General features: G+C 70.8%; 97 protein-coding genes, 1 tRNA gene and 1 pseudogene (1 of these 99 cut by a window edge). 40 read left to right on the top strand and 59 right to left on the bottom strand.

The window, feature by feature from the left end:
* On the top strand, positions 1–237 hold the end of the coding sequence (locus EV699_RS06305; protein WP_132540211.1) for a dipeptide ABC transporter ATP-binding protein. The gene continues 741 nt to the left of window position 1, outside the view; the window shows 237 of its 978 coding nt (coding positions 742–978); its start codon lies beyond the left edge, outside the window; it ends in the stop codon at positions 235–237.
* Between the two features lie 64 nt (positions 238–301).
* Here EV699_RS06305 and EV699_RS06300 read toward each other — a convergent pair whose 3' ends face one another.
* The 4 genes from EV699_RS06300 to EV699_RS06285 all read right to left on the bottom strand — a co-directional run bounded on the left by EV699_RS06300 (position 302) and on the right by EV699_RS06285 (position 5,079).
* Positions 302–706 carry a hypothetical protein gene (locus EV699_RS06300; RefSeq protein WP_132540208.1) on the bottom strand — a complete coding sequence of 135 codons (405 nt, stop codon included), beginning with the start codon at positions 704–706 and terminating at the stop codon, positions 302–304.
* Between the two features lie 97 nt (positions 707–803).
* Entirely contained in the window at positions 804–1,586 is a 783-nt protein-coding gene (locus EV699_RS06295; RefSeq protein ID WP_132540205.1) for a hypothetical protein, read from the bottom strand.
* 457 nt (positions 1,587–2,043) lie between these two features.
* Positions 2,044–4,506, bottom strand: coding sequence for a heavy metal translocating P-type ATPase (locus EV699_RS06290; RefSeq protein ID WP_132540202.1), 2,463 nt, complete (start codon positions 4,504–4,506; stop codon positions 2,044–2,046).
* A gap of 84 nt (positions 4,507–4,590) precedes the next feature.
* Entirely contained in the window at positions 4,591–5,079 is a 489-nt protein-coding gene (locus EV699_RS06285; protein WP_132540199.1) for a DUF192 domain-containing protein, read from the bottom strand.
* A gap of 29 nt (positions 5,080–5,108) precedes the next feature.
* Here EV699_RS06285 and EV699_RS06280 point away from each other — a divergent pair, with 29 nt between their 5' ends.
* Both EV699_RS06280 and EV699_RS06275 read left to right on the top strand, forming a co-directional pair.
* Entirely contained in the window at positions 5,109–5,711 is a 603-nt protein-coding gene (locus tag EV699_RS06280) for an NUDIX domain-containing protein (RefSeq protein WP_132540196.1), read from the top strand.
* A gap of 203 nt (positions 5,712–5,914) precedes the next feature.
* Complete coding sequence (locus EV699_RS06275; protein WP_132540193.1) at positions 5,915–6,394, top strand: septal ring lytic transglycosylase RlpA family protein; 480 nt, start codon at positions 5,915–5,917, stop codon at positions 6,392–6,394.
* Between the two features lie 47 nt (positions 6,395–6,441).
* On the opposite strand, the gene EV699_RS06270 is transcribed toward EV699_RS06275, so the two are convergent.
* The 4 genes from EV699_RS06270 to EV699_RS06255 are packed head-to-tail and all read right to left on the bottom strand — an operon-like array spanning position 6,442 to position 10,672.
* Positions 6,442–6,780, bottom strand: a complete 339-nt coding sequence (locus EV699_RS06270; RefSeq protein WP_132540190.1) for a tRNA-binding protein — start codon at positions 6,778–6,780, stop codon at positions 6,442–6,444.
* Positions 6,781–6,798: 18 nt separating this feature from the next.
* Positions 6,799–8,298 carry an L-piperidine-6-carboxylate dehydrogenase gene (gene amaB, locus EV699_RS06265; protein ID WP_132540187.1) on the bottom strand — a complete coding sequence of 500 codons (1,500 nt, stop codon included), beginning with the start codon at positions 8,296–8,298 and terminating at the stop codon, positions 6,799–6,801.
* Between the two features lie 32 nt (positions 8,299–8,330).
* The gene (locus EV699_RS06260; RefSeq protein ID WP_132540184.1) at positions 8,331–10,004 is read right to left on the bottom strand and encodes a thiamine pyrophosphate-binding protein; all 1,674 of its coding nucleotides are present in this window, start codon (positions 10,002–10,004) and stop codon (positions 8,331–8,333) included.
* The gene (locus tag EV699_RS06255) at positions 10,001–10,672 is read right to left on the bottom strand and encodes a helix-turn-helix domain-containing protein (protein WP_132540181.1); all 672 of its coding nucleotides are present in this window, start codon (positions 10,670–10,672) and stop codon (positions 10,001–10,003) included. Before EV699_RS06255 ends, EV699_RS06260 begins: the two co-directional genes overlap by 4 nt.
* A gap of 109 nt (positions 10,673–10,781) precedes the next feature.
* On the opposite strand from EV699_RS06255, the gene EV699_RS06250 reads away from it, so the two are divergent.
* Positions 10,782–11,963 (top strand): NAD(P)/FAD-dependent oxidoreductase, encoded by a 1,182-nt coding sequence (locus tag EV699_RS06250; RefSeq protein ID WP_132540178.1) that lies wholly within the window; start codon positions 10,782–10,784, stop codon positions 11,961–11,963.
* Positions 11,964–12,021: 58 nt separating this feature from the next.
* Entirely contained in the window at positions 12,022–12,639 is a 618-nt protein-coding gene (rnhB, locus tag EV699_RS06245) for a ribonuclease HII (protein ID WP_132540175.1), read from the top strand.
* Here rnhB and EV699_RS06240 read toward each other — a convergent pair.
* From EV699_RS06240 to EV699_RS06225, 4 genes are all read right to left on the bottom strand, one after another.
* The gene (locus tag EV699_RS06240; RefSeq protein ID WP_132540172.1) at positions 12,636–15,989 is read right to left on the bottom strand and encodes an EAL domain-containing protein; all 3,354 of its coding nucleotides are present in this window, start codon (positions 15,987–15,989) and stop codon (positions 12,636–12,638) included. The two genes, rnhB and EV699_RS06240, sit on opposite strands and share 4 nt — an antisense overlap.
* Before the next feature lie 18 nt (positions 15,990–16,007).
* Positions 16,008–16,394, bottom strand: a complete 387-nt coding sequence (locus EV699_RS06235; protein ID WP_132540169.1) for a response regulator — start codon at positions 16,392–16,394, stop codon at positions 16,008–16,010.
* Between the two features lie 3 nt (positions 16,395–16,397).
* Complete coding sequence (locus EV699_RS06230; RefSeq protein WP_132540166.1) at positions 16,398–18,242, bottom strand: PAS domain S-box protein; 1,845 nt, start codon at positions 18,240–18,242, stop codon at positions 16,398–16,400.
* A 67-nt stretch (positions 18,243–18,309) separates the two neighbouring features.
* Positions 18,310–19,107: a tRNA/rRNA methyltransferase gene (locus EV699_RS06225; protein ID WP_207922996.1), complete on the bottom strand. Its 798-nt coding sequence runs from the start codon at positions 19,105–19,107 to the stop codon at positions 18,310–18,312.
* Between the two features lie 163 nt (positions 19,108–19,270).
* Between EV699_RS06225 and dnaE the strand changes: the two genes are divergently transcribed.
* The 5 genes from dnaE (at position 19,271) to EV699_RS19880 (ending at position 26,792) form a co-directional block, all read left to right on the top strand.
* Positions 19,271–22,777 carry a DNA polymerase III subunit alpha gene (gene dnaE, locus EV699_RS06220; protein WP_132540160.1) on the top strand — a complete coding sequence of 1,169 codons (3,507 nt, stop codon included), beginning with the start codon at positions 19,271–19,273 and terminating at the stop codon, positions 22,775–22,777.
* A gap of 43 nt (positions 22,778–22,820) precedes the next feature.
* Positions 22,821–23,915, top strand: a complete 1,095-nt coding sequence (locus EV699_RS06215) for a PilZ domain-containing protein (protein WP_132540157.1) — start codon at positions 22,821–22,823, stop codon at positions 23,913–23,915.
* A gap of 376 nt (positions 23,916–24,291) precedes the next feature.
* Entirely contained in the window at positions 24,292–25,353 is a 1,062-nt protein-coding gene (locus tag EV699_RS06210) for a coiled-coil domain-containing protein (protein WP_132540154.1), read from the top strand.
* A complete protein-coding gene (locus tag EV699_RS06205) occupies positions 25,350–26,525 on the top strand; it encodes a tyrosine-type recombinase/integrase (RefSeq protein ID WP_132540151.1) in 1,176 nt (391 codons plus the stop codon). Before EV699_RS06210 ends, EV699_RS06205 begins: the two co-directional genes overlap by 4 nt.
* 114 nt (positions 26,526–26,639) lie before the next feature.
* The gene (locus tag EV699_RS19880) at positions 26,640–26,792 is read left to right on the top strand and encodes a hypothetical protein (RefSeq protein ID WP_165904053.1); all 153 of its coding nucleotides are present in this window, start codon (positions 26,640–26,642) and stop codon (positions 26,790–26,792) included.
* A gap of 69 nt (positions 26,793–26,861) precedes the next feature.
* On the opposite strand, the gene EV699_RS06200 is transcribed toward EV699_RS19880, so the two are convergent.
* From EV699_RS06200 to ruvB, 21 genes are all read right to left on the bottom strand, one after another.
* A complete protein-coding gene (locus EV699_RS06200; RefSeq protein ID WP_132540148.1) occupies positions 26,862–27,806 on the bottom strand; it encodes a sugar-binding transcriptional regulator in 945 nt (314 codons plus the stop codon).
* A gap of 87 nt (positions 27,807–27,893) precedes the next feature.
* Positions 27,894–29,354 (bottom strand): xylulokinase, encoded by a 1,461-nt coding sequence (gene xylB / locus EV699_RS06195; RefSeq protein ID WP_132540145.1) that lies wholly within the window; start codon positions 29,352–29,354, stop codon positions 27,894–27,896.
* Between the two features lie 74 nt (positions 29,355–29,428).
* Entirely contained in the window at positions 29,429–30,496 is a 1,068-nt protein-coding gene (tal, locus tag EV699_RS06190; protein ID WP_132540142.1) for a transaldolase, read from the bottom strand.
* Between the two features lie 5 nt (positions 30,497–30,501).
* On the bottom strand, positions 30,502–32,505 hold the full coding sequence (gene tkt, locus EV699_RS06185; RefSeq protein ID WP_132540139.1) for a transketolase: 2,004 nt from the start codon (positions 32,503–32,505) through the stop codon (positions 30,502–30,504).
* Positions 32,506–32,536: 31 nt separating this feature from the next.
* A complete protein-coding gene (locus EV699_RS06180; RefSeq protein WP_132540136.1) occupies positions 32,537–34,036 on the bottom strand; it encodes a mannitol dehydrogenase family protein in 1,500 nt (499 codons plus the stop codon).
* Positions 34,037–34,090: 54 nt separating this feature from the next.
* The gene (locus EV699_RS06175; protein ID WP_132540133.1) at positions 34,091–34,759 is read right to left on the bottom strand and encodes an HAD family hydrolase; all 669 of its coding nucleotides are present in this window, start codon (positions 34,757–34,759) and stop codon (positions 34,091–34,093) included.
* 47 nt (positions 34,760–34,806) lie between these two features.
* On the bottom strand, positions 34,807–35,937 hold the full coding sequence (locus EV699_RS06170; protein WP_132540130.1) for an ABC transporter ATP-binding protein: 1,131 nt from the start codon (positions 35,935–35,937) through the stop codon (positions 34,807–34,809).
* A gap of 131 nt (positions 35,938–36,068) precedes the next feature.
* Positions 36,069–36,884, bottom strand: a complete 816-nt coding sequence (locus EV699_RS06165) for a carbohydrate ABC transporter permease (protein ID WP_132540127.1) — start codon at positions 36,882–36,884, stop codon at positions 36,069–36,071.
* 4 nt (positions 36,885–36,888) lie between these two features.
* Complete coding sequence (locus tag EV699_RS06160; protein ID WP_243662578.1) at positions 36,889–37,770, bottom strand: carbohydrate ABC transporter permease; 882 nt, start codon at positions 37,768–37,770, stop codon at positions 36,889–36,891.
* Between the two features lie 123 nt (positions 37,771–37,893).
* On the bottom strand, positions 37,894–39,165 hold the full coding sequence (locus EV699_RS06155) for an ABC transporter substrate-binding protein (RefSeq protein WP_424450025.1): 1,272 nt from the start codon (positions 39,163–39,165) through the stop codon (positions 37,894–37,896).
* Positions 39,166–40,139: 974 nt separating this feature from the next.
* Positions 40,140–40,215: transfer RNA gene (locus EV699_RS06150), tRNA-Lys, on the bottom strand.
* A 69-nt stretch (positions 40,216–40,284) separates the two neighbouring features.
* Positions 40,285–41,043, bottom strand: a complete 759-nt coding sequence (ybgF, locus tag EV699_RS06145) for a tol-pal system protein YbgF (RefSeq protein WP_132540121.1) — start codon at positions 41,041–41,043, stop codon at positions 40,285–40,287.
* Positions 41,044–41,057: 14 nt separating this feature from the next.
* Positions 41,058–41,609, bottom strand: coding sequence for a peptidoglycan-associated lipoprotein Pal (gene pal / locus EV699_RS06140; protein WP_132540118.1), 552 nt, complete (start codon positions 41,607–41,609; stop codon positions 41,058–41,060).
* A 41-nt stretch (positions 41,610–41,650) separates the two neighbouring features.
* Positions 41,651–42,937, bottom strand: a complete 1,287-nt coding sequence (gene tolB / locus EV699_RS06135) for a Tol-Pal system beta propeller repeat protein TolB (protein ID WP_341540216.1) — start codon at positions 42,935–42,937, stop codon at positions 41,651–41,653.
* Between the two features lie 3 nt (positions 42,938–42,940).
* Entirely contained in the window at positions 42,941–44,170 is a 1,230-nt protein-coding gene (tolA, locus tag EV699_RS06130) for a cell envelope integrity protein TolA (protein WP_132540105.1), read from the bottom strand.
* A gap of 7 nt (positions 44,171–44,177) precedes the next feature.
* Positions 44,178–44,615: a protein TolR gene (gene tolR, locus EV699_RS06125; protein WP_132540102.1), complete on the bottom strand. Its 438-nt coding sequence runs from the start codon at positions 44,613–44,615 to the stop codon at positions 44,178–44,180.
* Positions 44,602–45,306 (bottom strand): protein TolQ, encoded by a 705-nt coding sequence (gene tolQ / locus EV699_RS06120; RefSeq protein ID WP_424450022.1) that lies wholly within the window; start codon positions 45,304–45,306, stop codon positions 44,602–44,604. The genes tolR and tolQ overlap by 14 nt, the downstream gene beginning before the upstream one ends.
* A gap of 253 nt (positions 45,307–45,559) precedes the next feature.
* Complete coding sequence (locus EV699_RS06115; protein WP_132540096.1) at positions 45,560–46,921, bottom strand: sigma 54-interacting transcriptional regulator; 1,362 nt, start codon at positions 46,919–46,921, stop codon at positions 45,560–45,562.
* The gene (locus tag EV699_RS06110) at positions 46,918–47,220 is read right to left on the bottom strand and encodes a hypothetical protein (RefSeq protein ID WP_132540093.1); all 303 of its coding nucleotides are present in this window, start codon (positions 47,218–47,220) and stop codon (positions 46,918–46,920) included. The genes EV699_RS06115 and EV699_RS06110 overlap by 4 nt, the downstream gene beginning before the upstream one ends.
* Before the next feature lie 26 nt (positions 47,221–47,246).
* On the bottom strand, positions 47,247–48,665 hold the full coding sequence (locus EV699_RS06105) for a HAMP domain-containing sensor histidine kinase (RefSeq protein WP_132540090.1): 1,419 nt from the start codon (positions 48,663–48,665) through the stop codon (positions 47,247–47,249).
* Positions 48,666–48,670: 5 nt separating this feature from the next.
* Positions 48,671–49,705 (bottom strand): Holliday junction branch migration DNA helicase RuvB, encoded by a 1,035-nt coding sequence (gene ruvB / locus EV699_RS06100; RefSeq protein ID WP_132540087.1) that lies wholly within the window; start codon positions 49,703–49,705, stop codon positions 48,671–48,673.
* A gap of 96 nt (positions 49,706–49,801) precedes the next feature.
* Here ruvB and EV699_RS06095 point away from each other — a divergent pair, with 96 nt between their 5' ends.
* On the top strand, positions 49,802–50,029 hold the full coding sequence (locus EV699_RS06095; protein WP_132540084.1) for a sulfurtransferase TusA family protein: 228 nt from the start codon (positions 49,802–49,804) through the stop codon (positions 50,027–50,029).
* Between the two features lie 10 nt (positions 50,030–50,039).
* Here the strand turns inward: EV699_RS06095 and ruvA are convergent, their stop codons facing one another.
* The 4 genes from ruvA to EV699_RS06075 all read right to left on the bottom strand — a co-directional run bounded on the left by ruvA (position 50,040) and on the right by EV699_RS06075 (position 52,627).
* Positions 50,040–50,648 carry a Holliday junction branch migration protein RuvA gene (gene ruvA, locus EV699_RS06090; protein WP_132540081.1) on the bottom strand — a complete coding sequence of 203 codons (609 nt, stop codon included), beginning with the start codon at positions 50,646–50,648 and terminating at the stop codon, positions 50,040–50,042.
* Positions 50,645–51,148 carry a crossover junction endodeoxyribonuclease RuvC gene (gene ruvC, locus EV699_RS06085; protein ID WP_132540078.1) on the bottom strand — a complete coding sequence of 168 codons (504 nt, stop codon included), beginning with the start codon at positions 51,146–51,148 and terminating at the stop codon, positions 50,645–50,647. Before ruvC ends, ruvA begins: the two co-directional genes overlap by 4 nt.
* 22 nt (positions 51,149–51,170) lie before the next feature.
* Positions 51,171–51,914: a YebC/PmpR family DNA-binding transcriptional regulator gene (locus EV699_RS06080; RefSeq protein WP_132540075.1), complete on the bottom strand. Its 744-nt coding sequence runs from the start codon at positions 51,912–51,914 to the stop codon at positions 51,171–51,173.
* Positions 51,915–52,003: 89 nt separating this feature from the next.
* Entirely contained in the window at positions 52,004–52,627 is a 624-nt protein-coding gene (locus EV699_RS06075) for an esterase/lipase family protein (RefSeq protein WP_132540072.1), read from the bottom strand.
* A 182-nt stretch (positions 52,628–52,809) separates the two neighbouring features.
* Here EV699_RS06075 and nadA point away from each other — a divergent pair, with 182 nt between their 5' ends.
* The 4 genes from nadA (at position 52,810) to EV699_RS06055 (ending at position 56,097) form a co-directional block, all read left to right on the top strand.
* The gene (gene nadA, locus EV699_RS06070; RefSeq protein ID WP_132540069.1) at positions 52,810–53,880 is read left to right on the top strand and encodes a quinolinate synthase NadA; all 1,071 of its coding nucleotides are present in this window, start codon (positions 52,810–52,812) and stop codon (positions 53,878–53,880) included.
* Positions 53,881–53,893: 13 nt separating this feature from the next.
* On the top strand, positions 53,894–54,511 hold the full coding sequence (locus EV699_RS06065) for a DciA family protein (protein WP_165904051.1): 618 nt from the start codon (positions 53,894–53,896) through the stop codon (positions 54,509–54,511).
* Positions 54,512–54,715: 204 nt separating this feature from the next.
* Complete coding sequence (locus tag EV699_RS06060) at positions 54,716–55,069, top strand: glycine zipper domain-containing protein (RefSeq protein WP_132540063.1); 354 nt, start codon at positions 54,716–54,718, stop codon at positions 55,067–55,069.
* 149 nt (positions 55,070–55,218) lie between these two features.
* Positions 55,219–56,097, top strand: a complete 879-nt coding sequence (locus EV699_RS06055; protein WP_132540060.1) for an EamA family transporter — start codon at positions 55,219–55,221, stop codon at positions 56,095–56,097.
* A gap of 19 nt (positions 56,098–56,116) precedes the next feature.
* Here the strand turns inward: EV699_RS06055 and EV699_RS06050 are convergent, their stop codons facing one another.
* The 5 genes from EV699_RS06050 to EV699_RS06030 form a co-directional block, all read right to left on the bottom strand.
* Positions 56,117–57,931 (bottom strand): aminopeptidase P family protein, encoded by a 1,815-nt coding sequence (locus EV699_RS06050; protein ID WP_132540056.1) that lies wholly within the window; start codon positions 57,929–57,931, stop codon positions 56,117–56,119.
* A 10-nt stretch (positions 57,932–57,941) separates the two neighbouring features.
* Positions 57,942–58,643 carry an ABC transporter permease gene (locus tag EV699_RS06045; protein WP_132540053.1) on the bottom strand — a complete coding sequence of 234 codons (702 nt, stop codon included), beginning with the start codon at positions 58,641–58,643 and terminating at the stop codon, positions 57,942–57,944.
* Positions 58,644–58,646: 3 nt separating this feature from the next.
* Entirely contained in the window at positions 58,647–59,342 is a 696-nt protein-coding gene (locus tag EV699_RS06040) for an ABC transporter permease (RefSeq protein WP_132540050.1), read from the bottom strand.
* 77 nt (positions 59,343–59,419) lie between these two features.
* Positions 59,420–60,190: a lysine/arginine/ornithine ABC transporter substrate-binding protein gene (locus EV699_RS06035; protein ID WP_132540047.1), complete on the bottom strand. Its 771-nt coding sequence runs from the start codon at positions 60,188–60,190 to the stop codon at positions 59,420–59,422.
* Positions 60,191–60,252: 62 nt separating this feature from the next.
* Entirely contained in the window at positions 60,253–61,026 is a 774-nt protein-coding gene (locus tag EV699_RS06030) for an ABC transporter ATP-binding protein (RefSeq protein ID WP_132540044.1), read from the bottom strand.
* 187 nt (positions 61,027–61,213) lie between these two features.
* On the opposite strand from EV699_RS06030, the gene EV699_RS06025 reads away from it, so the two are divergent.
* The 6 genes from EV699_RS06025 to astB all read left to right on the top strand — a co-directional run bounded on the left by EV699_RS06025 (position 61,214) and on the right by astB (position 68,360).
* The gene (locus tag EV699_RS06025; RefSeq protein WP_132540041.1) at positions 61,214–61,711 is read left to right on the top strand and encodes an Lrp/AsnC family transcriptional regulator; all 498 of its coding nucleotides are present in this window, start codon (positions 61,214–61,216) and stop codon (positions 61,709–61,711) included.
* Positions 61,712–61,899: 188 nt separating this feature from the next.
* Entirely contained in the window at positions 61,900–63,132 is a 1,233-nt protein-coding gene (locus EV699_RS06020; RefSeq protein WP_207922995.1) for an acetylornithine transaminase, read from the top strand.
* Between the two features lies 1 nt (position 63,133).
* On the top strand, positions 63,134–64,381 hold the full coding sequence (locus EV699_RS06015) for a hydrolase (RefSeq protein WP_243662577.1): 1,248 nt from the start codon (positions 63,134–63,136) through the stop codon (positions 64,379–64,381).
* Positions 64,372–65,391 carry an arginine N-succinyltransferase gene (locus EV699_RS06010; protein WP_132540038.1) on the top strand — a complete coding sequence of 340 codons (1,020 nt, stop codon included), beginning with the start codon at positions 64,372–64,374 and terminating at the stop codon, positions 65,389–65,391. The genes EV699_RS06015 and EV699_RS06010 overlap by 10 nt, the downstream gene beginning before the upstream one ends.
* A gap of 35 nt (positions 65,392–65,426) precedes the next feature.
* Complete coding sequence (gene astD / locus EV699_RS06005) at positions 65,427–66,890, top strand: succinylglutamate-semialdehyde dehydrogenase (RefSeq protein ID WP_132540035.1); 1,464 nt, start codon at positions 65,427–65,429, stop codon at positions 66,888–66,890.
* 138 nt (positions 66,891–67,028) lie between these two features.
* Positions 67,029–68,360, top strand: a complete 1,332-nt coding sequence (astB, locus tag EV699_RS06000) for an N-succinylarginine dihydrolase (RefSeq protein ID WP_132540032.1) — start codon at positions 67,029–67,031, stop codon at positions 68,358–68,360.
* A gap of 6 nt (positions 68,361–68,366) precedes the next feature.
* Here astB and EV699_RS05995 read toward each other — a convergent pair whose 3' ends face one another.
* The 3 genes from EV699_RS05995 to EV699_RS05985 are packed head-to-tail and all read right to left on the bottom strand — an operon-like array spanning position 68,367 to position 70,581.
* The gene (locus EV699_RS05995; RefSeq protein ID WP_132540029.1) at positions 68,367–69,320 is read right to left on the bottom strand and encodes a phosphatidate cytidylyltransferase; all 954 of its coding nucleotides are present in this window, start codon (positions 69,318–69,320) and stop codon (positions 68,367–68,369) included.
* Entirely contained in the window at positions 69,317–69,931 is a 615-nt protein-coding gene (locus tag EV699_RS05990) for a lysophospholipid acyltransferase family protein (protein WP_132540508.1), read from the bottom strand. The genes EV699_RS05995 and EV699_RS05990 overlap by 4 nt, the downstream gene beginning before the upstream one ends.
* Positions 69,932–69,933: 2 nt before the next feature.
* Entirely contained in the window at positions 69,934–70,581 is a 648-nt protein-coding gene (locus EV699_RS05985; RefSeq protein ID WP_132540026.1) for a CDP-alcohol phosphatidyltransferase family protein, read from the bottom strand.
* A 109-nt stretch (positions 70,582–70,690) separates the two neighbouring features.
* Between EV699_RS05985 and EV699_RS05980 the strand changes: the two genes are divergently transcribed.
* Both EV699_RS05980 and EV699_RS05975 read left to right on the top strand, forming a co-directional pair.
* Positions 70,691–71,590 (top strand): hypothetical protein, encoded by a 900-nt coding sequence (locus tag EV699_RS05980; protein ID WP_132540023.1) that lies wholly within the window; start codon positions 70,691–70,693, stop codon positions 71,588–71,590.
* Between the two features lie 28 nt (positions 71,591–71,618).
* Positions 71,619–73,022 carry an MBL fold metallo-hydrolase RNA specificity domain-containing protein gene (locus EV699_RS05975; protein ID WP_132540020.1) on the top strand — a complete coding sequence of 468 codons (1,404 nt, stop codon included), beginning with the start codon at positions 71,619–71,621 and terminating at the stop codon, positions 73,020–73,022.
* Between the two features lie 13 nt (positions 73,023–73,035).
* On the opposite strand, the gene EV699_RS05970 is transcribed toward EV699_RS05975, so the two are convergent.
* Positions 73,036–74,184 carry a GGDEF domain-containing protein gene (locus EV699_RS05970; RefSeq protein WP_165904050.1) on the bottom strand — a complete coding sequence of 383 codons (1,149 nt, stop codon included), beginning with the start codon at positions 74,182–74,184 and terminating at the stop codon, positions 73,036–73,038.
* A 188-nt stretch (positions 74,185–74,372) separates the two neighbouring features.
* A complete protein-coding gene (gene aptA, locus EV699_RS05965; RefSeq protein WP_132540013.1) occupies positions 74,373–75,716 on the bottom strand; it encodes an omega-aminotransferase AptA in 1,344 nt (447 codons plus the stop codon).
* A gap of 265 nt (positions 75,717–75,981) precedes the next feature.
* Between aptA and EV699_RS05960 the strand changes: the two genes are divergently transcribed.
* Positions 75,982–76,581, top strand: coding sequence for a cupin domain-containing protein (locus EV699_RS05960; RefSeq protein ID WP_132540010.1), 600 nt, complete (start codon positions 75,982–75,984; stop codon positions 76,579–76,581).
* A 71-nt stretch (positions 76,582–76,652) separates the two neighbouring features.
* Entirely contained in the window at positions 76,653–77,294 is a 642-nt protein-coding gene (locus EV699_RS05955; protein WP_132540007.1) for a hypothetical protein, read from the top strand.
* Positions 77,295–77,310: 16 nt separating this feature from the next.
* Here the strand turns inward: EV699_RS05955 and EV699_RS05950 are convergent, their stop codons facing one another.
* From EV699_RS05950 to EV699_RS05925, 6 genes are all read right to left on the bottom strand, one after another.
* Positions 77,311–77,724, bottom strand: a complete 414-nt coding sequence (locus EV699_RS05950) for a hypothetical protein (protein ID WP_132540004.1) — start codon at positions 77,722–77,724, stop codon at positions 77,311–77,313.
* Between the two features lie 73 nt (positions 77,725–77,797).
* Positions 77,798–78,490 carry an ABC transporter ATP-binding protein gene (locus EV699_RS05945; RefSeq protein ID WP_132540001.1) on the bottom strand — a complete coding sequence of 231 codons (693 nt, stop codon included), beginning with the start codon at positions 78,488–78,490 and terminating at the stop codon, positions 77,798–77,800.
* Positions 78,483–79,709 carry an ABC transporter permease gene (locus EV699_RS05940; protein ID WP_132539998.1) on the bottom strand — a complete coding sequence of 409 codons (1,227 nt, stop codon included), beginning with the start codon at positions 79,707–79,709 and terminating at the stop codon, positions 78,483–78,485. Before EV699_RS05940 ends, EV699_RS05945 begins: the two co-directional genes overlap by 8 nt.
* Positions 79,687–80,931, bottom strand: coding sequence for an efflux RND transporter periplasmic adaptor subunit (locus EV699_RS05935; protein WP_132539995.1), 1,245 nt, complete (start codon positions 80,929–80,931; stop codon positions 79,687–79,689). The genes EV699_RS05940 and EV699_RS05935 overlap by 23 nt, the downstream gene beginning before the upstream one ends.
* Positions 80,932–80,994: 63 nt before the next feature.
* On the bottom strand, positions 80,995–82,878 hold the full coding sequence (locus EV699_RS05930) for a methyl-accepting chemotaxis protein (protein ID WP_132539992.1): 1,884 nt from the start codon (positions 82,876–82,878) through the stop codon (positions 80,995–80,997).
* A gap of 194 nt (positions 82,879–83,072) precedes the next feature.
* The gene (locus EV699_RS05925) at positions 83,073–84,458 is read right to left on the bottom strand and encodes a glutamine synthetase family protein (protein WP_132539989.1); all 1,386 of its coding nucleotides are present in this window, start codon (positions 84,456–84,458) and stop codon (positions 83,073–83,075) included.
* Between the two features lie 373 nt (positions 84,459–84,831).
* On the opposite strand from EV699_RS05925, the gene EV699_RS05920 reads away from it, so the two are divergent.
* The 6 genes and pseudogenes from EV699_RS05920 to speB all read left to right on the top strand — a co-directional run bounded on the left by EV699_RS05920 (position 84,832) and on the right by speB (position 91,284).
* Complete coding sequence (locus EV699_RS05920; RefSeq protein WP_132539986.1) at positions 84,832–85,923, top strand: polyamine ABC transporter substrate-binding protein; 1,092 nt, start codon at positions 84,832–84,834, stop codon at positions 85,921–85,923.
* A gap of 29 nt (positions 85,924–85,952) precedes the next feature.
* The gene (locus EV699_RS05915) at positions 85,953–87,107 is read left to right on the top strand and encodes an ABC transporter ATP-binding protein (protein ID WP_132539983.1); all 1,155 of its coding nucleotides are present in this window, start codon (positions 85,953–85,955) and stop codon (positions 87,105–87,107) included.
* 11 nt (positions 87,108–87,118) lie between these two features.
* Positions 87,119–88,083, top strand: a pseudogene (locus EV699_RS05910) (ABC transporter permease subunit).
* Between the two features lie 12 nt (positions 88,084–88,095).
* On the top strand, positions 88,096–88,905 hold the full coding sequence (locus tag EV699_RS05905; RefSeq protein WP_132539980.1) for an ABC transporter permease subunit: 810 nt from the start codon (positions 88,096–88,098) through the stop codon (positions 88,903–88,905).
* A 62-nt stretch (positions 88,906–88,967) separates the two neighbouring features.
* Positions 88,968–90,245, top strand: coding sequence for an NAD(P)/FAD-dependent oxidoreductase (locus EV699_RS05900; protein WP_132539977.1), 1,278 nt, complete (start codon positions 88,968–88,970; stop codon positions 90,243–90,245).
* Between the two features lie 79 nt (positions 90,246–90,324).
* Entirely contained in the window at positions 90,325–91,284 is a 960-nt protein-coding gene (speB, locus tag EV699_RS05895; RefSeq protein WP_132539974.1) for an agmatinase, read from the top strand.
* Positions 91,285–91,294: 10 nt separating this feature from the next.
* Here speB and EV699_RS05890 read toward each other — a convergent pair whose 3' ends face one another.
* Positions 91,295–92,512, bottom strand: a complete 1,218-nt coding sequence (locus EV699_RS05890; protein ID WP_243662576.1) for an MFS transporter — start codon at positions 92,510–92,512, stop codon at positions 91,295–91,297.
* A 161-nt stretch (positions 92,513–92,673) separates the two neighbouring features.
* On the opposite strand from EV699_RS05890, the gene cysB reads away from it, so the two are divergent.
* Positions 92,674–93,648: an HTH-type transcriptional regulator CysB gene (cysB, locus tag EV699_RS05885; protein WP_132539968.1), complete on the top strand. Its 975-nt coding sequence runs from the start codon at positions 92,674–92,676 to the stop codon at positions 93,646–93,648.
* Positions 93,649–93,669: 21 nt separating this feature from the next.
* Positions 93,670–94,458 carry a hydroxyacylglutathione hydrolase gene (gene gloB / locus EV699_RS05880; RefSeq protein ID WP_132539965.1) on the top strand — a complete coding sequence of 263 codons (789 nt, stop codon included), beginning with the start codon at positions 93,670–93,672 and terminating at the stop codon, positions 94,456–94,458.
* Between the two features lie 145 nt (positions 94,459–94,603).
* On the opposite strand, the gene EV699_RS05875 is transcribed toward gloB, so the two are convergent.
* The 4 genes from EV699_RS05875 to EV699_RS05860 are packed head-to-tail and all read right to left on the bottom strand — an operon-like array spanning position 94,604 to position 103,593.
* Positions 94,604–97,708 (bottom strand): type III restriction-modification system endonuclease, encoded by a 3,105-nt coding sequence (locus EV699_RS05875; protein ID WP_132539962.1) that lies wholly within the window; start codon positions 97,706–97,708, stop codon positions 94,604–94,606.
* Between the two features lie 10 nt (positions 97,709–97,718).
* Positions 97,719–99,587, bottom strand: coding sequence for a site-specific DNA-methyltransferase (locus EV699_RS05870; RefSeq protein WP_132539959.1), 1,869 nt, complete (start codon positions 99,585–99,587; stop codon positions 97,719–97,721).
* A 38-nt stretch (positions 99,588–99,625) separates the two neighbouring features.
* Complete coding sequence (locus tag EV699_RS05865; RefSeq protein ID WP_132539956.1) at positions 99,626–100,327, bottom strand: DUF4391 domain-containing protein; 702 nt, start codon at positions 100,325–100,327, stop codon at positions 99,626–99,628.
* Complete coding sequence (locus EV699_RS05860) at positions 100,324–103,593, bottom strand: helicase-related protein (protein ID WP_132539953.1); 3,270 nt, start codon at positions 103,591–103,593, stop codon at positions 100,324–100,326. The genes EV699_RS05865 and EV699_RS05860 overlap by 4 nt, the downstream gene beginning before the upstream one ends.
* Positions 103,594–103,945: 352 nt before the next feature.
* On the opposite strand from EV699_RS05860, the gene EV699_RS05855 reads away from it, so the two are divergent.
* The 6 genes from EV699_RS05855 to EV699_RS05830 all read left to right on the top strand — a co-directional run bounded on the left by EV699_RS05855 (position 103,946) and on the right by EV699_RS05830 (position 112,121).
* Positions 103,946–104,506, top strand: a complete 561-nt coding sequence (locus tag EV699_RS05855) for a Pycsar system effector family protein (protein ID WP_132539950.1) — start codon at positions 103,946–103,948, stop codon at positions 104,504–104,506.
* 323 nt (positions 104,507–104,829) lie between these two features.
* A complete protein-coding gene (gene xdhA, locus EV699_RS05850; protein WP_132539947.1) occupies positions 104,830–106,302 on the top strand; it encodes a xanthine dehydrogenase small subunit in 1,473 nt (490 codons plus the stop codon).
* A gap of 8 nt (positions 106,303–106,310) precedes the next feature.
* The gene (xdhB, locus tag EV699_RS05845; RefSeq protein ID WP_132539944.1) at positions 106,311–108,626 is read left to right on the top strand and encodes a xanthine dehydrogenase molybdopterin binding subunit; all 2,316 of its coding nucleotides are present in this window, start codon (positions 106,311–106,313) and stop codon (positions 108,624–108,626) included.
* A gap of 86 nt (positions 108,627–108,712) precedes the next feature.
* A complete protein-coding gene (locus EV699_RS05840; RefSeq protein ID WP_132539941.1) occupies positions 108,713–109,729 on the top strand; it encodes an adenosine deaminase in 1,017 nt (338 codons plus the stop codon).
* The gene (xdhC, locus tag EV699_RS05835) at positions 109,726–110,823 is read left to right on the top strand and encodes a xanthine dehydrogenase accessory protein XdhC (RefSeq protein WP_132539938.1); all 1,098 of its coding nucleotides are present in this window, start codon (positions 109,726–109,728) and stop codon (positions 110,821–110,823) included. The genes EV699_RS05840 and xdhC overlap by 4 nt, the downstream gene beginning before the upstream one ends.
* Positions 110,823–112,121, top strand: a complete 1,299-nt coding sequence (locus EV699_RS05830; RefSeq protein ID WP_132539935.1) for an NCS2 family permease — start codon at positions 110,823–110,825, stop codon at positions 112,119–112,121. Before xdhC ends, EV699_RS05830 begins: the two co-directional genes overlap by 1 nt.
* Here EV699_RS05830 and EV699_RS05825 read toward each other — a convergent pair.
* A complete protein-coding gene (locus tag EV699_RS05825) occupies positions 112,118–112,861 on the bottom strand; it encodes a GntR family transcriptional regulator (protein ID WP_132539932.1) in 744 nt (247 codons plus the stop codon). The genes EV699_RS05830 and EV699_RS05825 overlap by 4 nt on opposite strands.
* Positions 112,862–113,013: 152 nt before the next feature.
* On the opposite strand from EV699_RS05825, the gene guaD reads away from it, so the two are divergent.
* Positions 113,014–114,342, top strand: a complete 1,329-nt coding sequence (guaD, locus tag EV699_RS05820; protein ID WP_132539929.1) for a guanine deaminase — start codon at positions 113,014–113,016, stop codon at positions 114,340–114,342.
* Positions 114,343–114,517: the final 175 nt, after the last annotated feature.

Below are 114,517 nucleotides of genomic sequence, written 5' to 3'. Positions count from 1 at the left end.
CCGCTGCACCCCTACACCCGCGCGCTGCTCGCCGCCGCCCCGAGCCTCGACCCCGACCGCCGCGCCGGGCGCAGCGTGCTGCGCGGCGAACTGCCCTCACCGCTGAACCCGCCGGCGGGCTGCGCCTTCCACACCCGCTGCCCGCACGCCGACGGCGAGTGCGCCGCCCGCCGCCCCGAACCGCGCAGCTACGGCGGGCGCGAGGTCGCCTGCCACCACGTCGAACGCATCGGCTGAGCCGCGCGACCGGCGCCTCTGATGACGCCGGCCCTCGGCCGCCTTTGCGGCGGCGGGGCTCCCGTTACCCCGTATAGGCCTGCTGGAACGCGCTCTTCATGTCAGCCCCGCTGATCCAGTTCTTCGCCTTGAACAGCTTGAGAATGTTATTGGCGTGACCGAACAGGAGCTTGCTGCTCTTGTAATCCCGACTGACCCAATGCTGGTGGAAATTCGTCAGAGTACCGATACTGGTGGTGTTCATCGCCACCTGCATATCCGCGTGCAGTTGATCGTGGAAGCGCGCATCCGATCCTTCATCGTGGTTGTATATTTCATGGCCATCCATGGTTGAAAACATGCCATACACTTCTTCCAGATAGGTCTTGCTCGGACAGTCGATCGTCAGCGCGGTACCGGATTGCCCGTCATGATGGAGAATCAGATGGTTGATCCGATTCGTTGCGACGGGTATCAGGATGAATGCCATTTCAGTCTCCTCGGGCTTGATGAATCAATGCCTGGCAAATAGTCCGCTGTGGAGAAATCAATCGATCAGCGCTGTAACGTCGGAGTTGACCGGCATGTTAGAGCGGACGGCGCTCCGCCTTGTAATCGAACTCTCTCGAAAACAGCTTCGTAAACCGCGTCTTGTGATACGGCCAAGTGCGGTGATCGTCTAACATATGAACAAAAACATCACCCGCTAGGCCGGGGCCGAGCGCGTTGAACAGAAGAACGAGCAGCACATCGTACACGCGTTCAAGTTCACGGACGAAGGACTCCAACTGCTTGGGCGTTTCGAACCCGGGGGAAATACCCTGGGTCAGCAACCGCAAAGACTCCTGTACTTGCTCGGGGGAGCGATGGACGTACCGGCACAGCGACGAATACTGGCTCTTGATTTCGCCCATGAAAGCCTTGTTCTCGGGATCTGAGTAGCTGTAAAGGCGGAAGTCCTCGACAAAGGAGACTGAGGAACTGGGGATGTGGTCAGCGAGGAAGGTGATCTTCTCCGCCAAAGGCTTGCCCATGAGCTTCAGATCCGCATAGACATGCTTTGACACGGACTCGAGCAGGTAGCGCAGTTCGCGCTTAGCCACGGTCAGCTGCCCCTCTCTTGCCAGGGACCACACGGCTACCACGGATTGCAGCGTATCGTCTATGAACCGGAACGACAAGAATTCGTCGTAGGTCGAGGACCGCGTCGACATCATCCACATGGCGTGAATGCCGAAAGTGACGCCCTCCGTCAGTCGCTGAAGCCGCTTTGTTTGGGCTACAAATGGCTCCGACGAACGAAGTGCGGCGTGATTCGCCACAACCTTCTCGTGCGCGGCTCTGATCGATTCGAACGGGTCGTTGTTCATGCGCTCTAATATTAAAAGTGGGCAACGTTCAAACGGCAACGCCGTTTGAACGTCCGCTCTTGATCTGTTGGGTTGGCGATTAGATTTTCAACTGCAAGGGCAAATTTTCTCCAATTTGCTTTCGCTGCTCCATCTCCGTTGTTATACCCCGCAGCCTTCAGTGCATATTCCGTTCTTGAGAAGATATGGAATAGCTTTCCGGCGAGTTGGTCTAGGTGAGGATGATGTGTCATGTGATTACGTCCAACTACAAGTAGGCGGCCGATCGGCCGTCTAAACACGCCAGCAGTCGCGGGATATTCCCCGAAAAGTAGCGATCGATCAGTTGCTTGACAAGGCTGCGCCCGGGAACTTTTCGCGTGTCAGGCGGACGGATCGCCGCAATAAAAAATAGCGCAGCGATCCATCCGCCTGACACCCATTGTGGCGTTTCATAAAACACTTGATGCTCAACATGTTATCGGCTTGCAGGCTTTGTTATGCGGACCGCATACGCCCACGGCCGCCAGCGCCGCAGCAGCAGGGCGTTGGTGACGACGCTGACGCTGCTCGCCGCCATCGCGGCGCCGGCGAACACCGGGTTCAGCGCGCCGAAGGCGGCGAGCGGCAGGCCGACGACGTTGTAGACGAAGGCCCAGAACAGGTTCTGGCGAATCTTGCGGCAGGTGCGCTGCGAGATGTCGATCGCCGCCGGCACCAGCGCGAGTTCGCCGCGCATCAGCGTGATCGCCGCGGTGTGCATGGCGACGTCGGTGCCGCTGGCCATGGCGATGCCGACGTCGGCGGCGGCCAGCGCCGGGGCGTCGTTGATGCCGTCGCCGACCATCGCCACCACGCCGCCGCCGGCCTTGAGGCGGGCGATCGCGGCGGACTTCCCGGCGGGCAGCAGCTCGGCGACGACCTCGCCGAGGCCTAGCTGCGCGGCCATCGCCTGCGCGCTGCCGCGGCCGTCGCCGGTCAGCATCACGCAGCGGATGCCGCGCCGCGCGAGTTCGGCGAGCGCCGCCGCCGCGCCCGGCTTGAGCGTGTCGGCAAAGGCGAGCAGGCCGAGCACGCGCGGCGCCGGGACGGTCTCGGCCAGCCACGACACGGTGTGCCCGCTCGCGGCGAGGCGCACGGCCTCGGCGGCGAGCGCGGCGTCGGGCGCGAGGCCGGCCTCGGCGAGCAGGGCGCCGGTGCCGAGCAGCACCTCGCGCCCGCCGATGCGCCCGCGCACGCCGCGCCCCGGCAGCGCGCGGAAGTCCTCGACCGGCAGCGCCGCGGTGGTGGACGCTGCCGCCTGCACCGCGCGGGCGAGCGGGTGCTCGCTGCCGGCCTGCAGCGCCGCGGCGAGCGCCAGCACCTCGGCGGCGGTCGCCACCGGCAGCACCGCCTGCAGGCGCGGGCGGCCCTCGGTGAGCGTGCCGGTCTTGTCGAAGGCGACGGTGGTGATGCGGTGCGCGGTTTCGAGCGCCTGCGCGTCGCGGATCAGGATGCCGTGGCGCGCCGCCACGCCGGTGCCGACCATCAGCGCCGCCGGCGTGGCGAGCCCGAGCGCGCACGGGCAGGCGATCACCAGCACCGTCACCGCGTGCAGCACCGCGGGCTCCAGGCCGGCGCCGGCGAGCCACCAGCCGGCGACGGTGAGCGCAGCGATCACCAGCACCACCGGCACGAACACCGCGGCGACGCGGTCCACCAGGCGCTGGATCGGCGCCTTGCTCGCCTGCGCGTCCTCGACCAGGCGCACGATCTGCGCGAGCAGGGTCTCGGTGCCGACGGCGGTGACGTCGAAGTCGATCACGCCGTCGCGGTTGATCGCGCCGCCGCTGACGCGGTCGCCCGGGCGCTTGTCGATCGGCAGGCTCTCGCCGGTCAGCAGCGACTCGTCGACGCTGCCGCCGCCGGCGCGCACGCGCCCGTCGACCGCCACGCGCTCGCCCGGGCGCACGCGGACGACATCGCCGACCCGCACCTGCTCGACGGCGAGTTCGATCTCGGCGCCGTCGCGCAGCACGCGCGCGGTCGCCGGGCGCAGGTCCATCAGCGCGCGCAGGGCCGCGCCGGTGCGTCGCTTGGCGCGCGTCTCCAGCCACTTGCCGAGCAGCACGAAGCTCACCACCACGGCGGAGGCCTCGTAATAAAGATGTGCCGGCGCGCCGGCGGGGGCCGCCAGCCACAGCCAGGTGCTGAGCAGCCAGCCGGCGCTGGTGCCGAGCGCGACCAGCAGGTCCATGTTGCCGCTGCCGGCGCGCACCGCCTTCCAGCCGGCGACGTAGAAGCGCGCGCCGAGCCAGAACTGCACCGGGCTCGCGAGCAGCGCCTGCAGCCAGGCCGGCGGCATCGCCGCGTGCCAGCCCGCGAGGCCCGCCACCATGCCGAACACCAGCGGTGCCGACAGCGCGAGCGCGAGCACCAGATGCAGGGTTTCGCGGCGCTCGCGCGCCGCCGCCGCCACGTCCTCGGCCGGCGGCTCGCCGGGGGCGGCCGGCGCGGCCTGCGGCACGCCGTAGCCGGCGCCTTCGACCGCCGCGATCACCGCCGTGCGCAGTTCGGTGGTGTCGGCGACGAGCTGGATCCGCGCGCGGGCGCTCGCCAGGTTGACGCTGGCCGCGAGCACGCCCGGCACGGCGGCGAGCGCCTTCTCCACGCGCGCGACGCACGCCGCGCACGACAGGCCTTCGAGCGGCAGGTCGAAGGTCGCCCGCGCCACCTCGTAGCCGGCACCTTCGACCGCCGCGACCAGCGCCGCAGGGGTCGCCGGCGGCTCGAAGTCGATGCGCGCGCGTTCGGCGGCGAGGTTCACGCGCGCGGAGCGCACGCCGGGCACCGCCCGCAGGGCGGCCTCGACGCGCGCCGAGCACGATGCGCAGCTCATGCCGCGCACCGCGAGGTCGAGGGCGGCGGGCAGGGCAGGGGCGGGGGGAACGGAGGCGTTCATCGGCGAGGGTCCCGGTGAGGGCGGCGGGCAGGCGACTCTAGCGCCCGCCGGCGCCGGCGCGAAAGCACGGTGCCGGTGGCGGGCTCACGGCGTCGGCTCGAACGTGAGCGCACCGAGCTGGAGGCGCGCCCCGGGGCGGATGCCGCGGCGGGCGGCCTCGCCGCCGGCGATTTCGAGCACGTAGCGCACCGCCCCGCGGCTGGGGTAGGTGGGGCATGGTTCCGTGATGCAGGGGGGGGTGTCGCGGTGCAGCTCGACGAGCCGGCCGCGGACGTCGAAATACAGCAGGTCGAGCGGCATGCGCGTGTTCTTCATCCAGAAGTTGACCACCGCCGCGCGCGGCTGCACGAACAGCATGCCGCGGTCGGGCGGCAACTGCGCGCGGTACATCAGGCCGCGCGCGCGCTGTTCGGGCGTCTCGGCGATCTCGACCGTGAAGGCCTGGCCGTCCACGCGGACCCGGGCCTCGCGCGCGCGGCAGCCGACGAGCGCGAGGCCGAGCACGCCCACCGCGAGCGCGTAGAGGAGGCGCCGGGCGGGGCGGGCGGTGGGGGGGAGGGGCACTGCTATCATTTCGCATCCTCAGCCGCGAGCCGAATGCCATGAAGTACGCCTACGAGATCCTCGGGCGCGGGGAAGCCTACCGCGGCTTCTTCACCCTCGCCGAGTACCGGGTGCGCCACGAGCTGTTCGCCGGCGGCAGCAGCGCCGAGCTGCACCGCCTGTGCCTGGAGCGCGGCAACGCCGCCGCCGTGCTGCTGTTCGACCCCGACCTCGATGCCGTCGTGCTCATCGAGCAGTTCCGCATCGGCGCGCTGGCGGCGCCGCGCGGCCCGTGGCTGTACGAGATCGTCGCCGGGATGATCGGCGCCGGCGAGACCGCCGCCGAGGTGGCACGGCGCGAAACCGAGGAGGAGGCGGGCTGCCACGTGCTCGCGCTCGAGCACATCACCGACTACCTGTGCAGCCCGGGCGGCAGTTCGGAAAGCACCTCGCTCTACCTGGCGCGCGTCGATGCCCGCGGTGCCGGCGGCATCCACGGCCTCGCCCACGAGCACGAGGACATCCGCGTGCACGTCGTCCCGCGTGCCGAGGCGCTGGCGATGCTCGCCGACGGCCGCGTCAACTCGGCCGCCGCGATCATCGCCCTGCAGTGGCTGGAACTGAACCGCGAGCGCCTGCTCGCCCGCTGGCACGGGGCGTGAAACGGTGCCTCGCAGGCTACATGTCGGCTACAGCGCGATAGTCACGAACGTTGGGATGAAACCGGGTTTCTTACAGAAGACATACGCATGTGACTGAACGGATTGATTTGTTGCGTATGCACAAATATGTCAACAAAGGTTTTGCAGGGGCCTCTTTATGGGTTAAAAAGTGACCAAGATCACGCTTCATGGTGGAAATCAATATGCACAAGCCACATCGAGCCCGCGCCGCCTGGCGGTGCGCAGCACTGCTGGGCCTGTTGACGATCGCCGCACAGCCGGCCTTCTCCGCCACGGATAGCGCCCGCCATCACCACCAGACGCACAAGCGCAGTCTGGCGAAGGCCGACCGGGATGCCGGCCAGACCAGCCGCGCCGCGAACGGGCAGGTCGGCGTCGCGTCCTACTACAGTTCGCGCTTCGCCGGTCGCCGGACCGCCTCGGGCGAACGCTTCAACCCCGGCGAACTCACCGCCGCGCACAACTCCCTGCCGATCGGTTCGCTCGCGCGCGTCACCAACCTGCGCAACGGCAAGAGCGTGGTCGTGCGCATCAACGACCGCGGCGGCTTCCAGCGTCACGGCCGCCTCGTCGACCTGTCGCCGGCGGCGGCGCGCGAGATCGGGCTGACGCACCAGGGACTGGCCAGGGTCGCCGTCAAGCGCATCGACAGCGACAGCTGATCGTCACCCGTCCGGCCGCCCGGTGAGCGCATCGGGCGGCCGGGCTTTCAGCACAGCCTGGCGCCGTTCGGCACCGGGCGCTCCGGCACGGCGATCACCACGCCGCCGTCGGCATCGACGAAGCCCGTCAGCAGGAATTCGGAGCGGAACGGCCCGATCTGGCGTGGCGGAAAGTTCACCACCCCCACCACCTGGCGCCCGAGCAGATCCTCCCGCGCGTAGTGCCGCGTGATCTGCGCGCTCGACTTCCTGACGCCCAGCTCGGGGCCGAAGTCCACCCACACCTTCCAGGCCGGCTTGCGCGCCTCCGGGAACGGCTGCACGTCGACCACCGTGCCGATGCGCAGTTCCACCCGCTCGAAATCGCTCCAGTCGATGGGGTCCATCGTCGTCGATCACCTCGTTCAGTCGCCGAAACTGATGCCCTGCGCGAGCGGCAGTTCGCGCGAGTAGTTGATGGTGTTGGTGGCGCGGCGCATGTAGGCGCGCCACGCGTCGGAACCCGACTCGCGCCCGCCGCCGGTTTCCTTCTCGCCGCCGAAGGCACCGCCGATCTCGGCGCCGCTGGTGCCGATGTTGACGTTGGCGATGCCGCAGTCCGAGCCGGTCGCCGAGACGAAGCGCTCGGCCTCGCGCAGGTCGGTGGTGAAGAGCGCCGAACTCAGGCCCTGCGGGACGTCGTTCTGCAGTTCGATCGCCGCGTCGAAGTCCCGGTAGCGCAGCACGTAGAGGATCGGCGCGAAGGTCTCGTGGCAGACGCCCGGCGTCTGCGCGGGCATCTCGACCAGCGCCGGCGTGACGTAGTGGGCGTCGGGGAAGCGCTCGTGCAGCACCCGCTCGCCACCGAACACCCGCCCGCCGTCGGCGCGCGCCGACGCCAGCGCGGCCTGCATGGCGTCGAAGGCGGCGGCGTCGATCAGCGGGCCGACCAGCGTGCCGGCTTCGAGCGGATGGCCGATGCGGGCGCTGGCGTAGGCGCGCTGCAGGCGGGCGACGAGTTCATCGGCGACCGCCTCGTGCACGATCAGCCGCCGCGTGGTGGTGCAGCGCTGGCCGGCGGTACCGATCGCCCCGAACAGGATGCCGCGCACGGCGAGGTCGAGGTCGGCCGACGGGGCGACGATGATGGCGTTGTTGCCGCCGAGTTCGAGCAGGCTGCGGCCGAAGCGCGCGGCGACGCGCGGCCCCACCTCGCGGCCCATGCGCGTGCTGCCGGTGGCCGACACCAGCGCGACGCGCGGGTCGTCGACCAGCACCTCGCCGATCGCGCGCGCGCCGATCAGCAGCTCGCTGAGCCCCGCGGGCGCGTCGCCGAAGCGCGCGGCGGCGCGCGCGAACAGCGCCTGGCAGGCCAGCGCGGTCAGCGGGGTCTTCTCCGACGGCTTCCACACCACGGCGTCGCCGCACACCAGCGCGAGCGCGGCGTTCCAGCTCCACACCGCCACCGGGAAGTTGAACGCGCTGATCACGCCGACCACGCCGAGCGGGTGCCAGGTTTCCATCATGCGGTGGCCGGGGCGCTCGCTGGCGATGGTCAGGCCGTAGAGCTGGCGCGACAGGCCGACGGCGAAGTCGCAGATGTCGATCATCTCCTGCACCTCGCCGGCGCCTTCGGCGGCGATCTTGCCCGCCTCGATCGACACCAGGCGCCCGAGCGCGGCCTTGTGCGCGCGCAGTTCCTCGCCGAACAGGCGCACCAGCTCGCCGCGCCGCGGCGCCGGCAGCGTGCGCCAGGTGAGGAAGGCGGCGTGCGCGCGGGCGATTGCGGCCGCGGCCTCGTCCGGGGTGTGCTCGCGGACCCGCGCCAGGGGGGCGCCGTCGATCGGCGAGCGCGCGATGAGCGTGCCGTCGTGCAGCGTGGCGGGAGCGAGGCCGAGGGATTGCAGCAGATCGTCGATGTTCATGATCGGGTCCTGGTGAGGGCCGGGCCGGCGCCTTAGCGCGCCGCGGCGCGCAGCGCGCTCAGCGTGGTGCGGGTGGTGATGAGTTCGGGGTCGACCTTCAGGTGCAGCAGCGCGAGGCGGCCGGCGGCGAGCGCGCGGTCGAGCGCCGGGGCGAAGTCGGCGGTGGTTTCGACGGTTTCGCCGTGGCCGCCGCAGGCGCGCGCGAGCGCGGCGAAGTCGGGGTTGGTGAGCGCGGTGGCGATGCTGCGCTCGGGGTAGTGGCGCTCCTGGTGCATGCGGATGGTGCCGTACATGCCGTTGTCGACCACCACGATCAGCGGGGCCAGGCCGTGCTGCACCGCGGTGGCGAGTTCCTGGCCGTTCATCTGGAAGCAGCCGTCGCCGGCGAAGCCGACCGCGAGGCGCTGCGGGAACACCGCCTGGGCGGCGATCGCCGCCGGCACGCCGTAGCCCATCGCGCCGCTGGTCGGGGCGAGCTGGCTCGGGTAGTGGCGGAAGGCGTGGAAGCGCTGCGGCCAGCCGGTGTAGTTGCCGGCGCCGTTGCAGACGATGGCGTCGGCCGGCAGCCGCGCTTCGAGCTGGCGCATCACCTCGTTCATGTCGAGCGCCCCGGCGGCGGCGCCCGGGCGCAGGTTCGCCGCGCGCTCGGCGCGCGCGGCGGCGCTCCAGTCGGTCCAGGCCGGCAGGGCGGGCGGCGCCAGCGCCGCGAGCGCCTCGGCGACGCGCGCCGGGTGGGTGGCGATCGCCAGCTGCGGCCGGTACACGCGGTTCAGCTCGGCGGCGTCGGGGAGTACGTGCACCAGCGTCTGCGCCGGCGTCGGCGCTGCCACCAGCGTGTAGCCGTTGGTGGTCATCTCGCCGAGGCGCGAGCCGAGCACCAGCAGCAGGTCGGCCTCCTGCACGCGCCGCGCGAGCGCCGGCGCGACCGAGGTGCCGAGTTCGCCGGCGTAGGCCGGGTGCGCGTTGTCGAACACGTCCTGGCGGCGGAAACCGGCGGCGACCGGCAGTTGCCAGGCACTGGCGAAGGCGTGCAGCGCCGCACGCCCGGCGTCCGTCCAGCCGCTGCCGCCGACGATCGCGAGCGGCCGCTCGGCCGCGCGCAGCAGCGCGTCGAGCCGGGCGAGGTCGACCGGGTCTGGGGCGGGGTGCGCCACCGGCGCCGGCGGTGCGTCGGCCACGCTCGCGGTGTCGGTGAGCATGTCCTCGGGCAGGGCGATCACCACCGGGCCGGGGCGGCCGCTGCAGGCGAGGTGCCAGGCGCGGCCGAGCACCTCGGGGATGCGCGCGGCGTCGTCGATCTGCGTCACCCACTTTGCCAGCCCGCCGAACATCTGCCGGTAGTCGACCTCCTGGAAGGCCTCGCGGCCGCTGTCGCCGCGCCCGATCTGGCCGATGAAGAGCAGCATCGGCGTCGAGTCCTGCTGCGCGGTATGCACGCCGATCGCGGCATTGCAGGCGCCGGGGCCGCGGGTGACGAAGCACAGGCCCGGGCGGCCGGTGAGCTTGCCGGCGGCGTCGGCCATGAAGGCCGCGCCGCCCTCGTTGCGGCAGGTGACCAGGCGAAAGCGCGCGCGCGACTCCCACAGCGCATCGAGCACCGCGAGGTAGCTTTCGCCGGGCACGCAGAAGCCGAGATCGGCGCCGAGTGCGAGCAGCTGGTCGACGAGGATGCGCGCACCGGTGCGCGGCGCGGGGGAGGTGGTCATGACGGACGGGCTCCTGCGGTGGGCGGGGTGTCGGCGGCGGCCTCGCCGCCGGGTACGGGCTGGACCGCGGCCCGGGTCTGCGGGTGCGTGCTCACCCAGAGCACCCGCGCGTCCTCGCGGCTGGTGCTGATCACGCGGTGCCCCATGCGGCTGTCGAGGTACAGGCTGTCGCCGGGGCCGAGCGCGACCGGCTGGTAGAACTCGGTGTGCACCTCGATGGTGCCGTCGAGCACGTAGATGAACTCCTCGCCCGCATGCCGGCTCCAGTCCTCGAACTCGGCCACCGCGCGGGCGCGGATGCGGCTCTCGAAGGGCATCATCCGCTTGTGCGCGAGATCGGTGCACAGCAGCGCGTGCTCGTAGTGGGGCGTGCGATGCAGCTGCCCCTCGCCGGCGCGGCAGAGGCTGCGCCGGCCGGCCCCCATCGCCTCCTGCGGGGTCGCGAACAGTTCGGTCACGTCGACGCCGAGCCCGTCGGCGAGCTTGAGCAGGTTGTCGTAGGTCGGCGACATCAGGTCGTTCTCGATCTTCGACAGCGTCGAGCGCGCGAGCCCCGAGGCCGCGGCCAGTTCGGCGAGGGTCCACGCGCGCGCCGCGCGCAGCGCGCGCAGGCGCTTGCCGAGGCTGGTGTCGGGCGGGGGAGGGCTGATCCGGGGCGTGCGGCTCATCGGCCGGGGATTCCTGCGGTCACGGGCGGCTTGCGTTGTGGCAACTTCGTATGCAAAGTAGCACAAAATTTCCGATACGAAACTTTTTTCGCTTTAGAGGAAACCGAGCGTGCACGAACATTACGACGTGGTGATCGCCGGCGGTGCCGTCGTCGGCAGCGCAGCCGCGTACTTCCTGGCCGCGTCGGCGGATTTCGACGGTTCGGTGCTGGTGGTCGAGAAGGACCCGGGCTACCAGCGTGCCGCGACCACGCTGTCGGCCGCCTCGATCCGCCACCAGTTCTCGACGCCCGAGAACATCCGCCTGTCGCAGTTCGGCAGCGCGTTCATCCAGCACCTCGGCGACTACCTGGCGGTGGACGGGGAGGTGCCGGACGTCGGCTTCCACGAGGCCGGCTACCTGTTCCTGGCGAGCCCGGCCGGGCGTGCGGTGCTCGAACACAACCACCGCGTGCAGCGCGAGCTCGGTGCGGCGGTCACGCTGCTCGAGCCGCCGGCGCTCGCCGCCCGCTTCCCCTGGCTCGCGGTCGATGACCTCGCCGCCGGCTCGCTCGGGCTCGCCGGGGAGGGCTGGTTCGACGCCTACAGCCTGCTGCGGGCGCTGCGGCGCAAGGCGCAGGCGCTCGGCGTGCACTACGTGGCGGACGAGGTCGTCGGCCTGCAGCGCGAGGCGCGCGCGATCCGCCGCGTGCGGCTCGCCTCGGGCGCGCAGGTCGGCTGCGGGCGCCTGATCAATGCCGCCGGCGCCAGCGGCAGCACCGCGCTCGCCGCGCTCGCCGGCATCGACCTGCCGGTGCATTCGCGCAAGCGCTGCGTGTTCTACTTCCGCTGCCACGACGGCCTGCCCGGCTGCCCGCTGGTGGTCGACCCGAGCGGCGCGTACTTCCGCCCCGAGGGACCGGGGTTCATCGCCGGCATCGCCCCGCCGGCGGCGGCCGACCCCGACTGCAGCGACTTCGACGTCGATCACGCGCTGTTCGACGAGGTCCTCTGGCCGCTGCTGGCGCGGCGCGTGCCGGCGTTCGAGGCGCTGAAGGTGCACAACGCCTGGGCCGGGCACTACGACGTCAACGTCTTCGACCACAACGTCATCCTCGGCCCCCATCCGGACCTCGACAACCTGCTGTTCGCCAACGGCTTCTCCGGCCACGGCCTGCAGCAGGCACCGGCCGTCGGCCGCGCGCTCGCCGAACTCGTCGCCTACGGCGCCTACCGCAGCCTGGACCTGCGCGCGCTGGGCTGGGAGCGGGTGCTCGCCAACCGCCCGCTGCGCGAACTCAACGTGGTGTGAGCCTTGCGGCGGCGGGCGCGGCCGTCCAAGGTGTACGCCCCGCGCCGGAGCCGAAGCCATGCCACGCAGCCTCGAACCCCTTCCCCCGACCGACCCCTGCGGCCTCGTCGCCGGCGTCGACGAGGCCGGCCGCGGGCCGCTCGCCGGCGCGGTGATCGCCGCGGCGGTGATCCTCGACCCGGCGCGCCCGATCGCCGGCCTCGCCGACTCGAAGACGCTGTCGGCGCGCCGCCGCGAGGTGCTGGCCGCCGCGATCCGCGAGCGCGCGCTGGCCTGGGCGCTCGGTCGCGCCGACGCCGCCGAGATCGACGCGATCAACATCCTCTGGGCCTCGATGCGGGCGATGGAACGCGCGGTGGCGGCGCTCGCGCTGACGCCGGCGCTGGTGCAGGTCGACGGCAACCGCTGCCCGCCGGGCCTCGGCGTCGCCTGCGAGGCCATCGTCAAGGGCGACGCCAAGGTGGCGGCGATCGCGGCGGCGTCGATCCTCGCCAAGGTGGCGCGCGACGCCGAACTGGTCGAGCTCGACCGGCGCTGGCCGGCCTACGGCTTCGCCCGCCACAAGGGCTATCCGACCGCCGAACACCTCGCGGCGCTGGCGCGCCTCGGGCCCTGCCCCGAGCACCGGCGCTCGTTCGCCCCGGTGCGCGACACCGGCGCGGGCAGCGACGGCTAGCGACGCAGGAAGGCGGGGATCTCGCCCGGGGGCAGCGGACGGCTGATCAGGTAGCCCTGCAGCTGGTCGCACTTGAGCAGGCGCAGGAACTTCGCCTGCTCCTCGGTTTCGACGCCCTCGGCGATCACCTCCAGGCCGAGCGAATGCGCGAGCGAGACGATCGTCGACACGATGGTCATGCTCTCCGGGCGCGTGGTCATCGTGTCGATGAACGAGCGGTCGATCTTCAGCGCGTTGACCGGCAGCCGCGCGAGGTAGGCGAGCGAGGAGTAGCCGGTGCCGAAGTCGTCGATCGCCATCTTGAGGTCGCGGCTGCGCAGCAGCGTGAGCTTGGCGATGTTCGCCTCGACGTCGGTCATGATCATGCTCTCGGTGATCTCGAGGTCGAGGCCTGGCCGGTCGCCGTTGCCGGCCGCGAGCGCCTGCAGCACCGTGCCGGCGAAGTCCTCCTGCTGCAGCTGGATCGGCGAGACGTTGACGGCGATGCGCGGCGGCTGGATGCCGGCCGCGCGCCAGCCGCGCGCGTCCTCGATCGCGCGCAGCATCACCCAGGTGCCCACCGGCACCATCAGCCCGGTCTCCTCCAGCAGCGGCACGAAGCGGGCCGGCGACACCAGGCCGTTGTCCGGGTCGTGCCAGCGGATCAGGGCCTCGAGCCCGGTGACGTGGCCGTCGGCGGCATCGACCTTGGGCTGGTAGTGGAGCACGAACTCGTCGCGGTCGAGCGCCTGGCGCAGGCGGTTTTCGAGCAGCAGGGTCTCGACGATGCGCGCGTTCATCTCCGGGCGGTAGAACAGGTAGCGCTCGCCGGCGCCCTTGGCCTTGCGCAGCGCCGCCTCGGCGTTGCCGATCAGGGTGTCGGCGTCGTCGCCGTCCCCGGGGAACACCGCGATGCCCGCCGACAGCGTCGGGCGCAGTTCCTGGTCGCCGAGCACGGTCGGCTGGCCGAGCGCGCCGACGAGGTGCTTCTCCAGCAGGTGCGCGATTTCGGTGGCGTCGCCGATGCCGGTGACGAAACCGCCGAAGCAGTCGGCGACGATGCGCGCGACGTTGGCCGGCTCGGGCCACGCGTGGAGGAAACGCCGCGCGAGCTCGCGCAGCAGCTCGTCGCCGGCCTGGCGGCCGAGGGCGTTGTTGACGTGGCGGAAGCGGTCGACGTCGCCGACCACCACGCCGACCCGCTCGCTGCTCTGGCGGGCGTTCTGCAGCGCCCGCGACAGGCGCTCCAGCAGCAGCTCGCGGTTGGGCAGCCCGGTGAGAGCGTCGTAGTAGGCGAGGTAGCGGAGGCGGTCGCGCTTGCCGATGAATTCGAGGGCGAAGGAGAGGTCGTTCGCCAGCTCGATCAGCAGTTCGAGCCCCTCGCCCTGGAAGAAGTCGGCCTCGCGCGCGTACAGCGCGAGTATCGCCTCGACCCGTCCCTCGACCCGCAGCGGGAAGGCGATCGACGCGCGGTAGCCGCGCCGCTGGGCTTCCGCCACGCGCGTGCCGGCCGGGGCGACGATGGCGCCCAGGTCGTTGATGACGCTCGGCACGCCCTCGCGGATCGCATCGAGGATGCCGCCGGCGATGCGGTCCGCGGGGCCGGCCGACCGCACCGGCCGTGCGCCGAGCGTATCGTCGATGCCGGCCCAGGCGAGCGGCATGACCGACTGCGTCGCCGCATCGACGTCGCCGACCCAGGCGATGCCGAACTGCCCGTGCTCGACGGCGATGCGGCAGGCCTCGGCGAACAGCTCGCGGCGGTCGTGGATGCGCACGATCGCCGAGTTGATGCCGCTCAGCACCGCGTGCACGCGGCTCAGGCGCAGGATGTTCTCGCGCTGCGCCTGGCGCTCGAAGAACTGGCCGATCTGGTCGCCGACGGCGACCAGCGTGTCGATCAGCCCCTGCGCGGCGGGGCGGGGCTCGGTGGCGAAGACGTCGATGACGCCGACGATCTGGTTGCGCAGCGGCAGCGGCAGCGCGGCGGCGGCGCGGAAGCCGGCGGCGGCGGCGGCCGGCTTGCGCGGAAACTCGGTGTCGAGCAGCCCGTCGGCGATCCACACCGGCCTGCCGCTGCTCCACGCATGCCCCGGCAGCCCCTCGCCGGGCGCCATCTGCAGCGTGCGGGTCAGCGCGGCGAATGCCGCGGGCTGCGGCGACGGCGCATGCCAGACGTCGACGACGCTCAGCAGCTTGGCCTTGTGGTCGACCTGCCACAGCGTGCCGACCGTGAAGCCGAGGCCGGTGCAGATCGCCCGCAGCAGGTGCGGGGCCGCTGCCTGCAGGGTTTCGGCCTGGGCGAGCTGGCGTGCGACCACGTACTGCAGCTCGAGCTGCCGTTCGGCTTCCTGGCGTTCCACTATCTCGCGTTCGAGCTGCGCCGCGTGGCGCTGCACCTGCGCGTACAGGGCGCCGTTCTCGTAGATGCGCCCGGCCTGGGCGGCGAGGATGCCGAGCAGTTTCTCGTCGGCCTCGGTGAACGCCGGGCCGTCGGCCGGCCGGCCGAGGCCGAGCCAGCCGTAGACCGCCGTCAGCGATGCCAGCGGCGCCGCCACCAGGGCCCGCACCGGCGGGTAGCCGGCGGGCAGGCCGGCGGTGGCGTTCACGTCGTGCCCGGGCGCCAGCCGCTGCGTGCGGCGCTCGCCGACGACCCGGCCGAGCAGGCCCGCATCCAGCCGGCAGTGCCCGAGCGCGCCCTCGACGTCGGCATCGAGCCCGCTGTGGCTCACGTAGAGCACCGCGTCGCCGTTGGCGCCCCTGACGGCGAGCGAGGCGTAGGTGGCTTCGAGCAGCACGCGGGCGCCCCGGCACACCTGGTCGAGCAGCCGCTGCTTGTCGCGTTCCGAGGCGAGCTGCAGGTTGAGTTCGATCAGTGCGGCGAGCTGCTGGCTCGCGTGCTGCAGCTCGATGGCCTGCGCCGACAGCTTGTCGGTGACCAGCCGCAGGTGGGTGCGGTCGAACGCCTCCGGCTCCGCCAGCGCCGCCGGCGCGGCCGCCGGGGCACGGGCGAGGGCGTCCTCGACCACGCGGATGACCTGCTCGGGCTCGCAGGGCTTGGTGAGGATGTCGACCACGCCGCAGGCGCGGGCCAGCTCCTGCGCCTCGCGCTCGTGGTAGTACGCGGTGTAGAAGACCACCGGGATGTGGGCGAGCGCGGCGTCGGCGCGCAGCTGGCGCACGAATTCGTAGCCGTCCATCGCCGGCATCAGGATGTCGCAGATCACCAGGTCGGGGTGCTCGCGGCGCGTGAGTTCCAGCGCCGCCGCGCCGTCCGCCGCCTCGATCGACTCGTGCCCGAGGAAGCGCAGCACCGCGACCAGCAGCTTGCGGTTGGCGTCGAGGTCGTCGACGACTGCGATCCTGGCCATTCGCGTCCCTCCGGCCGGTCAGCGCGCGGCGCGCGCCGCGGCCGGCAGCCACTGCTCCAGCGCGACGACGAAGCTCTCGGGCTCGATCGGCTTGGAGAAGTAGGCGCGGAAACCGGCGGCGAGCACCTGGGTGCGGTCGCCGACCATCGCCGAGGCCGTCACCGCGATCAGCGGGATGTGGGCGAGCGCGGCGTCGGCGCACACCTGCCGTGCGAACGCGAAGCCGTCGACCACGGGCATGTGGATGTCGCAGAGCACCAGGTCGGGGTGCTCGCGGCGCACCAGCGCCAGCGCCTGCTGGCCGTCGGCGGCGCCGAGGGTGGTGTAGCCGCTCGCCTCGAGCAGGTAGCGCATCAGGTAGAGGCTTTCGCGGTTGTCGTCGACGATCAGGATGCGCGCGGGCATGGCTCAGGGCTCCTCCACGGTCAGCGTGAAGGTGCTGCCGCTGCCGCAGGTGCTGGCCACTGACAGCTCGGCGTGCAGCAGCCCGGCGAGCCGCCGGCTCAGGTGCAGGCCGAGCCCGGCGCCCTCGACGCCGCGCCGCCAGGCGTCCTGCCCGCGCGCGAACGCCTCGAACAGCGTCGCCTGTTCGGCATCGGAGATGCCGGGGCCGGTGTCGGTGACGCTGAAGGTGAGCCCCGCGCGGCCCGCACCGGCGCGGCGCGCCACGTCCAGGCGCACGCTGCCGTGCTCGGTGAATTTGACCGCGTTGCCGACCAGGTTCAGCAGGATCTGCCGCAGCGTCCGCGGGTCGGTGCGCAGGCGCAGGGGGGGTTCCGCCAGCGCGATGGTCAGCGCCAGGCCCTTGGCCTGCGCCTGCGGGCGCAGCGTGATGATGACCTCGTCGGCGAGCGCGGCGCACTCGACCTCCTCGAACTGCATCTCCCGCTGGCCGGCTTCGACCTTGGCGAGGTCGAGCAGGTCGTTGATCAGCGACAGCAGGTGGCGCGCGCTCGAGCACACCGTCTGCAACTGGCGCTCCTGCTCCTCGTTGAGGGGGCCCGGCAGCTTCATCAGCAGCATGCCGGTGAAGCCGATGACGGCGTTCAGCGGCGTGCGCAGCTCGTGGCTCATCGTCGCCAGGAAGCGGTCCTTGGCGCGGTTGGCGTTCTCCAGCTCGGCGTTCTTTTCCTGCAGCGTCTGCTCGAAGCGCTTGCGCTCGGTGATGTCGCGGATCGCGGCCGACACCAGCGTGCCGTCCTCGGTGTCGAGCGGGCTCAGGCTGATCTCGACCGGGAACTCGCTGCCGTCGTGCCGCTGCCCGTAGAGCGCGAGCCCCGCGCCCATCGGGCGCACCCGCGGGTCGGCGAAGAAGGCGTCGCGGTGGCCGGCGTGCGACGCGCGAAAGCGCGGCGGCAGCAGGGTCTCGACCGGCTGCCCGAGCAGCCGGTTGCGCGGATGGCCGAACAGCTTCTCGGTCTGCGAGTTGACCAGCACGATGCGCCCGGCGCCGTCGACGATCACGATCGCGTCGGGGGCCGCTTCGAGCAGGCCGCGGAACTTCTGCTCGGCGCTCCGGCGCTCGCTGATGTCGCGGATGGCGCTGACGACGACCGGGGTCCCGGCGCTGTCGAGCGGGCTCAGGCTGATCTCGACCGGGAATTCGCTGCCGTCCCTGCGCAGCCCGAAGAGCTCGAGCCCGGCCCCCATCGCCCGCGTGCGCGACTGCGCGAAGTACGCCGTGCGGTGGCCGACGTGCGATGCGCGGTAGCGCGGCGGCAGCAGCACTTCGATCGGCAGGCCGTGCAGCTCCCCCGGTCCGTAGCCGAACAGCCGCTCGGCCTGGCTGTTCGCCAGCAGCACGTGGCCGCTCGCGCCGACCATCACCATGCCGTCCGGGGTCGACTCCAGCAGGTCGCGGAAGCGCAGTTCGAGCAGGCGGCTGTCGCGGCGGACCTTCAGCGGCGTGACGTCCTTCTCGGTGAACAGCGCGCAGGGCGTGCCGGCGCGCGGGTCGCGCACGCGCCGCCCGGAGATCTCGACATAGATCAGACCGCCGTCACGATGGCGGCGCGTGGCCTCGAAGGTGGTGGGGCCGCCGGCGCAGGTCGCGGCGAGCATCCGGCCCTGCTCCTGCGCCGCGTCCGCGGGCACGATCAGCCGCTCCAGCGGGGTGTCGAGCGCCTCCGCGGCGCGATAGCCGTAGAGCGCTTCCGCCCCGGCATTCCAGAAGCGGACGCGGCCGTCCTCGCCCAGCGCGATGACGGCATCCGGCGCGGCGCCGAGCCAGTATTGATCGTCGTCGATCGACATTGCAGCCCATCCCTCGATGTCCATGGCCCTCGTTCTTTATAGACCAGACCCTGCACCGATGGCCTGCTCAGGCACCGAAGCGCCGCCACCACTCACCGACGATGATCCCGCTCGCGACCGCGACGTTGAGGCTCTCCACCTGCCCGGTGCCGGGGATGCACACGCGCAGGTCGCCGGCATCGAGCAGGCGCGCGCTCAGGCCGTGGCTCTCCTCGCCGAACAGCAGCACGCAGCGGGGCGGCAGCGCGGCGGTGTACAGCGGGGCGCCGCCGTGGCTCGACGTGGTGACGATGCCGAAGCCGGCCCGGCGGAAGGCCTGGAGGGTGTCCGGCAGGTGATCGCAGAGCAGGGCGTCGACGTACTCGGCGCCGCCCTCGGCGATGCGCGCCGCCGAGCCCGACCCCAGCGCGGCAGCCTCGGTGAGGAGCAGGCCGGCGACGCCGAAGTGCGCCGACACGCGCATGATGGCGCCAAGATTGTGCGGGTTGCCGACGTTTTCGAGCGCGATCACGCAGGCGGCGGCATCCCCGCGGTGCGCCCGCAGCCACGCCTCGGCGGGCTGCGGCGGGCGCCGCTTGACGATCAGGCACACGCCGCCGTGGTGGTCGGACTGGGTGATGCGCGGCAGCTCCGCGTCCGGCACCACGTGGTAGGCGCGCCGTTCGGCGGCGAGGAAGCGCATCACCTCGCCCCACTGCTGCGCGCTGCTTTCGCCGAAGTAGCCACGCACGATCGCCTGCGGGCGCGTCCGCAGCACCGCCGCGCAGGCGTTCACCCCGTACAGCTTGGTTTCGTCGGCGCCGAGCCCGCGCGGTGCGCGCGGCGGGCGGGGCGGCGGGGGAGGTCGGCGGGGCGGGCGGTTCACGGCAGGGGTTCTCGCGGTCACTCGGGAAGGCGCGCATGTTACGGCCGCCCGCCCGTGCGCCGCACGCGGGCGGGCGACGCGGTCGTCAGCCATCGGCGGTGCCGCGGGCCGCCCGCTGGGCTAAGCTGCGCGCGCTCATTCCCCGTCGCCGGAACGCCGCCCCATGTCGCCCACCTTCGTCCACCTGCACCTGCACTCCGAATATTCGCTGGTCGACGGCCTGATCACGCTGAAACCGCTGGTGAAGGCGGTGGCCGCCGCCGGCATGCCGGCGGTCGCGGTCACCGACATGAGCAACCTGTTCGCGCTGATCAAGTTCTACAAGACCGCGCTCGGCGCCGGCATCAAGCCGATCATCGGCGCCGAACTGTGGGTGCGCCGCGGCAGCGACGCACCGACGCGGTTGGTGCTGCTGTGCAAGGACCTCACGGGCTACCGCAACCTCACGGTGCTGATCAGCCGCGCCTACGTCGAGGGGCAGAGCCGCGGCGTGCCGATCGTGCAGTTCGACTGGCTGGGCGCGCTGTCCGCGGGGCTGATCGCGCTGTCCGGCGGGCGCGAGGGCGAGATCGGCCGCCTGCTGACGAACGGCCACCCGGACACGGCGCGGCGCGTGCTCGACGAGTATTGCGCGCTGTTCCCCGACAGCTTCTACCTCGAACTGGTCCGCACCGGGCGCCCCGGCGAGGACGAGCACGTCCGCGCGGCGGTCGAACTCGCGGTCGCCGCCGCGGTGCCGTTGGTCGCGACCAACGACGTGCGCTTCCTCGTCGCCGACGACTTCGAGGCGCACGAGGCGCGCGTGTGCATCCACGACGGGCGCGTGCTCGCCGACCCGCAGCGTCCGCGGCTGTACTCGGCGCAGCAGTACCTGCGCACGCCGGCCGAGATGGCGGTGCTGTTCGCCGACCTGCCCGAGGCGCTGCAGAACACCGTCGAGATCGCCCGGCGCTGCAGCGTGGTGCTCGAGCTCGGCAAGGCCTGCCTGCCGAACTTCCCGGTGCCGGCCGGGATGACGGTCGACGACTACTTCGCCGCGCAGTCGCGCGCCGGCCTCGAAGTGCGCCTGGCGAAGATGTTCGATCCGCAGGCGCCCGATTTCGCCGCGCGCCGCGCGCCCTACGACGCGCGTCTCGAAACCGAGATCGGCGTGATCATCCAGATGGGCTTTCCCGGCTACTTCCTGATCGTCGCCGACTTCATCCAGTGGGCGAAGGCCCACGCGATCCCGGTCGGGCCGGGGCGCGGCTCGGGCGCCGGCTCGCTGGTGGCCTACGCGCTCGCGATCACCGACCTCGATCCGCTGCCCTACGACCTGCTGTTCGAGCGCTTCCTCAACCCCGAGCGCGTGTCGATGCCCGACTTCGACGTCGACTTCTGCATGGAGGGGCGTGACCGCGTCATCGACTACGTGGCGCAGAAGTACGGGCGGCGCAGCGTGAGCCAGATCGCCACGCACGGCACCATGGCGGCGAAGGCGGTGATCCGCGACGTCGGCCGCGTGCTCGGCCACCCCTACGGCTTCGTCGACCGCGTCGCCAAGCTGGTGCCGCTGGAACTCGGCATCACGCTCGCCGACGCGCTGGCCAAGGACGAGGATTTCCGGCGCGCCTACGACGAGGACGAGGAGGTCAAGGCGTTGGTCGACCTCGCGCAGAAGCTCGAAGGCCTCGCGCGCAACGTCGGCAAGCACGCCGGCGGTGTGGTGATCGCGCCGACGGTGCTGACCGACTTCTCGCCGCTGTACTGCGAAGAGGGCGGCGAGCAGCTGGTGACGCAGTTCGACAAGGACGACGTCGAGGCCGCCGGGCTCGTGAAGTTCGACTTCCTCGGCCTGCGCACGCTGACGATCATCGACTGGGCGCTCGCCACCATCAACCGCGGGCGCACGGCGCGCGGCGAGGCGCCGCTCGACATCATGAGCCTGCCGCTCGACGACGTCGCCGCGTTCGAGCTGGTCAAGCGCTGCGAAACCACCGCGGTGTTCCAGCTCGAATCGCGCGGCATGAAGGACCTGATCCGCCGCCTGCAGCCCGACTGCTTCGAGGACGTCATCGCGCTGGTCGCGCTGTTCCGCCCGGGGCCGCTCGAATCGGGCATGGTCGACGACTTCATCAACCGCAAGCACGGCCGTGCCAGGGTCGAGTACCCGTTCCCGGAGCTCGAACCGATCCTCAAGCCCACCTACGGCGTCATCGTCTACCAGGAACAGGTGATGCAGATCCCGCAGGTGCTCGCCGGCTACACGCTCGGCGGCGCCGACCTGCTGCGCCGCGCGATGGGCAAGAAGAAGCCCGAGGAGATGGCCAAGCAGCGCGACATCTTCGTCAGCGGCACGGTCGAGCACGGCCACGATCGCGACCGCGCCGGCGCGCTGTTCGACCTGATGGAGAAGTTCGCCGGCTACGGCTTCAACAAGTCGCACTCGGCCGCCTACGCGCTGGTGAGCTACCAGACCGCCTGGCTCAAGGCGCACCACCCGGCGGCGTTCATGGCGGCGGTGCTGTCGTCCGACATGGACAAGACCGACAAGGTCGTCGTGTTCATCGAGGAATGCCGGCGCATGCGCCTCGCCGTGGTGCCGCCGTCGGTGAACGTGTCGGAGTACAAGTTCACCGTCAGCACCACCGGCGAGGTGGTCTACGGCCTCGGCGCGGTCAAGGGGGTGGGCGAGGGGGCGGTCGAGGCGATCATCGCCGAGCGCAGCGCCGGCGGGCCGTACACCGACCTGGCCGACCTGTGCCGGCGCGTCGACCTGAAGAAGCTCAACCGCCGCGTGCTCGAAAGCCTGATCCGCGCCGGCGCCTTCGACTGCCTGGGCGACACCCGCGCCTCGCTGATGGCGCAGCTGCCCGAGGCGCTGCGCCTCGCCGAACAGCACACGCGCAATGCCGACACCGGGCAGGACGACCTGTTCGGCCTGCTCGCCGCCGGGCCTGCCGTCGCCGCGCCGCTGGAGCGCCCGCGCCTGCCCGAATGGGACGACGAGACCCGCCTCGCCGGCGAGAAGGAGACCCTCGGCCTGTACCTGACCGGGCACCCGGTCGACCGCTTCCTGGCCGAGTTCAAGCAGTTCACCAGTGGCCGCCTCACCGAGGTGGTGGAGGAGGCCGAGGCCGTCTTTGCCGCACCCGGCGCGCGCCGCTACGGCAAGGGCGCCGAGCGCGCGGTGACCATCGCCGGGCTGGTGGTCGACATCCGCATCAAGCAGGGCGCGCGCGGGCGCATGGCCTTCATCACCCTCGACGACCGCGGCGGGCGGCTCGAAGTGCGCGTGTTCAGCGAAACCTACGAAGCGCATCGCCACCTGCTCGCCGTCGACCGCGTGCTGGTGATCGAGGCCGCGCTCGCCTGGGACGAGTTCAGCGAGGGGGTGCGGTGCACGGCCGCGGCCATACTGGATATCGACGCTGCCCGCGAGCGCCTCGCACGGCGCCTGCGCCTGCAGCTCGACGCCCGCCGCGGCGAGGGCGACGTCGCCGCGCGGCTGGCCGAGACGCTCGGCGCCTTCCGCGAAGGGCAGTGCCGCGTGGTCGCCGAGGTGCTGGCAGCGGGAGCCCGCGGCGAGCTGGTGTTCGGTGATGACTGGCGCGTGCGGCCGACCGAGGAGCTGATCCGTCGCCTCAACGCTCTTGCGGGGGAAGGCGCGGTGGCGCTCGAATACCGCTGAACGCCGAGAAGAACAGGACAGCACTGCCAGGAGGTCTTGCGCCATGCACCTGACCGTCGACATGCCGACCGCGCCGGCCGATGCGAGCGGCGATCCCGCCGAGACCCTGCGTGATGCCATCGCCGGCAAGCTCCAGGGCGCCGCCGCCGATACGATCGCCCGTTTCACCGACGAACTGACCGGTCCGCTCGACGAGGATGCCGCCGGTGAGGTGCTGCGCGAGCTGCTCACCGCTGGCGTGTCGGTCGAGCAGGTGACCTCGGCGCTCCTGCTGTGCCAACTGCATGCCGCCGAGCGCCTCGATGTCCGCCTGCGCAGCGGGGTTCGTGAGGGCCCCGGGCCGTTCAGCATCATCGACCTGGTCACCACCTTCGCTCGCGTGCAGACGCTGTGGATGAGCGTCGTGCACGAGCACTACGACACCTTGCTCGGCGAAAGCGAGCAGGCGCTGTCCCGCAGCAACGAGCGGCTGCTGATCGAGACCACCAAGGCGTTGTGGCTCAAGGACGGCGTCGCCGACCTGTTCAACTACTTCTGCGAACTGCCGGTCACCGCCAGCGTGCGCGTGCACGAACTCGACAGCGCCTACCTCACCGTCGAACTCACGGCCGCGCTGCGCCAGGTGCTCGCCGCCAGCGATCACGGCGCCACGGCGCTCGCGCACGCCAGCGACCCGGGCAAGACCGTCCTGCTGCGCCGCCAGGGCTCCGACGAGCGCTGCGTGGTGTTCCGCATCGTCGGCGCATCCGACCACAACGAGGCGCGCCGCCGCCGCGTGCGCATCCGCCCGCCGCGGGCCACGCCGCTGAGCGTGGCGCTGCCGGACCAGACCAGCTTCGACGGGCACGTGGTGGACTTTTCGGTGATCGGCATGGGGGTCGAGCTGCCCGGCGTCGACGCACTGCCGGTCGGCAGCAGGATCGAGTGCTCGGCGCTGTTCGAGGGCCGCGGCCGACCCTATGAGTTCACCTGCACCGGCACGGTGCGCTGGTTCGTGCACCGTGCCGGCAGTTGCCGCGCCGGCATCGAGCTCGTTCCCAGCCAGGTGCAGATGCAGGCGCTGGAGCGCCTGATGCAGGAATTCCAGCGCGACGCCATCGGTCGCCTGGGCCGCAAGATGGGCGCCGACGACGACTAGTCGTCCCAAGCCCGTCGTCGTTCCAGTGCGCCGCGCGGTCTGCAGCGGGCGCCCGTTCCAGGCATAAGCTCAAGCCGATCACAACGTGGCGATCGACAGGCGTCGCTGCGCGTGTCGTGCCGTGCGCGGATGCCCGGGTTGCGCGCAACGGTGTCGCGGATCGCGCCGCGAATACGCATGGCGGACCGGCCGAGGCGTGGGCTGGTGACGATGCGCGGGAGGGTGCACGGCGAGAATCATTCTTGGCCAAGTCTCTCACCGATATCTGCTCATTTATGAGTGATAATTATACTTGCCACTCATTTTTGGTGTGGTTGATAAAAAAATAAATCTGATTAAGGATTATTTTTTAATTTCATCCTGGTCGATCCCGCCCATGAACACCCGCGCCGCACTGCAGGACCTCGTCGACAACGCCATCGTGCAGTTGCTGCTACACGAAGGTCGCAAGCCGACGATCGAATCGGTGCAGGACTGGTTCGAGCGTCACGACTTCGGGCGGCGGAACACCAACGCGGTCGCGGCGCTGGTCAAGGGGTGCTGGGAACGCCTGCCGGCGCGGCTCGCGGCGCACACGCAGACGCTCGAACTCGAACCTGACGTGCTGGAGCTGGTGGCGCAGCTGCGCGGCAAGCTCGCGCTGCAGGCGGCGGCGGTGTTCGATGCCGATCGTGCACGCTTCGCCGCGCAGCTCGACGAAGCCTCGGCGCAGGCCGCCGCCCAGGTGCGCGATGCGCAGCTCGCGGCTGACACCGCCACGCGGCGTGCCGGTGAGCTGACCGAGCGGCTCGCGAAGACCGAGGCCGGGCTCGCCGAGGCCCGCGAAACCGCCGCGCGGCGCGAACGCGAACTCGGCACCGAACGTGCTAGCCTGACGGCGCGGATCGTCGCGCTGCAGGACCTGCTGGCGCAGGAAACCTCGACGTCCGCGCAACTGCGGCTGCAGCTGGAGGCCGAGCGCGTGCGCGCCGGCGAGGAACTCACCGCCTACCGCGATTCGGCGAGCCGGCTCGACGCCGAGCGCCTGCTCGAGATCGACCGCGGGCGCACGGAGCTGCAGGCCGTGCGCAGGACGCTGAAGGCCGAACGCGACACGGCCGAGAAGGCCCGCGAACAGCACCTGGCGCGCCTGGAACAGGCGGCGCAGGCGCAGCGCGCGCTCGGCGACGAACTCGCCGGCCTGCGCGCGCAGCTCACCGACCGCACCGCTCAGTGCCAGGCGGCGACGCTGCGCGCCGAAAGCCTCGAGCAGACGCTCGCCGCCGGCCGCGCGCTGGCCGAGACGCGGGCGCAGCACGCCGCCGAACTCGCGCGCCGTTGCGAGGCGCTCGAATCCGCCCAGCGGGCGCTGCACACCCGGGTGCGCCGGCGCGAGGCGCTCGCCCGCCGCCTGATCCGGCGGCTGCGGGGACTCAGAAACGAAGGAGACCGAACATGAGTGCGCGACGGCGCCCCCCGAACGACGATGCGAACCTGCCGGTCGTGGCCGAGCACGCCGCGGCCACCGCGCTGGTCGCACCCGTCGAAGGCACCCTGCTCCCGCGCCGCGCGCCGGCGCGCGGCTTCAGTTCGGACGATGCCGCGATCCACGGCTATCTGCTCGAATTCGCGGAGCGGCCGAACACGCAGCGCGCCTATGCCCGCGAGGTGCTGCGCTACGCGCGCTGGCTGCGCGAGATCCGCGGCAAGGCACTGGCGGATGCCACCCGCGAGGACGTGGTCGCCTACAAGGGCTTCGCCAAGTCGCCACCGGCGCACTGGCGCGGGCGGCGCGGCAGCCATGACGGCGCGCCCTTCGTCGCCGGGCTGACCCCCACCGGGCTGCGGCAGATGGTGCTGATCCTCGGTGGTTTCTACGCCTACCTGCAGCGCGCCCAGCACGTCGAGCACAACCCGTTCACGGTGGCGCGCGAGCGCGTGCCGGTCGACACCTCGACGCTGTGGCGCATGCGGGCGCTGAAGTGGAACCTGGTCGAACAGGTCATCGCGCTGCTCACCGAGGCCGCCGAGGCGCTCGGTGACGGCCCCGCGCGCCACCTGGTCGAACGCGAGCGCTTCGCGGTCGCCTTCCTCTCCAACCTCGGCCTGCGCCGCGGCGAGTTCGCGCAGGCGACGAGCGACGACCTGCACTACGAGGACGACCCCGCCGACGGCCAGCGCTACTGGTACCTGCGCATCACCGGCAAGGGTCGCAAGACCCGCGACGTGGCCCTCAACGCCGACGCCGCGGCGGCGTGGCGGCGCTGGCAGGCCTATCTCGCGCGCAACGGGCTCAGCGAGTCGCGCGGGCGCCTGCTGGTGGCGTTCTCGACCAGCGGCGCACTCGCCCGCCGGGGCTGCTCCGACAACACCGTCTACCGCATCGTGCAGTCGGCCTACGCGCGCGCCGCCGAGCGGCTCGAAGCGAACGACCCCGATGCCGCCGCGCGCCTGCTCGAAGCCACGCCGCACCGCCTGCGCCACAGCTTCGCCACCGCCACCGTCGATGCCGGCGCCCGCCTCGACATCGTGCAGAAGCAACTCGGCCACGCCAGCATCCAGACCACCACGCGCTACACCGCGGTCGACAAGCTGACGCTGGCGCGCGAGATGAACCGCAAGAAGGGTTGAGCCAGCCGCCGCACCGCGCTGACATCCGCCGCCGGCGGACGGAACCGGCGCCGCCGACGGCGGTCCGAGCGGGCGTGCGGCACTCCCCGCCTCGTCCGTCCACCGGAGATCAGCATGACCCGCCAGCGCAAGCCCTGCGCGCTCGCCCGCGAGCTGCGTTCACCCAAGTACCGCCAGCGCGTCGTCGACAGCGACAAGCGCTACAACCGCAAGGTCCGCCATGGCAAGTCCCGCCCCGAGCGGGACTTTTCGTTTTCGGCCGCCTGAAGCACCCGGGGCACCGGTCCGGTCCGTCCCGGGCGGATGATCCGGCTCCGGGCGCCCGTCGGGCCGGCCTCAGCCGTCCTCCAGCAGCGCGCGGGCGACGCGGTCGTCGGTGATCAGGCCGCTCAGGCACTCGCCGTGCAGCGCGGCGCGGATGGCGCCGAGCTTCGACAGGCCGCCGGCGATCGCGATGATCAGCCGCTGCGGGTGGCGCTGCAGCGGGATGCTGGTGACACGGCGGTTGATGTCGGTGTCGAGCAGGCGCCCGTCGGTGTCGTAGATCCAGCCGAGCATCTCCCCCGCCGCGCCCTCCCGGTGCAGCCGCTCGACGTCCGCCTCGGTGATGAAGCCGTCCTGCAGCAGCGCGCCGTTGGCGTCGACGGTGCCGATGCCGATCAGCGTGACGTCGGCCCTGACCGCCAGTTCGGCCACCACGCGGTACAGCCGCTGCGCCTGCAGCTGCTCGCGTTCGGCCGGCGAGTCGGCGAGCACCGGCACCGGCAGCACGAAGCTCTGCGCACCGATCTTGTCGGCGAGCCAGGTGTGCGCCTCGAAGGGGTTGGAGGCGCCGTCGGGTGCGATCACGCCGAGCAGCGTCGCGATGCGGTGCTGCGGGCTCGGGTGCCGCGCCACCTCGTCGACCACCGCGCGCAGCGTGCGGCCGGTGGCGAGACCGATCACCAGCGGTTCGGGGCGCTGGATGTAGCGTTCGAGCAGGGTGGCCCCGGCGACGCCGAGGGAGCGCAGTTCGCTGTCGGCCGCCGGCGCCGGCACGACCTCGCACAGGCGCAGGCCGAAGCGGGCCGCCAGCGCCGCGGCGAGTTCGTTGCAGGCGGCGATCGGATGGTCGAGGCGCACCTTGACCAGCCCCTCGGAACGGGCGAGCGCGAGCATGCGCTGCGCCACCGGCCGTGACAGCGCGAGGCGCTGCGCGATCTGGTCCTGGGTGAGCCCTTCGACGTAGTACAGCCACCCCACCTGGGCCGCGAGGTCCAGCTTGGGATTGAAGTGATGCATGCGACCTCCTTGCAGTAAAGGCCGTCATCTTCGGCGAACGTGCATCATGGCGTCGAGCCTGGCACGCCAGCTCGACGCCACCATCCCTCAGGTGAACTCGCTGCGCAGGGTGACGTACAGCCGCCGGTAACGCGCGAAGCGCTCGCCGAGCTGCCCGGCACGCGCGGGATCGGGGCCGATCTCCTCGACCACCGGCGGCATCGTGCACACCTCTTCCGGCGTCTCCCCCGTCACCGCCAGCCGCGCCAGCCGTGCCGCGCCGAAGGCCCCGCCGAAGTCGCCGTCGGGGTGGCGCAGCAGCGTCAGGCCGGTGACCGACGCGATCAGCTCGCCCCAGAAGCGGCTGCGCGAGCCGCCGCCGAGGAAGGAGGCGCGCTCCACGTGCGTGCCGGCGGTGACCAGCGCGGCGTGGCCGTCGGCCATCGCGAAGGCGACGCCCTCCATCACGCTGTACGCCAGCGCGGCGCGATCGGTCGAGCCGCGCAGGCCGAAGAACACGCCGCTCGCGCGGGCGTTGTTGTGCGGGGTGCGCTCGCCGTTGAGGTACGGCAGGAACAGCGGCGCCCGCGCCGGGTCGGCAGTCGGCGCGAGTTCGGCGAGCTCGCGCGCGTTCTCGGTCTGCGTCACCGTGCCGAGCCAGGCGAGGCTCGACGCCGCCGAGAGGATCACGGCCATCTGGTGCCAGCGCTGCGGCAGGCAGTGGCAGAAGGCGTGCACCGCCTGCTCCGGGTTCGGCAGCAGCCGGTCGGTGCACACCGACAGCACCCCCGAGGTGCCGAGCGACAGGAAGGCGTTGCCGGGGGCGATCGCGCCGATGCCGACCGACGAGGCGGCGTTGTCCCCCGCCCCGGCGGCGACCGTGACCGCGTGCGCCAGTCCCCAGTCGCGGGCGAGCTCGTCGCGCAGGTGGCCGGCGACCGCGTTGCCCTCGGCGAGGCGCGGCATCTGCCGGCGCGACAGGCCGGAGGCCGCGAGCATCGCGTCGGACCACGCGCGCCGCCCCACGTCCAGCCACAGCGTGCCGGCGGCGTCCGACATGTCGGAGACGAACTCGCCGGTCAGCCGGTAGACGATGTAGTCCTTGGGCAGCAGCACCTTGTCGATGCGCGCGAACACCTCGGGCTCGTGCTGCTGCAGCCACAGCAGCTTCGGCGCGGTGAAGCCCGCCATCGCCAGGTTGCCGGTGATGGTGCGGCTGTCCGGCACGCGGCGTTCGAGCTCCGCGCACTCGGCGTGGGCGCGACCGTCGTTCCACAGGATTGCCGGGCGCAGCACCGCGCCGCCGGCGTCGAGCAGCGTGGCGCCGTGCATCTGCCCCGACAGGCCGATGCCGCGCAGCGCGGCGAAGGTCGCGCCTGCCGCGGCGCGGACCTTGGCGACGGCCTCGAGCGTGGCCTGCCACCAGGCCTGCGGATCCTGCTCCGACCAGTGCGGGTGGGGATGCGACAGGCGCAGGCGCACGCCGCCGCTCGCCACGATGCGCTGGGCATCGTCGACCAGCGTCGCCTTGACTTCGGACGTGCCGAGATCGATTCCCAGGTAGCTCATCTTGCGTCCTCCGCTGCGGGGGCATGGCGCGCGGCCATGCCCGGGACGGTGCCGTATCGTGCGGGCGCCGGCATTCAGGCCACCAGCGTCAGCAGCTTGTCGAAGGCCTCGTCGAACAGCTTGAGCCCTTCGGCCTGCAGTTGCTCGCCCAGCGCGTCGCGGTCGAGGCCGAGCGCGGCGAGTTCGGCGAGGCGTGCGCGCGCCTCGGCGAGCCCCTCGGCGAGCGTCGCGCGTGCCTCGCCGTGGTCGATGAAGGCCGCCAGCGTGGCGTCGGGGACGGTGTCCACGGTGTCGGGCCCGATCAGCTCCTCGACGTAGCGCACGTCGCGGTACGCCGGGTTCTTGGTGCCGGTGCTCGCCCACAGCAGGGTCTGCGGCCGGGCGCCGACGGCGCGCAGCGCGGCGAAGCGGGCAGCGCCGAAGATCTCCTGCCACTCGGCGTAGGCGTCCTTGGCAGCGGCGATGGCGATGGTGCCGCGCAGGTGCGCGGCGGACTCCGGCAGCAGGCGGTCGACCAGTGCGTCGACACGGCTGATGAACACGCTCGCGACCGCGCGGATGTGCCGCACCGGCTGCCCCGCCGCCGCGCGCCGCTCGAGGCCCTGGCGGTAGGCGGCGAAGATGTCGCGCAGCTGGCGCGGCGAGAAGATCAGCGTCACGTTGACGTTGATGCCGTCGGCGATCGCATCGGCGACCGCCGGCACGCACGCGGCGGTGGCCGGGATCTTGATCATCGCGTTCGGCCGCGCGATCTCCGCCCACAGCCGGCGCGCGGCGGCCAGCGTGCCGGCGGCGTTCTGCGCGAGGCGCGGCGACACCTCGAAGCTGACGTAGCCCATGTCGCCGTCGGTTTCGTCGTACAGCGGCCGCAGCAGGTCGCAGGCGGCCTGGATGTCGGCCAGCACGAGGGCCTCGAAGCGCCGCTCGGGGTCGGTTTCCCGCGCCTTCACCCGCGCCAGGTCGGCGCCGTAGCCGTCGCCCTTGGCGATGGCGTTGTAGAAGATCGCCGGGTTGGAGGTCACGCCGGCGACGCCGTCCTCGGCGATCAGGCGGGCGAGCGCGCCGCTGTCGAGCAGCTCGCGCGAGAGGTTGTCGAGCCAGACCTGCTGGCCCAGTTCACGGATGCGACGGAGTCGACTCATGGGGTTCATCCTCGGTCCAGGCATTCACGCACCGCGGCGCAGACGTGCGCCACGGTGAAGCCGAAATGTTCGAACAGCGCGGCGGCGGGGGCCGACTCGCCGAAGGTGTCGATGCCGATCACGGCGCCTTCCAGCCCGACGTACTTGCGCCAGTAGTCGCTGACGCCGGCTTCGATCGCCACCCGCGGCGTGCCGGCCGGCAGCACCGCCGTGCGGTACTCGCGCGGCTGGCGGTCGAAGGCGAAGCTCGACGGCAGCGACACCACACGCACGTGGATGCCCTGCTCCGCCAGCGCCGCCTGCGCCCGCACCGCGAGCTCGACCTCGGAGCCGGTGGCGATCAGCACCGCCTGCAGCGCGCCGGCCTCGGCCACCAGCACGTAGCCGCCGCGGCGGATGTCGGCGAGCTGCGCGGCGGACTTCGGCTGGTACGGCAGGTTCTGCCGGCTCAGGATCAGGCTGGTCGGGGTCTGCCGGTGCTCCAGCGCGGCCTGCCAGGCGACCAGCGTCTCGGCGCTGTCGGCCGGGCGCCACACGTCCATGTTCGGGATCATCCGCAGCGTCGCGGTCTGCTCCACCGGCTGGTGCGTCGGGCCGTCCTCGCCGAGCCCGATCGAGTCGTGGGTGAAGACGAAGATCGGCGCGATCTTCATCAGCGCCGCCATGCGCAGCGCGTTGCGCGCGTACTCCGAGAACATCAGGAAGGTGCCGCCGAACGGGCGGAAGCCGCCGTACAGCGCGATGCCGTTGATGATCGCGGCCATGCCGAACTCGCGCACGCCGTAGTACACGTAGTTGCCGGGCCGGTCGTGGCTAACGCCCACGGCCTCGCGCCACAGCGTCAGGTTCGAGCCGGCGAGGTCCGCCGAGCCGCCGAGCAGCTCCGGCAGCCGCGGCGCAAAGGCCTGGATCGCGTTCTGGCTCGCCTTGCGCGAGGCGATGCTCTCGGCGCGCGCGTTCACCGCCTGCAGCTCGCGCTCGGCGTACGCCGCGAAGTCCTCCGGCAGCGCGCCGGACAGGCGGCGTTCGAGTTCGGCGGCGAGCGACGGGTGGGCCTCGCGGTAGCGCGCGAACAGCACCTCCCACTCGGCCTGCCGCGCCGCGCCGTGGGCACGGGCATCCCACGCGGCGCGCACGTCCGCGGGGATCTCGAACGGCGCGTGCGGCCAGCCCAGCGCCGCGCGCGCCGCCGCGACCTCGGCGGCGCCGAGCGGCGCGCCGTGGCTGTCGTGGGTGCCCTGCTTGGTCGGCGCGCCCCTGCCGATCACCGTGCGGCAGCAGATCAGCGTCGGCCGGCCGGCGCCCTGGGCGGCGCGGATCGCCGCGTCGATCGCCGCCGGATCGTGGCCGTCGACCTCGCGCAGCACGTGCCAGCCGTAGGCCTCGAAGCGCCTCGGCGTGTCGTCGGTGAACCAGCCCTCGACGTGGCCGTCGATCGAGATGCCGTTGTCGTCGTAGAAGGCGATCAGCCGGTCGAGCCCGAGCGTGCCGGCGAGCGAGCACGCCTCGTGGGAGATGCCTTCCATCAGGCAGCCGTCGCCCAGGAACACGTAGGTGCGGTGGTCGAACAGCGCGAAGCCGTCGCGGTTGAACTCGGCGGCGAGCAGCCGCGCCGCGAGCGCCATGCCGACGGCGTTGGCGAGCCCCTGCCCGAGCGGGCCGGTGGTGAGCTCGACCCCCGGCGTGTAGCCGTACTCGGGGTGCCCCGGCGTCCTGCTGCCGAGCTGGCGGAACTGCTTCAGGTCGTCGAGCGTGAGCGCGTAGCCGCACAGGTGCAGCAGCGCGTACTGCAGCATCGAGCCGTGGCCGTTGCTGAGCACGAAGCGGTCGCGGTTCGGCCAGCGCGGATCGGCCGGGTTGTGGCGCAGGTGCCGGCGCCACAGCACGGTGGCGATGTCCGCCATGCCCATAGGCATGCCGGGGTGGCCGGAGTTGGCCTGCTGCACGGCATCCATCGCCAGCGCGCGGATGGCGTTGGCGAGGCGGTCGTGGGAGATGGCGTCGTTCATCGGGGTGTCCTGGGCAGGGGCATCGCGGGGCTCAGGCGCCGAGCTGGCGTCGCAGCGTGGCGCTGGCGCCATCGGCGTAGAGGGCGCGCAGCGCCGCGGTGAGCTGCTCGACGAAGGCGCCCGCGCGCGGCAGCTCCAGCCCGAACACCTCCGGGCAGCCTTCCAGCAGCGTGCGCGGGTCCGCGCCGCCGCTGCGCGCCAGCGCGCGCAGGCGCTCGCCGAGCGGATCGACCAGCGGCAGCGCCTCGCCGCCCTCGCCGTCGCCCTGCAGGTAGCGCAGGTAGCCGGCCAGCACCAGCGCGGTGTAGCGGCTGTCGCCGCCGCGGGCGCTCAGTTCGACCGCCGACGGGATGACGAACTTCGGCAGCCGCGCCGAGCCGTGCTGGCACAGCCGCGCCGTGGTGTCCCTGACCGCGGTGTTGGAGAAGCGCTCGACCAGCGTCGCCTTGTAGGCGGCGAGGTCGATGCCCGGCACCTGCCCGACCAGCGGCGTGACCTCCTCCATGAAGGCACGGATGAAGCGCTCGAACAGCGGGTCGGCCATCACCTCGTGCACGTAGGTGTAGCCGGCCAGGTTGCCGAGGTAGCCGATGCCGATGTGGGCGGCGTTGAGCAGGCGCAACTTCATCTTCTCGTAGGGCTTGACGTCGGCGGTGAACAGCGCGCCGGCGCGCTCGAAGGCCGGACGCCCCTGCGGGAAGTCGTCCTCGATCACCCACTGCGTGAACGGCTCGCACACCACCGGCCAGGCGTCGGTGATGCCGAACGTGTCCGCGACCAGCGCGCGGTCGGCGTCGGTGGTCGCCGGCGTGATGCGGTCGACCATGCAGTTCGGGAAGGCGCCGTTCGCGGCGACCCAGGTGCCCAGGTCGGGGTCCTGCCGCTCCAGGAAGGCGAGCAGCATGGTGCGCGCCACGGTGCCGTTGTGTTCGATGTTGTCGCAGGAGAGCACGGTGAACGGCGCCAGGCCGCGCGCGCGGCGCCGGCGCAGCGCCTCGGCGAGGAAGCCGTAGAGACCCACCGGAGCCAGGGGGTGCGCGAGGTCGTGGACCACGTCCGGGTGCGCGGGGTCGAACGCACCGGTGCCCTGGTTGAAGCAGTAGCCGCCCTCGGTCACCGTCAGCGAGACGATCCGGCAGGTGGCGTCGGCCATGCGTTCGAGCACGGTTTCGGGTTCGCTCGGCGCGTGCAGGTACTCGATCATCGCGCCGACCACGCGCGCGTCGTCGGTGCCGGAGCTGCGCTCGACCAGCGTGTACAGGCCCGCCTGCGGCACCAGCGCGTCACGCATCGCGGTGTCGCCGGGCAGCAGGCCGACGCCGCAGATGGCGTAGTCCTGCGCCTCGCCGAGGGCGAGCAGCTTGTCGAGGTACAGCGCCTCGTGCGCGCGGTGGAACGCGCCGACGCCGATGTGGACGATGCCGGGGCGCAGCCGGCTGCGGTCGTAGGTGGGCACGGTGACCGCGGCGGCGAGCGCGGGGAGGTTTTCGGGCGTGAGCGGCAGCGTGCCGCCAGCGTTGAACTGGGACATGGGGGGTTTCCTCGGGTGGTGCTGTCGGGTTTTTTGTGTGCTGCGTACCGGGCGTCAGCCGGGGGGCCGGGCCAGCAGGCGCTCGACCAGCGCCGGCAGCGCGTGCATGTCGTCGATGGAGACGTGCGCGCCCAGCGCGAGCTGCACGTCGGCGTGCTCGGGCGGCAGGTGGCCGCCACCGGTGAAGCCGATCACCGTCATCCCCGCGGCCACCGCCGCGGTGATGCCGGCGACGCTGTCCTCGACGACGAGGCAGCGCGCCGGGTCGACGCCGAGCTCGCGCGCGGCGAGCAGGTAGAGGTCGGGGGCGGGTTTGGGGCGTTCGACCCGCTCGGCGGTGAACAGGCGCCCGCCGAACTCGGCCTCGATCGCGGCGAGCTCCAGCGCCCACTCGACGTGCGGGCGGTCGCTGTTGGAGACCACGGCCTTGGGCAGGGCGATGCGCGGCAGCGCCCAGGCCACCCCTTCGATCGCCGTCAGTTCGGTCGCGAGCGCTTCGCGCGTGGCGGTGATCACGCCGGGAACGAAATCGGGCTCGAAGACCACGCCGGCACGGGTTTCGAAGCCGCGCAGGATTTCCTCGGTGTGGTGGCCGAGCAGGCCGATCACCTCGGCTTCGACGTCGCGGCCGAGCCGTGCATTGAGGCGCTCCACCAGCACCCGCTGGGCGATGCGCTCGCTGTCCACCAGCACGCCATCGCAATCGAAGATCAGCCAGTCCATGTTCGGGTCCTCCGCAGGCGACAAATCAAGGGGTTGCCAGGCGTGACTCAGGCGGCGCGGTGGCGGCCGAGGTCGGCGAGGGGGTGGCGGTCGTGGCGCGTCAGCGCCACGCCGGTGGCGTCGAACAGCTGGCACACCGCCCCGTCCACCGCGATCGCCACGCGATCGTCCACCCCGGTGCGGCTGTTGCCGTCCACCTGCAGCGTCAGCGTCTCGCCGTTGACGTCCACGTACAGGAACGTCGACCCGCCCAGGCGCTCGACCACCAGCACCTGACCGTTCAGCGTGCCGCTGCCCGCGCGCTCGCCCTCGACCAGGTGCTCGGGGCGCACGCCGAGCGTCAGCGGCTGGCCGGGCTGCACGCCAGCGGTGTCGACCGGCACCGTCACCCGGCTGCCCCCGGGCAGCTCCACGCTGACCCCCTGCGCGCCGAGCGCGCGCACCGTGCACGCCAGGAAGTTCATCTTCGGCGAGCCGATGAAGCCGGCGACGAAGCGGTTGCGCGGGTGGTGGTACAGCTCCAGCGGCGAGCCGACCTGCTCCACCACCCCGCCCTGCAGCACCACGATCTTGTCGGCCATGGTCATCGCCTCGACCTGGTCGTGGGTGACGTAGATCATCGTCGCCCCCAGGCGCTCGTGCATGCGCGCGATCTCGATGCGCATCTGCACGCGCAGCGAGGCGTCGAGGTTCGACAGCGGCTCGTCGAACAGGAACACCTTCGGCTCGCGCACGATCGCGCGGCCGATCGCCACGCGCTGGCGCTGGCCGCCGGAGAGCGCCGCGGGCTTGCGCTCGAGCAACTGGTCGAGGTGCAGCAGCTGGGCGGCGCGGTCGACCTTGGCCTTGATCTGCGCGTCGGGCACCTTGGCCAGGCGCAGCGCGAAGCCCATGTTGTCGCGCACCGACATGTGCGGGTACAGCGCGTAGCTCTGGAACACCATCGCGATGCCGCGCTCGGCCGGGGGGGTGTCGTTGACGCGCGTGCCGCCGATGGCGAGGTCGCCCTCGCTGATCTCCTCCAGCCCCGCGATCATGCGCAGCAGCGTCGACTTGCCGCAGCCCGACGGGCCGACGAAGACCACGAACTCGCCGTCGGCGATGTCCAGGTCCACCCCCTTGATGATGTGCACGCCACCGTAACGCTTGTGGATGTTGCGCAGAGTCAGTGCAGCCATGGTGTTCTCCTCGTTGGAACCTTGGTGGTTTGTCGTGTTCGCCGGCGCCTGACGGCGGACCGTCGGCGCGCGGTCGTGGCGGCGCGTGCCGCCTCAGTTCATCCGGTCGTCGGCATCCGGGCCGGGCGGCGTCACTTGACTGCGCCGAAGGTGAGCCCGCGCACGAGCTGCTTCTGGCTGAACCAGCCGACGACCAGGATCGGGGCGATCGCGAGCAGCGAGGCGGCCGACAACTTCGCCCAGAACAGGCCCTCGGGGCTGGAGAAGGCGGCGATGAACGCGGTCAGCGGCGCGGCTTTCGAGGTGGTCAGGTTGAGGCTCCAGAACGCCTCGTTCCACGCCAGGATGACGTTCAGCAGACCGGTCGACGCGATGCCCGGCCAGGCCAGCGGCAGCAGCAGGATCTGCACTTCCTGCCAGGCGCTGGCGCCGTCGACGCGACCGGCCTCGAGGATCTCGCGCGGCACGTCCTTGAAGTACGTGTAGAGCATCCACACGACGATCGGCAGGTTCATCAGCGCGTAGACGATCACCAGCCCGGTCACGGTGTCGAGCAGCCCGGCGTCGCGGAACAGCAGGTAGATCGGCACCAGCACGCCGACCGGCGGCATCATCTTGGTCGACAGCATCCACAGCAGCGTCGAGCCGGTGCGCGGCGTCGGGTGGAACACCATCCGGTAGGCCGCCGGCACCGCCAGCGCGAGTGCCAGGAAGGTCGAGCCGAACGACACCAGCACCGAGTTCAGCGTGAATTTCAGGTAGTCGCCGCGCTCGAACACGGCGGCGAAGTTCTCCAGCGTCGGCTTGAAGAACAGCACCGGCGGCGTGCTCACGGCCTGCAGTTCGGTCTTGAACGCGGTCAGCGCCATCCAGCCGATCGGGAAGAACATCAGCAGCGCGACGGCCCAGCCCAGCACGGTGGTCCTGAGGGTGTTGTTGGCACGCATGGCGTCAGGCCCCCGGCTTGAGTTCGCGCGCCACCGAGCGCACGAGGAAGAAGGCGACGACGTTGGCGAGCACCACGGCGACGATGCCGCCCGCCGATGCACTGCCGATGTCGAACTGCTGCAGACCGAACTGGAACACCAGGTAGGTCAGGTTGGTGGTGTCGGTGCCGGGCCCGCCCGAGGTGGTGATGCGGATCTCGGCGAAGACCGACAGCAGGAAGATGGTCTCGATCATCACCACCACCGAGATCGCCCGCTTGAGGTGCGGCAGGATGATGAAGCGGAACAGTTCCAGGCCGCTCGCACCGTCGAGGCGCGCCGCTTCCTTCTGCTCGGGGTCGAGCGACTGGATCGCCGTCAGCAGGATCAGGAAGGCGAACGGGATCCACTGCCAGGCCACGATGAGGATCACCGACAGCATCGGGTAGTGCGTGAACCAGTCGATCGGCTCCAGCCCGATGCTGCTGAGCAGCCAGGCGAACAGGCCGTTGACCGGGTGCATCATCAGGTTCTTCCACACCAGCGCCGCCACCGTGGGCATCACGAAGAAGGGCGCGATGGCGAGCACGCGGGCCACGCCGCGGCCGGGAAACTCCTGGTCGAACAACACTGCCATCAGCGTGCCGCCGACCACGGTGAGGATCAGCACCGAGCCGACCAGCACCACGGTGTTCCAGATCGAGGTCACGAAGGCCGGATCGGTGAGCAGGAAGACGAAGTTGTCGATGCCGGCGAAACCGCGCGAACCCGGGTCGAGCAGGTTGTAGCGCAGCAGCGAGAAGTAGATCGTCATCGCCAGCGGCACGATCATCCACAGGAACAGGACGACGACCGACGGTGCGACGAGAGGCAGGGTACGGCGCGACGAGTCGAGTGTTTGGGACACGGCGCACTCCTCCTTAAGTCTTGTCTGGGTGAAGGGACGGACGGGCGCAGTGGCGGCGGAGGCTGCGCCGCGCCCGCGGGCGCGGCGGCGACGCCGGTCACGCCCGCGGGCAGGAACGGCTGCTTACTTCAGGTAGCCGGCCTGGCGCATCGCCCGCGTGGCGGCGGCCTGACCAACCTTCAGTGCGTCGTCGAGCGAGGTGGTGCCGGCCAGCGCGCCGGCGATCGCCTGGCCGACCTGGGTACCGATCGACTGGAACTCGGGAATGCCGACGTACTGCACGCCGGTGTAGGGGACCTTCTTCAGCGTCGCGTCATTCGGGTTGGCTTCGTTGATCGACTTCAGCACGAAGTCGGCGAACGGTGCCGCAGCCACGTAGTTCGGGTTGGCGTAGGTCGACGCACGGGTGCCGGGAGGGGCCGACGCCCAGCCCACCTCCTTGCCGACCCGTTCGATGTAGGGCTTGGAGGTCGCCCAGGCGATGAACTTGCGCGCCTCGGGCTGCGCCTTCGAGGTCGCCGGAATGCCGAGCGCCCACGACCACAGCCAGTGCGAACCCTTCGGCGTCACCGCCACCGGCGCGCGGGCGAAACCGGTCTTGTCGGCGACCTGCGACTCCGCCTTGCTGTAGAGCTTGCCGGCGGCCGAGGTGGCGTCGATCCACATGCCGCACTTGCCGCTCGCGAACAGCGCCAGGTTCTCGTTGAAGCCGTTCGAGGCCGCGCCCGGCGGGCCGTACTTCTTCAGCAGCTCGATGTAGAAGCCGACCGCCTTCTTCCACTCGGGGCTGTCGATGGTCGGGGTCCACTTCTCGTCGAACCACTGGCCGCCGTAGGTGTTGATGAGGGTGGACAGGAACGCCATGTTCTCGCCCCAGCCCGGCTTGCCGCGCAGGCAGATGCCGTACACGCCGGCGGCCTTGTCGGTCATCTTCTCGGCGAGCTTGGCGACGTCGTCGTAGGTGGGCTGCTCAGGCATCGTCATGCCGGCCTTTTCGACCAGGTCCTTGCGGTAGAACAGCATCGACGACTCGGCATAGAACGGCAGCGCGTACAGCTTGCCCTGGTACGACAGGCCGTCACGCACCGGCTTCAGCACGTCGTCGAGGTCGTAGTCGGCCGGCAGGCCGGTGATCTCCGCGAGCCAGCCCTGCTTCGCCCAGATCGGCGCCTCGTAGGTGCCGATGGTCAGCACGTCGAACTGCCCGCTCTTGGTCGCGATGTCGGTGGTCACGCGCTGGCGCAGCACGTTTTCCTCCAGCACCACCCAGTCGAGCTTGATGTCGGGGTTGGCGGCTTCGAACTGCTTCGACAGCCGCTGCATGATGATCATGTCGTTGTTGTTGACGGTCGCGATCGTGACCGTCGTGGCGGCGTACGCCTGCGTGCCCGCCATCGCCAGCACGACGGCGGCCAGACTCGAACGGAGGACGTCTGTCTTCATCGGTTACTTCTCCTCGGGTGGTCGCCAGCCCTCGGGTGGGGGCTGATCATTTGCTCTTTGAGTGAGCAGATATTTAACCAACCGGGCAGAAACGTCAATCCCCGTGTAGGGAAATTACGCTTCGTACCCGAAGGATCGACGCCATGGAGCCGGAGCCGCAGCGTTCGGCGGCAGCGACCGCGCCCGCAGGCACCCTCGCCCCCCGCTCGACGGCGTCCCGCGCAGGCGCGCCAGGCACGCGCCGGGTCATGTGTTTAAGCGAAAGCCGGAAGGTGTCGGAAGGGGCATCGCGGCGGTGGCCGCCTGCTCTGGTGCACGCGACGTGCTTGTCGCTGGACTACGGGAGGTAGCGGCGCTTCGCTGAAAGCGGTAACGCGTCGGGGTCCGGACGGCACAAGAAAAAAGGCTACGGCGATGCCGTAGCCTTTTTCCGGTTGATCCTGGGTAACTCGCACGCATGACCCGTGCGGTGGATGGCCCCGCTCACTGGCCGTTCATACACGCCACCGTCCGGTTGTTGATTTCGCCCGAGCCGGGCTCCATGCATTGCTGCAGGGTGCGGCGCAGTGAGCCCGGGCGGGACGCCGGGGGCGACGGCGGATTCAACGGGCCCGTCACCGGGGGCGGCAGCGGCGCCGTCTGCGCGGCGGCTACACGGGTTGGCCACGAACTGGCAGCGCCACCGCTTTTTTTTTTCCGCTTTCCGCCGCATCCTGCGCTGCGGCTGGCAAGAGCGCTGACGGCCGCGGCGCCCGTCCAGAATCAGCCGCCAAACCGTCCAGAATGGAGCGCCACGCTACATACAGACGCGCAGGGAGCACCGCAACTCGTGGTGCTGAGGGTGGCGCGCGGGGGGTAGCTCCCGCAAAAATCCCGCAAAGAATAAAGGGTTGCAAACCTTACGGTTCACAACCCTTTGATATGCTTGGTGGGTCGTGTGCGACTCGAACGCACGACCAGCGGATTAAAAGTCCGATGCTCTACCGACTGAGCTAACGACCCCGAAACGGGCGCGGATCATACCCTAATCGCCCGCGTGCGCCAACGCGACGAGACGGGCGCCGGGGCCGCTCAGCGCAGCTGCTGCAGCCGTCGCTCGGCCTGCGCCGCCGCATTGGTGCCGGGGTAGGCCTGCGTCAGGCGGCGCAGCACCTCGCGGGCCTTGGCGGCATCGCCGAGTTCGTCGTAGCAGTAGCCGAGCTTGAGCAGTGCTTCGGGCACGCGCTCGTTGTTCGGGTAGCTGGCGCCGAACTGGATGAAGGCGTCGCGGGAGCGGGCGAAGTCGCGCATCACGTAGTAGTTCTCGCCGAGCCAGTACTGCGCGTTGCCGGCGAGCGGCCCGCCCGGGAAGCGGTGCAGGAAGTCCTGCAGGGCCGTCGCGGCCTGCTCGTAGCGGCCGTCGCGCAGCAGCTTGACGGCGGCGTCGTAGGACTCCTGCTGGCCGGCCGCGGCTCCGGCGGCCGGCGCGGCGGGCGCCGCCGGTGCCGTGGGTGCGGCCGCCGGCGGCACCGGGGCGCTGGCGGGCGGAACCGCGGCCGGCGCCGGTGCGGTCGGCACCGGGGCGGCGGCCGGAGGTTTCGCCGCCGGCGGGGTGCCCGCCGGTGCCGGGGTGGCGCCGGGGCGCTGCGGCGGCTGCTGCGATTGCTCGAGCTGGTAGCGCAGGACTTCGATGTCACCCCGCAACTGGCGGGTTTCCTGTTCGAGCTGCTCGACGCGATCGAGCAGTTCGAGCAACAGCGGGCTGTCGTTGCGCGACTGCGCGGCGGCGGGGCCGGCGAGCGCGGCGGCGAGCCCGAGTGCGAGCAGACGGGGTGCAGGGCGGCGCTTCATCGCGGTCACCGGGCTCAGTAGGCGATTTCGACGCGGCGGTTCTGCGAGTACGCGGCCTCGTCGTGACCGGCGACGGCGGGGCGCTCCTTGCCGTAGCTGACGTTGCGCATCTGCTGCGACTTGACGCCCAGGGTCTCCATCACGCGGCGCACCGCGGTGCTGCGGCGCTCGCCGAGGGCGATGTTGTACTCGCGCGAGCCGCGCTCGTCGGTGTGGCCCTCGAGCACCACGGCGGCGCCCGGGTTCTGCACCAGGTACTGCGCGTGCGCCTCGATGACCGGCCGCGAGTCGGCACGGATGTCGGAGCTGTCGAAGTCGAAGTAGACGACGCGCTGCGCCTCGCTGGCGCCGGGGCCGCCGACGTAACCGCCGGCGGGGCCGGCAGCGCCACCGGCACCGGTGCCGCCGGCGCCACCGCCGAAGGCGCTGCCGCGGCCGGCACCGTAGGTGCTCGCGCCGGCGGCGCCATCGGCGGAGCCGTCACCGGCGGTGCCGCCGCTCGACGAGCAGCCGGCGAAGAGCGCGAGCGACGAAGCGATCAGGAGGGACTTGAGAAGCGTGTTCATGGGGCTCGGATACCTGCGAGGGGGTCGGGGTGTGGGTTCGGTCAGCGCGTGTAGGGCGCCCAGGCGGGTTCGCGCACGTCGCCTTCCTGCGACAGCAGGGTCTGCTGCACGCGGCCGTCGACGGACACCGCGGCGAGCACGCCGCGCCCGCCACGCTGGGTGGCGTAGATGATCATGCTGCCGTTGGGGGCGAAGCTCGGGGACTCGTCCATGCCGCCCTCGGTGAGGGTCTTCTGCTGGCGCGTCGCGAGGTTCAGCACGGCGATCGCGAAGCGCCCGCCGCTGCGGCTCATCAGGGCGACCGACTTGCCGTCGGGGGAGAACGCCGGGCGGGCGTTGTAGTCACCCGCGAACGAGATGCGCTCGGCGCTGCCGCCGCTGGCGGGCGTGCGGTAGAGCTGCGGCGAGCCGCCGCGATCGGAGGTGAAGACGATGCTGGAGCCGTCGGGCGACCACGCGGCCTCGGTGTCGATCGCGCTCGACGTGGTCAGCCGCGTCAGCGTGCCGCCGCCGAGGTCGTAGGCGTAGATCTCGGGGTTGCCGTCCTTGGACAGCGTGAAGGCGAGACGCCGGCCGTCGGGCGCCCAGGTCGGCGCACCGTTGATGCCGGGCGAGGCCGAGATGGTCTGCCGCGCGCCGGAGTAGACGTCCTGCACGACGATCTGCGAGGTGCGGTTCTCGAAGGTCACGTAGGCGAGCCGGGTGCCGTCGGGCGACCAGGCCGGCGACATGATCGGCTGCGCCGAGCGCAGCACGGTCTGCGGGTTGTAGCCGTCGGAATCGGCCACCACCAGCGCGTACGAGCGCCCGCCGGGTGCCGCGGTGATGTAGGCGATGCGCGTCGCGAAGGCGCCCTTCTCGCCGGTGAGTTTCTCGTAGATCAGGTCGGCGATGTGGTGCGCGAGGCGGCGCAGTTCGTTGGCGCGCACGTCGAACGAGTACGCCATCACCTGCCCGCCCTGGAACACGTCGGCGAGCTGGAACTGCACCGTGTAGCCGTTGCCGCCGGCGCGCACGCTGCCCACGGCGACGTGGTTGACCTGCAGCGAGCGCCAGTTGCCGAAGTTGATCTGGCCGAACTCGGTCGGGCGGTCGATGAACTGGCTCGGCGCCAGCGGTGCGAAGCGCCCGCTGCGCTTGAGGTCGGCGGTGACGATCGCGGCGATGTCGTCGGGCGCTCCGGCGTTGCCGCCGAAGGGCACGATGGCGATCGGCAGCGCGCCTTCGACGCCCTTGGTGATCTGGATGGTGAGCTCGGCGCGGGCAGGGCCGGCGACCGACAGCAGGCAGAGCAGCAGGAGCTGCGCGACACGGACGATGGCTTTCAAGCCCTAGTCTCCCGGTTTGAACTCGAAGTTGAAGCTGCGGAACTTGGCGGCAACCTCAGGATTGGACGGCATCGGCAGCGGCGACGCCTTCTGCACCGCGGCGACCGCCGAGCTGTCGAAGGCGGGATCGCCGCTGCTCTTGGCGATCGTCGCGCTCAGCACCTGGCCGCCCTCCCCCAGCGCGATGCGCAGGGTACACGATAAGCCGGCGCGGCTTCCCTGCGGCAGCAGCCAGCGCGCCTCGACCGCGCGCCTGACCAGCGCGCCGTGGCGGCTGATCGCGTCGGCGAGGTCGCGTTCGCGGGCCTCGCGCGCGAGCGACTCGGCGAGTTCGCGCTTCGCCGCGTCGGCCTTGGCCTTGGCGTCGGCCTCCGCTTTCGCCTTGGCGTCGGCGTCGGCCTTGGCCTTGGCTTTCGCATCGGCCTCGGCCTTCGCCCTGGCGTCCGCCTCCGCCCTGGCTTTCGCGTCGGCGTCGGCCTTCGCCTTGGCCTCGGCGCGCGCCTTCGTCTCGGCGTCGGCCTTGGCCTTCGCATCGGCCTCGGCTTTCTCGGCCTTGGCCCTGGCCTTCGCGTCGGCGTCGGCTTTCGCCTCAGCTTCGGCTAACTTTTTTTTTTCCTCGGCCTGCTTCTTCTCGGCCTCGGCACGCGCCTTCGCGTCGGCCTCGGCCTTCGCCTTGGCGGCCGCCGCGCGCTTTTCTTCGGCGGTGCGGCGTTCTTCGGCGGCCTTCGCCGCCCGCTGCGCGTCCTCGGCACGCTCGCGCGCCTCGGCGGCCTTGCGCTCCTCGGCGGCGCGGGCCTTCTCGGCCTCGGCGCGGGCCTCGCGCAGGTCGTCGAGCCGGCGCGCCTCGGCCTCGGCCTTCGCCCGTGCCTCCTCCTGGCGCCGCGCCTCCTCGGCCTGGCGGCGCTGGGTCTCGCGCAGGCGGGTCTCCTCGGTGCGGCGCTTGTCCTCGGCGGCCTGCGCGGCCTGCTCCAGGCGGCGCTGGCGCGCCTCCTCGGCCTGCTGCTTGCGCTGCTCGGCTTCGGCGATCTTCGCCATCTCGGCGTTGACGCGCGCGTCGTTGACCACGGTGGCCTGGACGATCTCGACCGGCTTGTCGGCCGTCACCGTCGCGCCGCCGCTGTCGTGCGGACGGCTGGGGGCGAACGACACCAGCAGCAGCGCGATGATGATGCCGTGCACCAGCACCGCCAGCAGCGTGGCGACGACGTTGTGGGCGAGCTTGCGGCGCTGCATCGCGGGCTCAGCCCTCCGGCAGGTCGAGCGACAGCCCGACGCGGGAGGCCCCGGCCTTCTTCAGCAGGCCCATGGCGTAGACCACGCGGCCGTAGTCGACGGCCTTGTCGCCCTTCACCAGCACCGTCAGCGGCTGGTTGCGCTGGCGGGCGAGCGCGAGCACCGCGGCGGCGCGGTCGAGGATGGCCTGGTCGGGTTGCGGCGCACGCGGATCCTCGGCCTGGTTCAGGAACAGTTCGCCGTGCTGGTTGACGGTGAGGATCAGGGGCTGCTGCTCGTTCGGCTGCAGCACGTCCGCCACCCCCTGCGGCAGGTCGACCTCGACGCCCTGGTTCAGCAGCGGCGCCGTCGCCATGAAGATGATCAGCAGCACCAGCATCACGTCGATGAAGGGCACGACGTTGATGTCGGCCATCGCCTTCTTGCGCGAGCTACGCCTGGCCATGGCTCTCCGCCTGTGCCTTGGCGGCCTTCAGGCTGTGCGCCTGGCGCTGCAGGATGTTCGAGAACTCCTCGGCGAAGGTGTCGAAGCGGTTCACCAGCCGGTCGACCTCGTTGGAGTAGCGGTTGTAGGCGACCACCGCCGGGATCGCCGCGAACAGGCCGATCGCGGTGGCGATCAGCGCCTCGGCGATGCCCGGGGCGACCTGCTGCAGCGTCGCCTGCTTGACCGTGCCGAGCGCCATGAAGGCGTTCATGATTCCCCACACGGTGCCGAACAGGCCGATGTACGGGCTCACCGAGGCGGCGGTGGCGAGCACCGGCAGGTGCAGTTCGAGCTCGTCGGTCTCGCGCGACAGCGCCGCGCGCATCGCCCGCTGGCTGCCGGTGACGACCGATTCCGGGTCCACGCTCGGCTGCGAGCGCAGGCGCAGGAACTCCTGGAAGCCGGCGAGGAAGATCGCCTCCATGCCGGCCGTGCCTTCCTCGCGGCGGCTGGTGCGGGTGTACAGCGACGCGAGGTCCATGCCGGACCAGAAGTCGTCCTCGAAGTCGTCGGCCGCCTTGCGTGCCTGGGTGAGCCCGATCCGCTTCTTGAAGATCACGGTCCACGAGGCGAGCGAGATCAGCAGCAGGCTCAGCATGACCAGCTGAACCACCGTGCTGGCACCGAGGATCAGGTGCGTGAAGGACATCTCAGTAGTCACCGGAACTCTCCATCACTCCCGGGCGGGCCGGGATCACGCCGCGCGTACCATCCGCACATACCGCGGCGCGCCGGCAGCGCCGTGCGCGGGCCGGTGACGGGAGCGGTGGATGACGGGACGAAGCGCAGGGGCGGATCACGTGACGCGCCCGTGGGCAGGGCGTTTGGTTGCGGCGCAGCATGTTATCACCCGGTCCGCGAGCAATGAACCGCCGGCGGGGAAAAAGTTCCGCCGCGCCGGCTCAGGGCTCGTCCCCGCCCTTGAACAGCGCGGGTTCGAGGCCGTGGCGGGCGAGCAGCTTGTAGAACTCGGTGCGGTTGCGCTGGGCGAGCCGCGCCGCCTGGGTGACGTTGCCGCCGGTGAGCTGCAGCACGCGGATCAGGTAGTCGCGCTCGAAGCCGTCGCGGGCCTCGGCGAGCGAGGGCAGCTGCCCGGCGCGGTCGCGCAGCGCCCGGCGCACCAGCGCGAGCGGGATCACCGGCGTCACCGCGAGCGCCACGCAGTGCTCGACCACGTTCTGCAACTGGCGCACGTTGCCCGGCCAGTCGGCGCCGACCAGGGCCTCCAGCGCCTCGGGGGCGAAGCGCTTGGGCGCCTCGCCGGCTTTCTCGGCGAGCCGCGCGAGCAGGTGCGCGACCAGCAGCGGGATGTCCTCGCGCCGCTCGCGCAGCGGCGGCAGGTGCAGCGCGACGACGTTGAGGCGGTAGTAGAGATCCTCGCGGAACTGGCCCTGCGCCAGCAGTTCGTCGAGGTCGCGGTGCGTCGCCGAGAGGATGCGCACGTCCACCGCCACGCTCTGCGTCGAGCCGACCGGGCGCACCTGGCGTTCCTGCAGCACGCGCAGCAGCTTGGCCTGCATCGGCAGCGGCAGGTCGCCGATCTCGTCGAGGAACAGCGAGCCGCCGTCGGCGGCGACGAACAGGCCCTTGTGCGCCCCCGCCGCGCCGGTGAAGGCGCCCTTGACGTGCCCGAACAGCTCGCTCTCCAGCAGCTCCGAGGGGATCGCGCTGCAGTTCACCGCGACGAACGGCCCCGCCGCGCGCGGGCTCGCCTTGTGGATCGCCTGCGCGAGCAGCTCCTTGCCGGTGCCGCTGTCACCGTGGATGAACACGCTCGCCTCGCTCTTCGCCACCAGCAGCGCCTCGTCGAGCACGGCCTCGAGCAGCGGGCTGCGGGTGATGATCGCCGCGCGCCAGGCCGCCGCGTCGCCGCCCTCGGCCGGCGCCGACAGCGCCAGCGCCGCACTCACCTGGGCGAGCAGGTCCTGCGGGTCGAAGGGCTTGGGCAGGAAGCCGAACACCCCTTCGCGGGTGGCCTGCACCGCGTCGGGGATGGTGCCGTGGGCGGTGAGGATGATCACCGGCAGCCCCGGGCGCTGTGCGCGCACCGCCTCGAACAGCGCCAGCCCGTCCATGCCGGGCATGCGCAGGTCGGTGATCAGCAGCCGCGGCTGCACCAGCGGCAGGCGGTTCAGCGCCTCCTCGCCGCTCGCCGCGGTCTCGACCACGTACTTGGCGGCGCGCAGGCGCAGGCTCACCAGGCGCAGCAGGTCGGCGTCGTCGTCGACCAGCAGGATGTCGCAGCGGCGCGGCGTCGTGCTCATGGCTGCGTCCGGTTGCTGAGGCTGCGCTCGATCGCGCCGAGCGCTTCGATCTGCTTCTTCAGCTCGGCGTTCTCGCGCCGCGCCGCGGCGAGGTCACGCTCGGCGGCGTTGGCGCGGGCGTCGGCCTGGCGGGCCTGGGCACGCGCGCGGTCGAGCGCGCTGCCCTGTTCGGCGACCTTGCGGCGCAGGCTGGCGATGGTGGTCTCGTCGTCGTTCGTCGACGGCGGCCACTGCGCGCAGGCGCACAGCGCGAGCAGCGGCAGCAGCAGGATCAGACGGCGGTGAAGCGGGCGGATCATGGTGGGCGATGGACTCCGCAGAGGATTCAGGCGAGCGGCAGGGTCAGGCGGACGCAGCCGCCGGACCCCCGTGCGGCGACCACGGCGAGCGCGCCGCCGTGCAGCAGCGCGAACTCGCGGGCGATGGCGAGGCCGAGGCCCGAGCCCTGCACCGGGCCGGAGACCGGGGCCCCGCCCTGGTAGAAGGCCTCGAAGACGCGCTCGTGCTCGTCGGGCCCGAAGCCGGGTCCCTGGTCTTCGACCTCCAGCAGCAGCGCGCCGCCCGTGGCCGACGCGCGCACGTCGATACGACCGCCGGCGGGCGAGAACTTCACCGCGTTGCCGAGCAGGTTGTCGAGCACGGTCGCGAGCTTGTCGCGGTCGGCGGCGAGGTGCAAGACCGGCACCGCGACCGCCACCTCGAGCTGGCGCGCCTGGCAGGCCAGGCGGTGCGCCGCCACCACCTGCCCGACCAGCTCCTGCAGCTCCACCGGCACCTTGTCGGCGCTGAGGCTGCGCGCGAGCAGGCGGTTGAAGTTCAGCAGGTCCTCGATGCGCCGCTGCAGGCGCTGGGCGTTGTCGGTGAGGATCGTCGCGACCTCGCGCTGCTCGGCGTTGAGCGGGCCGAGCACCTCGCCGGCGAGCAGGTCCGAGCCCTCGCGCAGCGCCGTCAGCGGCGTCTTCAGCTCGTGCGACATGCTGCGCAGGAAGCGCGCCTTGGCCTGTTCGAGCTCGGCGAGCCGCGCGCGCAGCCACTCCAGCCGCGTGCCCAGCGCGCGCAGGTCGCGCGGCCCCGACACCACCACCGGGGTGGCGAAGTCCTCGTTGCCGAGGCGGCGGATCGCCACCGCGAGCTGGCGCAGCGGGCGCGCGATCAGCCCGGCGGCGAGCCCGGCGAAGGCGAAGGCGGCCACCGCCGCCAGCAGCGCCAGCCACAGCGTGCGGTTGCGCACCTCGTCGGCGCGCGCGCGCAGGTGCTCGACCTCGTCGGCGACCGCGGCGTTGCTGCGTTCGAGGAAGCTCGCGGCGTGCTCGGCGAGCGGGCGGAAGCGCTCGGCGAGGGCGGCGTCGTCGCCTTCGGGCGGAGCGGCGAGCGGCGTGAGGTCGCGCGCCAGCGCCGCGAGCAGCGCATCGCGCGAGTCGTCGAGGCCGAGCGTGCGCAGCCGCTCCAGCGCATCGAACAGGCCGCTGCGGTTGCGCTCGTAGGCCTCGCGCAGCTCCGGCGTGACCAGCACGCGGTACTGCCGCGCGGTGCGCTCGAGGGCGTCGAGCCGCGCCACCAGGCCGCGGCCGTCGCGCGCGGCGGCGTCGGCGCGCACCAGCTGGTCGGCGGCGCGGCGGGTCAGCTCCTCGACGCTCAGCGTGGCGACGGCGAGTGCGGCCACCAGCGGCAGCAGCGCGAGCGCGAAGCCGAGCAGCAGGCGTGCGAGCAGCGAGCCCGGCAGCGGCAGGCTGAGGCGCAGCATCGCGCTCAGTCGGCCGCCGCGTCGAAGAGGTCGTCGGCGCGCACCGGGACGACGCCGAGGTGGCGGTAGGCGTGCGGCGTGGCCATGCGCCCGCGCGGCGTGCGCATCAGGAAGCCCTGCTGGATCAGGAAGGGCTCGAGCACGTCCTCGATGGTGCCGCGCTCCTCGCCGAGCGCCGCGGCGAGGGTGTCGAGCCCGACCGGGCCGCCGCCGAACTTGTCGACGATCGCCCCGAGCAGGCGCCGGTCCATCTCGTCGAAGCCCTGGTCGTCGACCTTGAGCAGGGCCAGCGCGGCCTGCGCCACCGCCAGCGTGATGCAGCCGTCGCTCTTGACCTGCGCGTAGTCGCGCACGCGCCGCAGCAGGCGGTTGGCGATGCGCGGGGTGCCGCGGGCGCGGCGACCGATCTCGTGGGCACCCTCGGGCTCGCTCGGCACCCCGAGGATCACCGCCGCCCGGCGCACGATCGCAGTGAGCTCCTCGGTGCTGTAGAACTCCAGCCGGTGCACGATGCCGAAGCGGTCACGCAGCGGCGAGGTCAGCAGCCCGGCGCGGGTGGTGGCACCGACCAGCGTGAACGGCGGCAGGTCCAGCTTGATCGAGCGCGCCGCCGGGCCCTCGCCGATCATGATGTCGAGCTGGTAGTCCTCCATCGCCGGGTACAGCACCTCCTCCACCACCGGCGACAGGCGGTGGATCTCGTCGACGAACAGCAGGTCGTGCGGTTCGAGGTTGGTCAGCAGCGCGGCGAGGTCGCCGGGGCGCTCCAGCACCGGCCCCGAGGTCTGGCGCAGGTTCACCCCCATCTCGGCGGCGATGATGTGCGCGAGCGTGGTCTTGCCGAGGCCGGGCGGGCCGAACAGCAGCACGTGGTCGAGCGCCTCGCCGCGCGCGCGCGCGGCGTGGATGAAGATCTCCAGCTGCTCGCGCATGGCCTGCTGGCCGACGTAGTCGGCGAGCCGCCGGGGGCGGATCGCGCGGTCGATGGCGGCATCCTCGCCTTGCTCGGCGGGGGAGATGAGGCGGTCGGAGTGGATCATGGGCACGCCCGCGGGCCGGTCCGGGAAGCGGCGCAGCATAGCGCATCGCGCCGCCGCGCCTGACGCCGGGTGCGCCACGCGGGCATAATCGACGCCATGATCATCGACCGTACCCTCGATCTCAGCGGGCTCGTCTGCCCGCTGCCCCTGCTGAAAACCAAGCAGGCGCTGGCGAAGATGGACGCCGGCGAGACCATCCGCATCGTCGCCACCGACAAGAGCGTGGTGGTGGACTTCCGCGTGTTCATCGACCGCTTCGGCCACGAACTCATCGAGTTCACCGAGAGCCCCGAGCACTTCGTGTTCGTGCTGCGCAAGGCCTGAAGGCGCGGCCTCAGCCGCGCAGCGTCGCCTGCAGCGCGCGGCGGATCAGCTCCTCGCTCGCCAGCCCGTCGGCGGCGACCGCCTTGACCATCTTCGCGGCGTCGACCGGCTTGTAGCCGAGCGCGACCAGCGCGGCCTCGGCGTCGCCGAGCGGATCGTTCGCCGCCGCCGGCCGCGCGCCCCCCGCCGCCGACAGCGGGCCGGCGCCGAGGTCGAGGCCGGCGACGCGGTCGCGCATCTCCACCACCAGGCGCTCCGCGGTCTTGCGGCCGATGCCCGGCAGCCGCACCAGCGCGGCGAGGTCGCCGGCCTCGAGGCAGCGGGCGAACTGCTCGGCGCTCATCCCCGACAGGATCACCAGCGCGAGCTTGGCGCCGATGCCGGAGACGCGGATCAGGCTGCGGAACAGCGTGCGCTCGGAGAGCGAGCCGAAGGCGTAGAGGACGTGCGCGTCCTCGCGCACCGCGAGGTGGGTGTGCAGCGTCACCTCGCGCCCCAGTTCGGGCAGGTCGTAGAAGGTCGACAGCGGCGCCTCGAGCTCGTAGCCGACGCCGCCGACCTCGAGCAGCAGGTACGGCGGCTGCTTGTAGACCAGCGTGCCGCGCAGTCGGCCGATCATCGCGCGGCCCCGGCGGCGGCGAGGCGCGCGTTCACCGCCACCTGCGCGCCGTGGCAGAGCGCGACCGCGAGTGCGTCGGCGGCGTCGGCCTGCGGCTTGCGCGGCAGCCCGAGCAGTGCGGTGACCATGTGCTGGACCTGCTCCTTGTCGGCGCGGCCGGTGCCGACCACGGCCTGCTTGATCGTCGCCGGCGTGTATTCGGCCACCTCGAGCCCGGCGAGCGCCGCGGCGACGATCGCCACGCCGCGCGCCTGGCCGAGCTTGAGCGCGGATTCGGGGTTGCGGTGCATGAAGACCTGCTCGATCGCCATGGTCGCCGGGGCGTGCGTGCGGATGATCTCGGCCAGCCCCTCGAACACCGCGCGCAGGCGCGCGGCGGTGTCGCCGTCGGGGGTGCGGATGCAGCCGCTGTCGACGTAGCGCGAGCGGCTGCCGACCAGGTCGATGACGCCGTAGCCGGTGATCCGCGAACCGGGATCGAGGCCGAGGATGCGCGTCATGCCCGCGGCGGCGCGGCGCGGCTCACAGCTGCGCCATGATGGCGTCGGGGATGTCGGCGTTGGAGTAGACGTTCTGGGTGTCGTCGAGGTCCTCGAGCATCTCCAGCAGCTTCACCATGCTCTTGGCGTCGTCGAGGCCGAGGCTGACGGTGTTGCCGGCGCGCATCGTGACCTCGGCGGTCTCGGCCTCGAGGCCGGCGGCGACGAGCGCGTCGCGCACCGCGGCGAAGGCGTCGGGGCCGCTCAGCACGTCGAGCGAACCGTCGTCGTACTCGACCAGGTCATCGGCGCCGGCCTCGAGCGCGACCTCCATGACCTTGTCGGCATCGGTGCCGGCGGGGTAGCTGATCACGCCGGTCTCGGTGAACTGGAACGCCACCGAGCCCGAGGTGCCGAGATTGCCGCCGCACTTGGAGAAGGCGTGGCGCACCTCGGCGACGGTGCGGTTGCGGTTGTCGGTCATGCAGTCGACCATCACCGCCACGCCGCCGGGGCCGTAGCCCTCGTAGCGGATCTCGTCGTAGACCACGCCCTCCTCGCCGCCGGCGCCGCGCTTGATCGCGCGGTCGATGGTGTCCTTCGACATGTTGGCGTTGAGGCCCTTGTCGACCGCCAGACGCAGCCGCGGGTTGGCGGCGGGGTCGGGCAGGCCGCTGCGGGCGGCGACGGTGATCTCGCGGATAATGCGGGTGAACAGCTTGCCGCGCTTGGCGTCCTGCGCACTCTTGCGGTGCTGGATGTTCGCCCATTTGGAGTGTCCGGCCATGCGATCCTCTGGAAATACCGGGGGGCTTGGAAAACTGGCGCGCGAGTGTAGCACCGTGCCCGCGACCCGCCCACGGACCGCCCGCCGCCTCACGACGCCGGCGCGAAGCGCCCGTGGCGCAGGAAGTGGTCGACCTGGTGCGCCACTTCGGCCGAGAACAGCAGGCCGCTGTGCGACACCGGCAGCGCGACGTGGTCGCGCATCCCCGGGCACAGCGTTTCGGTGACGCCGACCACGCCGTCCCCCGGCGTCGGCACCGGCGCCAGCCACTGCGCGAGGCCGAGCGGGCGGGTGCCGGCGATCACGCCGAGTTCGTGCTGCGCCGGCCACGGCGGTGCGTCGCCGAACAGCGCGCGGGCGCGGCTCGCCCCCAGCGCCCAGCCGGCGCCCAGCGCCGCGAGGTGGCGTGCCGCGGCGCTGCCGGCGTGCGGCGTGCCGAGCGTCACCACCCGCCCCGGCGGCAGCTCCGGCACCTGCGCGTAAAGGTGGCGCAACACGAGCCCGCCGAGGCTGTGGCCGACCGCGTGGCGCACGCCGGCGGGATGCAGCCGCCGCGCCAGCCGCCGCGCCGCCGCGGCCGGGGATTCCAGCAGGCTCGGGTAGGCGAACAGCTCGATGCGCCAGCCGCGCGCGTGCAGCTGCCAGGCCAGCGGCACGAGCCAGAGGCGGTTCATGTACAGGCCGTGGACGAGCAGTACGGTGGCGTTCTCCAAGCGGTCTTCCCCCCTGTAAAGCGGTGTGCACGACGCCCCTGGCCCAGTGCCCGTCGCGCGGCCTGCGGCGGCCTTGACAGGCGCCGGCGCGGACGCTGGACTAGTGCGCTTTTTCCGTCCGGCGGCGCCCGTCGCCGGGCTGCCGCCGACACGTGGCCCCGGCGGGGCCACAGGAGCTTACGATGAACGCCGTCGCCGCCCGCCCGCATCGCCTGACGCCCGACCAGGTTCCCGACACCGTGGTCGAGGTGCTCGACCGCGACGAGAAGGCCGAACTCACCGAACGGATCAGGCGCCTGCTGCGCGAGCAGGATGCCACGCTGGTCGCGCACTACTACACCTCGCCCGAGCTGCAGGAGCTCGCCGACGCCAGCGGCGGCTACGTCTCCGACTCGCTCGACATGGCGCGCTTCGGCACCGAGTGCGCGAGCTCGACGCTGATCGTCGCCGGCGTGCGCTTCATGGGCGAGACGGCGAAGATCCTCAACCCCGAGAAGCGCGTGCTGATGCCCGACCTCGGCGCCGAGTGCTCGCTCGACCTCGGCTGCCCGCCCGACGAGTTCGCGGCGTTCTGCGACGCGCACCCCGACCGCGAGGTGGTGGTCTACGCCAATACCTCGGCGGCGGTGAAGGCGCGCGCCGACTGGATGGCGACCAGCGGCATCGCCCTCGACCTGGTGCGCCACCTGCACGCCGAGGGGCGCAAGATCCTGTGGGCGCCCGACCGCCATCTCGGCGCCTGGGTGCAGAAGGAAACCGGCGCCGACGTGCTGCTGTGGGACGGCGCCTGCGTCGTCCACGAGGCCTTCAAGGCCGACGGCCTGCGCGTGCTGAAGGCCGAGCACCCCGGCGCGATGGTGCTGGTGCACCCGGAGTCCCCGGCCGACGTCATCGCCCTCGCCGACTTCGTCGGCTCGACCACCGGGATCATCAAGGCCGCGAAGGAACTGCCGGCCGACACCTTCATCGTCGCCACCGACAACGGCATCTTCCACAAGATGCGCGAGGCGGCACCGCACAAGACCTTCATCGAAGCGCCCACCGGCGGCAAGGGGGCGACCTGCGTCTCGTGCGCGCACTGCCCGTGGATGGCGATGAACGGCCTGCGCTCACTCGCGCGCGTGCTCGAACGCGGCGGCAACGAGATCCACGTCGACCCGACGATCCGCGAGCGTGCGGCGCGCCCGATCCAGCGCCTGCTCGACTTCGCCCGCAGCCGCCGGGCCGTGGTGCTCGGCAACAACGACGCCTGATCCGGGCACGGCCGTGCCCACCGGGAGCGCGGCGGCGCATGCGCGCGCCGCCGCGCTCAAGGCACTGATCGTCGCGGCGCAGCCCCCCGGCGCGCCGCCACCGGCGCACCGCCGTCCGGCGGCTCCTGCCCCTGCGCCCACTCCCGCCGCGCCGGCGCCGCGCCGGCGACTGCCGCCGCGTACCCTGCTGCGCATCGGCGAGCGCCTGCGCAAGGCCGGCGGCGAGCTGCACGCGCTGCTCGCGACCGGCCTCGAACTCGCCGAGGTGAACCTCGCCTTCGCCGCCGCGGTGCGTGCGCCGCTCGGCGAGCACGCGCGGGTCGCGCGGCTCGATCCCGCCGGCTGGGTGATCCTGGTCGACTCCCCCGCCTGGGCCTCGCGCCTGCGCTTCGGCCTCAAGGCCGTGCGCCGCGGCCTGGAGGCCCGCCTGCGGCGCCCGGTCCCCGAGCTCGAGGTGCGCGTCGAACCGGCCGCGCTGCCGCCGCCGCCGCGCCCGGCGCCGCGCCCGATCGCGGTGTCTGACAACACCGCGCGCGTGCTCGCCAGCGCCGCCGCCGGCATCGACGACCCGGCGCTCGCCGCCGCGCTGCAGCGCCTGGCCCGCCACGCCCGCGCCCGCGCCGGGCGCTGACCCGCCGTCGCCGGCAGGCGACAGGGCAAGCCCTTGATCGGCCGGGACTCCGGCCGCGACCCGGCCGTGCGGCCGCGGAAGCGGCGACAATCCCGGGGGCGCAAGTGCCCGCCACTCCGGGCTTTTTATGGGTGGCACGCGACGTGCCTGGGCGTATCGGGGGGCGCCGTTCGCCCCGCTACACCGCACGCGAGGATTCCAGCCATGGGCACGCTCAGTCGCACGTTCCGCCATCTGGCGCTCGCCGGCGCGCTCGTCGTGGTCAGCGCCTGCGGCCACAACCCCTGGATCGACGGCGGGCTCGGCGCCGCCACCGGTGCGGTGGTCGGCAACCAGGTCGGCGGGCGCGGCGGCGCGATCGTCGGCGGTGCGCTCGGCGCCGCCACCGGCGTCGCCATCGGCCAGCAGCAGGCCGAGCGCCGCCGCTACGGCTACGGCGACGACGGTTACTACCGTGACGACGGCTACCGCGGGCGCTACGACGACCGCTACGGCGGCGGCTACCGCTACCGCGAGCGCTATTACGACGGCGGCTACGATCCCTATTACGGGCGCTGAACCACGCCGGCCGGAACGCCGCCGGCTGGACGCCGTCGCCACGGCGGCCGATCCCCTGCCAACGGGTATTGAACCGCGACGGCGTGGTTGTTCGCGCCGGCCGCGACGTGGAAAGCTGCGTGCCCCGTCCCGCGCCGGAGCGCCCCGCCATGCCCGTCCCTCACCTGCTGCTCGCGGTGCTCGTCACCGTGCTCTGGGGCTGGAACTTCGTCGCCATCAAGGCCGGCCTCGGCAGCCTGCCGCCGCTGCTGTTCACCGCGCTGCGCTTCGTCTTCGCCGCGCTGCCGGCGCTGTGGCTGCCGCGCCCCGCCGGGCCGTGGCGCTGGCTGGTCGCGGCCGGCCTCGGCATCGGCGTGGTGCAGTTCGGCTGCCTGTTCACGGCGATGGACGGGTACATCTCCCCGGGGCTCGCCTCGCTGGTGCTGCAGATGCAGGCCTTCTTCACCGTGCTGCTCGCGCGCGTGGTCGACGGCGTGCGGCCGCGGCCGTGGCAGTGGTGGGGGCTGGCGATCGCCTTCGCCGGCATCGCGCTGATCGGCGCCGAACTCGACGCCAGCGTCAGCGCTGCCGGGCTCGGACTGGTGCTGGTCGCCGCACTCGGCTGGGCCGGCGGCAACCTCGCGCTGCGCCGCGCCGGCGCGGTCAACATGCTGCACTTCGTGGTGTGGATGAGCCTGATCCCGCCGCTGCCGCTCGCCGCCGCCTCGCTCGCGCTGGAGGGGCCGCAGGCGCTGGTGCAGGCATGGCACGCGATCGACGTCGCCGGGACGGCGGCGCTCGCCTACATCGTCGTCGCCTCGACCTGGATCGGCTACGGCCTGTGGGGCTGGCTGATGCAGCGCCACGCGGTGACGCTGGTCGCGCCGTTCTCGCTGCTGGTGCCGCTGAACGGCATGCTCGCCGCCTCCCTGGTCTACGGCGAGCACTACGGCGGGCTGCGCCTGTTCGCCTGCGCGCTGGTGCTCGCCGGGCTGGCGCTGAACACCTTCGGCGGCCGGCTGCCGTGGTGGCGCCGGCGCATCGCCTGACGGCCGTGGCCGCCGCCCGCTAGAGCGGCGCGGTGGCGGCCTCGAGCCAGGCGGCGTCCGCCGCCGACAGGGCGCGCACGCCGGGCAGCACCTCGGCGCGCACCCGCGCGTGATAGGCGTCGAGCCAGGCGCGTTCGGCCGCGGTGAGCTGGTCGAGGTCGAGCGGACGGCGGTCGATCGGCACCAGCGAGAGTTCGCGGAAGCCCAGGTAGCCGTCGGCGTGCTCGACCACTTCCACCAGGTTCTCGATGCGCATGCCGTAGCGGCCGGCGGCGTAGTAGCCGGGCTCGTTCGACAGCACCATGCCGGGTTCGAGGTCGACCGCGACCGCGGCCTTGGAGATGCGCTGCGGCGGCTCGTGCACGCTGAGGAACTGGCCGACGCCGTGGCCGGTGCCGTGGTCGTAGTCGCAGCCCGCCGCCCACAGGAACTGGCGCGCCAGCGCGTCGAGGTGGTAGCCGCGGGTGCCGCGCGGGAAGCGCACGGTGGCGAGCGCGATGTGCCCCTTCAGCACCCGCGTGTAGCGGTCGCGCAGCTCGGCGTCGAGCGGGCCGAGCGCCACGGTGCGCGTGCAGTCGGTGGTGCCGTCGCGGTACTGCCCGCCGGAGTCGACCAGGAACACCCCCTGCGGCAGGAGCGGCGCCGGTGCCGCCGGGTCGACGCGGTAGTGCGGCAGCGCGGCGTTGGCGCCGGCGGCGGCGATGGTGGCGAAGCTCGGCTCGCGGAACTGCGCCTGTTCGCGGCGGCAGGCGAGCACCTGCTCGACCACGTCGCGCTCATCGAGCGCCTGCCCGGCGGCCACGCTGCGGTCGAGCCAGGCGAGCAGGCGCACCAGCGCCACGCCGTCGCGCACGTGGGCGGCACGGATGCCGGCGAGCTCGACCGGGTTCTTCGGCGCCTTCGCCAGCGTCACCGGGCCCGCCGCGAGCAGCGGCTGGCAGCCGGCGGCCTCCAGCGCGAAGCGCGCCGCGGCGGGGGCGGCATCGGGGTCGAGCCAGACCCGCGCGCCGGCCTCGAAGCCCGCCGCGAGGCGGACCGCGAAGGCCTCGACCGGGGCGATGCGCACGCCGTCGAGTTCCCAGCCGGCACGCTCCGCCGGCAGCTTGCGCGCATCGACGAACCATTCGGCGGCACCGTCGGCGTACAGCAGCAGGAAGGACTGCGGCACCGGGTTGTAGGGCACGTCGGCGCCGCGCACGTTGAGCAGCCAGGCGATGTTGTCGGGCTGGGTCTCGACCAGCGCGACCGCGCCGCGCGCCGCGATGACGGTGGCGAGCGCGCGGCGCTTGTCGGCCGCCGCCCGCCCGGCGCAGGCGAGCGGATGCGGCTCGATTGCGCCGAGCGGCGCGTCCGGCTGGTCGTGCCAGACGGCGTCGATCGGGTTGGTGGCGAGCGCGACCAGTTCGCCACCGCTCGCCCGCAGCGCCGCGTCGAGGCGTTCGAACAGCGCCGGCGGCACCAGCCAGGGGTCGACGCCGATGCGCAGGCCGGCGGCGTGCGCGGCGAGCCAGGCGGCCGGCGGTTCGTCGATCAGGTGGCGGAACTCGAAGTACGCGGCGTCGACCTGCTGGCGCACCTGCACCGTGTAGCGGCCATCGACGAACACCGCGGCGCGTTCCGCGAGCACGACCGCGGCGCCGGCCGAGCCGGTGAAGCCGGTGATCCAGGCCAGGCGCTCGTCGCGCGCGGCGACGTATTCGCCCTGGTGCACGTCGGCGCGCGGCACGAAGCAGCCGTCGACGCCGCACTGGCGCAGTTCGGTGCGCAGTTCGGCGAGGCGCTCGGCGTGCCAGCCGCCGGGCGCCACGGTGTCGGCGAGGGAGGTGTCGGCCATCGCCCGCGCCTCAGGGCTTGCTGCCGAGCGGGCGCAGGTGCACGAACCAGCGCTTCTCGACCTGGCGGAACAGCCACACCGTCAGCAGCGTCAGCACCAGGTAGATCAGCCCGGCGGTGACGAAGGCCTCGTACGGGCGGTAGTACTTGGCGTTGACCAGCCGCGCCGCACCGGTGATGTCGACGATGGTGACGATCGAGGCGATCGAGCTGCCGTGCAGCATGAAGATCACCTCGTTGCTGTACGCCGGCAGCGCGCGGCGGAAGGCGTTGGGCAGGACGATGCGGCGCAGCATCAACGGCGTGCTCATGCCGCAGGCCTTGGCGGCTTCGAGTTCACCTTTCGGCATCGTGGCGATCGCGCCGCGCAGGATCTCGACGGTGTACGCCGCGGTGTTCAGCGCGAAGGCGATCAGCGCGTAGCCATAGGCCTGCTTGAGGAAGGTCCAGTCCTGCTGCAGCTGCTGGATCCACTCGAACTGGCCCGAGCCGTAGTAGAGCAGGAAGGTCTGCACCAGCAGCGGCGTGCCGCGGAAGAAGTAGCCGTAGGCGAACACCAGCCAGCGCAGCCAGGCCGGCCCGTAGACCTGCGCGATGGCGAGCGGTACCGCGAGCAGCAGGCCGATGGCGAGCGACTGCAGCACCAGTTGCAGCGTGACCCAGGTGCCGCTCAGGTAGAGATCGAAACTGTCGGCGATGATCGAGAAATCCACGGCTCAGCGCCCCCCGCGCTCGTAACCCAGGCTGTAGCGACGCTCGGCCCAGCGCAGCAGCAGCAGCGACACCGTGGTGAACACCAGGTAGCCCAGGCACACCACGAGATAGAAGGTGAAGGGCTCCTTGGTCGCGTTGGCGCCGAAGCGCGCCTTGTTGACCATGTCGTTGAGCCCGATGACGCTGACCAGCGCCGTGGTCTTCAGCAGCACCAGCCAGTTGTTGCCGAAGCCCGGCAGCGCGTAGCGGATCATCTGCGGCAGCATGATGCGCACGAACACCTGCAGCCCGCTCATGCCGTAGGCGTGCCCGGCCTCGAGCTGCCCGCGCGGCACCGCCATCATCGCGCCGCGGAAGGTCTCGGCCATGTAGGCGCCGAAGATGAAGCCGATGGTGAGCACGCCGGCGGTGAACGGGCTGAGGTCGATCTGTTCCTCCAGCTCGAGCAGGTCGCCGATCCAGTTCAGGAACAGCTGTCCGCCGAAGAACAGGAGCAGCATCAGCACCAGGTCGGGGACACCGCGGATCAGCGTGGTGTAGGTGGTGGCGATGCCGCGCGCCACGGGCGACTTCGACAGCCGCGCGAGCGCGCCGGCCATGCCGAGCACGATCGAGATCAGCACCGAGACCAGCGCGACCTCGAGCGTGAGCCAGGCGCCGTCGGCGATGGTGGGGCCGTAGCCGTGCAGATCGAACATGGGGGGCGGGTCCGCGGTTCAGGGGCGCCGCGTGCGGCGCGAACGGTGCCGGCGGCATGCGCCGGCACCCCGGAGGCTCACTGCTTGATGCTGAGATCGAACGGGAAGTACTTGTCGTTCAGCTTCTTGAAGGTGCCGTTCGCGTAGGTGGCGGCGATCGCCCTGTCGAACATCTCCTTCAGGTCCTTGTCGGCCTTGCGCAGCCCCACGCCGACGCCGCCGCCGATCGGCACCTCGGCACCGATGAACGCGAAGTCCTTGCCCTCGGGCTTCTGCAGGAAGCCGCCGAACGCCGCCGGCGCGTCCACCAGCATGACGTCGAGGCGGTTGTTGCCGAGGTCGAGGTAGGCCTCGTCGGCGGTGGCGTAGCGCTTGATCTCGGCGACGCTGGCGAATTTCTCGGTGGCGTAGCTGTCCTGGATGGTGGCGCGCTGCACGCCGATGATCTTGCCCTTGAGGCCCTCGGCGGTCATCTGCAGCGGCGTGTTCTTGCGCGCGAGGAAGTGTGACGGCGAGCTGTAGTACGGCGCCGAGAACTCGATGGTCTTCCTGCGCTCATCGGTGATCGACATCGAGGCCATGATGGCGTCGAACTTCTTCGCCTGCAGCGCGGGGATGATGCCGTCCCAGTCCTGCTGTACCAGCGTGCACTCGACCTTCATCTCCTTGCACAGCGCCTCGGCGTACTCGACCTCGAAGCCGGCGAGCTTGCCGCTGGAGTCGACGAAGTTGAACGGCGCGTAGGCGCCCTCGGTGCCGATGCGGACCTTCTTCCATTCCCTGGCGTCGGCCTGGGTGATGCCGAGCGCGAGCGCGCCGGCGAGCACGGTGAACAGCATTTTCTTCATGGGGAACCCTCTCGCGTGGGGGACTGCCTGGATCGGCGCGCGGCCGCTGGCCGCCGCGCCCTCTAGCCTTTCAACTTGCCCGACAGGAACTGGCGGAAGCGCTCGGAGCGGGGGTTGTTGAACACCTCCGCCGGCGGGCCCTCCTCCTCCACCCGCCCCTGGTGCAGGAACACCACCCGACTCGACACCTCGCGCGCGAACCCCATCTCGTGGGTGACGACGATCATCGTGCTGCCCTCCTCGGCCAGCACGCGCATCACCTTGAGCACCTCGCCGACCAGTTCCGGGTCGAGCGCCGAGGTCGGTTCGTCGAACAGGATGGCATCGGGCTGCATCGCCAGCGCGCGGGCGATCGCGGCGCGCTGCTGCTGGCCGCCGGAGATGTGCATCGGGTAGTAGCTGCGCCGCTCGTACATGCCGACCTTGTGCAGCAGCGCCTCGGCGCGCTCGATGGCCTCGGCGCGCGGCACCTTGAGCACGTGGACCGGCGCCTCGATGAGGTTTTCGAGCACCGTCATGTGCGACCACAGGTTGAAGCCCTGGAACACCATCGCCAGCTTGGCGCGGATGCGCTGCACCTGGGCGGCGTCCTCGGGGCTCAGGTTGCCGCTGGCGTCGCGCTTCAGCCGCAGCGTCTCGCCCTTGACGATGATGCTGCCCTCGGTGGGCGTCTCCAGCAGGTTGATGCAGCGCAGGAAGGTGCTCTTGCCGGACCCCGAGGAGCCGAGGATGGAGATCACGTCGCCGGTGTTGGCGGTCAGCGATACCCCTTTCAGGACTTCGAGATCGGCGAAGGTCTTGTGCAGATCCCTGACCTCAAGTGCGGGAGGCGTCATGCGGTCGCTCCTGTTGCGTGTCTGTTCGTGTTATGGACCTGGCCGGGGCGACGCGGGTCGAGCCGAGCATAGCACCGGGTTCGGACGGTCGCCGTGCGCCCGTGCCGTCACCGGCTTCCCCCGCCGGGGGCTTGTCCCCTACGCTTGCGCGGCCGTTCCCGGCTTGCCCGCCCACGCTGGAGCGCCGATGAGAAGCCGTCTCAAGCTCGACCGCCTGTACCTGCGCATCCTCTCGATGCTGCAGCGCAACGCCCGCATCACCAACCAGGAACTGGCCGATGCGGTCGGGCTGTCGCCGAGCCCCTGCCTGGAGCGCGTGCGCAAGCTCGAGCGCGAAGGCTACGTGCGCGGCTACCGCGCCGAGCTCGACCTCGAGCGCCTCGGCAGCACCGTCACCGTGTACACCCTGGTGGCGCTCGGCAGCCACGACCAGGCGCGCTTCGAGCGCTTCGAGCACACCGTGGCGTCGTTGCCGCAGATCGTCGAATGCGCCAAGGTCAGCGGCAGCTTCGACTACCTGCTGCGCTGGGTCTGCCGCAGCGTCTCCGAATACCATCGGCTGAGCGACCGTCTGCTCGCCGGTGCCGCGGGGGCGACCCTGACCAGCCACATCGTGCTCGAACACACGCGGCCGTTTTCCGGTTACCCGCTGGAGCACCTGTTCGAGCCCCAGCCCGACGCCTGAACGGCACGCCCTGCGTCCGACCAACAGCATGCACGTCCCGGCGCAGCAGGCGCTGCGTTTCGCGGGCGGGCCCGCCGCACGAGCTGCGCTTTTCGCCGCCGAAACGGCAGCAACCGTCATGCGTCGACACCTAGTCTTATGCGCGACCGCCGGCCGCGCCCGTCCGCCCCGTAATGGAGACCCCCGTGATGAAGCCCCTGAGCCCCGAGTCCCAGGCCCTGGTCGAAACCGGCCGCCGCTGTTTCGTGCCCAACTACCGGCCGCGCGAGATGATCCTCGACCACGGCCGCGGCGCGCGGCTGTGGGACAAGGACGGCAACGAGTACATCGACTTCGGCGCCGGCATCGCGGTGAGCGTGCTCGGCCACCAGCACCCGGCGCTGGTCGCCGCGCTGACCGAGCAGGCGCACAAGCTCTGGCACACCAGCAACGTCTACTTCACCGAACCCTCGATCCGCCTCGCCGAGGAGCTGCTCGCGCTCGCCCCCTTCGCCAGCCGCGCGTTCTTCTGCAACTCCGGCGCCGAGGCCAACGAGGCGGCGATCAAGCTCGCGCGCAAGCACGCCGCCGACCGCGGCCGGGCACCCGAGGCGCGCGAGATCGTCACCTTCACCGGCTCCTTCCACGGCCGCACGCTGACCACCGTCACCGCCACCGCGCAGCCCAAGTACCAGGAAGGCTTCGAGCCGCTGCCCGGCGGCTTCCGCTACCTGCCGTTCAACGATGTCGAGGCGGCGCGCGCCGGCATCACCGGGAACACCTGCGCGGTGCTGGTCGAGCCGGTGCAGGGCGAAGGCGGCGTGATGCCCGCCGCGCCGGGCTTCCTGCAGGCGCTGCGCGCGCGCTGCGACGAGGTCGGCGCGCTGCTGATGCTCGACGAGGTGCAGTGCGGCCTCGGCCGCACCGGGCGGCTGTTCGGCCACGCCTGGGACGGCGTCGCCCCCGACGTGGTCACGCTCGCCAAGGCCCTCGGCGGCGGCATGCCGATCGGCGCGCTGCTCGCCGCGCCGGCGGTCGCCGAGGTGCTCGGCTTCGGCAGCCACGGCTCGACCTTCGGCGGCAACCCGCTCGCCTGCGCCGCCGCGCGCGCGGTGCTGCGCGAGGTCGGCAGCCCCGCGCTGCTCGCCCACGTCGAACGCCAGGGCGGGCGGCTGCGTGCCGCGCTGACCGAGCTCGGCGCGCGCCACGACCTGTTCAGCGAGGTGCGCGGGCGCGGCCTGATGCTCGGCGCGGTGCTGCAGGGGGCGTGGGCCGACAAGGCCACCGAGCTCACCGAGCACGCCCGCCGGCACGGCCTGCTGCTGCTGCAGGCCGGCCCCGGCGTGCTGCGCTTCCTGCCGCCGCTGAACCTCACTGACGAGGAGCTCGACAGCGGCATCGCCCGCCTCGAAAGCGCGCTCGAGAGCGCGCTCGGGGGCTGAGGTGGGCCGCTTCGACGCCCTGCTCGCGCCCCTCGACGGGGGTCGCGAGGCGATGCTCGAGCAGGTGCTGGCGTGGTCGGCGATCAACTCCGGCAGCCTGCACCGCGAGGGCCTGGCGCGCCAGGCCGACGCCCTGGCGGACGCCTTCGGCAGTACGCTCGGTGTGACGGTGACGCGCGAGGCGCTGGCGCCGCAGGCGGTGGTCGACGCCCGCGGCGAACCGCTCGAGCGCCCGCTCGGCGAACTGCTGCGCCTGCGCCAGCGCCCGCAGGCACCGTGGCAGGTGCTGCTGGTCGGCCACTACGACACCGTGTTCGGCGCCGATCACGCCTTCCAGACGCCGCGGCGCGTCGACGCCGATACCGTCAACGGCCCCGGCGTCGCCGACCTCAAGGGCGGGCTGGTGGTGATGCTGCACGCGCTCGCGGTGCTCGAGGCGAGCCCGTGGGTCGGGCGGCTCGGCTGGGAGGTGATCCTCAACCCCGACGAGGAGATCGGCTCGCCGGGCTCGGCACCGCACCTCGCCGCGGCCGCGCAGCGCCACCACCTCGGGCTCGTCTACGAACCCGCGCTCGCCGACGGCACGCTCGCCGGCGCGCGCAAGGGCAGCGGCAACTTCAGCCTGGTGGTGCGCGGGCGCGGCGCGCACGCCGGGCGCGACCATGCGCGCGGCCGCAACGCGGTGGTCGCGGCGGCCGAGTTCGCCGCCGACATCGCCCGCTGGAGCGGGGCGCTGCCGGGGGTGACCGTCAACCCGGCGGCGCTCGACGGCGGCAGCGCCGTCAACGTGGTGCCGGAGCGCGCGGTGCTGCGCTTCAACGTGCGCGTGGCGAGCGGCGACGAACAGGCCTGGGTGGAGGCGCGCCTCGCCGAGCGCGTGGCCGCGCTGAACGCCCGCGAGGGCTACGCGGCGACGCTGCACGGCGGCTTCGGCCGCCCGCCGAAGGTGCTCGATGCGCGCCAGCAGGTGCTCTACGAACTCGTCCGCGACTGCGGTGAGCACCTCGGGCTCGCGCTGCGCTGGCAGCCCACCGGCGGTTGCTGCGACGGCAACAACCTCGCCGCGGCGGGCCTGCCCAACGTCGACACGCTCGGCGTGCGCGGCGGCGAGATCCACTCGGAGCGCGAATTCCTCTGCGTCGACAGCCTCACCGAGCGCGCGCGCCTGAGCGCGCTGCTGCTGCTGCGCCTCGCCGCCGGCGAGATCGATGACGCGCCGTTCGCGCGTGGAGAGCCCGCATGCTGCTGATCCGCCCGGTCGCCGCCGGCGACCTCGACGACCTGCTGGCGCTCGCCGCCGCCGCCGGCCCCGGCATGACCAACCTGCCGGCGGACCGCGCGTTCCTCGAACGCAAGATCGCCGCGTCGGAGGCGAGCTTCGCGTGCAGCGTCGAGCGCCCCGGCGAGGAAACCTACTGCTTCGTCGCCGAGGACCTCGACCGCGGGCGCGTGGTCGGCACCTGCGCGATCATCGCCACGGTCGGGCTGACGCGGCCGTTCTGGTCGTACCTGATCGTCAGGCTCGCGCACACCTCGCAGGAACTCGACCGCTACGAGACCGTCGACGTGCTGCAGCTCGTCAACGAGTACCGCGGCGCGAGCGAGGTGGCGAGCCTGTTCCTCGCCCCGGCCTACCGCCGCGACCACAACGGGCGCTTCCTGTCGCGTTCGCGCTTCCTGTTCATGGGCCAGTTCGCCACGCGCTTCGCCGACACGGTGATGGCCGAGATGCGCGGCGTGCACGAGCCGGACGGCCGCACGCCGTTCTGGGAGGGACTGGGGCGGCACTTCTTCGACATGGAGTTCCGCAGCGCCGACCGCCTGTCCTCGCTCGGCAAGTACCAGTTCATCGCCGACCTGATGCCCAAGTACCCGATCTACATCCGCCTGCTGCCGCGCGACGCGCAGGCGGTGATCGGCCAGCCGCACCCGGACACCCGCCCGGCCTACGAGCTCCTGCTCCGCGAGGGCTTCCGCTTCGAAGGCTGCGTCGACATCTTCGACGCCGGGCCGACCATCCACGGGCCGCGCGACCAGTTGCGCGCGGTGCGCGACAGCCGCGTGTGCGAGCTGGCGCGGGTGCTCGACACGCCGCCCGCAGGCCCGCGCCACATGCTCGGCACCACCGGGCTCGCGCACTACCGCGCCTGCGCCGCGCCGCTCGCATGGTTGCCCGACGGGCGCATCGCGGTCGACGCCGCCACCGCCGCGGCGCTCGCGGTCGACGCCGGCGACCGCCTGCGCATCGTCGAACTCTGACGCCCTCCCCCCACCCCGCACGCGAGCACGAGGCCATGAGCCACCTGATCGATCACGTCTGGCAGCCCGGCGCGGGCGCCGCCTTCGTTTCCGAGGACCCCGCGACCGGCGCGACGCTATGGGAGGGGCGCAGCGCGAGCCCGGCACAGGTCGACGCCGCGGTGCGCGCCGCGCGCGCGGCCTTCCCGGCCTGGGCGGCGCGGCCACACGCCGAGCGCGTCGCGCTGCTCGAAGCCTTCGCCGCGGCGCTCGGCGCGCGTCGCGACGTGCTCGCCGCGGCGATCGCCGCCGAGACCGGCAAGCCGCTGTGGGAGTCGGCGACCGAGGTCACCGCGATGATCGGCAAGATCGCGATCTCGATCACCGCCCACGCCGAGCGCACCGGCACGCGCGAAGGCGTGGCCGCCGGGGTGCGCTCGGTCACCCGCCACCGCCCGCACGGGGTGGTCGCGGTGTTCGGGCCGTACAACTTCCCCGGCCACCTGCCGAACGGCCACATCGTGCCGGCGCTGCTCGCCGGCAACACCGTGGTGTTCAAGCCGAGCGAGCTGACCCCGCGGGTCGCCGAGCTGACCGTGCACGCCTGGCTCGCCGCCGGGCTGCCGCGTGGCGCGCTGAACCTGGTGCAGGGCGAGCGTGACACCGGCGTGGCGCTCGCCGGCCATGCCGGCATCGACGGGCTGTTCTTCACCGGCAGCCCGCAGACCGGGCTGCACCTGCACCGGCAGTTCGCCGGGCAGCCGGGCAGGATCCTCGCGCTCGAACTCGGCGGCAACAACCCGCTGGTGATCGACGCCGCGCACATCGCCGACCTCGACGCCGCCGCCTGGCACGCGGTGCAGTCGGCCTACCTGTCGGCCGGGCAGCGCTGCACCTGCGCGCGGCGGCTGGTGGTGCCGGCGGGCGCCGCCGGCGATGCGTTCGTCGAGCGCCTGCTCGCGCTCGTCGACACGATCCGCGTCGGCCGCCCCGACGAGCGCCCCGAGCCCTTCATGGGCCCGGTGATCTCCAACCGCGCCGCCGACGCGCTGCTCGCCTTCCAGGCACGGCTCGAAGCCGCCGGCGCCCGCGTGCTGCGCCGGCTGGCGCGCCTCGACCCGGCGCGCCCGCTGCTCACGCCGGCGCTGCTCGACGTCAGCGCCGCCACCGCGCGCCCCGACGAGGAAGCCTTCGGGCCGCTGGCACAACTGGTGCGCGTCGCCGACTTCGACGCCGCGCTCGCCGAGGCCAACGCCACCCGCTTCGGCCTCGCCGCCGGGTTGCTGTCGGACGCGCCGGCGCGCTGGGAGCAGTTCCTGCGCGAGGTGCGCGCCGGCGTGGTGAACTGGAACCGCCCGACCACCGGTGCCGCCAGCGCCGCGCCGTTCGGCGGCGTCGGCGACTCCGGCAACCTGCGCCCGAGCGCCTACTACGCCGCCGACTACTGCGCCTACCCGGTGGCCTCGCTGGAGGCCGCCCGCGTCGAGCCGCCGGCCGCGCCGACGCCGGGGCTGGGCTGAGCCGTCGACGGCGATGGCCGCGAACGCGTACCGCCGGGCGGGAAGCACCCTCACCCCCACCCCTCTCCCAGAGGGGGAGGGGCTTTACACGTCTCCGCTCCCACAGGGAGCGGAGGTTCACCGGAAGGACGCAGCGCCATGCATCACGAAGTGAATTTCGACGGCCTCGTCGGCCCCACCCACAACTACGCCGGGCTGTCCTTCGGCAACGTGGCGTCGCAGTCGAACGCCGCCAGCGCGTCGAGCCCGCGCGCGGCGGCGCTGCAGGGGCTGGCGAAGATGCGCCGGCTCGCCGGGCTCGGGCTGAAGCAGGCGGTGCTGCCGCCGCAGGAGCGCCCCGACGTGGCGACGCTGCGCCGCCTCGGCTTCGGCGGCAGCGACGCGGCGGTGATCGCCGCGGCGAGCCGGCAGGCGCCGGCGCTGTTCCAGGCGTGCTGCTCGGCCTCGTCGATGTGGACCGCCAACGCCGCGACCATCGCCCCCTCGCCCGATACCGCCGACGGCCGCGTGCACTTCACCACCGCCAACCTGGTCGACCGCTTCCACCGCTCGCTCGAACACCCGACGACGACGCGCGTGCTGCGCGCGATCTTCCGCGACGAGCGCCGCTTCGCCGTGCACCCGGCGCTGCCGGCGCACGCGCACTTCGGCGACGAGGGGGCGGCCAACCACACCCGGCTCGCGCCGCAGCACGGCGCACCCGGCGTGCACGTGTTCGTCTACGGCCGGCGGGCGGGCGGCGACGGCCCGGCGCCTTCGCGCTACCCGGCGCGGCAGACGCTCGAAGCCTGCACGGCGGTCGCCCGGCTGCACGGCCTCGACCCGGCGCGCAGCGTGTTCATCCAGCAGAACCCGGCGGTGATCGACGCCGGGGTGTTCCACAACGACGTCATCGCGGTCGGCAACGGCCAGGTGCTGTTCGCGCACGAGCAGGCCTTCCTCGACCGCGACGCGGCGCACGCGGCGCTGCGCGCGGCCTGCGGCGAGGGCCTGACGATCGTCGAGGTCGGCAGCGACGAGGTGCCGGTGGCCGAGGCGGTGCGCAGCTACCTGTTCAACTCGCAGCTGCTGACGCTGCCCGACGGCCGCATGGCGCTGCTGCTGCCCGGCGAGTGCGAGACCTCGGCGCCGGTGCGCGCCTGCCTGGAACGGGTGCTGGCCGCCGACAACCCGATCGTGCAGGTCGAGTTCGCCAACCTGCGCGAGAGCATGCGCAACGGCGGCGGCCCGGCCTGCCTGCGCCTGCGCGTGGTGCTGGAGGATGCCGAGATCGCCGCCGCGGCGCCCGGCGTGTTCCTCGACGAGGCGCTGTACGCGCGCCTCGTCGCCTGGGTGGAAAAGCACTACCGCGACCGCCTCGGCGTCGCCGACCTCGCCGACCCGGCGCTGCTCGACGAGTGCCGGCGCGCGCTCGACGAGCTCACCGCGCTGCTCGGCCTCGGCGCGGTCTACCCGTTCCAGCTCGCATGAGCGCGGCTACGGCGTGAACCAGTAGCGCACCACGTGGAAGAACACCGGCGCGGCGAAGCACAGCGAGTCGATGCGGTCGAGCATGCCGCCGTGGCCTTCGAGGATCGCGCCGAAGTCCTTGACGCCGACGTCGCGCTTGATCGCCGACATCACCAGCCCGCCGGCGAAGCCGAGCAGCGTCACCAGCAGCGCGATCAGGCCGGCCTGCCACGGCGCGAACGGCGTCACCCACCACAGCGCCGCGCCGATCGCCGACGCCGCCGCGATGCCGCCGACGAAGCCCTCGACGGTCTTGCTGGGTGACAGCTTCGGCACGATCGGGCGCCGCCCCCACAGCTTGCCGCAGACGTACTGCAGCACGTCGGACATCTGCACCACCAGCACCAGCCACACCAGCAGCTGGGCGTTGTGCCCGGCGTAGCCGGGGATGTCGAGCATCAGCAGCGCCGGGGCGTGGCTGACGCAGTACACGCACACCATCAGGCCCCACTGGATCTTGGCGGTGCGTTCGAGGAAGCCGCGGGTGTCGGCGTTGAGCGCGCTGCGCAGCGGCAGGAACAGGAACGCGTACACCGGGATCAGGATCGTGAACAGCCCGTACCAGGCGGTGCCGACCAGCCAGTAGTGCAGCGGCAGGAACACGAAGAAGCTCCAGAACAGGCTCTCGTGGTCGCCGCGGCGCGCCGGCGTGAGGGTGACGAACTCGCGCAGCGCGAGGAAGCTCATCACCCCGAACAGCACGGTCGCGCCGGTGCGTCCGCCGGCGAGCGCCAGCGCGAACACCAGCACCATCACCCACCACGCGCGGATGCGTGCGTTGAGGTTTTCCACCGTCGCCTGGCCGTCGGCGGCTAGCGGCCGGCCGCTCAGCCAGGTGCCGACCACGCTCGCCACCACCAGGATGCCGAACACCCCGCCGAGCAGGGCGAACCAGGCGCCGTCCAGCGTCGTCGTGCTCATCCGCGCAGGGCCTCCACCGCGGCCCGTGCGCGGGCCAGGAAGGGTTCACGACACTCGCCGTCGGCGAGCATGAGCGGCGCGCCGAAGCGCAGCCCGCACAGCAGCGGCACCGGCAGCGCGGCGCCCTTCGGCAGCACGCGGTGCAGCTTGTCGAGGTAGACCGGCACCAGCTCGACCGCGGGACGCTGGCGCGCCAGGTGGTAGAGCCCCGACTTGAACGGCGCGATCGCCTCGCCGTCGCCCCGCGTGCCCTCGGGGAACAGGATCAGCGAATCGCCGCGGTCGAGCGCATCGAACAGCGGCTCGAGCACCTGCCCGCGGGCGTGGCCGGTGGCCTTGCGCTCGATCAGCACCGCGCCGAACACCTCGCTGGCGAGGAAGCGGCGCAGCGGCGAGGCGTCCCAGTAGTCGCGCGCGGCGACCGGCCGGGTGTGTGCGCGCAGCGTGCGCGGCAGCGCCGACCAGATCACCACGCCGTCGAGGTGGCTCGAATGGTTGGCGAAGTAGATGCGCGGCTGCGACGCCGGGCCGCAGCCCAGCCACTGCGCGCGCACGCCGGTGAGCACGCGCAGCGCGGCGATGCAGGCAGCCGAGATCAGGCGGCTCGACAGGCTCATCGCGCCTCCAGTTCGCGGACGAGGTCCACGCTGCGCCGCACCACGGTGGCGACGCTGCCGAGCAGGATCACCGCGAGCGCGAGCGCGAGCACGCCCTGCGCCCAGCCGGCGTCGGCGGCGCGGGCGCCGGCGGCGACGAGGGCGGCGACGCTCAGCACCGCCATGCGCTGCGACTTCGCCAGCGGCCCGGTGAAGCGCTGCGTGAGCCCGCAGGCGCCGCCGAGCACGCGCACGTAGGCGGTGAACACCGCGGCGAGCGCCGCCGCCCAGCCGAGCTCGGCCGCCCACGGCCACGCGCTCAGGCCGTAGCCGGTGCCGACCAGCACCAGCGCATCGCTGATGCGGTCCGGCAGGTCGTTGTAGACATCGCCGGCCTTGCCCGCGCGCCCGCCCTCGATCGCCACCATGCCGTCGAACAGGTTGCACAGCAGGCGCGCGGGGAGCGCGAGCGCGGCGAGCAGCAGCAGCGCGGCGCCGGCGGCGGGGCCGACGCGGAAGGCGCCGGCGAGGCACAGCGCCGCCAGCGCCGCGCAGCCGAGGCCGGCGAGCGAGATGCCATTCGGGGTCGCACCGCGGGCGCACAGCCAGCGCGCGCAGGCGTGCGCCCAGCGGGTGTCGCGCGAGCGGATCGGTCGGCGGTCCATTCGGGGGAACCTCCACGGAGTTGCGGACGGTGGCGGTGCCGGCGCCCGCCTATGCTTGACGGCACAGGCGCGGCCGCGGCGGTCGCGCGCGCAGACGAGGGTGACGCAGGTGGGCAAACCGGTAACCGTTCAGGTGGGCTCGCAGAGCCTGACGATCGTTCCACGTGAGGGGCAGGAGGTCACGCCGGAGCAGACGGAACTGGTCAAGACGGCACTGCGCAACGCCCTGGCGCGCCTCACCGACGCACTCTACATCACCACGCTCGGCCGCACGCTGCTCGACGACCTCTACGGCCGGCGCGTGCTCGACCAGGGCAGCGGCCGGCGGGTGTTCGACCGCAGCGCGCTCGAGGACCTGCGCCCCCTCAACGGCTACTTCGACATCCTCGCGGTGTGCTTCATGCTGACGCCGCCGGAGGACCGCAACGACATCGAAGGCTTCCGCCGCTGCCTGAAGATCGTCCACGACAACCTGACCCAGGTGCACCAGGGCCTGAGCGCGGGCACGGTGCAGATCGACGACCTCGAACCGGAGGCGCTGGTGCTCGGCAAGGTGCCCGAGGGCTACGTCAAGGTCGGCCCGCTCGAACGCCTGAGCATGTGGTGGCAGGGCGACGAGCACTTCCACAACTTCAAGTCCGAGCAGGCGCTCGCCAGCACGCTGCACCTGTACTTCTCGAAGCCGGGCATGAACGTCTGGCAGGCCACGCAGACGTTGATCCACGAGGCCGACCACAAGTACTGCCGCACCTACGACTACTACTACATCAGCGCCGACGCGCTGCGGCAGATGCAGCGCATCCGCGACAGCGACAAGCTGATCCGCAACCTGCAGCGCGAACTCGAGGCCAAGGGCCAGGCCCTGGGCGGGGCCAGCAAGCCGCTCGCCGAACAGTTCCGCGGCGTGTTCCCCAAGGCCGACCTGTGGGGCGGCGAGATGACCGTGGTGAAGGCGCTGAACAACGCCGACAGCTACGCCTACTACGCGATGTGGGTCAGCGACAACTGAGCGCCCGGCGGACGCGAGGAGCACGCCGATGCAGCTCGAATTCCTGGGCGCCGCACGCGAGGTCACCGGCTCGTGCTGCCTGGTGACGGTCGGCGGCCGGCGCGTGCTGGTCGACTGCGGCCTGGTGCAGGGCGGCCGCGACGAGGCCGAACGCAACGCCGCGCCGTTCCCGTTCACGCCGGCGTCGATCGATGCGGTGGTGCTGACCCACGCCCACCTCGATCACTCCGGGCGCCTGCCGCTGCTGCTGAAGCGCGGCTTCCGCGGACCGGTCTACACCCACGCGGCCACCGCCGAGCTGTGCGCGATCATGCTCGAGGACGCCGCCGGCATCCTCGCCCACGAAGCCGAGTGGACCAACCGCAAGCGCGAGCGCAAGGGGCTCGCGCCGCTCGAGCCGCTCTACGACCGCGACGACGCGCTGGCGGTCGTCGAGCGCATGCGCCCGCTCGCCTTCGGCGAGGCGCTCGACATCCTCCCCGGCGTGCGCGTGCGCCTGCAGGACGCCGGGCACATCCTCGGCTCGGCCATCGTCGAGCTCTGGCTGGACGACGGCCGGCGGCGGCGCAAGCTCGTGTTCAGTGGCGACCTCGGCCACGTCGGCGCGCCGATCCTGCGCGACCCGACGCCGGTGCCGAGGGCCGACCTGGTGATCCTCGAAAGCACCTACGGCGACCGCTGCCATCGCGCCTGGGACGCCACCTGGCAGGAACTCGCCGAGGTGCTCGAGGAGGCGCGCACCGGCAACATCCTGATCCCGTCCTTCGCCGTCGGCCGCACCCAGGAGCTGCTCTACACCTTCGCGCGGCACTACCGCGACTGGGGGCTCGAGCGCTGGCACGTGTTCCTCGACAGCCCGCTGGCGGTCAAGGCGACCGCCGCCTACCGCCGCCACCTCGAGGTCTACGACAGCGACGCCCGGCGCGCGCAGCGCGTGGCCGGCGACCCCTTCCACTTCCCCACGCTGCGCATCACCGAGACCGTGGAGGCGTCGATCGCGCTGAACCGCATCCGCAGCGGCGCGATCATCATCGCCGGCAGCGGCATGTGCACCGGCGGGCGCATCAAGCAGCACCTGAAGCACAACGTCTGGCGCGCCGACTGCCACGTGGTGATCGTCGGCTTCCAGGCGCGGGGCACGCTCGGCCGCGCGCTCGTCGACGGCGCGCGCTTCATCCGCCTGTGGGGCGAGACGGTGCGCGTCGCCGCGCAGGTGCACACGATCGGCGGGCTGTCGGCGCACGCCGACCAGGCCGGGCTGCTCGACTGGTACCGCCGCTTCGAGGGCGGGCCGCCGGTCGCGCTGCTCCACGGCGAGGCGGACGCGATGGACACCCTCGCCGAGCGCCTGCGCCAGGGGCCGGCGAGCCGGGTGCTGACGCCGCTCCCGGGCGAGCGCCTGGACCTCGCGGCGCTGCCGGACAACCCCTGAGGCCGCACCCGGCTCAGGCGATCTCCTCCCCGCCCGGCAGCATGGCGCGCCCGGCTCCGCGCCCCTTGGCCTGGTACATGCGCCGGTCGGCGATCTCGATCAGCTCGGGCCAGTCGCCGACGCGGTCGGCACGCCGCTCGGCGACGCCCAGGCTCGCGGTGAGCGGCGCGCCGTCGGGGCGCGCCCCGAGGCCGTGCTCGCGCAGCCGCTCGACGACGATCCGCGCGCCGCGGGCATCGGTGTTGCCGAGCACCACGAGGAATTCCTCGCCGCCCCAGCGGATCAGCGTGTCGCCCTTGCGCAGCGACTGGCGCAGGCAGCCGGCCAGCGTGCGCAGCACGCGGTCGCCCTCGTCGTGGCCGTAGCGGTCGTTGATCGCCTTGAACTGGTCAATGTCGACGAACATCACCGCGAGCGGCGTGTCGTGCATCGTCGACAGGCGGAACAGCAGCTCGATCGCCTCGATCCCCGCCTGCCGGTTGAGCGTGCCGGTGAGGGCGTCGTTGCTCGCCTGGCGCACCAGCGCGGTCAGGTACTGCACCTGGCTCAGGCTCGACACCATCGCGGTGCCGAGCACCAGCACCTGCAGCCACAGCAGGCCGGGCGCGACGCCGTGCGCCGCGACCGCGAGCGAGCTGAGCAGCAGCGGCGTGGCGAGCAGCAGCATTTCGAGCGCCGTCAGCGGGAACAGGCTGAGGCCGGCGAGCATCGCGAACGGCAGCAGCGTGTAGACGGCACGCACGGTCTCGGCGCCGACGGCGTCAGCGCCGGCACCATCGCCATCGAGGATGTGGACGGCGCCGAGCAGGAAGGCCGCCGGCACCGTCATCAGCCCGAACAGCGCGCCGAGCGCCTGATCGGGCCGCAACTGCCGGCGCAGCAGCACGGCGAGCAGCAGCAGCGCCGCGCCGGTCGCGAGCCGCAGCAGCAGCAGCGCACGCCAGCGCTCGGGCGCAAACACCAGCATGTCGATCAGGCTCCACAGCGGCACCAGCACGGCGAAGGCCAGCGCCACGGCGCGGGCCCGCGACACCAGCAGCAGCGTGCGCTGGCGGCGCGCCTGCGAGGAGTGGTGCCAGGGCACCAGCAGGTGGGCGACATCGGCATAGCGCTGCACCCGCGGCAGCGCCGGGGGCAGACGGGAGTCTTGCGACCATGGCATGGCGCGGTGCGCTCCATTGCGACGCTGGCGGCCGGACGGCGGCCGCAGCGGCGCCATCCCTCGGATGCACCGCCGCGGGCGCCGGCGGGCACGGCGAAGTCTATCCGCCGAATCCGGTTCCGGAAGGGCACCCGTGCATTTCCATCCGCCGGCCCGCGCCATGCCGCGGCGGGCCGGCGGTGGTCCGCTCAGGCGAGGTCGCGCAGCACCTCGCCGAGGGTGCCGACGAGCTCATCGATGTGCGACTTCTCGATGATCAGCGGCGGGCTCAGCGCGATGGTGTCGCCGGTGAAGCGCACCATCACGCCGCGGCGGTAGCACTCGTTGAACACGCGGTAGGCGCGCACCGTCGGCTGACCGGGCAGGGGCGCCAGCTCGATCGCGCCGATCAGGCCGAGGTTGCGCACGTCGATCACGTGCGGCAGGCCGGCCAGGCCGTGCACCGCCTCTTCCCAGTACGCCGCCAGTTCGGAGCCGCGGGTCAGCAGCCCCTCCTCGGCGTAGATGTCGAGCGTGGCGAGCGCCGCGGCGCAGGCCAGCGGGTGGCCCGAGTAGGTGTAGCCGTGGAAGAGCTCGATCACGTGCTCGGGGCCCTGCATGAAGGCCTCGTAGATGCCGGGGCGGGTGAACACCGCCCCCATCGGCACGGTGCCGTTGGTGAGCCCCTTGGCGGCGGTGATCAGGTCGGGCGTGACGTCGAAGCGGTCGCACGCGAACGGCGTGCCGAGGCGCCCGAAGCCGGTGATGACCTCGTCGAAGATCAACAGGATGCCGTGCTTGTCGCAGATCTCGCGCAGGCGCTGCAGGTAGCCCTGCGGCGGCAGCAGCACGCCGGTGGAGCCGGCGACCGGCTCGACGATCACCGCGGCGATGGTCGAGGCGTCGTGCAGCGCGACGATGCGCTCGAGTTCGTCGGCGAGGTGGGCGCCCCACGCCGGCTGCCCGCGCGAGAAGGCGTTGTGGGCGAGATCGTGCGTGTGCGGCAGGTGGTCCACGCCGTTCAGCAGCGGGCCGAAGAACTTGCGGTTGTTGCCGATGCCGCCGACCGAGATGCCGCCGAAGCCGACGCCGTGGTAGCCGCGCTCGCGCCCGATCAGCCGCGTGCGGGTGCCCTCGCCGCGCGCCCGGTGGTAGGCGATGGCGATCTTCAGCGCGGTGTCGACCGACTCCGAGCCCGAGTTGGTGTAGAACACCTGCCCCATGCGATCGCCGGTGAGTTCGATCAGGCGGCTGGCGAGCTCGAACGCCTTCGGGTGCCCCATCTGGAAGCCGGGCGCATAGTCGAGCTCGGCGACCTGCGCGGCGACCGCCTCGACGATGCGCCGGCGGCCGTGGCCGGCGTTGACGCACCACAGCCCCGCCGCCCCGTCGAGCACGCGACGGCCGTCGTGGGTGGTGTAGTGCATGCCCTCGGCGGAGACGAGCAGGCGCGGTTCGGCCTTGAACTGCCGGTTGGCGGTGAAGGGCATCCACAACGCGTCCATGTCGGGGACGGTCGCGGTTGACGGGGGGACGGTCTTCGGGATCGACATGGGAACCTCGCGGGCTGATCGCGTTGGATGCCCCGAACCTTAGCATGTTAAAAAAATTGCACAACCGTCCCCCGACCGCCGTACCCTGGAAACCACGACACCGCGCTGCCAGCGCCCGAAAACCCCCTAAATGCATGCTGCAGCGCGACATGATAACGCCTGTGCAGCGCTTGCCAGTGACAGGGTGAGCGATGTAATCGTTTAATAAACTGAACATCGATGCCGGAGCACGGCAACCCCCGTCCCCACTGCGGAACCCCTCGCGATGAGCACCCCGAGCCCTGCCGCCACCGCCCCGGCGCCCGCCGGCCCCGAGGCCGAGTTCAACATCGGCGAACGCCTGCGCCGCATACGCGAGGTCTACGGCCTGTCGCAGCGCGCGCTCGCCCGGCGCGCCGGCGTCACCAACGGCATCATCTCGATGATCGAGCTGAACCGCACCAGCCCGTCGGTGGCAACGCTGAAGAAGATCCTCGACGGCTTTCCGATCGCCCTCGCCGACTTCTTCACCTTCGACCTGCCGGCGCAGGACCAGGTGGTGTACCGCGCCGCCGAGCTGGTCGAGATCGGCGGCGGCGCGCTGTCGCTGCGCCAGGTCGGGCGCAACCTGCGCGGCCGGGCGATGCAGATCCTGCACGAGCGCATCGCGCCGGGCGCCGATACCGGCGCCGAGATGCTGACGCACGAGGCCGAGGAAGGCGGGGTGGTGATCCGCGGCCGGCTCGAACTCACCGTGGCCGCGCAAAGCTGGACGCTGGAGCCGGGCGACGCGTATTACTTCGACTCGCGCCTGCCGCACCGCTTCCGCAACGTCGGCGACGAGCCGCTGGAAATCGTCAGCGCCTGCACGCCACCGAGCTTCTAGCGGCGCACGCCCGGCCGGCGCCGCGGTCACACAGCGACCGATGCCGCCGTCCACCACCGGGAGGTTCACCGATGCCCGCTGCGCTCCGCCCGTTCCTGCTCGCGCTCGCCTGCACCGTCGCGCTGACCGCTGCGGCGGCCGACGACCCGGTGGTCAGCGGCACGCTGCTGCGCGCGGCCGACGGCGGCCTGCGCTTCGAGCCCTGCGACGGCCCGGCCGAGCTGCCGGTGGACGACGTCGGCGCCGACGCCGATCTCGCCGGCCTCTACGCCGTGCTCGCCGACAACGCCACGCCGGGGCTGCGTGCCGACCTGCGCGGCCGGGTCGAGGACGGGCGCTTCATCGCCAGCGGCATCGAGCGTCTGGTGCGCCACGGCTCGGTGTGCCGGCAGATGCGCAAGCGCCCGGCGGTGTTCCGCGCGCTCGGCCACACCCCGGCCTGGTCGCTCAACGTCGACCGCGTGCGCCTGCGCCTGCAGCTCGGCGGCAGCCGCGACACGCCCGAGTTCCGCTACCGGCGCTTCGCGCGCGATCCGCAGAGCGGCCGGCGCGTCTACGACGTGCGCGAGACCTCCTCCAGCCTGCGCGTGACGCTGCTGCCCGAGCGCTGCATGGACGGCCTGGCCTACGGCATCTACAGCTACCGCGCGATCGTCGTCTACGACGGGCGCGTGCTGCGCGGCTGCGCCTACGCCGGCACGCTGCCGGAATGATCCGCCGCGGCGGCGCTCAGTCGGCGGCGTCGGCCTGCGGTGGCGGCGCGTTGCGCGGCTTGCGGGGCTTGCGCGCGCGCGCTGCCTCGCCGGCCGCGGTGCGCCGCGGCTTGCGCTTGCCGGCCGCCTTCGGCGGCGGCTGGCGCGCGGCCTTGACCGCGCTCGCCACCGCCGAGCCCGCGCAGAAGGCGACCAGCGGCATCCAGCCCCACTGCGGCACCCACTGGCCCAGCAGCGTGCGCACCCACGGCTCGTGCGCCGGCAGCCGCGGCACCAGGTAGGTGCAGGCCGGCCAGGCGGCGGCGGCGAAGCCCAGGTGCAGCCACCACGGCAGCCTGAGCCAGGCGCCGGTGAGGCCGTCATAGGCGTACTGCGGCGGCTTGCGTCGCGGCGCGCGGGGCGGCTGGTCGGGAGCGGGGGTACGGGCCATCGCGGTGCTCCGGCGGGGACGGGGGCACCGGTGTAGCGCAGCCCGGCGCAGCGGCGCAACCGCGCGCGGCGGTTCAGGCGGGGTGGTCGGCGACGATGCGCCCGTCCACCAGTTCGATGATGCGGTCGCAGCGCGCGGCGAGGCGCGGGTCGTGGGTGACGATCAGGAAGCTCGTGCCCTGCGCGCGGTTGACCTCGCGCAGCAGGCTGAACACCGCATCGGAGGTCTGCGTGTCGAGGTTGCCGGTGGGCTCGTCGGCGAGCACCAGCGGCGGCCCCATCGTCAGCGCGCGGGCGATCGCGACGCGCTGCTGCTGGCCGCCGGAGAGCCGGTCGGGGCGCGCATCGAGGCGATCGCCGAGGCCGACCTGTGCCAGCAGGCGCGCCGCGGTGGCGCGCATCGCGGCGTCCTGCCGGCCGCGCTCGACCAGCAGCGGCATCATCACGTTCTCGAGCGCGCTGAAGGCGTTGATCAGGTGGTGGTGCTGGAACACGAAGCCGAGCGCGCGCCCGCGCAGCCGCGTCAGCTCGGCCTCGGGCAGCGCGCCGGTGTCGTGGCCGGCGATCACCAGGCGGCCGCGGCTCGGCCGGTCGAGCAGCCCGATCAGGTTCAGCAGCGTGCTCTTGCCCGAGCCGCTGGGGCCGATCAGCGCAGCGAATTCGCCCGCCTGCAGGCGCAGGTCGATGTCGTGCAGCACCTCGACCGCGAGCGCCCCTTCGCCGTAGGTCTTGCAGACGCCTTCCAGCACCAGGACCGGTTCAGCCACGGATCGCCACCACCGGGTCGAGCTTGGCCGCGCGCCGCGCCGGCATCACCGCGGCGATCACCCCGGTCAGCGAGGCGAGCAGCGCCGCCCACAGGTACAGCGAGTAGTCGAGCTGGATCGGGAACAGCGGCGTGCCGTCGGCGTTGCGGGCGAAGGTGCGGAACAGCGTGGCGAAGCCGAGCCCGAGCGCGGCGCCGACCAGCGAGCCGCCGCAGCCGACCAGCCCGCCCTGGATCAGGAACACGCGCAGCATCTGCCCGCGCGACGCGCCCATCGCGCGCAGGATGCCGATCTCGCGGGTCTTCTGCACCACGCTCACCACCAGCACGCTGGCGATGCCGAAGGCCACCGACAGGCCGACGAAGAAGCGGATCAGCGAGTTCGACAGCGTCTGCGCGCGCAGCGCGACGACGAACTGCGCGTTGGTGTGGATCCACGAATCGGCGGTGAGCCCGGTGCGCCCGCTGATGCGCTGGGCGATGTCCTCGGCGTCGAACAGGTGCGCGACGGTCAGGTCGATGCTCGACACGCCACCGGCGAGGTCGAGCAGGCTCTGCGCGCTGCGCAGCGCGACGTAGACGTTGCGCAGGTTCACCGTCTTGGCGCCGAGGTCGTAGATGCCGGTGACGCTGAGCACGCTCTGGCCGCCGCTCGCGGTGCTGATGCGGACCTTGTCGCCGATCTCGGCGCCGAGGTCGCTGGCGAGCTCGGTGCCGATCACCACGTCGTTGCTGGTCAGGCGCAGGCGCCCGGCGACGATCTTGTCGGCGAGCGCGATCACCCGCACGTAGTGCTCGGGCTCGATGCCGATCAGCGTCACCGCGCGGCTCGCCTCGCCGCGCTGCGCGAACGCCGGCCCCGAGGCGATCGGCGATACCGCGGTGACCTCGGGCATCGCCTGCAGCATCGACCGCACCGACTGCCACTGGTCGATGCTCTGCAGCCGCTGCGCCTGCGGCTGCACCACGGTGAGCGCGGTGGCCGGGTGCAGCGCGCGCTGCACCCGCGGTGCCTCCTCGGGCGGCAGGATCACGATGTGCGCCTGCGCCGACAGCGTGCGGCGGATGATGTTGGCCTGCAGCCCGGTCAGCAGCGCCGACATGAACACGATCACGCCGACGCCGATCGCCACGCCGATGATGATCAGCGCGGTCTGCATGCGCCCCTCGCGCAGGAAGCGCAGCGCCGCGATCCACTCAAATGGCAGGAACCGGTCCACTCGCGCGCACCCTCACCCGACTGCCCTCGACGACGTCGACGGCGGCGGCCGGCACCACGTATTCGCCGGCCGCGAGCCCGTCGCGCACCTCCACGCGCCCGCCGCCGCGCACGCCGAGGCTCACCGCTTGGCGCTGCGCCCGGCCGTCGCGCACCACCAGCACGTAGGCGCCGCCGCCCGGCGCCTCGCGCACCGCGTCGAGCGGCAGCACCAGCGCATCGGCGCGCTGCGCCACCTGGATGTCGACCGACACGGTCATGTCCTGGCGCAGGAACGGCGGCGGCTCGGGCACGCGCAGCTTGACGTCGACCGCGCCGCGGCTCGCGTCGACCGCCGGGTTGATGTAGATGAGCTCGGCGGCGAAGGTGCGGTCGGGGAAGGCGTCGGCCGAGGCCAGCGCCGCCTGGCCGAGGGCGATCGCGGCGAGGTTCTTCTCGTCGATCTGCACCTCGATGCGGGTCTCGCCGTCGGGGGCGAGCGCCATCAGCATCCGCCCCGGCTGCACCACGTCGCCGGGCTCGACCGCGCGGGCGATCAGCACGCCGGCGGCGGGCGCGACGATGTGCGTGTAGCCGAGCCGGGCCTCGGCGAGCGCGAGGCTCGCACGCGCCTGCGCGAGCCCGGCCTCGGCGAGGACGACGTCGGCGCCGCCGGGGAGCTGGCCATCGAGCGTCAGGCGCGCCGCCCGCACCTGGCTCTCGGCGACGTCGAACGCCCGTCGCGCGTCGTCGAGTTCGGCCATGCCGATGAACTTGCGCGTCACCAGCCCCTGCGCCCGTTCGAGCGCGCGCGCGGCCTGCACGCGGTTGGCCTGGGCCTGCAGCAGCGTCTGCTCGGCCACCGCGCGGCCGACCTCGTGGATCTGCCGCAGCCGCGCCTCGGCCTGTGCCAGCGCGGCGCGGGCCTGCGCGACGGCGGCGCGGGCCTCGGCGGCGTCGAGCTCGATCAGCGCGTCGCCGGCGGCGACGCGGCTGCCCTCGTCCACCGGGATCGCCACTACCTGCCCGGTGATCTGCGCGCCGATCTCCACGCGCTGCGGCGTGCGCACCTTGCCGCTCGCCACCACGGTCTGCACCAGCTCGCCGCGCACCACCGGGTAGGCGACGATGCGCGGCCCGAACAGCAGCGGCGGCAGCAGCCAGCCGCCGAGCGCGACGAGCACGAGCGCGGGCAGCAGCAGACGGCGGAGGCGCCCGCGGGGCGGGCCGGAAGTGTCGGGCATGGTCGCAAGGCGGGCGGCCGCGGGCGCGCGCAGCGTAGCACGCGCCCCCGCGGCTGCCGCGCGCTAGACGCGGAAGCGGTTGACCAGCTGCTGCAGTTGCGCCGCCATCTCGGCAAGCTGGGTGGCGGCCTGGCGCACGTCGGAGCTGCCGTGCAGGGTGCCGGTGGCGGTCTGCGCGACGCGGTCGACGCCGTGGGCGATCTCGCCGGTGGCCGAGACGGTGTGGCCGAGGTTGCCGGCGATGTCGTTGGAGACGGCGTTCTGTTCCTCCACGGCGCCGGCGATGCTGGTCTGGATGTCGCTGATGCGGCGGATGATCTCGAAGATGCGGTCGATCGCCGCCACCGCGCCCTGGGTGTCGTCCTGGATGCCCGACACGCGCTGGCCGATCTCGTCGGTGGCCTGCGCGGTGCCCTTGGCGAGCTCCTTGACCTCGCCGGCGACCACCGCGAAGCCCTTGCCGGCCTCGCCGGCGCGCGCCGCCTCGATGGTGGCGTTGAGCGCGAGCAGGTTGGTCTGCTCGGCGATCGAGCTGATCAGCTTGACCACCTCGCCGATGCGCTGGCTGCTCTCGCCGAGGCGGCTGACCATCGCGGTGGCGTGCTCGGCGAGGCGCACGGCTTCCTCCGACACCGAGCTGGCCTCGGCGGTGGAGCGCGCGATCTCGCGGATGCTGGCGCTCATCTCCTCGGTGGCGGCGGCCACCGCCTCGACCCGCGCGTTGGCCTGGCCGGCGGACGCCGAGACCTGGCGGGCGTCGTCGGCGGTGTGGCCGGCGGCGGCGGTGAGCTGCGTGCTGACCGCGCCCATCTCCTCCGAGGCCGCGGCGAGGGTGCCGGCGGTGGCGCCGATCTCGCGCAGGCTGCCGCGCAGGTCCTCGAAGAAGCGGCCGAGGCCGCGCGCGATCTGGCCGATCGCATCGTCGCCGTCGACCGCGATGCTGCGCGTGAGGTCGCCGCGGCTGGCCGCCTCGACCACCTCGAGCAGCGTGTCGACCTTGTGCTGCAGTTCCTCGGCGCGGCGGCGCCCGGCCTCGGCCTCGGCGCGCTCGGCCTCCATCTGCGCGCGCTGCGCCGCGGCCTCGCGCCGCTCGCTCTCGGCGCGCGCGGCGGCGGCGGCCTGCACCTCGCGGTTGGCGTTCTCGATCGCGTCGAGCGAGCGCCGCTGCGCCCCGATGGCGAGGTTCAGGCGCTCGGCGACCTGGGTCAGCTCGTCGCGCCCGGCGACTTCCGCCTCGCGCGTCAGGTCGCCCTGTTCCACCGCTTCGAGCACGCCGGCCACCTGCGCCAGCGGCTGCGTGATCGAGCGCGTCACCGCCCAGGCGAGCGCCGCGCCGAGCGCGACCGACACCCCGGCGAGCGCCAGCAGGATGACCAGCGTGGTGTGGTAGTCGCTCGTCGCCGCGGCGTAGTCCTCGCGGTTGTTCACGTCCTGCAGGCGCATGTTCTCGCCGAGCGCGTCGCGCCACTCGTACAGCGCCGGCGTCAGGCGCTCGTTCAGCACCTCCAGCGAGCTGTCCATCTTGCCGAGCAGCGCGAGCTCGATCAGCCGGTCGGTGGGCGCGCGCGCCTTGGCGCGGGCGGCGTCGATGCGCAGGCGCAGCTGCGCACCCTGGCTGCCGGTCGGCATCTGCACCAGCGCCTGCCAGGCCTGGTCGTAGGCGGCGCGCTGGGCCTCGATGGATTCCTGGCGCTTGCGCACCTCGTCGACGTCGCCCTGGTAGGCGAGCTGGGTGGCGTGGCGGACTTCGACCTCCATGAGGTTGACGGCGTTACGCATGCTCCCGTTGAGCTGCATCTTCTTGACGTTGCCCTCGACGACGTGGCCGATGATGCCTTCCATCTTGTCGAGTTCGATCAGCGCGAAGCCGGTCATCAGGACCAGCAGGGCGAGGACGGCGGCGAAGCCGCAGGCGAGGCGAGTTCCGATTCGGGTCTGGCGCAACATGGGGAGGCGGGCTCGTGCTGGGCTGAAGGGAAGGCACGCCGCGGCATCCACCCCGGCGCAACGTCGCCAAGCTTAGCCCGCCCCCACCCTCCGGCCACCTTCCGGCCGCATGACGCGCCGGCACGGCCGCCGGCCCGCAAACGCAAAAGCCCCCGTGACGGGGGCTTGCGGGACGGCGGGTCGGCGCGTGCCGGTCACACGGTGCGCAGGTAGGAGTCGTACTCCAGCGGCGTCACCTGCTTGCCGAAGGCGGCGAGTTCCTGGCGGCGGCAGGCGGCGTAGAGCCTGACGTACGGCTCGCCGAGGTAGTCCTGCACGAAGGCCGAACGCTCGAACTCCTCCAGCGCCCAGTCGAGTGAGTTCGGCAGCGTCGAGGCATCCCCGCGCTCGTAGGCGCTGCCGCGCACCGGCTCGCCCGGGTCGAGGCGGTTGACGATGCCGTAGTGGGCGCCGGCGAGGATGCCGGCGAGCACCAGGTGCGGGTTGGCGTCGGCGCCGGCCACGCGGTGCTCGAAGCGCATCGCCTGGCGCTCGCCCGAGGGGATGCGCAGCGCCGTCGAGCGGTTGTCGTAGCCCCAGGTCGCGGTGGTCGGCGCGTGCGTGCCGGGCGCGAAGCGGCGGTAGGAGTTGGTGTTCGGCGCATACAGCGCCATCGTGTCGGCCATCGTCGCCTTCAGCCCGGCGACCGCGTGGCGCAGCAGCGCGCTGCCGTTGGGCGTGCCGTCGTCGAAGACGTTGCGCCCGTCGCGGTCGATCAGGCTCATGTGCACGTGCATGCCGTTGCCCGAGTACTGGCCGAAGGGCTTGGCCATGAAGGTCGCCGACATGCCGTGCGCCTGCGCCACGCCCTTGATCACGCGCTTGAGCAGCACCGCGTGGTCGGCGGCGAGGCTCGCGTCGGCCACGTGCTTGAGGTTGACCTCGAACTGGCTCGGCGCCTGCTCGGCGACGAAGGTGTCGATCGGCAGCTCCTGCTCCTTGCAGCCGCGGGTGATGCCGTCGAAGAAGTCCTCGAAGGCGTGCAGCTCCTCGATGCCGTAGACCTGGCTCGACCAGCTGCGGCCGCCGCCGAGCGGCGACACCGGCGGCTGCGGCGTGCCGTCGCCGGCGGTGTCGCGGTCGAGCAGGTAGAACTCCAGCTCGGTGGCGACCACCGGCGTCAGCCCCAGGGCCTCGAAGCGCGCCATGATCGCTTCGAGCACGTTGCTCGGGTCGCCGAAGAACGGCTGGCCGTCGGGCTCGTACATCGCCATCAGCGCCTGCGCGGTCGGCCGGTGCAGCCACGGCACCGGCTTCAGCGTGCCCGGCACCGGGATGCACAGCGCATCGCGGTCGCCGGTCTCGTAGACCAGGCCGCTGTCGTGGACGTCGTTGCCCCAGATGTCGATCGCGAACACCGAGCTCGGCAGGCGGATGCCGCCCTCGAAGGCGCGTTGCACCGCGCTGCGCGGCACCCACTTGCCGCGGATCACGCCGTTGGTGTCGGGGATCAGCAGCTCGAAGGTTTCGGTGTCGGGATGGGCTGCCAGAAAGGCCGCCGCTTCGGCGGACAGGACGGACGGCGACGGTGCGACGCTCATGGACGTTTCTCCTCGTGCTCTCGGCCCGTGCAGCGGGGGCTGCGGGCAGGTGCACCTCGGCTCGGGTGACCGTGCGCCTGCCGTTTGGCCGATCTATTGTGATCACAAAATAGCGAAGCTCGGCGAAGCTTGCAAGCCGGTGCTGAAGCGCCTTCTGCGCCACCGTCAGCCTTCATTGACATAACACACCTAAAAATAAGTGCGTTTACCCGGGCGACGGACACGCGGTCGCGTCACCGGCGGGTGTTGACACGTTCGATATAAAGTGATCACATTTAATTGTGATCACAAACCAGCGCGTGATCGCAGGTCCAAGACCGTCGCGCCACGACCGCGGCGGCACCCCGTAGACCCTCACCACCCGAGGAACACCATGCGCCGTCCCATCCGCTCAAGCCTCGCCCTGGCCCTCGTCGGGCTGCTCGGCACCGCCGTCGCCGGCGAGCAGGTCGTCAACGTCTACAACTGGTCGGACTACATCGACCCGCAGGTGCTGGAGGACTTCCAGAAGGAGACCGGGATCAAGGTCGTCTACGACGTCTACGACGGCAACGAGATCCTGGAGACCAAGCTGCTGGCCGGCTCCAGCGGCTACGACGTGGTGGTGCCCTCGGGCTACTTCCTGCGCCGCCAGATCGATGCCGGGGTGTTCGCCAGGCTCGATCGCAGCCGCCTGCCGAACTTTGCGGCGCTGTCGCCGCAGATCAACCAGGCGGTCACCCGCTACGACCCCGACAACGCGCACTCGGCGACCTACATGTGGGGCACCGTCGGCATCGGCTACAACGTCGACGCGGTGAAGAAGCGCCTGCCCGACGCGCCGCTCGATTCCTGGCAGCTCGCGCTCGACCCGGCGCGGCTCGCGGCACTGAAGGACTGCGGCGTGCACATGCTCGATGCGCCGGCCGAGATCATCCCGATCGTGCTGAACTACCTCGGCGAGAACCCGTCGAGCACCGATCCGAAGGTGATCGCCAAGGCCGAGGAGCACCTGAAGAAGCTGCGCCCCTACGTCAAGAAGTTCCACTCGCAGGAGTACCTGAACGGCCTCGCCAACGGCGACGTCTGCCTCGCCATCGGCTACTCCGGCGACATCCTGCAGGCGCGCAACCGCGCCAGGGAGGCCGGCAGGGGCGTCGACGTGGCCTACACGCTACCCAGGGAGGGCACGCTGATGTGGTTCGACCTGCTCGCGATCCCCGCCGACGCCCCGCACAAGGACGCCGCGCTGGCCTTCATCAACTTCATGCTGAAGCCCGAGACGGCGGCGAAGAACAGCAACTTCGTGCGCTATGCCACGGCCAACCAGGGCGCGCTGCCGCTGCTCGACCCGACGCTGCGCAACGACCCGGCGGTGTTCCCCACCCCCGAGGTGCAGGCGAAGCTGTTCGTGCCCGATGCCTATCCGCCGAAGACGCAGCAACTCGTCACCCGCACCTGGACCAAGGTCAAGAGCGCGCTCTGAGCCGCGTCGCCCCGCAGGAGAAACGTCCCATGTCCACCGCTGCCTCGTTAACCGCCGCGCGCAAGCCGGCGTGGACCCCGTGGGCCGATCCGGCCGCCCGGCCGTACGTGCGCCTGCAGAACATCGTCAAGCGCTACGGCGCGCACGCCGCGATCGACGAGTTGTCGCTCGACATCTTCCAGGGCGAGTTCTTCGCCCTGCTCGGCCCCTCGGGCTGCGGCAAGTCCACGCTGCTGCGCATGCTGGCGGGGTTCACCGAGCCGACCTCGGGACGCATCCTGCTCGACGGCGAGGACGTCGCCGCGGTGCCGCCCTACCGCCGGCCGGTGAACATGATGTTCCAGTCCTACGCGCTGTTCCCGCACATGACGGTCGAGGACAACATCGCCTTCGGCCTGAAGCAGGACGGCGTGGCGCGCGCCGAGATCCGCGCACGCGTCGACGAGGTCGTGCAGATGGTGCAGCTCGGCCCCTTCGTCAAGCGCAAGCCGCACCAGCTCTCCGGCGGGCAGTGCCAGCGCGTGGCGCTGGCGCGCAGCCTGGTCAAGCGGCCCAAGCTGCTGCTGCTCGACGAGCCGCTCGGCGCGCTCGACAAGAAGCTGCGCGAACAGACGCAGTTCGAGCTGATGGACATCCGCGCCAAGCTCGGCATGACCTTCGTGATCGTCACCCACGACCAGGCCGAGGCGATGACCATGGCCTCGCGCATCGCGGTGATGGACCACGGCCGCATCGTCCAGGTCGGCACGCCGGCCGAGCTCTACGAGTACCCGGAGACCCGCTACGTCGCCGGCTTCCTCGGCGACGTCAACCTGCTCGAAGGGCGCGTGGTCGACAACGCCGACGGCCTGGTGGCGGTGGAAAGCCCGCACGGCGGGCGCCTCGCGGTGCGCAGCCACGGCGAGGTGCTGCCCGGCAGCCAGGCCTGGGTGGCGGTGCGTCCGGAGAAGCTCAGCCTCAGCACCGCGAGCCCGGCGACCGACGTCGCCAACAGCGTCAGCGGCCGCGTCTGGGACATCGGCTACCTCGGCAACCTGTCGGTCTACCACGTGCGCCTCGACAGCGGGCAGACGCTGGTGTCGGTGCAGACCAACCAGACCCGCCTGATCGAACGCCCGATCGGCTGGGACGATCGCGTCTACCTGAGCTGGGACCCGCACGCCGCGGTCCTGCTCACGCACTGAGGGTCGCCGGCATGACTGCAAGCCCGCTCGCCGCACCGTCGCTCGTCGTCCCCGCCGCCACCGCTCCGGGAGCGGGTTCGCGCCTGCGCGCCTGGCTGCCGCGGGGGCGCAGCCTGGTGGTGGCCGCCCCGTTCCTGTGGCTGCTGGCCTTCTTCCTGGTGCCGTTCGCGATCGTCGCCAAGATCAGCGTCAGCGAGGTGGCGACCGCGATCCCGCCGTACGCGGCGCTGCTCGACTGGACCGAGGACGCCGTGCTGACGCTGAAGCTCGACTTCGCCAACTACCTCGCGCTGTTCACCGACGAGCTCTACTGGCGCTCCTACGTCGGCAGCGTGCGCATCGCCGCGGTGTCGACGCTGATCACGCTCGCGATCGCCTTCCCGATGGCCTATACGCGATGGCGAAGGCGCCGCGGCACTGGCGCAGCGCGCTGATGGCGCTGGTGATCCTGCCGTTCTGGACCTCGTTCCTGATCCGCGTCTACGCCTGGATCGGCATCCTCAAGCCCGAGGGCCTGCTCAACGCGCTGCTGATGGGCCTCGGCGTGATCGACACCCCGCTCGCGATCCTCAACACCGAGACCGCGGTGTACGTCGGCATCGTCTACTCGTACCTGCCGTTCATGATCCTGCCGATCTACTCGAGCCTGGAGAAGCTCGACCTGCGCCTGCTCGAAGCCGCCGCCGACCTCGGCTGCCACCCGGCCAAGGCGTTCTGGGTGATCACCGTGCCGCTGGCGCTGCCCGGCGTGATCGCCGGCGCCTTCCTGGTGTTCATCCCGGCGATCGGCGAGTTCGTGATCCCCGACCTGCTCGGCGGTTCCGACACGCTGATGATCGGCAAGACGCTGTGGGCGGAGTTCTTCGGCAACCGCGACTGGCCGCTCGCCGCCGCCGTCGCCGTGGTGCTGGTCGCGATCCTGGTGATCCCGATCATGCTGTTCCAGCGCTCGCAGAAAGACGCCCTGGTGCACTGAGGAGCCGCCGCCATGCTCACGCGCTTCAACGCCTTCAACGCCGTCTCGCTCGCCCTCGGCATCGCCTTCCTGCACCTGCCGATCGCGCTCTTGGTGGTGTTCAGCTTCAACGAGTCCAAGCTCGTCACCGTCTGGGGCGGCTTCTCGCTCAAGTGGTACGGCGCGCTGCTGCACAACGAGGCGCTGCTCGGCGCCGCCTGGGTGTCGCTGAAGGTCGCGGTCACCTCCTCGACCCTCGCCACGGTGCTCGGCACCCTCGCCGGGCTGGCGCTGGCGCGCTACCCGCGCTTCGCCGGGCGCGCGCTGTTCGCCGGCATGGTGTCGGCGCCGCTGGTGATGCCTGAGGTGATCACCGGGCTCGCGCTGCTGCTGACCTTCGTCGGCCTGTCGCTCGACCGCGGCTTCACCACCATCACGCTCGCCCACGTGACCTTCACGATGTGCTTCGTGACCATGGTGGTGAAGGCACGCCTCGCCGGCTTCGACCGCTCGGTCGAGGAGGCCGCGATGGACCTCGGCTGTTCGCCGTTCAAGACCTTCTTCGTCATCACGCTGCCGCTGATCGCGCCGGCGGTGGCCTCGGGCTGGCTGCTCGCCTTCACGCTGTCGCTCGACGACCTGGTGATCTCGAGCTTCACCACCGGCCCCGGCGCGACCACGCTGCCGATGCTGATCTACAGCCAGGCGCGCCTCGGCGTGAACCCGCAGATCAACGCCGTCTCGACGCTGCTGCTCGGCGTGATCTCGGCCGCGGTGCTGCTCGCGACCGTGCTCGAAACCCGCGCCAACCGCCGCCGCGAGCGCGAGACGGCCGCCGCCTGACGACCACACCCCCTACAACGACGACCGCGCGGCAGCGCCGCGCGCACCGGAGGATCGCCACCATGTCCGAACACGTGAAGTCCTGGTACGCCGCCACCGCCCGCGGCGCGCACCCGCGCCCCGCGCTCGAAGGCACGGTGGACTGCGATGTGTGCATCGTCGGCGCCGGCTTCAGCGGCCTGTCGAGCGCCCTGCACCTGATCGACGCGGGCTTCCGCGTGGTGGTGCTGGAAGCCGCGCGCATCGGCTTCGGCGCCACCGGGCGCAACGGCGGCCAGGTGGTCAACAGCTTCAGCCGCGACGTCGACGTGGTCGAGGCGCGCCACGGCAGTGCCGCGGCGCGCGCCATCGGCGGCATGATCTTCGAGGGCGGCGACATCATCCGCGGGCTGATCGCCCGCCACGGCATCGACTGCGACTACCGCCCGGGCGGCATCTTCGCCGCGCTCAACGCCCGCCAGATGCGCCACCTCGAAGCGCAGCAGGCGCGCTGGGAGGCGTTCGGCAACCGCGACCTGCAACTGCTCGACGCCCGCGCGATCCGCGCCCACGTCGCCTCGGAGCGCTACGTCGGCGGCCTGCTCGACCTGCGCGGCGGCCACCTGCACCCGCTCAACCTCGCGCTCGGCGAGGCGGCGGCGGTCGAGCGCCAGGGCGGCACGATCTACGAGCAGTCGCCGGTCGAGCGCATCGACTTCGGCCCGCGGCCGGTCGCCTACACCGCGCGCGGCGCGGTGCGCTCGCGCTACCTGGTGCTCGCCGGCAACGCCTACCTCGGCAACCTGGTGCCGCGGCTGGCGTCGCGCTCGATGCCCTGCGGCACCCAGGTGGTGGCCACCGAGCCGCTCGGCGAGGCCCGCGCCCGCGCGCTGCTGCCGCAGGACCACTGCGTCGAGGACTGCAACTTCATGCTCGACTACTTCCGTACCACCGCCGACCACCGCCTGCTGTTCGGCGGCGGCACGGTGTACGGCGCGCGCGATCCGCGCGACATCGAGGCGCTGATCCGGCCGAAGCTCGAGAAGGTCTTCCCGCAGCTCGCCGGCGTGCGCTTCGACCATGCCTGGACCGGCAACTTCCTGCTGACGCTGTCGCGCCTGCCGCAGTTCGGCAGCCTCGGCGAGCACGTGTTCTACATCCAGGGCTGCAGCGGCCACGGCGTGACGCTGACCCACCTCGCCGGGCGCCTGATCGCCGAGCGCCTCGGCGGCGACGGCACGCGCTTCGCGGCCTTCGCCGCGCTGCCGCACCTGCCGTTCCCGGGCGGGCGGCTGCTGCGCGTGCCGCTGACCGCGCTCGGCGCCACCTACTACACCCTGCGCGACCGGCTGGGGCTGTGAAGCCCGGCCGGCGGTGAACCGCCTGCCTGACGGTGCCCGGCGTCCCGTACGACGCCGCGATGGCTAGAGGAGCCTGACCATGACCGAGCCCAGCCACGGCGACAACGCCTTCACCGCGACGAGCCTGTACGGCCGCCAGCCCGAGATGACCTACGGCGGCGCGCTGAGCTTCCTGCGCCGGCGCTACACCAAGGACCTCGCCGGGACCGACGTGGTGGTGAGCGGCATCCCCTTCGACGCTGCCACCAGCTTCCGCCCCGGCGCGCGGCTGGGGCCGCAGGCGATCCGCGCCGCTTCGGTGCAGCACGCCGAGCTGTTCGCCTTCCCCTGGGGCTTCGACCCGTTCCAGCGCCTGGCGGTGATCGACTGGGGCGACTGCTTCGTCGACTACGGCTACCCGCAGCGCCTGGTCGAGACCGTCGAGGCGCACGCGCGGCACATCCTGGCGAGCGGCGCGACGATGCTGACCTTCGGTGGCGACCACTTCGTCACCTACCCGCTGCTGCGCGCGCACGCCGCGCTGCACGGGCCGCTCGCGCTGGTGCACTTCGACGCCCACCCCGACACCTGGCCCGACGACGGCGAGCGCCTCGACCACGGCACGATGTTCCGCCGCGCCGCCGAGCAGGGGCTGATCGATCCGCGCCGCTCGGTGCAGATCGGCATCCGCACCCACGCGCGCAACGACCTCGGCTTCACCGTGCTCGACGCCCCGTGGGTGCACGAGCACGGCCCGCGCGCGGTGGTCGAGGAGGTGCGCCGCGTGGTCGGCGATGCCAGGGCCTACCTGAGCTTCGACATCGACTGCCTCGACCCGGCCTTCGCCCCCGGCACCGGCACGCCGGTGCCGGGGGGGCTGTCGAGTGCGCAGGCGCTGGCGATCGTGCGCGGGCTCGGCGAGGTCAACTGGGTCGGCCTGGACCTGGTCGAGGTGTCACCGCCGTTCGACCACGCCGAGGTGACCGCGCTCGCCGCGGCGACGCTCGCGCACGACTTCCTCTGCCTGCTGGCGGCGCGGCGGCCGAAGCGCAGCGCCTGAGCGCGCCCGCTCAGGGGGCGGGGGGCAGCGGTTCGAGGCGGCGCAGCCGCAGCGCGATCGCCAGGCAGGCGAGCAGGCCGAGCGCGAGCACGCCGACCACCGCCCCCCAGCCGCCGACGCTCCACACCAGCCCCGAGGCGGTGCCGAGCACGCTCGACCCGGCGTAGTACGCGAACAGGTACAGCGCCGAGGCGAGCCCGCGCGCCTGGCGGGCGCGCCGCCCGACCCAGCCGCTCGCCACCGCGTGGCTGCCGAAGAAGCCGAAGGTGAACAGCGCCACCCCGAGCACCACCGCCGCGAGCTGCGACGACAGCGTCAGCAGCAGCCCGACCAGCATCAGCGTGGTGATCCACCACAGCACGCGGCGACGGCCGAGGCGGTCGGCGAGGCGCCCGGCCCAGGTCGAGGCCGCGCTGCCGACCAGGTAGAGCATGAAGATCATGCCGGTCGCGCCCGGCCCGAGGTTGAACGGCGGCGCGCCGAGGCGGTAGCCGAGGTAGTTGTAGAGGCTGACGAAGCAGCCCATCAGCAGGAACGCGGTCGCGAACAGCCACGGCAGGCCGGCGTCGGCGAGGTGGCCGCGCATGCCCTCGGCGAGCACGCGCGGGTGCAGCGAGCGCGGCCGGAAGCGCCGCGACAGCGGCAGGCTGCGCCAGAACGCGAACGCCAGCGCCAGCCCGATCGCCCCCACCGCGGCGAGCGCGACGCGCCACGAGAAGGCCTCGCCCACCCAGGCGGCGAACACGCGCCCGCTCATGCCGCCGAGCGCGCTGCCGGAGATGTACAGCCCCATCGCGTAGCCCAGGCCCTCGGGCTCGATCTCCTCGCTGAGATAGGCCATCGCCACCGCCGGCAGCCCGGCGAGCGCCACGCCTTCGAGCGCGCGCAGCAGCACCAGGTGGGCGAAGTCGGCCGCAGCGGCGCTGAGGAGCGCGAGCAGCGCGGCGAGCGTCAGCGCGCTGACCATCACCGGGCGGCGGCCGTAGCGGTCCGACAGCACGCTGGCGGCGATCAGCGTCAGCGACAGCGCCCCGGTGGCGGCCGACAGCGCCAGGCTCGCCGCCGCCGGCGACAGCCGGTAGGTCTGCGACAGCAGCGGCATCAGCGGCTGCACGCAGTAGAGCAGCGCGAAGGTGGCGAAGCCGCCGAGGAACAGCGCCGTGCGCACGCGCCGGAAGGCGGGCGTGCCGAGGGCGATCGCAGCGGTATCGGGGGGGATCGCGGTCATGGGCGGCATCGCGACGGTGAAGGATGCCGCAGCGTAGGCGCGCCCCGCGGCGCGGTCCAATGCGCGGCACGGGACCGGGGTTTTCATGCGTTGCAGCGATAAGGATTTGAGCAAATACGCATGGCTGGATATAAATGCCGCAGCCAAACGAGGTCCACGCCGTGAAACTCCAGCAACTGCGCTACCTGACCGCGATCGCCAAGAACAACCTCAACATCTCCGCCGCCGCCGAGAGCCTGTACACCTCGCAGCCCGGCGTGAGCAAGCAGATCCGCCTGCTCGAGGACGAACTCGGGGTCGAGGTGTTCAACCGCAACGGCAAGCACCTGACCCACATCACCCCGGTGGGCGAGCGCATCATCGCGCGCGCCGAGGCGATCCTGCGCGAGGTGCGCAACATCCAGGTGATCGCCGAGGAGTTCCGCGACAACTCCCGCGGCACGCTCAGCATCGCCACCACCCACACCCAGGCGCGCTACGCGCTGCCGCCGGTGATCCGGGTGTTCCGCGAGCGCTACCCGCAGGTGCTGCTGCAGCTGCACCAGGGCTCGCCGACGCAGATCGCCGAGATGGCGGCCTCCGGCAAGGTCGACTTCGCGATCGCCACCGAGGCCATCGGCGAGTGCCACGACCTGGTGATGATGCCCTGCTACCTGTGGAACCGCTGCGCGCTGGTGCCGCAGGGCCACCCGCTGACCGCGCTGCCGCGGCTCACCATCGAGGACATCGCGCGCCACCCGCTGGTGACCTACGTGTTCGGCTTCACCGGCCGTTCACAGCTCGACGATGCCTTCCGCGCCGCCCACCTGCACCCGCAGGTGGCCTTCACCGCGACCGACGCCGACGTGATCAAGACCTACGTGCGCCTCGGCCTCGGCGTCGGCATCATCGCCCGCATGGCCTACGACGCCGAGGCCGACAAGGACCTGGTGGCGATCGACGCGGCGCACCTGTTCGCCCCCAGCACCACCAAGATCGGCTTCCTGCGCGGCAGCTTCCTGCGCCGTTTCCAGTACGATTTCATCCAGCTGTTCGCCCCGCACCTGACGCCGCAGGTGGTGCAGGCGGCCGAGGCGACCGATTCGCAGGAGGCGCTCGACGCGCTGTTCGGCGCCTGCGAACTGCCGCAGTACTGAGCCGCCCCGACGAGACCCGCGATGCTCCACATCGAAGCCCTCCCCGCCTTCACCGACAACTACATCTGGCTGCTGACGCGCGACGGCGGCAGCGCCGCCGCGGTGGTCGACCCCGGCGACCCGGACGTCGTGCTCGCCGCGCTCGCCGTGCGCGGGCTCACGCTCGACACCGTGCTGATCACCCACCACCACCGCGACCACACCGGCGGCATCGCCAGGCTCAAGGCGGCGTTCCCGCAGGCGGCGGTGCCCGGCCCGGCCGGCGAGCGCATCGCCGGGCTGACCCGGCGGCTCGTCGAGGGCGACCAGGTCGAGGTGCTCGGCGCGCGCTTTCGCGTGCTCGACGTGCCGGGGCACACCGCGGGCCACATCGCCTACGTCGGCGCGGCGCCGGACGCCGCCGGCGTGCTGTTCTGCGGCGACACGCTGTTCGCCGGCGGCTGCGGGCGCCTGTTCGAGGGCACGCCCGAGCAGATGACGGCCTCGCTCGCCAAGCTCGCCGCGCTGCCCGGCGACACCCGCGTGTACTGCGCGCACGAGTACACGCTGGCGAACCTCGGCTTCGCCGCCTGGGTCGAGCCCGACAGCCCGGCGCTGCTCGCACGCGTGGCCGATGACGCCGCGCGGCGCCGGCGCGACGAACCCACGGTGCCGAGCACGCTCGCGCTCGAACGCGCCACCAACCCCTTCCTGCGCGTGCGCGAGCCGGCGGTGATCGCCGCCGCCGAACGCTTCACCGGCCAGCGCCTCGCAACCGACAGCGAGGTGTTCTGGGCCGTGCGCCACTGGAAGGACACCGAGTACGACTAACGCCGCACTGCAGTCGGTGGAAAAGAGATCGCTTGCCGCTAGCCCACCATCCGATCGAATTCTGCGCTTCGCTGGTGTTCATCCGATGTCTTCACGGCGTCCCGAATACTTTCCGGATGAGTCTCGGTTTTGATCCTTGATTGTCTTACTTCACCAACTCCATCAGCTTGCCGAAGCTGTCCACCACGTCGTACTTGACGTTCTCCAGGGCGAAGCGGCGGTTCATCTCATCGAAAAACTTGCGGGCGCATTTGATCTTGGTTTTCTCGATCTCGCGCAGATCCATCGAGGACATCGATCCCTTGGTTTCCGCGACGAAGTAGATGTGCTTCACCGAGCCTTCCTTGAACGAGATGGCCCAATCGGGGTTGTAGTCACCAACCGGGGTCGGGATCAGGAAACCGCGCGGCAGCTTGGCGTACACGACGACTTCAGCGCTGGACTCCAACGCCTCGGCAAAGTCGCGCTCCGGCTTCGACCCGGAATCCGGCAGCACGAAGTCGTAGATGTGGTGCTTGGGCGTCTTGACCGCGTTGCTGAAGTCCTGCTTGGTCTGTCCGGCGGTAAAGATGTCGAGGTCGAACTTGTCCTCGACCGGATCGTAGGCCAGGTGCTCGATGATGACGGTGGCCTTCTGCTCGTTGATCAGGCGTATCGCCTCGGCAATAAAGCTCTCCGGGTTGGTCTTGAACTGCGCGAATACAGCGGCGCTGAGCCCCTTGAGGATATCTGTCACCGTGCGTCGCGTCAGTTGGGTGCCTTCGGCAAGCTTACCGATCAGGTCGTACTTGACCGCTGAATGGATTGAGGCGCGGTTAGTTTCCGTCTCCGTGGCCTTCAACTCGAACGCATTGCCGCCCTTGATTCCGTCGTAGGTCACGTCGGCTGCCTGTTCGCCGTGCTGGATGGTGTACTGCAACGGGGTCACACGAAGCCCGGCATCTTTGTCGTTGAGAGTCTTGACCGCTTTCTGCACCAGTTCGTCGGAGTCGAAGTCGACGCTGTATGCCGCCTTGCGATTGATCCGATTCCAGAGCTCCTTGAACTCCTGCTTCTCGAAGTTGGCGTTGAGCGGGTTCTTCTTGGGCTTGCGGTCGTCGCCAATTTCGGGCAACTGGCTCTCGCTGAAAACGCTGTCGATGAGCTTGAAGACCTGCTCGGCGTGCGGTGCCAATTCGGGGGGCAACGCAGCCAGCACGCCGTCTTTCTTGGCTTCGTGGTAAGCGCTGGTGATGCGATCAGCGTCATCGGTGTAGTCGTGCTTGAGCAGGTACTTGTAAATCTGCTTGGCGAGCTGCGGAGTGACCTCGACATCGCCAGACTCCGTCTTCAGCACCTTGCCGGTGAAGTAGGCCTCGTCCGCTACGCGCGGGCGCGCCGACAGCGACTCGCTGATGTCCTTCTGTAGCGCCGCGACAAAGTCCTTGTAGCTTTCGCTGGCCACCACAGTCAGCACGTTCACATCGTGTACCGTGGCCGGGTGATCCATCCTGTCACCGCTTTGGTTGACGGACAGCCGCAAGCCACGTCCCACCTCCTGACGGCGGGATATCGTGTTGTCACTGTGCTTGAGAGCGCAGATCACGAACACGTTCGGGTTGTCCCAGCCCTCACGCAGGGCCGAGTGGGAGAAGATGAAGCGCACCGGCTCGGCGAACGACAGCAGCCGCTCCTTGTCCTTCAGGATCAGGTCGTAGGCGTCCACGTCGTCGGAGAGCCCCGCGTTCTCGCCACGCGCCGCGACCGTGGGGTCGGCCAGCCGTTTGCTCTTCTTGTCGATGGAGAAATAGCCGCTGTGAGTCTTTTCGGCAGAAATGCCTTTTAGGTACTTGATGTACGGCGTCTCATCCAGATCCAGCACCTCGTTGAGGTAGAGCTGGTACTCCTCCTCGAAGATGCGGGCGTACTCGCCTTTCTCGTCCGGTGCGTCGTAGTCGCGGTACTTAACCACTTCGTCGATGAAGTAGAGCGTGAGCACCTTCACGCCCTGTTGGAACAGCGCCTGTTCCTTGTCGAAGTGCGCCTTGATGGCCTCGCGGATCTGGATACGGCGCAGCGCGGCTTCAGTGACATCACCGGTCGCATCCCCAACGGTCAGCTCAACGCCATTGGTGAAGCTCAGGGTGTCGGAGTTGGCGTTGATATCGGCCACGACAAAGCCATCCCGATACTGATCGAGCCCGCTCGACAGATCGAACAGGTTGTCGCCTTTGGAGAGCTTCCTCACCACCCGCTTGATGTTTCCGCCCGCCAGTTTCTGCTCGAACTCCACACGCGCCTCGGGCGGCTTCTTGCTCGAGATCTCGATGGACTGCAGGTACAGATAGCCCGCCGTGCCCGCCAGCCCTTTCACCGCGATGCCGCGCACGGCAATTTTTTTCACCAGCTTCTGGTTGTAGGCGTCCAGCGCATCGAGACGGTGGATCTTGTTGTGAGTGGTCTTGTGGGTGGCCGAGTAGCGCAACACCATGAGCGCCTTGAACTCCTCAAGCGACTTCAGCGTCGCCGCGCCTTCCATCTTTTGCGGCTCATCCAGGATCAGGATGGGGCGGTTGGCGCTGATCACGTCGATGGGCTTGCGCGACTGGAAGTCGTCCAGCACGTCATAAATGCGGCGGTTTTCAGCACCTCGCGCGGCAAACGCCTGCACGTTGATCACCATCACGTTGATGCCCGCGTCAGACGAGAAGCTCTCCAGATGGTGCAGCTGCTTGGAGTTGTAGATGAAGGAGCGCGCCTTCTTGTGGTAGGTCTCTAAGAAGTGCTCGGCAGTGATTTCCAGCGACTTGGCCACGCCTTCACGGATGGCGATGCTGGGTACCACGATGATGAACTTGCTCCAGCCGTACTGCTTGTTCAGCTGAAAGATGGTCTTGATGTAACAGTAGGTCTTACCGGTGCCAGTTTCCATCTCGATGTCGAGATTGACCTTGGCCACTTTAGTTTTGACTAGTGCGTCCGACACCGGCAGGTTCTGGCCGTGTTGCACGGCTCGGATGTTGTCGAGCAGCGCTGTTTCCGACAACGTGAAGTCGGCGTTGCGGAACGCTGCTTCCTTTTCCGCTGCGGCTTCAGGCGAAGCGGCCTCGAGCGCGAGCGCCGCTTGCGGGCTCGCTGGGGCTGCTTTCTGGCTGCCGGGATCGAGCCGATAGCGAACGCCTCCGTGATGCGGAACCTGCCCCTTGAAGCAGTCTACTATCGCTTGCACCGCCGCAGTCTGGTACGCCTGCGTCTTGAATTTCAGCTTCATCGCAGCCTCCTCAGATGCACTTCACTTCTGTGGCAGGCGACAAGAGCTTGAAGATCTGCTCCACGTTGATCTTGACGGCGCTGTCCTTGAAGCCCGCATCGCGGAACACCACGCGCAGCGGCTGGCGCTTGGCGAGTTCCTTCACGAAGGTTTCGTCGTTGCCGCCGTGCGCGTCAAAGCTGGCGGCCAGTGCGTTGCCATCGACAAAGAATACCTCCTTGCCCTGAATGCTTTCCCTGGCAACCGGCAGCGCCAAGTCAACACCCCAGTCCAGCATCACCTGGAACAGCAAGTCTTCCGCCGTGCGGTCAGGCTTGATGTTGTCGACGAATAAGTCAAGATGGGCCTTGTCCAGAGCATCGGGAGCGTAATAAATGTCGGCTATGTTAGAGGTGTCGATCTTCAATACGCGGAAGCCGGTGTCTACCTGCGGGTTACTCTGACTGATTTTCTTGCTGGCGCGCCGAATGCGCTCCTTGCTTACTTCTGCAATGGTCTTGTATCCCGCATTGGCCGCTTCTGAGTCCCCGGGACAAGGTTCGGGTAGCTGCACCATCACGAAACGACGCCTGCCGCCGTCTTCGGCGTTCTTCTTCATTACGGCATGGGCCGTAGATGAGGCGCCTGCGAAAAAGTCGACCACGATTGCGTCAGGCGATGATCCAAGCTCGAGAATGTGCTCAAGCAAACCAATAGGCTTCGGATTCTCGAACAACGTTGAGTTGTTGAAGATTTCCCCCATCTCATTCGAGCCGGAAGTGTTGAAGGGCGCGAAGTCCCAAAGAGAGGTCCAGGTGGCCCCCTCCTTTACCTCTGAAAGGAACCGCTTAAGCTTAGGTGATTGCTTGCCGTCCTTGCCGAAATAGATCGAGTCTTCTGCAATGAGGCGCTCGACCTTCTCTCGATTGAAGCGCCAGTTGCCGTTGTTAGGTGGGTAAAAGTGTTCACCAGTGTTTGGATTGACGATCGGATAGTAGAGGGAGGCTGAATAGCGGCCTCCCTTGACGTTGCCGGTGAGATCGCCGGCAACCCAAGGGCCTTTTGGATGATTGTCAGGATTCTTGTATCGATCAATTTGATCTTGCGTTCGCGGGCGCAGATTGATGCCTGAAACATTACTTTTCACATACAGGAGAATGTAATCGTGCTGAGCACCAATAACCTTGTCATTTGGTGGCGTGTTGCGCTTCTTCCAGATGATCTGTGCAGCGAATTGTTCTTCGCCAAATATTTCATCGCAGATTTTTCGAAGGTTTGATACTTCGCCGTCGTCGATGGACGCGAGAAAGACGCCATCATCTGCAAGTAAAGCTTTTGCTAAGCGCACCCGGGCATACATCATCGATAGCCAATCTGAATGAAACCGCCCGTTCGATTCTGGGTTAGCAACGAGCCTCTCTCCTGCGGGGCTAGTTTGAAGCGATTTGATTAGAAACGACTCCGCGTTTTCTGCAAAGTCATCGTCGTAAACGAAATCACGTCCCGTGTTGTAAGGCGGGTCGATGTAGATCATCTTGACCTTGCCCAGATAGGTCTCCTGCAACAGCTTCAGCGCGTCGAGGTTGTCGCCTTCGATGAAAAGGTTCTTGGTGGTATCGAAGTCCACACTCTCATCGCGGCAGGGCCGAAGTGTTTTGGCGATGGGCGCGTTGGCCGCGAGGAGCGCCTCGCGCTTTCCTGGCCAGTTCAGGTGATAGCGTTCCTGCGGCCCTTCGACAATCGAATCGGCCAGTTCCTGCCGCAACTGATCAAAATCCACTGCCAGCTTCACGCTACCGTCCTCGCCTTTGGCTTCGGTCACGCAGCCCGGAAACAGCTCGCGAATGCGCGCGATGTTGTCCTGCGTGAGATTGGGCGAGTGCATTTTCAGTTTGTCCATGTTCATTCCTCTGGTCGCCGTGCTTCCGATATCGGGGTTCAGCGACTCAATTGTTCAAGTTCAGATTTCAGTTGCCGCAAGGTCGCGTTGACCTCCACCTTGCGGTTGAATTGCTTTTCCTTAGCCAGCTTCGCCTGGGTTTTCTCGACTTCGCGGCGCTTGCTAGCCGCCAGTTCGACACGCGCAATCCAGTCGGGCAAGGTCTCCTGCGGGCGCGCCGGCAGCGGCATCAAGCCTTGCAGCAAGGCGGCGTACAAGTGGGCCATATCGAGGGCCAGTGGCATGGCCGTGCGAGCGGTGGCTGCAGGCATCCAGGTGGTGGCGAAGTAGCCGGAGAGCACCCAGCGACTGGCGTCAGCTTCGCTCGGGCGCTTGTATGCCGCCACCACCTGCGTCTTTGCCTGATCGCCCTGGCCTTGGTTCAGTTCAAACAGGATCGGGAACTGCACCGCGCCATCAATGCAGCGGAGCACGTCCTCGTGCAGCTCGGTGGACTTGAGCTGGATGCTGAAAATCTGGATCTCCGGCACCCCGGGCCGCGCGGGCAGGTTGATCGTCTCCGGGGCGAGCTTGTACTGCCAGACGATCTGCTCCACCTGTTCGACGAACAGATCCTTCAGCCGGGTGTTGGCCCCGCTGTGCTCGTAGATCTTGTTCTTGGGCAAAACGCGCCCGAAGGCTGCCTGCTTGGGGTAGGCAATCAGCGCAGCTTGTCGTTGTGTGGTCGCGCCTTGGCTCATCCAGCCTCCTGAATCACGAGGAAACTGATGAGTTCGAAGTCATTCAGGCCGGAGATGGTGTTGGTCAGCGCCGTGGTCTTGCCACCACTGAACAGGCTGTCCAGATCCTTCTCTTCTTTCACCTCGATCATCGAGCGAATAGCTTTACCCAGTAAGTCTGAGTACACCTGCATCTTTCGTCCTTCGGCCGTTTCCTGATTGAAGAGCTGGCATGCCTGCGGGATGGGCTTGTCCTGGCCCTTGCAGCAGGTGCGCGCCAAGTCCAACAGGCGCTTGACCTCAGTGTGGTCGTGCACCACGTCTCCAGCCCGGTTGATGTAAACGAGGTAGTAAGGGTGGAGCCGGTTGTGCTGGTTGACATTCACGCTTGCATTGCGGTTGCACAGCGTGAAGATGACGCCCGGATGCAGGCCCATGGTGGGCTTGGCGGAAACAACGGCATGCATGCCGTTGGGTACGTTGCGGAGTTCGCCGTGCTCCTTGACGTAGTTGAGCAGATCCATGCGGAAGTCATTGAGACCGAGGTCGGTGATCGACACTCCGGTTTTCAGGTCTTCCAGCTCAATGACTTCTTCTTGCAGGCGGCGCAGTTGTTCCTTGCGGTACGACACGTCGTTGGCCTGGGCAGACAGCACGTTGTCATCCCCTGTGGCCGTCACGTCCGCAATCATCATGCGGCTTTCAACCCGGCCTTTGAGGTTGATGTACTCGTCGAGGGTGATGTCGGGCCAGTAATTTACCAACTGGATGCTGCTGTTCGGTGACCCGATCCGGTCCACTCGGCCAAACCGCTGAATGATGCGAACCGGGTTCCAGTGAATGTCGTAGTTGATGAGGTAGTCGCAGTCCTGAAGGTTCTGACCTTCAGAGATACAGTCCGTACCAATCAGCAGGTCCACCTCGGCCGGCTCTGTGGGCAACACTACGGCCTTTTCTTTGGAGCGTGGAGAGAACAGCGTCAGCAACTCCTGAAAGTCGTAGCTCTTCTTCAGGGTGGACTTCGGCGCTCCCTTGCCGGTCACTTTGGCGGTGTGCAGCCCATGGGCGTCTTGCAGCATCGGGGCGAGGTTGGCGTAGAGGTAGTCGGCGGTGTCAGCGAATGCCGTGAAGATCAACACCTTCTTGTTGCCGGGATTGATCGGGTTGGCGATCTTGTTCAGCAGGTGCGCTTTGAGGTGCTGAAGCTTGGCATCGTCTTCAGGTGTGATCTTGTTCATCGATGCGAGCAGTGCGTCGATGATTTCCAGATCCACCTTCAGATCGCGCTCCCATGAGGGCAAATCCATGTCGCCGAGGCTGATCTTGATTTTGCCGCCGATTTCAGCATCGCCGATGACTGGTAGATCGTCGTCTTCCGCGTCCAAGTCTTCCAACTGATCGGTCATGTCAGTAACGCTGGCAGCGCTACCAGTCTGATTGAATGCAGCAATCTTGGCTAGGGTGTCCAAGTGGTTGGCGCGCAAAGATCGCAGGGTCAAGCGGAAGGACTCAATCGAGCTTTCCAGCCGCTTGAGCAGATTGGTTGTCATCAGTGCCTGCAGGCTCTTCTCGCGGTCAGCTTGCCTAAGTTTGCCTTTGCCTGTCACCTGCGTGTCATACATGTCCTCGTATTTCTTAAGTCGGCTGGGCAGGATGTAACTGATGGGGGCATAGACAGCGAGATTGAGCAAGGAGAGTTGCTCGAAAATTTCGTTCAAACTCATCACATCTGTTAGCTGCGTCAGTGGGCAGTGAAACGAAAGCGGTTTGTGGCGCTCGGGAAATTTCCCAATATCTTTTGTGTCATAAAAAGTGTGTATGTGCTTGCGCGAGCGCGCGATGGTGACGCTATCTAGCAGTTCAAAGAAGTCGAAGTCCAACATATCCAGTATGGCGCGCGCCGTACGCTTTTCCGATGGATGCTTTGACCATGCATTAAAAGCAGCCTGGGCACCCCGGAAAATTTCCTCCACGGTCTTGCTGGTACGCAGCTTCTTGCTGAGATTTTCGGAGTTTCCCTCATAGGCCAGAGCCAGCTGATTACGGAGATCATTAAAGCGGTTATTAACCGGGGTAGCCGAGAGCATCAGCACTTTGGTCTTGACGCCTTCCCTGATGATCTTGTTCATAAGCTTCTGGTATCGGGTCTCCTTGTCTTTGTAGGCGTCGTTGTTACGAAAGTTGTGCGACTCATCGATGACGACGAGGTCGTAGTTGCCCCAGTTGATACGGTTGAGCGGTGTACCGAACGATTCGCCGCTGGTACGACTGAGGTCGGTATGGCAAAGCACATCATAGTTGAACCGGTCGCGGGCGAAGATGTTGGTCTTGAGGTTGCGGTTGTAGTTGAGCCAGTTGTCCGCCAGTTTCTTGGGGCACAGCACCAGTACCGAGCGGTTGCGCAATTCATAATATTTCACTACAGCCAAAGCCGTAAAAGTTTTGCCCAACCCGACGCTGTCTGCCAGGATGCAACCGCTGTAGGTCTCAAGTTTGTTAATGATGCCGATGGCCGCATCCTTCTGGTAATTGAAGAGTTTTTTCCAGATTAGTGTGTCTTGATATCCTGTGCGGTCATTGGGCAGAACATCTTCGTCGACATCGTCCAGGAACTCCAGGAAGATGTTGTAGAGCATCAGAATGTAGATGCTTTCAGGTGAGTTCTCTTGATACACCGACGCAATGTGGTCGCAGATTTGGGCAGTGACATCCTCCAGCTTTTCGGGGTCACTCCAAATCTGATCGAAAAGACCGAGGTATGTCGCCGCGAAGATTGGTTCGTTTATCTTGCCGACGATATTAGAAACCGCATCACCTTGTTGATAGCCGAGATCGACGGCAGTGAAGCCGTGCAATGGCATGTAGGCGGTATCTGCACCCTCGGACTGCACGCAGGCGAACTGCTGCATCGGTGCTTTATTGCGGTTGGATTTGAATGTTGCTTTCCTTCGCATCCAGTCTGCGCACTCTTTTGCGATGGCCCGCTGAGTCAGTTTGTTGCGGAGTTGAATCTCGAATTCACTCCCGTATAGGCTGCGCTCCCGATCCAGTTTTGGAATGTGGAACTCTTTGCGCTCCTTGCGAATTTTGTCAGTAACCTCGTTGGCGATAAAGGTTGGTGAGGTGAAAATGAAATTCAACTCGCCGATTTTTTCCAGTTCGGAGCGGAGCGCTTCGAACGCATACATCGAAAAGCATGAGGCCGCAATTTTCAGCCGAGCATCTGGCTTTAGCGTTTGTTTGAGGTCGTCGCCGAACAAGCGATTGATGTTGTCGATGAGTTCCATCAAGAGTCTGCCTTTAGTGTTTAAATTTGAGGTGTATTTACACCGCTAATCGGTCTGAGTTTCAAACCGAGTGTGGATTGATTGTTTTGAGCTTTAGTGGTGGAACAACTGGATCGTGCATGAGCGCGAAGTTCATTCATAGAGAAAACCCCAGACCTGACGCCGGAGGTTGCACCCGCGTTGATGAGGTGTGATGAGCACCGCGCGTGCCCTCGGGCTTGGTTTTGTTTGAACTTCTCCGAGTGTGGCGGACGGGACTTGAACATCGCAGGTTCCTTTTTGGCCTTGCAGGCTAGGATGTCTGTGAAAGTGAGGCAACTTCATGCAGACCGGAACGAACCGATAGCACGCCATGGCCAAAAACGAGCAGGAAGAAGCCTACGAGAAGCTGATGTCCGCCCACCTTGCCCGGACCATCGACTTCGTCAAGTTCGGCGAGACCAAGAACGGCGCGCTGCTGGCGTTCTGCTCGGTGTGGATCGTCGCCTGCATCAACATCCTGTCGAACAGCCGCGCCCTGCCGCCGCTGGCGGGCGCGCTGCTGCCGCTCGCGATCCTGCTGTTCCTGGCCGCGGCGCTGACCGCGATCACCGCCTTCCTGCCGCAGATCACCACCGCCGACGCCGTCCCCGGCGCCGCCGAGGCGCAGCGCAACCTGCTGTTCTTCGGCGACATCGCGCGCATGGACGCCGCGCGCTTCGAAGCGCTCGCGCGCGAGCGCTACACCCCGGCGAGCGGGCACTTCACCACCGGCGCCTACCTGCACGACATCGCCACCCAGATCGTCGCCAACAGCGCGATCGCGATGCGCAAGTACGTACTGTTCCGGCGCGCCGCCCGGATCGCGATGACGGCGATCTTCCTCGTCGCCTTCCCCTACCTGGTCGACGCCTGCCTGCGCATGGGCCGCTGAGCCCGCGGCCGGCACGCCCTGCCGTCCCCCTGCGCCCCCCGGCGATTCCCTGCAGACCGCGCTGGCGTGGTTCATGCTGATATTCGGACGCAGGGGCGCGCCGACGGCATGGCCGCCGCCACCGGATATCGTCGACGCCATCCGGTACAACGTGACACCGAACCTTTCCTGTATTGTGAAACAATCAAGCGATTTTTTGTTGACAATGTATTGAATTTTTCTTGCCCATGCGCGCACCATATGGACCGCCGGGATCTGCCGCGTACGCGGCCCGGGCGCGCCCAGGATGGCAACCACCCCATGGCCGACTGGAGACCGCCCCGATGAGCGAGCACGACAGCATCCGCTTCGTACTGGATGGACGGGTGCACACCGTCACCGGTATCGACCCCACCACGACCGTGCTGCAGTACCTGCGCGAACACCTCGGGCGCACCGGCACCAAGGAAGGTTGCGCCGAGGGCGATTGCGGCGCCTGTACCGTGGTGCTCGCCGAGCTGCGCGACGGCCGGGTGCAGTACCTGCCGATCAACGCCTGCATCCGCTTCGTCGCCACGCTCGACGGCAAGGAGCTGATCACCGTCGAGAGCCTGCGCGGCACCGACGGCCGCCTGCACCCGGTGCAGCAGGCGCTGGTCGACCACCACGGCTCGCAGTGCGGCTTCTGCACCCCCGGCTTCGTGATGTCGCTGCTCGGGCTCTACCTCGACGGCCCCGCGCAGCCCGACCGGCGCGCGATCGACGACGCGCTCTCCGGCAACCTGTGCCGCTGCACCGGCTACCGGCCGATCATCACCGCCGCGCAGCACCTGCGCGACTACGGCACCGATGCGGTGCCGTTCGCACCGGGGCAGGACGAGTCCGCGCGCATCGCCCAGTTGCAAGGCCTGCGGCCGGACGGCACGCGCGTGCTGCGCGGCGACGGCGTGACGCTCTACGCGCCGACCGACGCCGACGCCTTCGCGCGGCTCTACGCCGAGCACCCGCAGGCCACCGTGCTCGCCGGCGGCACCGACGTCGGCCTGTGGATCAACAAGCAGTTCCGGCCGATCGACACCTTCCTCTACCTCGGCGACGTCGCCGCGTTCGACGCGATCGAGCAGGACGCGCAGGGCCTGTGCATCGGCCCGGCGGTGTCGCTGTCGCGTGCCTTCCGCGCGCTGCTCGACGCCTACTCGGCGCTCGACGAACTCCACCGCCGCTTCGCCTCCACGCCGATCCGCAACTCCGGCACCCTCTGCGGCAACGTCGCCAACGGCTCGCCGATCGGCGATTCGATGCCGGCGCTGATCGCGCTCGGGGCGCGGGTGCGGCTGCGCCACGGCGATGAGCGCCGCGAGCTGCCGCTCGACGCGCTCTACCTCGATTACATGCGCCAGGACCGCCGCCCCGGCGAGTTCGTCGAGGCGGTGATCGTCCCCGCCCCGCGCGCCGGGCAGCGCTTCGCGACCTACAAGGTGTCGAAGCGCATCGACCAGGACATCTCCGCGGTGTGCGGCGCCTACGCGCTCGAACTCGCAGCCGACGGCCGCGTGCACGACGTGCGCATCGCCTACGGCGGCATGGCGGCGACGCCGAAGCGTGCCGCCGGCGCCGAGGCCGCGCTGCGCGGCCGGCCGTTCGACGAAGCCGCGCTCGCCGACGCCATGCGCGCGCTGGCCGGCGACTTCACGCCGCTGACCGACGCCCGCGCCAGCGCCGACTACCGCCGCGAGGTCGCCGCCAACCTGCTGAGCCGCTTCTGGCTCGAAGCCACCGGCGTGGCGGCGCCGGTGCGCCTCAGCGAACTGGCCTGACGGAGGGCATGTCCATGTCGAACGCCGAATCGATCACCATCGGCCGCGCCCGCGAGCACGAGAGCGCCCACCTGCACGTGAGCGGCGAGGCCCGCTACACCGACGACGTCACCGCCCCCGCCGGCACCCTGCACGGCGCCTTCGGCCTGAGCCGCATCGCCCACGGGCGCATCCGCTCGCTCGACCTCGCGCCGGTGCTCGCCGCGCCCGGCGTGGTCGCGGTGGTCACCGCCGCCGACATCCCCGGCGAGAACAACTACGGTGCGGTCGTCCACGACGACCCGATCTTCACCGAGGCCCTGGTCGAGTACGCCGGCCAGCCGCTGTTCGGCGTGGTCGCGACCTCGCACGACGCGGCGCGCCGCGCCGCGCGCCGTGCCCGCGTCGAATACGAGGAACTGCCGGCGCTGCTGAGCGCGCGCGAGGCGCTCGCCGCCGGCAGCTTCGTGCTGCCGAGCGAGCGCATCACCCGCGGCGAGCCCGATGCGCGCATCGCCGCCGCGCCGCACCGCCTCGACGGCGAGTACGCGGTCGGCGGGCAGGATCACTTCTACCTCGAAGGCCAGATCGCGCTCGCCGTGCCGCAGGAGGACGGCTGCTGGCGCATCCTCAGCTCCACGCAGCACCCGAGCGAGGTGCAGCACGTGGTTGCGCACGCGCTCGGCGTCACCGCCAAGGACGTGACGGTGGAGATGCGCCGCATGGGCGGCGGCTTCGGCGGCAAGGAGTCGCAGCCGGCGCTGATCGCCGCCGCCGCCGCGGTGATGGCACGCAAGACCGGCCGCGCGGTCAAGCTCAGGCTCGACCGCGACGACGACATGCTGCTCACCGGCAAGCGCCACGACTTCTGGTACCGCTACGAGGTCGGCTTCGGCGACGACGGCCGCATCCACGGCGCGCGCCTGCTGCTGGCGTCGCGCTGCGGCTACTCGGTGGACCTCTCCGGGCCGGTCAACGACCGCGCGATGTTCCACGTCGACAACGCCTACTGCCTCGAACACGTCGACATCGTCTCGCACCGCTGCAAGACGCACACGGTGTCGAACACCGCCTTCCGCGGCTTCGGCGGGCCACAGGGCATGGTGCTGATCGAGCAGGTGATGGACGAGATCGCGCGCCACCTCGGGCGCGACCCGCTCGAGGTGCGCCGCGCCAACTTCTACGGCATCGGCGAGCGCGACGAGACGCACTACCGGATGAAGGTCGAGGACAACATCCTCGAGCCGCTGGTGCAGCGGCTGGCGACCGAGAGCGACTACCACGCCCGGCGCGCGGCCGTCGCCGCGTTCAACGCCGCGAGCCCGGTGCTGAAGAAGGGGCTGGCGCTGACGCCGGTGAAGTTCGGCATCTCCTTCACCGCGACGCACTACAACCAGGCCGGCGCGCTGCTGCACGTCTACAACGACGGCAGCGTGCAGATCAATCACGGCGGCACCGAGATGGGCCAGGGCCTGCACACCAAGGTGGTGCAGGTGGTGGCGGAGGAGCTCGCCATCGACCCGGCGCGCATCCGCATCACCGCCACCGCCACCGACAAGGTGCCGAACACCTCGGCGACCGCGGCCTCGTCGGGCTCCGACCTCAACGGCATGGCGGCGCGCGACGCCGCGCGCAAGATCCGCGCGCGGCTCGCGGCCTTCGCCGCCGGGCAGGCCGGCGTGGCGGCCGACGCGGTGGTGTTCGAACGCGACCGCATCGTCGCCGGCGAACGCGAGTGGCCGTTCGCGGCGCTGGTCAAGGCCGCCTACCTGGCGCGCGTGCAGCTGTGGGACTCGGGCTACTACCGCACCCCGAAGATCCACTACGACCGCGCAACCTTCAGCGGCCGGCCGTTCTACTACTTCGCCTACGGCGCGGCGGTGGCCGAGGTCGCGATCGACACGCTGACCGGCGAGACCCGGCTGCTGCGCGTCGACATCCTGCACGACGTCGGCAGCTCGCTGAACCCGGCGCTCGACCTCGGCCAGGTCGAGGGCGGCTTCCTGCAGGGGGTGGGCTGGCTCACCTGCGAGGAGCTGTGGTGGAACCCGCGCGGCGAGCTCGCCACCCACGCGCCATCGACCTACAAGATCCCCGCCTGCTCCGACTGGCCCGCCGAGTGGCACGTGGCGCTGCTCGAACGCGCGCCGAACCGCGAGGAGACGATCTACCGCTCCAAGGCGGTCGGCGAGCCGCCGTTCATGCTCGGCATCGCGGCGTTCCAGGCCATCCGCGACGCCGTCGCCGCCTGCGGCGCCCCCGGCTGCCGGCCGCCGCTCGACGCCCCGGCGACGCCGGAAGCGGTGCTGCGCGCGGTGGACGCGGTGCGCGCCGCAGGCCGCTGAAAGCCGATGCCCGGGTGCCGGCCGCCGCCGGCACCGCCGCGCCATCCGTCCGCGCCGCGCGCGCGCCGACCGCAGGAGGTGTTTCCGTGACCAGCCTCGCCGACTACGCCCGCGGCCTGCCCAAGGCCGAGCTGCACCTGCACATCGAAGGCACGCTCGAGCCCGAGCTGATGTTCGCCCTCGCCCGCCGCAACGGCGTGACGCTGCCCTACGCCGACGTCGAGGCGGTGCGCGCGGCCTACCGCTTCGAGGACCTGCAGTCCTTCCTCGACCTCTACTACGCCGGCGCCAGCGTGCTGCGCACCGCGGCCGACTTCCACGACCTGACCTGGGCCTACCTCGAACGCGCACACGCCGACCGCGTGCTGCACACCGAGATCTTCTTCGACCCGCAGACCCACACCGACCGCGGCATCCCCTTCGCGACGGTGCTCGACGGCATCCACGGCGCGCTCGAACGCGGCCGGCGCGAGCTCGGCATCGGCTACCGGCTGATCCTGTGCTTCCTGCGCCACCTGCCCGAGGCCGCCGCCGAGGCCACGCTCGACGCCGCGCTGCCCCACCTCGACCGCATCGACGGCTTCGGCCTCGACTCCTCCGAGCGCGGCCACCCGCCGTCGAAGTTCGCGCGAGTGTTCGCGCGCGCGCGAACACTCGGCAGGCCGGTGGTCGCGCACGCCGGCGAGGAAGGCCCGCCGGCCTACATCACCGAGGCGCTCGACCTGCTCAAGGTGGTGCGCATCGACCACGGCGTGCGCTGCGTCGAGGACCCGGCGCTGGTGGCGCGGCTCGCCCGCGAGCGCATGCCGCTGACGGTGTGCCCGCTGTCGAACGTCAAGCTGCGCGTGTTCCCCGACCTCGCCGCGCACAACCTGCTGACGCTGCTGCGTGACGGCCTGTGCGTGACGATCAACTCCGACGACCCGGCCTACTTCGGCGGCTACGTCGGCGACAACTTCGCCGCCGTCGCCGAGGCGCTCGCGCCGAGCCGCGCCGAGCTGCGCCAGCTCGCCGACAACAGCTTCGAGGCCGCGTGGCTGACGGCGGAGGAACGCGCCCGCTGCCGCCAGGCGCTCGCCGACTACGACGCCGCCGCGACATGAGCACCTGGCTCGACACCCTCGCCGCACTCCGCGTGCCCGCGGTGCTGGTCACGCTGGTCGGCGCCCGCGGCTCGGTGCCGCGCGAGCCCGGCACGCGCATGCTGGTCACCGCCGACGCGCTGTACGACAGCATCGGCGGCGGCGGGCTCGAGCACCACGCGATCGCACACGCCCGCGCGCTGCTCGCCGACGGCGATGCCGGGCGGCGGCTGCAGCGCTTTCCGCTCGGGCTCGCCTTCGGCCAGTGCTGCGGCGGCGTCGCCTTCGTCAGCTTCGAGTACGTGGCGCTACCGCGGCCGGCGTGGGTCGCGGCGCTCGCGGCGCGCGCCGGACACCCGTGCGTGCGCGTCGCGCGGGTCGATGCCGGCGACGCGTGCGCGCTGGTGGTCGACACGCACGCACACGCCGGCAGCCTCGGCAGTGCCGGACTCGACGCGCATGCGATCGCCCGCGCCCGCGAGTGCCTCGTCGCCGGCATGGGGGCGCCGCTGATCGAGCCGCTGGCCGGCGGCAGCGACGCCGGCGTCGGCCGCGAGCCGGCGCTGATCTACGAGCCGGTCGGCGGCGCGGGGCTGCAGCTTGCGCTGTTCGGCGCCGGCCACGTCGGCCGCGCGCTGGTGCACGTGCTCGCGCCCTACGCCGCCCGCATCGACTGGATCGATCCGCGCGCGGACGTGTTCCCCGAAGCGCTGCCCGCAGGCGTGCGGGCGATCGGTGGTGATGCCGTCGCCGCGGTCGCCGGGCTCGGCGCCGGCAGCCTGTGCGTGGTGATGACGCACGACCACGCGCTCGACCTGGAACTGTGCGTGGCGCTGCTCGCGCGCCCCGATCTGCCCTTCGTCGGCCTGATCGGCTCGCGCTCCAAGCGCAGCAACTTCGAGCGGCGCCTGCGCCAGCGCGGCGTCGACGCGGGCGCGATCGCCCGGCTGGTCTCGCCGATCGGCGTCGACGGCATCCACGACAAGCACCCGGCGGCGATCGCGATCGCCGTGGCGGCGCAACTGTTGCATGTCCATACCGCGACGCGTGCCGCGCCGCCCCGACCGGCGGCCACACACCGACGCCTGCCCACCCGTCATCTGGAGATCCCGTGATGCTCGAAAGCCTGTTCAAGCTGCGCGAACTCGGCACCGATGTGCGCACCGAGGCCATCGCCGGCCTCACGACCTTCCTGGCGATGGCCTACATCATCTTCGTCAACCCGTCGATCCTCGCCGCCGCGGGCATGGACCAGGGCGCGGTGTTCGTCGCCACCTGCTTCGCCGCGGCGATCGGCTGCTTCATCATGGGGCTGTACGCCAACTACCCGATCGCGCTGGCGCCGGGCATGGGGCTCAACGCGTATTTCGCCTTCACGGTCGTCGGCGCGATGGGCATGCCCTGGCAGGTGGCGCTCGCCGGCGTGTTCATGTCGGGCGTGCTGTTCGTCATCATCACGGTCGCCGGCATCCGCGAGCTGCTGGTGCGCTCCATCCCGCGCTCGCTGAAGTTCGCGATCTCGGCGGGCATCGGCCTGTTCCTCGGCATCATCAGCCTGAAGAACGCCGGCATCGTGGTGGCCTCGCCGGCGACGCTGGTGACCCTCGGCGACCTGCACAAGCCCGAGCCGCTGCTCGCCCTCGCCGGCTTCTTCGCGATCGTCGCGCTCGACCACCGCAAGGTGACCGGCGCGGTGATCCTCAGCATCCTCGGCGTCACCGCCGCCGCGATCGCGCTCGGCCACATCACCTTCACCGGCCTGGTGTCGGCGCCGCCGTCGATCATGCCGACCCTCGGCCAGCTCGACTTCGCCGGCGCGCTGCACGCCGGCCTGTTCGGCGTGGTGCTCACCTTCTTCCTGGTGGAGCTGTTCGACGCCACCGGCACGATGCTCGGCGTGGCCAACCGCGCCAAGCTGCTCGATGCCGACGGCAACATGCCGCGCATGGGCAAGGCGCTGCTGGCGGATTCGAGCGCGATCGTGATCGGCTCGGTGCTCGGCACCAGCTCGACCACCGCCTACATCGAGAGTGCCGCCGGCACCGCCGCCGGCGGGCGCTCGGGGCTGACCGCGGTGGTGGTCGGGGTGTGCTTCCTGGCGGCGCTGTTCTTCGCGCCACTGGCGGGGATGGTGCCGGCCTACGCCACGGCGCCGGCGCTGCTCTACGTCGCCGTGCTGATGGCGCAGGAGGTGAGCCACATCGAGTGGGAGGACCTCACCGAGGCGATCCCGGCGGGTTTAACCGCGATCGTGATGCCGCTGACCTTCTCGATCGCCAACGGCATCGCCTTCGGCTTCATCAGCTACGTGGCGATCAAGGTGCTCGCCGGACGCGGGCGCGACGTCTCGGCGATGGTGTGGGTGATCGCGGCGCTGTTCGTGATCCGCTTCGCGTTCTTCGCCGGGCACTAGCCGGTGAAGGCGGAGAACACCTCGCGCAGGTCCACCGCCGCGTCGCCCTTGTCGTCGAGGCTCAGGCCGGCCTCGACGTGGTCGAGGTGTTCGGCCATCAGCCGCGCCGCGGCCTCGGCGTCACCGGTGGCGATCGCCGCCACCAGGCGGGTGTGTTCGTCGGGGGCGCAGGCGGTGCGGCCGTCGTACTCGTAGAGCATGACCACCAGCGACGAACGCAGCACCAGTTCGCGCAGCAGTTCGAGCAGGGTCTCGTTGCCGGCGAGTTCGGCGAGCTTCAGGTGGAAGTCGCCCGACAGCTTCACCGCGCTGCGGCGGTCGCCGGCGGTGCGGGCGACGTCCTCCTGTTCGAGGTGCCGGCGCAGGCCGGCGAGCGCGGCAGCGTCGCAGACGCCAGCCAGGCGGCGGATCAGCGCGGTCTCGATCACCCGGCGCGCGTCGAACACCTCGCGCGCCTCGCGCACGCTGGGCTGCGCGACGAAGGCGCCGCGGTTGGGCTCGATCGTCACCACGCGGGTGTTGGCCAAGCGCACCAGTGCCGCGCGCACGATGGTGCGGCTGACGCCGAAGATCTCGCCGAGGTGTTCCTCGCCGAGCTTGGTACCCGGCGCGAGGCGGTGTTCACCGATCGCGGCGACGATCGCCTCGACGATCCGTTCGGGCGACTGCTTGGCGCTGCCACGGCCATTGCTGCGCGTGACGGCGATCTCGCGCCGGACCTTTCCCTCGCTTGCAGACATTTGAAACCCCCTGCCCGTATGCAAGACACATGCTGAGCTGACACGCTGGGCGTGGACATACTCACGCCTTAATCATCAACAGAATATTAAATTTTAGTATACAAGTGAGCCGTCACCACTGCGGTCGACGGCGCCGGACGGAGGAAACCGCGATGCACGAAACCTCATCCCGCCCCGTCGCCCTGCGCGGGCGCATCCTGCATTGCCTGCGTGATCCCGGCGACGGCGGCGACGCCGGCGCGCTCGAAGGTTTCGACGACGGCCTGCTGCTGATCGAACACGGTCGCGTGGCGCGGCTCGGCCCGGCGGCCGAACTGCTCCCGGGCCTGCCGGCGCACATCGAGGTGCACGACCACCGCGGGCGGCTGATCGTGCCGGGCTTCGTCGACACGCACATCCATTTCCCGCAGATCGACGTCATCGCCTCGTACGGCGAACAACTGCTCGAATGGCTGGAGCGCTACGTGTTCCCGGCCGAGCGCCGCTTCGAGGACCTGGCGCACGGGCAGGCGATGGCACCGCTGTTCCTCGACCAGCTGCTGCGCAACGGCACCACCACCGCGCTCGCGCTGTGCACCGTGCATCCGCAGTCGGTCGACGCGCTGCTGGCGGCGGCGCAGCAGCGGGGGATGCGCCTGATCGCCGGCAAGGTGCTGATGGACCGCCACTGCCCGGAATTCCTGCGCGACGACCCGGAGCGCGCCTACCGTGAATCGAAGGCGCTGATCGAGCGCTGGCACGGCGTCGACCGCCTCGCCTACGCGATCACGCCGCGCTTCGCGCCGACCTCGACCGAGGCGCAGCTCGAAGCCGCCGGCCGCCTCGCGCGCGAACACCCGGACGTGTACGTGCAGACGCACGTGGCCGAGAACCGCAAGGAGGTCGCGTGGGTCGCGTCGCTGTTCCCGTGGGCGCGCAGCTACCTCGACGTCTACGACCACTACGGCCTGCTGCGGGAGCGCGCGATCTACGCCCACTGCGTGTGGCTCGACGCGGTCGACCGCGCGCGCCTCGCGGCGAGCGGTGCGGCGGCGGCGTTCTGCCCGACCTCGAACCTGTTCCTCGGCAGCGGCCTGTACGACCTCGCGGCGATGGACGCCGCCGGCGCGTGCAGCAGCCTCGCCACCGACGTCGGCGCCGGCACCAGCTACAGCATGCTGCGCACGCTGGCCGAGGCCTACAAGGTGCTGCAACTGCAGGGGCAGCGCCTGACGCCGGCGCGCGCGCTGTACCTGGCGACGCTGGCGGGGGCGCGGGCGCTGGGGCTCGCCGGACGGGTCGGCAACTTCGAGCCCGGTCGCGAGGCCGACGCGGTGGTGCTCGACAGCGCCGGCACGGCACTGACCGCACGCCGCGCCGCGGTGGTGCGCGATCACGACGTGCTGGAGGAATGGTTCGCGCTGTTCACGCTGGGCGACGACCGCAACGTCGCCGCGACCTACCTGCAGGGCGCCGCCGCCTGGGAGCGCGGCAGCGCCTGAAACGAAAAACGGGGGCGGGCCGTACGGCCCGCCCCCGTGCCCGTGCCCGGGCGGCTTACTCGGCAGCCTCGGGAACCGCGGCGGCGGCCCGTCCCGCGCGCCGCTTCTGGGTGGCCCAGAGGTTGAGCACCTCCACCAGCACCGAGAAGGCCATCGCGAAGTACAGGTAGCCCTT

Origin of the sequence: Plasticicumulans lactativorans (assembly GCF_004341245.1) — a bacterium.
Classification (GTDB): Bacteria; Pseudomonadota; Gammaproteobacteria; order Competibacterales; family Competibacteraceae; genus Plasticicumulans_A; species Plasticicumulans_A lactativorans.
Note: the sequence above shows the minus strand (reverse complement) of the source record. Positions and strands in the feature narration are given on the sequence as shown.

Excerpts from the sequence above, each read along its gene's own strand:
- EV699_RS06300 (WP_132540208.1), bottom strand. The coding sequence starts at position 706 with ATGGCATTCATCCTGATACCCGTCGCAACGAATCGGATCAACCATCTG.
- EV699_RS06295 (WP_132540205.1), bottom strand. The coding sequence starts at position 1,586 with ATGAACAACGACCCGTTCGAATCGATCAGAGCCGCGCACGAGAAGGTT.
- EV699_RS06290 (WP_132540202.1), bottom strand. The coding sequence starts at position 4,506 with ATGAACGCCTCCGTTCCCCCCGCCCCTGCCCTGCCCGCCGCCCTCGAC.
- EV699_RS06285 (WP_132540199.1), bottom strand. The coding sequence starts at position 5,079 with ATGATAGCAGTGCCCCTCCCCCCCACCGCCCGCCCCGCCCGGCGCCTC.
- EV699_RS06280 (WP_132540196.1), top strand. The coding sequence starts at position 5,109 with ATGAAGTACGCCTACGAGATCCTCGGGCGCGGGGAAGCCTACCGCGGC.
- EV699_RS06275 (WP_132540193.1), top strand. The coding sequence starts at position 5,915 with ATGCACAAGCCACATCGAGCCCGCGCCGCCTGGCGGTGCGCAGCACTG.
- EV699_RS06270 (WP_132540190.1), bottom strand. The coding sequence starts at position 6,780 with ATGGACCCCATCGACTGGAGCGATTTCGAGCGGGTGGAACTGCGCATC.
- amaB (WP_132540187.1), bottom strand. The coding sequence starts at position 8,298 with ATGAACATCGACGATCTGCTGCAATCCCTCGGCCTCGCTCCCGCCACG.
- EV699_RS06260 (WP_132540184.1), bottom strand. The coding sequence starts at position 10,004 with ATGACCACCTCCCCCGCGCCGCGCACCGGTGCGCGCATCCTCGTCGAC.
- EV699_RS06255 (WP_132540181.1), bottom strand. The coding sequence starts at position 10,672 with ATGAGCCGCACGCCCCGGATCAGCCCTCCCCCGCCCGACACCAGCCTC.
- rnhB (WP_132540175.1), top strand. The coding sequence starts at position 12,022 with ATGCCACGCAGCCTCGAACCCCTTCCCCCGACCGACCCCTGCGGCCTC.
- EV699_RS06240 (WP_132540172.1), bottom strand. The coding sequence starts at position 15,989 with ATGGCCAGGATCGCAGTCGTCGACGACCTCGACGCCAACCGCAAGCTG.
- EV699_RS06235 (WP_132540169.1), bottom strand. The coding sequence starts at position 16,394 with ATGCCCGCGCGCATCCTGATCGTCGACGACAACCGCGAAAGCCTCTAC.
- EV699_RS06230 (WP_132540166.1), bottom strand. The coding sequence starts at position 18,242 with ATGTCGATCGACGACGATCAATACTGGCTCGGCGCCGCGCCGGATGCC.
- dnaE (WP_132540160.1), top strand. The coding sequence starts at position 19,271 with ATGTCGCCCACCTTCGTCCACCTGCACCTGCACTCCGAATATTCGCTG.
- EV699_RS06215 (WP_132540157.1), top strand. The coding sequence starts at position 22,821 with ATGCACCTGACCGTCGACATGCCGACCGCGCCGGCCGATGCGAGCGGC.
- EV699_RS06210 (WP_132540154.1), top strand. The coding sequence starts at position 24,292 with ATGAACACCCGCGCCGCACTGCAGGACCTCGTCGACAACGCCATCGTG.
- EV699_RS06205 (WP_132540151.1), top strand. The coding sequence starts at position 25,350 with ATGAGTGCGCGACGGCGCCCCCCGAACGACGATGCGAACCTGCCGGTC.
- EV699_RS19880 (WP_165904053.1), top strand. The coding sequence starts at position 26,640 with ATGACCCGCCAGCGCAAGCCCTGCGCGCTCGCCCGCGAGCTGCGTTCA.
- EV699_RS06200 (WP_132540148.1), bottom strand. The coding sequence starts at position 27,806 with ATGCATCACTTCAATCCCAAGCTGGACCTCGCGGCCCAGGTGGGGTGG.
- xylB (WP_132540145.1), bottom strand. The coding sequence starts at position 29,354 with ATGAGCTACCTGGGAATCGATCTCGGCACGTCCGAAGTCAAGGCGACG.
- tal (WP_132540142.1), bottom strand. The coding sequence starts at position 30,496 with ATGAGTCGACTCCGTCGCATCCGTGAACTGGGCCAGCAGGTCTGGCTC.
- tkt (WP_132540139.1), bottom strand. The coding sequence starts at position 32,505 with ATGAACGACGCCATCTCCCACGACCGCCTCGCCAACGCCATCCGCGCG.
- EV699_RS06180 (WP_132540136.1), bottom strand. The coding sequence starts at position 34,036 with ATGTCCCAGTTCAACGCTGGCGGCACGCTGCCGCTCACGCCCGAAAAC.
- EV699_RS06175 (WP_132540133.1), bottom strand. The coding sequence starts at position 34,759 with ATGGACTGGCTGATCTTCGATTGCGATGGCGTGCTGGTGGACAGCGAG.
- EV699_RS06170 (WP_132540130.1), bottom strand. The coding sequence starts at position 35,937 with ATGGCTGCACTGACTCTGCGCAACATCCACAAGCGTTACGGTGGCGTG.
- EV699_RS06165 (WP_132540127.1), bottom strand. The coding sequence starts at position 36,884 with ATGCGTGCCAACAACACCCTCAGGACCACCGTGCTGGGCTGGGCCGTC.
- EV699_RS06155 (WP_424450025.1), bottom strand. The coding sequence starts at position 39,165 with ATGGCGGGCACGCAGGCGTACGCCGCCACGACGGTCACGATCGCGACC.
- ybgF (WP_132540121.1), bottom strand. The coding sequence starts at position 41,043 with ATGAAGCGCCGCCCTGCACCCCGTCTGCTCGCACTCGGGCTCGCCGCC.
- pal (WP_132540118.1), bottom strand. The coding sequence starts at position 41,609 with ATGAACACGCTTCTCAAGTCCCTCCTGATCGCTTCGTCGCTCGCGCTC.
- tolA (WP_132540105.1), bottom strand. The coding sequence starts at position 44,170 with ATGCAGCGCCGCAAGCTCGCCCACAACGTCGTCGCCACGCTGCTGGCG.
- tolR (WP_132540102.1), bottom strand. The coding sequence starts at position 44,615 with ATGGCCAGGCGTAGCTCGCGCAAGAAGGCGATGGCCGACATCAACGTC.
- tolQ (WP_424450022.1), bottom strand. The coding sequence starts at position 45,306 with ATGTCCTTCACGCACCTGATCCTCGGTGCCAGCACGGTGGTTCAGCTG.
- EV699_RS06115 (WP_132540096.1), bottom strand. The coding sequence starts at position 46,921 with ATGAGCACGACGCCGCGCCGCTGCGACATCCTGCTGGTCGACGACGAC.
- EV699_RS06110 (WP_132540093.1), bottom strand. The coding sequence starts at position 47,220 with ATGATCCGCCCGCTTCACCGCCGTCTGATCCTGCTGCTGCCGCTGCTC.
- EV699_RS06105 (WP_132540090.1), bottom strand. The coding sequence starts at position 48,665 with ATGCTGCGCCTCAGCCTGCCGCTGCCGGGCTCGCTGCTCGCACGCCTG.
- ruvB (WP_132540087.1), bottom strand. The coding sequence starts at position 49,705 with ATGATCCACTCCGACCGCCTCATCTCCCCCGCCGAGCAAGGCGAGGAT.
- EV699_RS06095 (WP_132540084.1), top strand. The coding sequence starts at position 49,802 with ATGATCATCGACCGTACCCTCGATCTCAGCGGGCTCGTCTGCCCGCTG.
- ruvA (WP_132540081.1), bottom strand. The coding sequence starts at position 50,648 with ATGATCGGCCGACTGCGCGGCACGCTGGTCTACAAGCAGCCGCCGTAC.
- ruvC (WP_132540078.1), bottom strand. The coding sequence starts at position 51,148 with ATGACGCGCATCCTCGGCCTCGATCCCGGTTCGCGGATCACCGGCTAC.
- EV699_RS06080 (WP_132540075.1), bottom strand. The coding sequence starts at position 51,914 with ATGGCCGGACACTCCAAATGGGCGAACATCCAGCACCGCAAGAGTGCG.
- nadA (WP_132540069.1), top strand. The coding sequence starts at position 52,810 with ATGAACGCCGTCGCCGCCCGCCCGCATCGCCTGACGCCCGACCAGGTT.
- EV699_RS06060 (WP_132540063.1), top strand. The coding sequence starts at position 54,716 with ATGGGCACGCTCAGTCGCACGTTCCGCCATCTGGCGCTCGCCGGCGCG.
- EV699_RS06055 (WP_132540060.1), top strand. The coding sequence starts at position 55,219 with ATGCCCGTCCCTCACCTGCTGCTCGCGGTGCTCGTCACCGTGCTCTGG.
- EV699_RS06050 (WP_132540056.1), bottom strand. The coding sequence starts at position 57,931 with ATGGCCGACACCTCCCTCGCCGACACCGTGGCGCCCGGCGGCTGGCAC.
- EV699_RS06040 (WP_132540050.1), bottom strand. The coding sequence starts at position 59,342 with ATGTTCGATCTGCACGGCTACGGCCCCACCATCGCCGACGGCGCCTGG.
- EV699_RS06035 (WP_132540047.1), bottom strand. The coding sequence starts at position 60,190 with ATGAAGAAAATGCTGTTCACCGTGCTCGCCGGCGCGCTCGCGCTCGGC.
- EV699_RS06030 (WP_132540044.1), bottom strand. The coding sequence starts at position 61,026 with ATGACGCCTCCCGCACTTGAGGTCAGGGATCTGCACAAGACCTTCGCC.
- EV699_RS06025 (WP_132540041.1), top strand. The coding sequence starts at position 61,214 with ATGAGAAGCCGTCTCAAGCTCGACCGCCTGTACCTGCGCATCCTCTCG.
- EV699_RS06020 (WP_207922995.1), top strand. The coding sequence starts at position 61,900 with ATGAAGCCCCTGAGCCCCGAGTCCCAGGCCCTGGTCGAAACCGGCCGC.
- EV699_RS06010 (WP_132540038.1), top strand. The coding sequence starts at position 64,372 with ATGCTGCTGATCCGCCCGGTCGCCGCCGGCGACCTCGACGACCTGCTG.
- astD (WP_132540035.1), top strand. The coding sequence starts at position 65,427 with ATGAGCCACCTGATCGATCACGTCTGGCAGCCCGGCGCGGGCGCCGCC.
- astB (WP_132540032.1), top strand. The coding sequence starts at position 67,029 with ATGCATCACGAAGTGAATTTCGACGGCCTCGTCGGCCCCACCCACAAC.
- EV699_RS05995 (WP_132540029.1), bottom strand. The coding sequence starts at position 69,320 with ATGAGCACGACGACGCTGGACGGCGCCTGGTTCGCCCTGCTCGGCGGG.
- EV699_RS05985 (WP_132540026.1), bottom strand. The coding sequence starts at position 70,581 with ATGGACCGCCGACCGATCCGCTCGCGCGACACCCGCTGGGCGCACGCC.
- EV699_RS05975 (WP_132540020.1), top strand. The coding sequence starts at position 71,619 with ATGCAGCTCGAATTCCTGGGCGCCGCACGCGAGGTCACCGGCTCGTGC.
- EV699_RS05970 (WP_165904050.1), bottom strand. The coding sequence starts at position 74,184 with ATGCCATGGTCGCAAGACTCCCGTCTGCCCCCGGCGCTGCCGCGGGTG.
- aptA (WP_132540013.1), bottom strand. The coding sequence starts at position 75,716 with ATGTCGATCCCGAAGACCGTCCCCCCGTCAACCGCGACCGTCCCCGAC.
- EV699_RS05960 (WP_132540010.1), top strand. The coding sequence starts at position 75,982 with ATGAGCACCCCGAGCCCTGCCGCCACCGCCCCGGCGCCCGCCGGCCCC.
- EV699_RS05955 (WP_132540007.1), top strand. The coding sequence starts at position 76,653 with ATGCCCGCTGCGCTCCGCCCGTTCCTGCTCGCGCTCGCCTGCACCGTC.
- EV699_RS05950 (WP_132540004.1), bottom strand. The coding sequence starts at position 77,724 with ATGGCCCGTACCCCCGCTCCCGACCAGCCGCCCCGCGCGCCGCGACGC.
- EV699_RS05935 (WP_132539995.1), bottom strand. The coding sequence starts at position 80,931 with ATGCCCGACACTTCCGGCCCGCCCCGCGGGCGCCTCCGCCGTCTGCTG.
- EV699_RS05930 (WP_132539992.1), bottom strand. The coding sequence starts at position 82,878 with ATGTTGCGCCAGACCCGAATCGGAACTCGCCTCGCCTGCGGCTTCGCC.
- EV699_RS05925 (WP_132539989.1), bottom strand. The coding sequence starts at position 84,458 with ATGAGCGTCGCACCGTCGCCGTCCGTCCTGTCCGCCGAAGCGGCGGCC.
- EV699_RS05920 (WP_132539986.1), top strand. The coding sequence starts at position 84,832 with ATGCGCCGTCCCATCCGCTCAAGCCTCGCCCTGGCCCTCGTCGGGCTG.
- EV699_RS05915 (WP_132539983.1), top strand. The coding sequence starts at position 85,953 with ATGTCCACCGCTGCCTCGTTAACCGCCGCGCGCAAGCCGGCGTGGACC.
- EV699_RS05905 (WP_132539980.1), top strand. The coding sequence starts at position 88,096 with ATGCTCACGCGCTTCAACGCCTTCAACGCCGTCTCGCTCGCCCTCGGC.
- EV699_RS05900 (WP_132539977.1), top strand. The coding sequence starts at position 88,968 with ATGTCCGAACACGTGAAGTCCTGGTACGCCGCCACCGCCCGCGGCGCG.
- speB (WP_132539974.1), top strand. The coding sequence starts at position 90,325 with ATGACCGAGCCCAGCCACGGCGACAACGCCTTCACCGCGACGAGCCTG.
- EV699_RS05890 (WP_243662576.1), bottom strand. The coding sequence starts at position 92,512 with ATGACCGCGATCCCCCCCGATACCGCTGCGATCGCCCTCGGCACGCCC.
- gloB (WP_132539965.1), top strand. The coding sequence starts at position 93,670 with ATGCTCCACATCGAAGCCCTCCCCGCCTTCACCGACAACTACATCTGG.
- EV699_RS05875 (WP_132539962.1), bottom strand. The coding sequence starts at position 97,708 with ATGAAGCTGAAATTCAAGACGCAGGCGTACCAGACTGCGGCGGTGCAA.
- EV699_RS05870 (WP_132539959.1), bottom strand. The coding sequence starts at position 99,587 with ATGGACAAACTGAAAATGCACTCGCCCAATCTCACGCAGGACAACATC.
- EV699_RS05865 (WP_132539956.1), bottom strand. The coding sequence starts at position 100,327 with ATGAGCCAAGGCGCGACCACACAACGACAAGCTGCGCTGATTGCCTAC.
- EV699_RS05860 (WP_132539953.1), bottom strand. The coding sequence starts at position 103,593 with ATGGAACTCATCGACAACATCAATCGCTTGTTCGGCGACGACCTCAAA.
- EV699_RS05855 (WP_132539950.1), top strand. The coding sequence starts at position 103,946 with ATGGCCAAAAACGAGCAGGAAGAAGCCTACGAGAAGCTGATGTCCGCC.
- xdhA (WP_132539947.1), top strand. The coding sequence starts at position 104,830 with ATGAGCGAGCACGACAGCATCCGCTTCGTACTGGATGGACGGGTGCAC.
- xdhB (WP_132539944.1), top strand. The coding sequence starts at position 106,311 with ATGTCCATGTCGAACGCCGAATCGATCACCATCGGCCGCGCCCGCGAG.
- xdhC (WP_132539938.1), top strand. The coding sequence starts at position 109,726 with ATGAGCACCTGGCTCGACACCCTCGCCGCACTCCGCGTGCCCGCGGTG.
- EV699_RS05830 (WP_132539935.1), top strand. The coding sequence starts at position 110,823 with ATGCTCGAAAGCCTGTTCAAGCTGCGCGAACTCGGCACCGATGTGCGC.
- EV699_RS05825 (WP_132539932.1), bottom strand. The coding sequence starts at position 112,861 with ATGTCTGCAAGCGAGGGAAAGGTCCGGCGCGAGATCGCCGTCACGCGC.
- guaD (WP_132539929.1), top strand. The coding sequence starts at position 113,014 with ATGCACGAAACCTCATCCCGCCCCGTCGCCCTGCGCGGGCGCATCCTG.